This window comes from Streptomyces sp. NPDC096311, from assembly GCF_044763085.1.
Classification (GTDB): domain Bacteria; phylum Actinomycetota; class Actinomycetes; order Streptomycetales; family Streptomycetaceae; genus Streptomyces.
Genome location: NZ_JBIWFN010000002.1, coordinates 345,599 through 443,443 on the forward strand (window position 1 = coordinate 345,599; position 97,845 = coordinate 443,443).

General features: G+C 70.6%; 92 protein-coding genes (1 of these 92 running past the window's edge). 52 read left to right on the forward strand and 40 right to left on the reverse strand.

Annotation, left to right across the window (positions count from 1 at the left end; all coding sequences use genetic code 11):
• A protein-coding gene (locus tag ACIRA5_RS06180; protein WP_403687817.1) for a TerD family protein crosses the window boundary here: on the forward strand, positions 1–547 show its 3' portion. 341 nt of this gene lie to the left of the window's left edge; only the last 547 of its 888 coding nucleotides appear in the window; its start codon lies beyond the left edge, outside the window; it ends in the stop codon at positions 545–547.
• A 40-nt stretch (positions 548–587) separates the two neighbouring features.
• Here ACIRA5_RS06180 and ACIRA5_RS06185 read toward each other — a convergent pair whose 3' ends face one another.
• The 6 genes from ACIRA5_RS06185 to ACIRA5_RS06210 all read right to left on the reverse strand — a co-directional run bounded on the left by ACIRA5_RS06185 (position 588) and on the right by ACIRA5_RS06210 (position 5,732).
• Positions 588–1,328, reverse strand: a complete 741-nt coding sequence (locus ACIRA5_RS06185) for a Tellurium resistance (RefSeq protein ID WP_060896039.1) — start codon at positions 1,326–1,328, stop codon at positions 588–590.
• Between the two features lie 122 nt (positions 1,329–1,450).
• Positions 1,451–2,599, reverse strand: coding sequence for a DUF475 domain-containing protein (locus ACIRA5_RS06190; RefSeq protein ID WP_403687820.1), 1,149 nt, complete (start codon positions 2,597–2,599; stop codon positions 1,451–1,453).
• A gap of 111 nt (positions 2,600–2,710) precedes the next feature.
• On the reverse strand, positions 2,711–3,286 hold the full coding sequence (locus tag ACIRA5_RS06195; RefSeq protein ID WP_054230997.1) for a TerD family protein: 576 nt from the start codon (positions 3,284–3,286) through the stop codon (positions 2,711–2,713).
• 204 nt (positions 3,287–3,490) lie between these two features.
• The gene (locus tag ACIRA5_RS06200) at positions 3,491–4,066 is read right to left on the reverse strand and encodes a TerD family protein (protein ID WP_054230998.1); all 576 of its coding nucleotides are present in this window, start codon (positions 4,064–4,066) and stop codon (positions 3,491–3,493) included.
• A 129-nt stretch (positions 4,067–4,195) separates the two neighbouring features.
• Positions 4,196–4,654: a peroxiredoxin gene (locus tag ACIRA5_RS06205; RefSeq protein WP_067369436.1), complete on the reverse strand. Its 459-nt coding sequence runs from the start codon at positions 4,652–4,654 to the stop codon at positions 4,196–4,198.
• 649 nt (positions 4,655–5,303) lie between these two features.
• Complete coding sequence (locus tag ACIRA5_RS06210) at positions 5,304–5,732, reverse strand: DUF3052 domain-containing protein (protein WP_054231000.1); 429 nt, start codon at positions 5,730–5,732, stop codon at positions 5,304–5,306.
• Between the two features lie 469 nt (positions 5,733–6,201).
• On the opposite strand from ACIRA5_RS06210, the gene aceE reads away from it, so the two are divergent.
• Positions 6,202–8,949 (forward strand): pyruvate dehydrogenase (acetyl-transferring), homodimeric type, encoded by a 2,748-nt coding sequence (gene aceE, locus ACIRA5_RS06215; protein WP_403687823.1) that lies wholly within the window; start codon positions 6,202–6,204, stop codon positions 8,947–8,949.
• Positions 8,950–9,060: 111 nt separating this feature from the next.
• Positions 9,061–9,828: a potassium channel family protein gene (locus ACIRA5_RS06220; protein WP_403687824.1), complete on the forward strand. Its 768-nt coding sequence runs from the start codon at positions 9,061–9,063 to the stop codon at positions 9,826–9,828.
• Between the two features lie 282 nt (positions 9,829–10,110).
• Here ACIRA5_RS06220 and ACIRA5_RS06225 read toward each other — a convergent pair whose 3' ends face one another.
• Positions 10,111–11,733, reverse strand: coding sequence for an MFS transporter (locus tag ACIRA5_RS06225; RefSeq protein ID WP_403687827.1), 1,623 nt, complete (start codon positions 11,731–11,733; stop codon positions 10,111–10,113).
• A gap of 113 nt (positions 11,734–11,846) precedes the next feature.
• On the opposite strand from ACIRA5_RS06225, the gene ACIRA5_RS06230 reads away from it, so the two are divergent.
• From ACIRA5_RS06230 to ACIRA5_RS06240, 3 genes are all read left to right on the forward strand, one after another.
• Positions 11,847–12,503 (forward strand): TetR family transcriptional regulator, encoded by a 657-nt coding sequence (locus ACIRA5_RS06230; RefSeq protein WP_403687829.1) that lies wholly within the window; start codon positions 11,847–11,849, stop codon positions 12,501–12,503.
• A 191-nt stretch (positions 12,504–12,694) separates the two neighbouring features.
• Positions 12,695–13,912, forward strand: a complete 1,218-nt coding sequence (locus ACIRA5_RS06235; protein ID WP_403687831.1) for an alpha/beta hydrolase — start codon at positions 12,695–12,697, stop codon at positions 13,910–13,912.
• A 66-nt stretch (positions 13,913–13,978) separates the two neighbouring features.
• The gene (locus ACIRA5_RS06240) at positions 13,979–14,827 is read left to right on the forward strand and encodes a DUF4429 domain-containing protein (protein ID WP_403687834.1); all 849 of its coding nucleotides are present in this window, start codon (positions 13,979–13,981) and stop codon (positions 14,825–14,827) included.
• A 21-nt stretch (positions 14,828–14,848) separates the two neighbouring features.
• Here ACIRA5_RS06240 and ACIRA5_RS06245 read toward each other — a convergent pair whose 3' ends face one another.
• Together ACIRA5_RS06245 and ACIRA5_RS06250 are read right to left on the reverse strand one after the other, a co-directional pair.
• Entirely contained in the window at positions 14,849–15,865 is a 1,017-nt protein-coding gene (locus tag ACIRA5_RS06245; protein ID WP_403687836.1) for an aldo/keto reductase, read from the reverse strand.
• Complete coding sequence (locus tag ACIRA5_RS06250) at positions 15,862–16,350, reverse strand: MerR family transcriptional regulator (RefSeq protein ID WP_403687839.1); 489 nt, start codon at positions 16,348–16,350, stop codon at positions 15,862–15,864. The genes ACIRA5_RS06245 and ACIRA5_RS06250 overlap by 4 nt, the downstream gene beginning before the upstream one ends.
• A gap of 132 nt (positions 16,351–16,482) precedes the next feature.
• On the opposite strand from ACIRA5_RS06250, the gene ACIRA5_RS06255 reads away from it, so the two are divergent.
• The gene (locus ACIRA5_RS06255) at positions 16,483–16,968 is read left to right on the forward strand and encodes a GNAT family N-acetyltransferase (RefSeq protein WP_403687840.1); all 486 of its coding nucleotides are present in this window, start codon (positions 16,483–16,485) and stop codon (positions 16,966–16,968) included.
• Between the two features lie 19 nt (positions 16,969–16,987).
• Complete coding sequence (locus ACIRA5_RS06260) at positions 16,988–17,812, forward strand: serine hydrolase domain-containing protein (protein WP_403687843.1); 825 nt, start codon at positions 16,988–16,990, stop codon at positions 17,810–17,812.
• A gap of 65 nt (positions 17,813–17,877) precedes the next feature.
• Here the strand turns inward: ACIRA5_RS06260 and ACIRA5_RS06265 are convergent, their stop codons facing one another.
• Positions 17,878–18,537 carry a pirin family protein gene (locus ACIRA5_RS06265; RefSeq protein WP_403687845.1) on the reverse strand — a complete coding sequence of 220 codons (660 nt, stop codon included), beginning with the start codon at positions 18,535–18,537 and terminating at the stop codon, positions 17,878–17,880.
• Between the two features lie 132 nt (positions 18,538–18,669).
• Here ACIRA5_RS06265 and fasR point away from each other — a divergent pair, with 132 nt between their 5' ends.
• The 5 genes from fasR to ACIRA5_RS06290 all read left to right on the forward strand — a co-directional run bounded on the left by fasR (position 18,670) and on the right by ACIRA5_RS06290 (position 23,641).
• Positions 18,670–19,875: a fatty acid biosynthesis transcriptional regulator FasR gene (gene fasR / locus ACIRA5_RS06270; RefSeq protein ID WP_099941150.1), complete on the forward strand. Its 1,206-nt coding sequence runs from the start codon at positions 18,670–18,672 to the stop codon at positions 19,873–19,875.
• An 89-nt stretch (positions 19,876–19,964) separates the two neighbouring features.
• Positions 19,965–20,891, forward strand: coding sequence for an ACP S-malonyltransferase (locus tag ACIRA5_RS06275; RefSeq protein ID WP_403688604.1), 927 nt, complete (start codon positions 19,965–19,967; stop codon positions 20,889–20,891).
• A gap of 14 nt (positions 20,892–20,905) precedes the next feature.
• Positions 20,906–21,937, forward strand: coding sequence for a ketoacyl-ACP synthase III (locus tag ACIRA5_RS06280; RefSeq protein ID WP_403687849.1), 1,032 nt, complete (start codon positions 20,906–20,908; stop codon positions 21,935–21,937).
• A gap of 77 nt (positions 21,938–22,014) precedes the next feature.
• Positions 22,015–22,263, forward strand: coding sequence for an acyl carrier protein (locus ACIRA5_RS06285; protein ID WP_028800941.1), 249 nt, complete (start codon positions 22,015–22,017; stop codon positions 22,261–22,263).
• Positions 22,264–22,369: 106 nt separating this feature from the next.
• The gene (locus tag ACIRA5_RS06290; protein WP_403687850.1) at positions 22,370–23,641 is read left to right on the forward strand and encodes a beta-ketoacyl-[acyl-carrier-protein] synthase family protein; all 1,272 of its coding nucleotides are present in this window, start codon (positions 22,370–22,372) and stop codon (positions 23,639–23,641) included.
• A 155-nt stretch (positions 23,642–23,796) separates the two neighbouring features.
• On the opposite strand, the gene ACIRA5_RS06295 is transcribed toward ACIRA5_RS06290, so the two are convergent.
• Entirely contained in the window at positions 23,797–24,291 is a 495-nt protein-coding gene (locus ACIRA5_RS06295; protein ID WP_403687853.1) for a DUF3145 domain-containing protein, read from the reverse strand.
• 243 nt (positions 24,292–24,534) lie between these two features.
• On the opposite strand from ACIRA5_RS06295, the gene ACIRA5_RS06300 reads away from it, so the two are divergent.
• Together ACIRA5_RS06300 and ACIRA5_RS06305 are read left to right on the forward strand one after the other, a co-directional pair.
• Entirely contained in the window at positions 24,535–25,437 is a 903-nt protein-coding gene (locus tag ACIRA5_RS06300; RefSeq protein ID WP_403687855.1) for an SGNH/GDSL hydrolase family protein, read from the forward strand.
• A gap of 37 nt (positions 25,438–25,474) precedes the next feature.
• Positions 25,475–26,455: an aldose epimerase family protein gene (locus ACIRA5_RS06305; RefSeq protein WP_403687857.1), complete on the forward strand. Its 981-nt coding sequence runs from the start codon at positions 25,475–25,477 to the stop codon at positions 26,453–26,455.
• Positions 26,456–26,483: 28 nt separating this feature from the next.
• Here ACIRA5_RS06305 and ACIRA5_RS06310 read toward each other — a convergent pair whose 3' ends face one another.
• Both ACIRA5_RS06310 and ACIRA5_RS06315 read right to left on the reverse strand, forming a co-directional pair.
• Positions 26,484–27,320, reverse strand: a complete 837-nt coding sequence (locus tag ACIRA5_RS06310) for a hypothetical protein (RefSeq protein WP_403687860.1) — start codon at positions 27,318–27,320, stop codon at positions 26,484–26,486.
• 126 nt (positions 27,321–27,446) lie between these two features.
• Positions 27,447–29,942: a glycoside hydrolase family 3 protein gene (locus ACIRA5_RS06315; protein ID WP_403687861.1), complete on the reverse strand. Its 2,496-nt coding sequence runs from the start codon at positions 29,940–29,942 to the stop codon at positions 27,447–27,449.
• A gap of 126 nt (positions 29,943–30,068) precedes the next feature.
• On the opposite strand from ACIRA5_RS06315, the gene ACIRA5_RS06320 reads away from it, so the two are divergent.
• Complete coding sequence (locus tag ACIRA5_RS06320) at positions 30,069–30,644, forward strand: TetR/AcrR family transcriptional regulator (RefSeq protein WP_403688606.1); 576 nt, start codon at positions 30,069–30,071, stop codon at positions 30,642–30,644.
• 44 nt (positions 30,645–30,688) lie between these two features.
• Here the strand turns inward: ACIRA5_RS06320 and ACIRA5_RS06325 are convergent, their stop codons facing one another.
• Genes ACIRA5_RS06325 through ACIRA5_RS06335 form a run of 3 tightly spaced genes read right to left on the reverse strand, consistent with a single transcriptional unit; the run spans position 30,689 to position 32,275 of the window.
• The gene (locus ACIRA5_RS06325; RefSeq protein ID WP_075026875.1) at positions 30,689–31,018 is read right to left on the reverse strand and encodes a YrdB family protein; all 330 of its coding nucleotides are present in this window, start codon (positions 31,016–31,018) and stop codon (positions 30,689–30,691) included.
• A 25-nt stretch (positions 31,019–31,043) separates the two neighbouring features.
• Positions 31,044–31,451 (reverse strand): RidA family protein, encoded by a 408-nt coding sequence (locus tag ACIRA5_RS06330; protein WP_403687865.1) that lies wholly within the window; start codon positions 31,449–31,451, stop codon positions 31,044–31,046.
• 11 nt (positions 31,452–31,462) lie between these two features.
• Positions 31,463–32,275 carry an NAD(P)-dependent oxidoreductase gene (locus tag ACIRA5_RS06335; RefSeq protein WP_403687867.1) on the reverse strand — a complete coding sequence of 271 codons (813 nt, stop codon included), beginning with the start codon at positions 32,273–32,275 and terminating at the stop codon, positions 31,463–31,465.
• A gap of 49 nt (positions 32,276–32,324) precedes the next feature.
• Here ACIRA5_RS06335 and ACIRA5_RS06340 point away from each other — a divergent pair, with 49 nt between their 5' ends.
• The gene (locus ACIRA5_RS06340) at positions 32,325–33,257 is read left to right on the forward strand and encodes a LysR family transcriptional regulator (protein ID WP_403687869.1); all 933 of its coding nucleotides are present in this window, start codon (positions 32,325–32,327) and stop codon (positions 33,255–33,257) included.
• A gap of 87 nt (positions 33,258–33,344) precedes the next feature.
• Positions 33,345–34,628, forward strand: coding sequence for a pyroglutamyl peptidase (locus tag ACIRA5_RS06345; RefSeq protein WP_403687871.1), 1,284 nt, complete (start codon positions 33,345–33,347; stop codon positions 34,626–34,628).
• Between the two features lie 6 nt (positions 34,629–34,634).
• On the opposite strand, the gene ACIRA5_RS06350 is transcribed toward ACIRA5_RS06345, so the two are convergent.
• Together ACIRA5_RS06350 and ACIRA5_RS06355 are read right to left on the reverse strand one after the other, a co-directional pair.
• A complete protein-coding gene (locus ACIRA5_RS06350) occupies positions 34,635–35,450 on the reverse strand; it encodes an EI24 domain-containing protein (RefSeq protein WP_403687873.1) in 816 nt (271 codons plus the stop codon).
• Positions 35,451–35,978: 528 nt separating this feature from the next.
• Positions 35,979–36,851: a hypothetical protein gene (locus tag ACIRA5_RS06355; RefSeq protein ID WP_403687875.1), complete on the reverse strand. Its 873-nt coding sequence runs from the start codon at positions 36,849–36,851 to the stop codon at positions 35,979–35,981.
• 253 nt (positions 36,852–37,104) lie between these two features.
• On the opposite strand from ACIRA5_RS06355, the gene ACIRA5_RS06360 reads away from it, so the two are divergent.
• Positions 37,105–39,678: a M14 family zinc carboxypeptidase gene (locus ACIRA5_RS06360; RefSeq protein WP_403687878.1), complete on the forward strand. Its 2,574-nt coding sequence runs from the start codon at positions 37,105–37,107 to the stop codon at positions 39,676–39,678.
• An 85-nt stretch (positions 39,679–39,763) separates the two neighbouring features.
• Here the strand turns inward: ACIRA5_RS06360 and ACIRA5_RS06365 are convergent, their stop codons facing one another.
• Positions 39,764–40,183: an organic hydroperoxide resistance protein gene (locus tag ACIRA5_RS06365; RefSeq protein WP_060899264.1), complete on the reverse strand. Its 420-nt coding sequence runs from the start codon at positions 40,181–40,183 to the stop codon at positions 39,764–39,766.
• A 139-nt stretch (positions 40,184–40,322) separates the two neighbouring features.
• Entirely contained in the window at positions 40,323–41,342 is a 1,020-nt protein-coding gene (locus ACIRA5_RS06370; protein ID WP_352045743.1) for an NADP-dependent oxidoreductase, read from the reverse strand.
• Between the two features lie 124 nt (positions 41,343–41,466).
• Between ACIRA5_RS06370 and ACIRA5_RS06375 the strand changes: the two genes are divergently transcribed.
• The gene (locus ACIRA5_RS06375; protein ID WP_403687881.1) at positions 41,467–41,901 is read left to right on the forward strand and encodes a MarR family winged helix-turn-helix transcriptional regulator; all 435 of its coding nucleotides are present in this window, start codon (positions 41,467–41,469) and stop codon (positions 41,899–41,901) included.
• Positions 41,902–41,957: 56 nt separating this feature from the next.
• Here ACIRA5_RS06375 and ACIRA5_RS06380 read toward each other — a convergent pair whose 3' ends face one another.
• Positions 41,958–42,770 carry a hypothetical protein gene (locus ACIRA5_RS06380; RefSeq protein WP_403687884.1) on the reverse strand — a complete coding sequence of 271 codons (813 nt, stop codon included), beginning with the start codon at positions 42,768–42,770 and terminating at the stop codon, positions 41,958–41,960.
• Between the two features lie 265 nt (positions 42,771–43,035).
• On the opposite strand from ACIRA5_RS06380, the gene ACIRA5_RS06385 reads away from it, so the two are divergent.
• From ACIRA5_RS06385 to ACIRA5_RS06420, 8 genes are all read left to right on the forward strand, one after another.
• Entirely contained in the window at positions 43,036–44,193 is a 1,158-nt protein-coding gene (locus ACIRA5_RS06385; protein ID WP_054233607.1) for a mandelate racemase/muconate lactonizing enzyme family protein, read from the forward strand.
• Positions 44,190–45,194, forward strand: a complete 1,005-nt coding sequence (locus tag ACIRA5_RS06390; RefSeq protein ID WP_403687888.1) for a zinc-binding dehydrogenase — start codon at positions 44,190–44,192, stop codon at positions 45,192–45,194. Before ACIRA5_RS06385 ends, ACIRA5_RS06390 begins: the two co-directional genes overlap by 4 nt.
• Before the next feature lie 144 nt (positions 45,195–45,338).
• On the forward strand, positions 45,339–46,307 hold the full coding sequence (locus ACIRA5_RS06395) for a hypothetical protein (protein ID WP_190168699.1): 969 nt from the start codon (positions 45,339–45,341) through the stop codon (positions 46,305–46,307).
• Positions 46,308–46,442: 135 nt separating this feature from the next.
• Positions 46,443–47,561 (forward strand): multiple monosaccharide ABC transporter substrate-binding protein, encoded by a 1,119-nt coding sequence (gene chvE, locus ACIRA5_RS06400; protein WP_403688608.1) that lies wholly within the window; start codon positions 46,443–46,445, stop codon positions 47,559–47,561.
• Positions 47,562–47,593: 32 nt separating this feature from the next.
• Positions 47,594–49,144, forward strand: a complete 1,551-nt coding sequence (gene mmsA / locus ACIRA5_RS06405) for a multiple monosaccharide ABC transporter ATP-binding protein (RefSeq protein WP_403687891.1) — start codon at positions 47,594–47,596, stop codon at positions 49,142–49,144.
• Positions 49,141–50,385, forward strand: a complete 1,245-nt coding sequence (gene mmsB / locus ACIRA5_RS06410; protein ID WP_403687894.1) for a multiple monosaccharide ABC transporter permease — start codon at positions 49,141–49,143, stop codon at positions 50,383–50,385. The genes mmsA and mmsB overlap by 4 nt, the downstream gene beginning before the upstream one ends.
• A gap of 57 nt (positions 50,386–50,442) precedes the next feature.
• Positions 50,443–51,591, forward strand: coding sequence for an aldose epimerase family protein (locus ACIRA5_RS06415; protein WP_352045751.1), 1,149 nt, complete (start codon positions 50,443–50,445; stop codon positions 51,589–51,591).
• 181 nt (positions 51,592–51,772) lie between these two features.
• Positions 51,773–53,632: an aminotransferase class I/II-fold pyridoxal phosphate-dependent enzyme gene (locus tag ACIRA5_RS06420; protein ID WP_403687896.1), complete on the forward strand. Its 1,860-nt coding sequence runs from the start codon at positions 51,773–51,775 to the stop codon at positions 53,630–53,632.
• Positions 53,633–53,660: 28 nt separating this feature from the next.
• On the opposite strand, the gene ACIRA5_RS06425 is transcribed toward ACIRA5_RS06420, so the two are convergent.
• Positions 53,661–54,566 (reverse strand): NmrA family NAD(P)-binding protein, encoded by a 906-nt coding sequence (locus ACIRA5_RS06425; protein ID WP_403687898.1) that lies wholly within the window; start codon positions 54,564–54,566, stop codon positions 53,661–53,663.
• Positions 54,567–54,731: 165 nt separating this feature from the next.
• Here ACIRA5_RS06425 and ACIRA5_RS06430 point away from each other — a divergent pair, with 165 nt between their 5' ends.
• On the forward strand, positions 54,732–56,000 hold the full coding sequence (locus ACIRA5_RS06430) for an ABC transporter substrate-binding protein (RefSeq protein ID WP_403687901.1): 1,269 nt from the start codon (positions 54,732–54,734) through the stop codon (positions 55,998–56,000).
• Here the strand turns inward: ACIRA5_RS06430 and ACIRA5_RS06435 are convergent.
• Positions 55,909–56,457 carry an ATP-binding protein gene (locus ACIRA5_RS06435; protein ID WP_403687904.1) on the reverse strand — a complete coding sequence of 183 codons (549 nt, stop codon included), beginning with the start codon at positions 56,455–56,457 and terminating at the stop codon, positions 55,909–55,911. The two genes, ACIRA5_RS06430 and ACIRA5_RS06435, sit on opposite strands and share 92 nt — an antisense overlap.
• 128 nt (positions 56,458–56,585) lie before the next feature.
• Between ACIRA5_RS06435 and ACIRA5_RS06440 the strand changes: the two genes are divergently transcribed.
• The 7 genes from ACIRA5_RS06440 to ACIRA5_RS06470 all read left to right on the forward strand — a co-directional run bounded on the left by ACIRA5_RS06440 (position 56,586) and on the right by ACIRA5_RS06470 (position 61,180).
• A complete protein-coding gene (locus tag ACIRA5_RS06440; protein WP_403687907.1) occupies positions 56,586–57,425 on the forward strand; it encodes a Scr1 family TA system antitoxin-like transcriptional regulator in 840 nt (279 codons plus the stop codon).
• Positions 57,422–57,673: a DUF397 domain-containing protein gene (locus ACIRA5_RS06445; RefSeq protein WP_403687909.1), complete on the forward strand. Its 252-nt coding sequence runs from the start codon at positions 57,422–57,424 to the stop codon at positions 57,671–57,673. The genes ACIRA5_RS06440 and ACIRA5_RS06445 overlap by 4 nt, the downstream gene beginning before the upstream one ends.
• A 70-nt stretch (positions 57,674–57,743) precedes the next feature.
• The gene (locus ACIRA5_RS06450) at positions 57,744–58,661 is read left to right on the forward strand and encodes a helix-turn-helix domain-containing protein (protein WP_403687911.1); all 918 of its coding nucleotides are present in this window, start codon (positions 57,744–57,746) and stop codon (positions 58,659–58,661) included.
• Positions 58,662–58,781: 120 nt separating this feature from the next.
• On the forward strand, positions 58,782–59,210 hold the full coding sequence (locus tag ACIRA5_RS06455) for an organic hydroperoxide resistance protein (RefSeq protein WP_217565773.1): 429 nt from the start codon (positions 58,782–58,784) through the stop codon (positions 59,208–59,210).
• 98 nt (positions 59,211–59,308) lie between these two features.
• Positions 59,309–60,082, forward strand: a complete 774-nt coding sequence (locus tag ACIRA5_RS06460; protein WP_403687915.1) for an intradiol ring-cleavage dioxygenase — start codon at positions 59,309–59,311, stop codon at positions 60,080–60,082.
• Between the two features lie 117 nt (positions 60,083–60,199).
• Positions 60,200–60,412, forward strand: a complete 213-nt coding sequence (locus tag ACIRA5_RS06465; RefSeq protein WP_159064366.1) for a hypothetical protein — start codon at positions 60,200–60,202, stop codon at positions 60,410–60,412.
• A gap of 27 nt (positions 60,413–60,439) precedes the next feature.
• Positions 60,440–61,180 (forward strand): DUF2637 domain-containing protein, encoded by a 741-nt coding sequence (locus tag ACIRA5_RS06470; RefSeq protein ID WP_403687916.1) that lies wholly within the window; start codon positions 60,440–60,442, stop codon positions 61,178–61,180.
• A gap of 182 nt (positions 61,181–61,362) precedes the next feature.
• Here ACIRA5_RS06470 and ACIRA5_RS06475 read toward each other — a convergent pair whose 3' ends face one another.
• Together ACIRA5_RS06475 and ACIRA5_RS06480 are read right to left on the reverse strand one after the other, a co-directional pair.
• Positions 61,363–61,755, reverse strand: a complete 393-nt coding sequence (locus tag ACIRA5_RS06475) for a VOC family protein (protein WP_403687918.1) — start codon at positions 61,753–61,755, stop codon at positions 61,363–61,365.
• Between the two features lie 4 nt (positions 61,756–61,759).
• Positions 61,760–62,272: a DinB family protein gene (locus ACIRA5_RS06480; RefSeq protein WP_403687920.1), complete on the reverse strand. Its 513-nt coding sequence runs from the start codon at positions 62,270–62,272 to the stop codon at positions 61,760–61,762.
• Positions 62,273–62,381: 109 nt separating this feature from the next.
• On the opposite strand from ACIRA5_RS06480, the gene ACIRA5_RS06485 reads away from it, so the two are divergent.
• Entirely contained in the window at positions 62,382–63,446 is a 1,065-nt protein-coding gene (locus ACIRA5_RS06485) for an alpha-hydroxy acid oxidase (RefSeq protein ID WP_403687922.1), read from the forward strand.
• Between the two features lie 171 nt (positions 63,447–63,617).
• On the forward strand, positions 63,618–64,304 hold the full coding sequence (locus ACIRA5_RS06490; RefSeq protein ID WP_403687924.1) for a DUF4232 domain-containing protein: 687 nt from the start codon (positions 63,618–63,620) through the stop codon (positions 64,302–64,304).
• Between the two features lie 21 nt (positions 64,305–64,325).
• Here ACIRA5_RS06490 and ACIRA5_RS06495 read toward each other — a convergent pair whose 3' ends face one another.
• Complete coding sequence (locus ACIRA5_RS06495) at positions 64,326–65,234, reverse strand: sulfite exporter TauE/SafE family protein (RefSeq protein WP_403687926.1); 909 nt, start codon at positions 65,232–65,234, stop codon at positions 64,326–64,328.
• A 327-nt stretch (positions 65,235–65,561) separates the two neighbouring features.
• Between ACIRA5_RS06495 and ACIRA5_RS06500 the strand changes: the two genes are divergently transcribed.
• Positions 65,562–68,546, forward strand: a complete 2,985-nt coding sequence (locus tag ACIRA5_RS06500) for a beta-galactosidase (protein WP_403687929.1) — start codon at positions 65,562–65,564, stop codon at positions 68,544–68,546.
• Here ACIRA5_RS06500 and ACIRA5_RS06505 read toward each other — a convergent pair.
• The 9 genes from ACIRA5_RS06505 to ACIRA5_RS06545 form a co-directional block, all read right to left on the reverse strand.
• Positions 68,543–70,048: an alpha-N-arabinofuranosidase gene (locus ACIRA5_RS06505; protein WP_403687931.1), complete on the reverse strand. Its 1,506-nt coding sequence runs from the start codon at positions 70,046–70,048 to the stop codon at positions 68,543–68,545. The two genes, ACIRA5_RS06500 and ACIRA5_RS06505, sit on opposite strands and share 4 nt — an antisense overlap.
• Before the next feature lie 94 nt (positions 70,049–70,142).
• Positions 70,143–71,111: an arabinan endo-1,5-alpha-L-arabinosidase gene (locus ACIRA5_RS06510; protein ID WP_403687933.1), complete on the reverse strand. Its 969-nt coding sequence runs from the start codon at positions 71,109–71,111 to the stop codon at positions 70,143–70,145.
• Positions 71,112–71,132: 21 nt separating this feature from the next.
• Complete coding sequence (locus ACIRA5_RS06515) at positions 71,133–71,990, reverse strand: carbohydrate ABC transporter permease (protein ID WP_403687936.1); 858 nt, start codon at positions 71,988–71,990, stop codon at positions 71,133–71,135.
• Positions 71,987–72,937 carry a carbohydrate ABC transporter permease gene (locus ACIRA5_RS06520; RefSeq protein ID WP_403687938.1) on the reverse strand — a complete coding sequence of 317 codons (951 nt, stop codon included), beginning with the start codon at positions 72,935–72,937 and terminating at the stop codon, positions 71,987–71,989. Before ACIRA5_RS06520 ends, ACIRA5_RS06515 begins: the two co-directional genes overlap by 4 nt.
• Positions 72,934–74,292, reverse strand: coding sequence for an extracellular solute-binding protein (locus ACIRA5_RS06525; RefSeq protein ID WP_403687941.1), 1,359 nt, complete (start codon positions 74,290–74,292; stop codon positions 72,934–72,936). The genes ACIRA5_RS06520 and ACIRA5_RS06525 overlap by 4 nt, the downstream gene beginning before the upstream one ends.
• Positions 74,293–74,465: 173 nt before the next feature.
• On the reverse strand, positions 74,466–75,377 hold the full coding sequence (locus tag ACIRA5_RS06530; RefSeq protein WP_403687944.1) for an SMP-30/gluconolactonase/LRE family protein: 912 nt from the start codon (positions 75,375–75,377) through the stop codon (positions 74,466–74,468).
• Positions 75,374–76,150, reverse strand: coding sequence for an IclR family transcriptional regulator (locus tag ACIRA5_RS06535; RefSeq protein WP_403687946.1), 777 nt, complete (start codon positions 76,148–76,150; stop codon positions 75,374–75,376). The genes ACIRA5_RS06530 and ACIRA5_RS06535 overlap by 4 nt, the downstream gene beginning before the upstream one ends.
• 161 nt (positions 76,151–76,311) lie before the next feature.
• Positions 76,312–77,556: a helix-turn-helix domain-containing protein gene (locus tag ACIRA5_RS06540; protein ID WP_352045806.1), complete on the reverse strand. Its 1,245-nt coding sequence runs from the start codon at positions 77,554–77,556 to the stop codon at positions 76,312–76,314.
• A 35-nt stretch (positions 77,557–77,591) separates the two neighbouring features.
• Positions 77,592–77,744 (reverse strand): hypothetical protein, encoded by a 153-nt coding sequence (locus ACIRA5_RS06545; RefSeq protein WP_167552120.1) that lies wholly within the window; start codon positions 77,742–77,744, stop codon positions 77,592–77,594.
• Positions 77,745–78,040: 296 nt separating this feature from the next.
• Between ACIRA5_RS06545 and ACIRA5_RS06550 the strand changes: the two genes are divergently transcribed.
• The 10 genes from ACIRA5_RS06550 to ACIRA5_RS06595 all read left to right on the forward strand — a co-directional run bounded on the left by ACIRA5_RS06550 (position 78,041) and on the right by ACIRA5_RS06595 (position 90,474).
• Positions 78,041–79,018, forward strand: a complete 978-nt coding sequence (locus ACIRA5_RS06550; RefSeq protein WP_403687948.1) for a DUF3068 domain-containing protein — start codon at positions 78,041–78,043, stop codon at positions 79,016–79,018.
• Between the two features lie 229 nt (positions 79,019–79,247).
• A complete protein-coding gene (locus ACIRA5_RS06555) occupies positions 79,248–80,399 on the forward strand; it encodes a glycosyltransferase family 4 protein (protein WP_403687951.1) in 1,152 nt (383 codons plus the stop codon).
• A 5-nt stretch (positions 80,400–80,404) separates the two neighbouring features.
• Positions 80,405–81,184 (forward strand): class I SAM-dependent methyltransferase, encoded by a 780-nt coding sequence (locus ACIRA5_RS06560; protein ID WP_403687953.1) that lies wholly within the window; start codon positions 80,405–80,407, stop codon positions 81,182–81,184.
• On the forward strand, positions 81,181–85,692 hold the full coding sequence (locus tag ACIRA5_RS06565) for an alpha-(1->3)-arabinofuranosyltransferase family protein (protein ID WP_403688610.1): 4,512 nt from the start codon (positions 81,181–81,183) through the stop codon (positions 85,690–85,692). Before ACIRA5_RS06560 ends, ACIRA5_RS06565 begins: the two co-directional genes overlap by 4 nt.
• The gene (locus tag ACIRA5_RS06570; protein WP_403687956.1) at positions 85,689–87,095 is read left to right on the forward strand and encodes a condensation protein; all 1,407 of its coding nucleotides are present in this window, start codon (positions 85,689–85,691) and stop codon (positions 87,093–87,095) included. Before ACIRA5_RS06565 ends, ACIRA5_RS06570 begins: the two co-directional genes overlap by 4 nt.
• The gene (locus ACIRA5_RS06575; RefSeq protein WP_403687959.1) at positions 87,092–87,862 is read left to right on the forward strand and encodes a methyltransferase domain-containing protein; all 771 of its coding nucleotides are present in this window, start codon (positions 87,092–87,094) and stop codon (positions 87,860–87,862) included. The genes ACIRA5_RS06570 and ACIRA5_RS06575 overlap by 4 nt, the downstream gene beginning before the upstream one ends.
• A 15-nt stretch (positions 87,863–87,877) precedes the next feature.
• The gene (locus tag ACIRA5_RS06580) at positions 87,878–88,783 is read left to right on the forward strand and encodes a hypothetical protein (RefSeq protein WP_054233622.1); all 906 of its coding nucleotides are present in this window, start codon (positions 87,878–87,880) and stop codon (positions 88,781–88,783) included.
• Positions 88,780–89,031 (forward strand): Trm112 family protein, encoded by a 252-nt coding sequence (locus ACIRA5_RS06585; RefSeq protein ID WP_403687961.1) that lies wholly within the window; start codon positions 88,780–88,782, stop codon positions 89,029–89,031. Before ACIRA5_RS06580 ends, ACIRA5_RS06585 begins: the two co-directional genes overlap by 4 nt.
• 62 nt (positions 89,032–89,093) lie before the next feature.
• Positions 89,094–89,900, forward strand: a complete 807-nt coding sequence (locus ACIRA5_RS06590) for an FkbM family methyltransferase (RefSeq protein ID WP_403687963.1) — start codon at positions 89,094–89,096, stop codon at positions 89,898–89,900.
• Positions 89,869–90,474 carry a hypothetical protein gene (locus ACIRA5_RS06595; RefSeq protein ID WP_403687966.1) on the forward strand — a complete coding sequence of 202 codons (606 nt, stop codon included), beginning with the start codon at positions 89,869–89,871 and terminating at the stop codon, positions 90,472–90,474. Before ACIRA5_RS06590 ends, ACIRA5_RS06595 begins: the two co-directional genes overlap by 32 nt.
• Here ACIRA5_RS06595 and ACIRA5_RS06600 read toward each other — a convergent pair.
• The 5 genes from ACIRA5_RS06600 to ACIRA5_RS06620 all read right to left on the reverse strand — a co-directional run bounded on the left by ACIRA5_RS06600 (position 90,455) and on the right by ACIRA5_RS06620 (position 94,516).
• Positions 90,455–91,369 (reverse strand): RimK family alpha-L-glutamate ligase, encoded by a 915-nt coding sequence (locus tag ACIRA5_RS06600; RefSeq protein ID WP_403688613.1) that lies wholly within the window; start codon positions 91,367–91,369, stop codon positions 90,455–90,457. The genes ACIRA5_RS06595 and ACIRA5_RS06600 overlap by 20 nt on opposite strands.
• Positions 91,370–91,442: 73 nt before the next feature.
• On the reverse strand, positions 91,443–92,684 hold the full coding sequence (locus ACIRA5_RS06605) for an MAB_1171c family putative transporter (protein WP_403687969.1): 1,242 nt from the start codon (positions 92,682–92,684) through the stop codon (positions 91,443–91,445).
• Positions 92,685–92,690: 6 nt separating this feature from the next.
• Positions 92,691–93,296, reverse strand: coding sequence for a toxin-antitoxin system, toxin component family protein (locus tag ACIRA5_RS06610; RefSeq protein WP_403688616.1), 606 nt, complete (start codon positions 93,294–93,296; stop codon positions 92,691–92,693).
• Between the two features lie 14 nt (positions 93,297–93,310).
• On the reverse strand, positions 93,311–93,925 hold the full coding sequence (locus tag ACIRA5_RS06615; RefSeq protein WP_403687971.1) for a transcriptional regulator: 615 nt from the start codon (positions 93,923–93,925) through the stop codon (positions 93,311–93,313).
• A 150-nt stretch (positions 93,926–94,075) separates the two neighbouring features.
• The gene (locus tag ACIRA5_RS06620) at positions 94,076–94,516 is read right to left on the reverse strand and encodes a DUF6086 family protein (RefSeq protein ID WP_403687974.1); all 441 of its coding nucleotides are present in this window, start codon (positions 94,514–94,516) and stop codon (positions 94,076–94,078) included.
• Positions 94,517–94,594: 78 nt separating this feature from the next.
• On the opposite strand from ACIRA5_RS06620, the gene ACIRA5_RS06625 reads away from it, so the two are divergent.
• From ACIRA5_RS06625 to ACIRA5_RS06635, 3 genes are all read left to right on the forward strand, one after another.
• Entirely contained in the window at positions 94,595–95,236 is a 642-nt protein-coding gene (locus tag ACIRA5_RS06625) for an O-methyltransferase (protein ID WP_403687976.1), read from the forward strand.
• A gap of 98 nt (positions 95,237–95,334) precedes the next feature.
• Complete coding sequence (locus tag ACIRA5_RS06630; RefSeq protein WP_403687978.1) at positions 95,335–96,870, forward strand: acyl-CoA synthetase; 1,536 nt, start codon at positions 95,335–95,337, stop codon at positions 96,868–96,870.
• Positions 96,863–97,845, forward strand: a 983-nt coding sequence (locus ACIRA5_RS06635; protein ID WP_403687981.1) for a carboxyl transferase domain-containing protein, incomplete at its 3' end; no start/stop codon positions are given. The genes ACIRA5_RS06630 and ACIRA5_RS06635, both read left to right, overlap by 8 nt.

Consider the following 97,845-nt stretch of genomic DNA (forward strand, 5'->3'; position numbering starts at 1 on the left):
TCTGCTGTACGACGCGTCCGCCGCCTCCGGCACGACGGGCTCGGACGGTGAGCCGCTGGCCTACTTCGACATCAAGCCGGAGACCGGTACGGAGACGGCGCTGATCTGCGGCGAACTGTACCGGCGCGGTCAGGGCTGGAAGTTCCGGGCGCTCGGCGAGGGCTATCCGAACGGTCTGGAGGGGCTCGCCTCCGACTTCGGGATCACGGTGGACGAGTCCGAGCCGGAGGCCGTCGCGCCCGTACCCGACGCCACCGCCTGGGCGGACCCCGCGGCCTCTCCGGAGACCTCGGTGCCACTCCCGCCCGAGCAGGCCGCCCCGCTGCCCCAGCAGCCCGCGTACGGCTATCCGGGGCCCGCGCAGACGGCCCCCGCTCAGCCCGCCTACGGCTACCCCCAGCCGACCAGCCAGCCCGCCTACGGCTATCCGGGGCCTCAGACGGCCCCGGCCGCCCAGCCGGCCTATGGGTTCCCGCAGGCGGTCGGCTCCCTGCCCGACCCGGATTTCAGGCTGCCGCCACAGGGGCCACAGTTCATCGGACGCTAGGAAAGCGCCCCGAGCCCTCGGGCGAACCGTCGAGGCAGCGTCAGCGGTCGGCCTTGGACTTGTACCCCCGCCCCCACTGCAACCCCCACCCGTACAACCGGTCCAGCTCCGCCTGGAACCCGTACACGAACTTCACCTCGCGCCGCACGGTGATCTCGCCCTTGTTGTTCTCGATCATCACCACCGCGCAGGAACGGGCCTGCGGATGCCGCTCGTCGAGGCCGATCTCGATCCGGGGCCCGTTGCTCGGGTAGAGCGTGATGATGGCGTGCGTACGGTCGAAGGCGGGCGTCTGGTCGTAGATGTACACGAAGACCAGGAGCCGTTTGATGTCGTCGCGGTGGTCGAGGTTGACGTAGGCCGTCTCGCCGGACGCCGAACCGAACCGGTCGTCACCGCTGAGCTTCACGTACGGCGGGTCGTTGATGTCGCCGAGGAAGTTGCCCAGGGGCTGCACCACGCCCTTGGAGCCGTCCGCGAGCTCGTACATCACGCCCAGGTCGAGGTCGACGTTCACCATGCTCTGGGTGTGCGCCTGGACCACGTCCGGCTTGAAGGTCTTGAAGGGGTGCCGCAGCAGGCTGCCCCGCTGCTGGCCGCCGCCGATGTCCGACGTGCGCATGCGCCAGGACAGGTTGATGCGCAGGTTGCCGGTGGCCGCGCCCTGTTTGGTGAGCGAGACCGTGTGGTTCCGCTTGGTCAGCTCTATGGAATTGGTGGCGGCACTGCCGGAGTCGAAGTCCGTCGAGCGTCCGCGCCACAGGTCGTCCCAGAAGCCCATTGCCTTGTCCCGCCCCCACGTTGCCTGGATATGCGACGGGGCGGCCGTCGAGGACTCGTCCTCGACGGCCGCCCCGCTCAGAGCGTTCCCGGAATCACCCTCCCGGACTCACGCTCCCGGGCTCACACCCCGGACGAGACCTCAGCCTTGTCGTCCGAGGCCGTCGCTTTTCCCTCGGCGGCCGCGAGCGCGCTGTTGCGACGCACCGAGGACCAGAAGGACCAGCCGATCAGGACGACACCGACGAGACCGGTGATGACCTCGTGGATCTGGTACTGGATGGTGACCAGGAGGATCACGGCGAGGGCGCCGATGGCGTAGTGCGCGCCGTGCTCCAGGTAGACGTAGTCGTCGAGGGTGCCCTGGCGGACCAGGTAGACCGTGAGCGAGCGGACGTACATGGCGCCGATGCCGAGGCCGAGCGCCATCAGCACGATGTCGTTGGTGATGGCGAAGGCGCCGATGACACCGTCGAAGGAGAAGGACGCGTCGAGGACCTCGAGGTAGAGGAACATGAAGAACGCTGCCTGACCTGCGAGGACGACGGCCGGCTTCTTCTTGCCGGTCCGCGCGGCCTCCTCCTCTTCCTCGTGCTCCCGCTCCTCCTCTTCCTCGAGCTTGTCCTCGAAGTAGCCGGAGAGTCCGCCGACGATCATGTACGTGATCAGGCCCGCGATGCCTGCGATCAGCACCGTCTGCGCCTTGTCGATGTGCGCGCCGCCGTGCTGGTGGGCGTGGACCGCGAAGGTCATGGAGGAGACCAGCAGCACGACCAGGGCGATGCAGACCGACAGCATGTCGACCTTGCCGAGCTTGGCGAGCGGGCGCTCGATCCAGCGCAGCCACTGGATGTCACGGTCCTCGAAGATGAAGTCGAGGAAGATCATCAGAAGGAACATGCCACCGAAGGCGGCGATCGCCGGGTGAGCGTCCGTGACCAGCTGCTGGTACTGGTCCTTGTCGGTCAGCGCGAGGTTGACCGCCTCGATCGGACCCTTCTTGGCCGTGACCGCCACGATCACGACGGGGAAGACCAGTCGCATACCGAAGACGGCGATCAGCACACCCACCGTGAGGAAGATCTTCTGCCAGAAGGCATTCATCTTCTTCAGGATCCCGGCGTTGACCACCGCGTTGTCGAAGGACAGCGAGATCTCCAGGATGGCCAGGATCGCCACGATGCCAAAGGCGGTCCACCCCCCGTAGATCACCGCTGCGACCAAGCCGAGCGCGGTGACCGCAAACGACCAGCCGAAGGTTTTCAGAAGCACTGGCTACCCAATCATCGTGTATGTACGGGTCTCCCCCGCGCCGTACTCGGCTTTACCTACTGTTGACCACGAAGTCTAGAGGGCCGCCCCTTCGGCTGACTCGGGCGGGCCCTAGGAAACATTGACTCCGAAGTCGAGCGCGATGCCGCGCAGGCCGGACGCGTACCCCTGTCCGACCGCCCGGAACTTCCACTCCTGGTTGTAGCGGTAGACCTCGCCGAAGATCATCGCTGTTTCCGTCGAAGCGTCCTCGGAGAGGTCGTAGCGCGCGAGCTCCTGGCCGTCGGCCTGGTTGACCACGCGGATGAACGCGTTGCTGACCTGGCCGAAGGTCTGACCGCGGTTGTCCGCGTCGTGGATGGAGACCGGGAACACGATCTTGTCGACGTTGGCCGGCACCTTGGAGAGGTCGATCAGGATCGACTCGTCGTCGCCCTCGCCCTCACCCGTGAGGTTGTCACCGGTGTGCTCCACGGAGCCGTCCGGGCTCTTGAGCTGGTTGTAGAAGATGAACCACTCGTCGCCGAGCACCCGGCCGGAATTGCACAGCAGAGCGCTGGCGTCGAGGTCGAAATCGGCTCCGGTGGTGGAGCGCGCGTCCCAGCCGAGCCCGATCATCACGTGCGTGAGGTTGGGTGCGGCCTTGGAGAGGGAGACATTGCCTCCCTTGGCGAGCGTGACGCCCATGATGCTGGTCCTCCCCGAGGTCAAACTTTCAGTTGTACCGCGCGGCCTGCGCGCGGTGGTCCAGCGGGTCCGGCGCCGCACAGGAAGCGTGCGGCGCCGGACCTGGAGCCTAAGGCCGTACGGCTCAGACGTTCACGTCGGACGGTCGCGTCAAACGTTCAGATCAAACGTTCGCGTCCGACGCGGGCCCGTCCGACGGTCGTGTCAGACGTTGACGCCGAAGTCCTGCGCGATGCCGCGCAGGCCCGAGGCGTAGCCCTGGCCGATGGCGCGGAACTTCCACTCCGGGCCGTTGCGATACAGCTCGCCGAAGACCATGGCGGTCTCCGTCGAGGCGTCCTCGGAGAGGTCGTAGCGCGCGATCTCCGCCTCGCCGGCCTGGTTCACCACGCGGATGAACGCGTTGCGGACCTGGCCGAAGGACTGCTGGCGGTTCTCGGCGTCGTAGATGGAGACCGGGAACACGATCTTCTGGACGTCGGCGGGCACGGCGGCGAGGTTGACCTTGATCTGCTCGTCGTCGCCCTCACCCTCACCGGTGATGTTGTCCCCGGTGTGCTCGACCGAACCGTCCGGGCTCTTCAGGTTGTTGAAGAACACGAAGTTCTGGTCGGTGCTCACCTTGCCGTCCGCGTTCGTGAGGATGGCGCTGGCGTCGAGGTCGAAGTCGACGCCGGTGGTGGTTCGGGCGTCCCATCCCAGACCGACGATGACCGCGGTCAGTCCCGGGGCCTCCTTGGTCAGCGATACGTTGCCGCCCTTGCTGAGGCTGACTCCCACGAGTCCTCCCAATGGTGTCCAGGGGCGGGGAGCCCCGTCGTGCGTTGGTATCGGATCAACGTGTCGATCCTAGTGACGGGTTCCCGGACCCTGCAGGCCCTGCGACCGAACAATCACAGGGTGTCGGGCTCACAGAGTGTCGAGCGCCTTCACGTACTCGTTCAGGTCACGCGCGTCCGGCAGACCGTTGACGACGGTCCAGCGGACGACGCCCGCCTTGTCGATGATGAAGGTGCCGCGCACGGCACAACCCTTGTCCTCGTCGAAGACGCCGTACGCGCGCGAAGTGTTGCCATGCGGCCAGAAATCGGAGAGCAGCGGGTACTCCAGGCCCTCCTGCTCGCCGAAGACGCGCAGGGTGTGGATGGAGTCGTTGGAGACGGCCAGCAGCTGGACGTCGTCGTTGACGAACTTCGGCAGTTCGTCGCGCAGGGCACACAGCTCGCCGGTGCACACGCCGGTGAAGGCGAACGGGTAGAAGAGCAGCACCACGTTCTTCTCACCGCGGAAGTCGGACAGCTTCACGGTGGCGCCGTGGTTGTCCTTGAGCTCGAAGTCCGGTGCCTCGGTGCCGACCTCGATCGCCATAGTCACACGCTCCCCTTCCAAGGGCCTGTTCGGGTGAACCCCACCCTACGCAGCACCCCCCACTCCACCGGCCACACCCCGCCCACGCGCCCCACACGCCCCTCGGTACGCGCCTCGCGGCGAGACGCGTACCGGGGGGCGCGTGGGGCGCCCCAACGACTGGTGGGGGCTACCGCCACCTGGATGGGGCGGCGCCGCCCCACAGCCTGCCGCCCCGGCACACGCCCCCGGGTGGGACCCGCCACGCGGACAACCCCACCCGGTCAACCGCGCCGCGCGGGCACGGCCCGACCCGGGCCGCTCCGCCATGCGTGGCGCCGCCCCACGGGGCGTCGCCACGCAGGCACTGCTCGACCCGGGCCACCCCCGTTGGCCCGGCACGGAACCCACCGCGCGTCCTCGCCATCCCGACGCGGCGCGCGACCGGGGCGCAACGGCTCGTGGGGGCTGCCGCCATTCGGGTGGGTGCCGGGCCGCCTCGGGGGCTGGGGCCGGGGGTGCGGTGGTGCGGCGTGGGTGGTGGTCGCCTGACCGGTCGTGGAGCCCCCGGGGGGCCGCGTAGGGCGGCCGGGGCATGGCGGAGGCCCCCGACGGCGGTACGCCGTCGGGGGCCTCCTGGGTGGTTTGGTGCGGCAGACGGAGCGAGAGCTCAGCGCTTCGACTTGGGCGTGGCCAGACGCGTGCCCGACCACTCCTTCCCGACCGAGATGCTCTTTGTCTGGGAGAGGCCGGCAGTCTGGGCGGCGTCACTGATGTCGCTGGGCTCGACGTAGCCGTCCCGGCCGGTCTTCGGGGTCAGCAGCCAGATCATGCCGCCGTCCTCAAGGAGACCGATGGCGTCCACCAGAGCGTCCGTAAGGTCGCCGTCCTCGTCGCGGAACCACAGCAACACGACGTCAGCGACGTCGTCGTAGTCCTCGTCGACCAGGTCCTGGCCGATCAACGATTCGATACCTTCACGGAGCTCGTGGTCAACGTCGTCGTCGAAGCCGATCTCCTGGACCACCTGTCCGGGCTCGAACCCCAGCCTGCCGGCCGGGTTGGTCCGCTCCTCCGCGTGGTCCGCGGTCGCGCTCACGGCTTGCCTCCTGATCATGTTTCGGTAGATGTCTCAGCCACGCGCGTACGCGAAGCATTGGCCGTAGTCCACACGGGCGGGGCGGATCGCGCAAGTACCCGGCCGTCAAGACCGCCGAAACGGTGACGATCCCGGCGGTGTCGGCGCAACCCCAGGCGTGGATTCAAGGCCACAAGTGACGCACACCACACCGTTCTGCCCCATTTATGAATTTCGGAACCCTTGGAGCGTACGAGGCCCGAACGACTTTGCGGAACGCGTCACGGAGTGAGCGTATCGTTGCGTTTTGGTCGGGCACGTCCCAACGAAGTGCAGGAATGTGCTGGTTACCTCTCGGTAGAGATGACGATTCCGTTCCCGAGGTACACGATGGGGAACGGTGCAGACAGACCGAAAAACCGCCCCAGACAGCCCCCCAGACAACCCCTCGGGCAGCCCTCACACGCCCCTCTGACAGTGAAGGAACAGCGTGGCTTCCGGATCCGATCGCAATCCGATCATCATTGGCGGCCTTCCCAGTCAGGTCCCGGACTTCGACCCCGAAGAGACCCAGGAGTGGCTCGACTCCCTCGACGCCGCTGTCGACGAGCGCGGCCGTGAGCGCGCCCGCTATCTGATGCTGCGGCTGATCGAAAGGGCCCGCGAGAAGCGCGTGGCCGTGCCCGAGATGCGCAGCACGGACTACGTCAACACGATCGCCACCAAGAACGAGCCCTTCTTCCCCGGCAACGAGGAGATCGAGCGCAAGGTCCTCAACGCCACCCGCTGGAACGCCGCCGTGATGGTCTCGCGCGCCCAGCGTCCCGGCATCGGCGTCGGCGGTCACATCGCCACCTTCGCCTCCTCCGCCTCGCTCTACGACGTCGGCTTCAACCACTTCTTCCGTGGCAAGGACGAGGGCGACGGCGGCGACCAGGTCTTCTTCCAGGGCCATGCCTCCCCCGGTATCTACGCCCGCGCGTTCCTCCTCGACCGGCTCTCCGAGCAGCAGCTCGACGCGTTCCGGCAGGAGAAGTCGAAGGCTCCGTACGGTCTGTCCTCGTACCCGCACCCCCGCCTCATGCCGGGCTTCTGGGAGTTCCCGACCGTCTCCATGGGTCTCGGTCCGCTCGGCGCGATCTTCCAGGCGCGGATGAACCGCTACATGGAGGCGCGCGGCATCGCGGACACCTCCAAGTCACACGTCTGGGCGTTCCTCGGGGACGGCGAGATGGACGAGCCGGAATCGCTCGGACAGCTGTCCATCGCCGCTCGAGAGGGCCTGGACAACCTGACCTTCGTCGTCAACTGCAACCTCCAGCGCCTCGACGGCCCGGTACGCGGCAACGGAAAGATCATCCAGGAGCTGGAGTCCCAGTTCCGGGGCGCCGGCTGGAACGTCATCAAGCTGGTCTGGGACCGCACCTGGGACCCGCTGCTCGCGCAGGACCGCGACGGCGTGCTGGTCAACAAGCTGAACACCACCCCGGACGGCCAGTTCCAGACGTACGCCACCGAGACGGGCGACTACATCCGCCGGCACTTCTTCGGTGACGACCACCGGCTGCGGGCGATGGTCGAGAACATGACCGACGACCAGATCCTGCACCTGGGGCGCGGCGGTCACGACCACAAGAAGATCTTCGCGGCGTTCTCGGCGGCCAAGGCCCACGAGGGCCAGCCGACGGTGATCCTGGCGCAGACGGTCAAGGGCTGGACGCTCGGCCCGAACTTCGAGGGCCGCAACGCCACGCACCAGATGAAGAAGCTGACGGTCGCCGACCTCAAGGGCTTCCGGGACCGTCTGCACCTGCCGATCTCCGACAAGGAGCTGGAGTCCGGCGCGCCGCCGTACTACCACCCGGGCCGGAACTCGGAAGAGATCCAGTACATGCACGACCGCCGCAAGGGACTCGGCGGATACGTCCCCACGCGCGTCGTACGGTCGAAGCCGCTGGCCCTGCCGGACGACAAGGCGTACGCGAGTGTGAAGAAGGGCTCCGGTCAGCAGTCGATCGCCACGACCATGGCGTTCGTGCGACTGCTGAAGGACCTCATGCGGGACAAGGAGATCGGCAAGCGGTTCGTGCTGATCGCGCCGGACGAGTACCGCACGTTCGGAATGGACTCGTTCTTCCCGAGCGCGAAGATCTACAACCCGCTCGGTCAGCAGTACGAATCCGTGGACCGTGATCTGCTCCTGGCCTACAAGGAGTCGCCGACCGGTCAGATGCTGCACGACGGCATCTCCGAGGCGGGCTGCACGGCCTCGCTGATCGCCGCGGGTTCGGCGTACGCCACGCACGGCGAGCCGCTGATCCCGGTCTACGTCTTCTACTCGATGTTCGGTTTCCAGCGCACCGGTGACCAGTTCTGGCAGATGGCCGACCAGTTGGCGCGCGGTTTCGTCCTGGGTGCGACCGCCGGGCGTACGACTCTGACCGGTGAGGGCCTTCAGCACGCGGACGGCCACTCGCAGCTGCTCGCCTCGACCAACCCGGGCTGTGTCGCGTACGACCCGGCGTTCGGGTTCGAGATCGCGTACATCGTCAAGGACGGTCTGCGCCGGATGTACGGCTCGTCCGACGAACACCCGCACGGCGAGGACGTCTTCTACTACCTCACCGTCTACAACGAGCCGATCCAGCACCCGGCCGAGCCCGCGGACGTCGACGTGGACGGCATCCTCAAGGGCATTCACCGCTACTCGGAAGGCACTTCGGGTTCCGTCCCGGCGCAGATCCTGGCGTCCGGTGTCGCCGTGCCGTGGGCGGTCGAGGCGCAGCGGATCCTCGCCGAGGAGTGGAACGTGCGCGCCGGCGTCTGGTCGGCGACCTCCTGGAACGAGCTGCGTCGCGAGGCCGTCGACGTGGAGCGGCACAATCTGCTGCACCCCGAGGAGGAGCAGCGCGTCCCGTACGTGACGCAGAAGCTGAGCGGTGCCGAGGGTCCGTTCGTGGCCGTCTCCGACTGGATGCGATCGGTTCCGGACCAGATCTCGCGGTGGGTGCCGGGCACGTACCAGTCGCTGGGCGCGGACGGCTTCGGCTTCGCGGACACGCGCGGCGCGGCCCGGCGCTTCTTCCACATCGACGCGCAGTCGATCGTGGTCGCGGTGCTGACCGAACTGGCCCGTGAGGGCAAGGTCGACCGGTCGGTGCTGAAGCAGGCGATCGACCGCTATCAGCTGCTCGACGTGGCATCGGCCGACCCGGGAGCCGCGGGCGGCGACGCGTAGGCGCTGCGCGCGAGCGCCGGAGAAACGAACGACGGGCCATAGAGGCGCGGGAAGCTGGTCAGCCGGTTTCCCGTGCCTCTTGCGTGTGCCGTGTGCACCTACGATGCGGACATGAACGAGCGATCGGTGCAGGTCCGTTGGGAGCAGCGCACGCAGCGCCCCCTGCTGGGACTCGCGGTGGCCTTCGCCGTCGCCTACGCCGTGCCGATCGTGGACAGCGACGCGAGCCGTGGCCTGACGGGCGTGTGCACGGCCGTGGAGTGGACGGTGTGGGGCGCGTTCGCCGCCGACTATCTCGTGCGCCTCATACTCGTCCGGGACCGCAGGGACTTCGTCCGTACGCACTGGATGGACCTGTGCGCGGTGATCCTGCCGATTCTCCAGCCGCTGCGGCTGCTGCGGCTCGTCGCGACGCTCACGCTGGTCGGGCGGCGGGCCCGGATGGACCAGCAGATCCGGCTGACGACCTACGTCGGGGGCGCGGTCGTCGGACTGCTGATGTTCGGCTCGCTCGCGGTGCTGTCGGTGGAGCGGGAGTCGCCGAACGGGAACATCAAGACGCTGGGTGACGCCGTGTGGTGGTCGTTCACCACGATGACGACGGTGGGGTACGGGGATCACGCGCCGACCACCGGTCTCGGGCGGATGATCGCGGTCGGGCTGATGCTCTCCGGGATCGCGCTGCTCGGTGTCGTGACCGCGAACATCGCCGCGTGGTTCATCTCGCGGTTCGAGAAGGACGACGTGGAGGAGCGGCGGCAGACGGCGGCGATCGAGTCGCTCACGGAGGAAGTGCGGGCGCTTCGTGCGGAGGTGGCTGCGCTGGCTGGTGGGGTTCGGCACCCGGTGCCGGAGGGTGCGGAGGAGCGTTCGCGCTAGCGGGGGATGTTCTTCGGGTGCGGGTGCGGGTGCGGGGGGGCTGGGCGCGCGGTTCCCCGCGCCCCTTTGGGGGCGTCCCATGAAGGGGCGCTCCCGCCCCCTTCGGACTGCGGGCGCGCTGCCCCCCTCCGGCAGCGCGCCGCAGTTCCGGTGGTCCTCCCATGTCGTGCGGAGGACTTGACCCACTGTGACGTGCGACGGCTGCCGGGTGGGAGGGATCTTCAGCGCTGTCACCCGGATAGGTGAAACCTGCGCAAAACAGGGCTGGTCAGACGCGCGGACTCAGATATGGCCGGCGCCCGCCCCCGCCGCCTCGGCGTTGTCGCCCCGCTTGGTGAGGAGCGCGACGAAGACCGCCACGACGGCGACCCCGGCGGCGACCAGGCAGGCCAGGCTCATGCCGGAGATGAACGTGTCGTGGGCGACGGTCGTGATCTTCCCGGCGAGTGCGGCCGGAGTGCCCGGGGCGATCGGTGCCGCGCCGACCTGGACGGCCTCGGAGGCCTGGTCGAGCTGGGCCGGGGTGAGCGGCGGCAGCTTGGCGTCGGCCCAGTTGCCCGCGAGGTCGCCGTCGACCTTGGAGGCCATCACGGCGCCCAGCACGGCCGTACCGAGGCTGCCACCGATCTGCATCGCGGCCTGCTGGAGGCCGCCGGCCACACCGGAGAGCTCCATCGGCGCGTTGCCCACGATGACCTCGGTGGCGCCGACCATGACCGGCGCGAGGCCGAGACCGAGACCGGCGAACCAGAGCGACATGACGGCGCCGCTGGTGCCCGTGTCCAGCGTGGACATGCCGTACATGGAGATCGCGGTGAGGGCCATGCCGCCCGCCAGCGGGATGCGCGGGCCCGTCTTGGTGATCAGAGCACCGGCCAGCGGTGAGCCCACGATCATCATTCCGGTGAGCGGGAGGAGGTGCAGACCGGCGTCGACCGGACTCATGCCGTGCACGTTCTGCAAGTAGAACGTGACGAAGAAAAGGCCGCCCAGGAAGGCGATGGCCATCAGCACCATGAGGACCACACCGGCCGACAGCGGTACGGAGCGGAACAGCCCCAGCGGGATCAGCGGCTCCTCGACCCGCTTCTCCCACAGGGCGAAGAACACGAAGCCGAGCACCGAGGCACCCAGGAACGTCCAGGTCAGACCGTCGCCCCAGCCCCAGGCCGGGGCCTTGATGAGCGCCCAGACCAGGCAGAACATGGCGCCGGAGAGCAGCGCGATGCCCAGGACGTCAAAGGAGCGGGGGGCGTTCTCGGCGCGGTGGTCGAGGAGGATCACCAGGCCGAGGACCAGCGCGATGACGCCCACCGGCACGTTGATGAAGAACACCGACTGCCAGCTGACGTGCTGGACCAGCAGACCGCCGAGGATCGGGCCACCCGCGGTGGAGGCGCCGATGACCATGCCCCAGATGCCGATCGCCATGTTCAGCTTCTCGGCCGGGAAGGTGGCCCGCAGCAGGCCGAGCGCGGCCGGCATCAGCAGCGCGCCGAACAGGCCCTGGAAGACGCGGAAGGTGACGACCAGGGCGATGCTGCTGGAGAAGCCGATCGCGCCGGAGGCCGCGGCGAAACCGACCACGCCGATGAGGAAGGTCTGGCGGTGGCCGAAGCGGTCACCGAGCTTGCCTGCGGTGATCAGGGTGACCGCGAGCGCGAGGAAGTAGCCGTTGGTGATCCACTGGACGTCGGCGAAGCTCGCGTCCAGGTCCTTCTGGATGGCCGGGTTGGCGATGGCCACGATGGTGCCGTCCAGGGCGACCATCATGACGCCGACGGCAACGGTGAACAGGGTGAACCACGGATGGCCGCGCAGTCCGTCGGACGGCGCCTTGTCCGACGGAGTGACCGGAGCCTTGTCCCCCGAACCCGTCGTGTCGATGGTGGTCTGACTAGTCATACCTTCGAGGCTAGTGACAGCTACTGACAGTTGACAAACCAATTCACAAGTCGGTAACTGTCACGTCACCCACCCGTAGGCTGAGCTGGGCTGAAAGAACAGAAGAGGACCTCATGGAGACGACAGCCGCTCAGACGTCACCCCGGGCGGGTCTGCGCGAGCGCAAGAAGCAGCGCACCCGTGAGGCGCTCCTGCGGGCCGCCCTCGAGCTGTTCACCACCCAGGGTTACGAGCGGACGACCGTCGACGAGATCGCCGAGGCCGTCGACGTCTCGCAGCGCACCTTCTTCCGGTACTTCGCGGGCAAGGAGGAGGTCGCCCTGTTCACCCAGGGGGTCGCGGAGGCGCGCTTCCTCGCCGCCGTGCGCGAACGCCCGCCCCAGGAAGCCCCGTTGGAGGCACTGCGCCGCGCCGTCCTGGAGGGCTGGGACACCATCGGCGAGTCGATCGAGTCCGTCGTGCCGCTCGAACTGCACATGCGTGCCTACCAGTTGATCGAGTCGACACCCGCCCTCCTCGCCGCGTACCTGCGCCGCTCGGCGGAACTGGAGGAGGAGATCGCGCGGGTCATCGCCGAGCGCGAGGGACTCGACGTGGACGCGGACCCGAGACCGCGCGTCGCGGTGGCCGTGTTCGGCGGAGTGATGCGGATCACGGGCCGTCTGTGGAGCGAGGGGGCCGACCACAGCGTCCCGGCGATCCGTGAGCTGACCACCGCTTACCTCGACCAGGTGGGGCCCGCGTTGGCGGAGAAGTGGCGCACGGAGTGACGTAGGGAGTGACGTACGCAACGGCGTGCGGAATGACGTCTGGAGTGACGCACGGAACGATCAACTCCGGGCACCCAGCGTCACTATTTATCTGAAACTGAACCCGGTTTGCCCCAATTACCCTGCGAGAAACGTGATACCAGTCACTCGTTTAACGGGAGGCGCCAACCTTCTCCTAGGGTGTCCTCTCAGTGACTTCCTTCGACTCATCCCCCCAACTGAACGTCTGGCGCGCACTGCTCGCGCTGGCCGTGGTGTTCGTGATGCTGGCCACCAGTGGCTGGACCGCGCTCCAGGGCCATCGAGGGGCAACCCCTCTCCAGGCGTCCCGCTCCGCGTGGGAGCACGGCAGCGTCGCCGGACAGCGACTGCCTGACCCGGACACCACGCCGAGCCGCCTCGCCCGCTTCTTCGCGTCCCTCGACGTCCACGAGCGCACCCGTCTCGCCCACCGCTATCCGCTCGCGGTCGGCAACATGAACGGCGCGCCCGTGACCCTGCGCTACGAGGCCAACCGCGTCGCCATCGACCAGCAGCGCACGGTCGAGAAGAAGCGCATGCACGACAACCGGCTCTCGTCCCTGGGACAGCAGCAGGCCGGGCGCCGTATGCACCGCTACGAGGCGATGCTGCAGAAGGGGCGCGACTTCCTCGCCTTCGACCCGATGGGTTCGGGCCGGGTCGCCGAGGTCTTCGGAAGCCTCGACCGGGCCGAGCGGATCTCCATCGTGGTGCCGGGCGTCGACACCGATCTGCTCACGTTCCAGCGCACCAAAAAGAAGTACTCGGCGCCGGTCGGCATGGCGCAGGCCCTCTACGGGGCCGAGCACGCCGCCGCCCCCCAGGCCCGTACGGCCGTGATCGCCTGGGCCGACTACACCACGCCCAGCGGACTCGGCATGGACGCCGCCACCGGCAGCCGCGCCGAGGAGGGCGCGATCCGGCTGAACGCGCTGCTGCGCGCTCTGCCCGGCCGTGCGCCCGTCGCGCTCTACTGCCACAGCTACGGCTCCGTGCTGTGCGGCCTCGCCGCCCGCACCATGCCCTCCCGGGTCTCCGACCTAGCGGTCGCCGGCAGCCCCGGCATGCGGGCCCAGAAGGCCTCCTCGCTGCACACCACCGCCCGGGTCTGGGCGATGCGGGACTCCGGGGACTGGATCCAGGACGTGCCCTACCTCGAATTCGGCGGGCTCGGACACGGCGCCGACCCGGTGTCGAAGGCGTTCGGGGCCCGGGTGCTGTCCGCGCGAGGCGCGAACGGCCACGCAGGCTATTTCACGCCGGGCACCGAGAGCCTGCGCAACTTCGCCGAGATCGGCATTGGCGCGTACCAGGCGGTGCAGTGCGCACACGAGGATGACGCGTGCCGAGAGGGTTTGTCCGACGCCCCGGCGGCGGGACGCGCGTAGAGGACGAAGAACTGCGGTTCGCCCAGGGAGGCGACGCAGACGTGCGAGCCGCTTACGATGGCCCGCATGGGTGACGTACTGGCCGGATTTCATGCCGCCTGGGAGTTCGAGTCCGACTCCGTGCTCATCCGCTTCGAACGGGGGATCCGTACGCCGAAGCTGTTCCAGGCGCTCGGCGAACGGCGTATCCCCCTGGAGGCGATAGCGGGGGTCACACTGACGCCGGGCAAGCGCGGAACGGTCGTCCTGCACGCCGTGCCGCGAGCGGGCGCGGATCCGCTGATGGAGGCGGCCGCGGGACAGCTGAAGGAAGGGGGCGACCCCTATCGGCTGGTGCTGCCGGCCGACCGGGCGACCCTCGCCGAGTACTACGCGGACGAACTGCGCGCCGCGCTCACCGAGGACGCCGAACCGCCCGAGCGCTACCTCGTCGCGCCACCCGAGGCGCCGCTCCACTTCAAGGCGTACGACGGGAAGGCCTCTTTCGACGGCAAGGCGGTGTCCTTCCGCTGGTTCTGGACGGGCGCGTCCTCCGCCAAGTGGAAGGCCGGCGACCAGAGCTTCCCGGTCACCGGCCTCAGCGGGGTCGAGTGGCGCTCCCCCGAGGTCTTCGAGGGCCATCTGCGGCTCCTGCGGCGCGAGCCCGCCATCGCGCAGCCCGCCCAGGCGGACCAGGACCCGGCGGCGGTCGTCTTCGGCCTCGGGTACGGCCCCGTCCACGAGTCCCTCCCGTTCGCCGCCTCGGTCCTCGCGGCCGTACGGGCCTCGGGCCCCACCCCGGTGACCGCGGCTCCCCGCCGCGACCCGGCCGACATCGCCGACCGCATCCGCCATCTCGGCGAACTCCACCAGGCGGGCCTGGTCACGGACGAGGAGTTCACGACGAAGAAGGCGGAACTGCTGGCCGAGCTCTGATGTCGTCGGCGGGGTGCGGCTCTACTCCCGTCCCGCCGACGAGAAGGACATGTCCGCGTACCGCTCCCCGGCCACCTTCGAGGCGATCGGCTCCAGCACCGCCCACTCGTCCTCCGTCAGGACGATCCGCGTCGCCGCCGTGTTCTCCTCCACACGCGAGCGCTTGCGCGTGCCCGGAATCGGCACCACCGGCAACCCGAGCAACGACGCCTGCTGCTGCACCCAGGCCAGCGCGATCTGCCCCGGCGACGCCCCGTGCGCCTCGGCCACCGCACGCACCGGCTCCAGCAGCGCGGCGTTGGCGGCCGCGTTCTCGCCGGTGAAACGCGGCATCGTACGGCGGAAGTCGTCCGAGGTCAGATCCTGGTCGGCGTCGACGAACGAACCGGTGAGGAAACCGCGCCCGAGCGGCGAGTACGGCACCAGTCCGACGCCCAGCTCACGGACCGCCGGCACCACGCCCGCCTCGATGTCCCGGCTGAACAGCGACCACTCCGACTGCACGGCCGCGATCGGGTGCACGGCGTGCGCGGCGCGCAGCTCCCCGCCGGTGACCTCGCTCAGCCCGAGGTGCTTGACCTTGCCCTCGCGCACCAGCTCGGCCATCGTGCCGACGGTCTCCTCGATAGGGATGTTCACGTCACGGCGGTGCATGTAGTAGAGGTCGATCACGTCGACGTCCAGCCGCTTCAGGCTCCCCTCGACGGCCTGACGTATGTACGGCGCGTCATTGCGGATGACGCGCTTCGTCGGCTCGGCGGGATCGTAGGAGATGCCGAACTTCGTGGCGAGGACCACCTCGTCGCGGTGCGCCTTGATGAAGGGCGAAATGAACTTCTCGTTCTCCCCCATGCCGTACATGTCGGCCGTGTCGAAGAGCGTGACGCCGAGTTCCAGTGCCCGCTCCAGGGCCGCCCGGGCCTCGTCGGCGTCCGTGGGCCCGTACGCGAAGCTCATGCCCATGCAGCCCAGGCCCTGTACGCCGACCTCGGGGCCGCCGGTGCCCAGTTCCACCTTTGCGATCTTGCCGTCCGTCATCGGGACCTCTCCGACGCCAGGGCACGCCCGGCGTCCGCGTAGAAACTGATCTTGTGGTCGAGAACCGCCAGGGTGTCCTGGAGCTCGGCGATCCGCGCCAGGACGTCCCGACGGGTCGATTCGAGGAGCTCAAAGCGGTCGGTGTAGGTGTCGTCGCCCTCGCGCACCAGTTCCGCGTACCGCACCATGTCGGCGACCGGCATTCCGGTGAGGCGGAGCTTGCCGACGAAGGCGAGCCAGTCGAGGTCGCGGTTGCTGTAGCGGCGCTGGCCGGTGTGCGAGCGGTCGATGTGCGGCATCAGCCCGATCCGCTCGTACCAGCGCAGGGTGTGCGCGGTGAGGCCGGTGAAGGCGACGACCTCGCTGATCGTGTAGTTGTCCTGGCCGTCCGGGCGCCGGTGCCGGTGGGGCGGGGCGGCGCAGTCCCGGGTACGCGTACCGGTACCGGTCTCGGTGGCCTCGGCCGTGGTCTCCATCACCGTCATGACCTCCACGCTAAAACCTTCGAGTGCACTCGAAGCAAGCGGATTCGGGTGAGAACCCGTCCGGCGACGTCTGACGGACGCCCGCCGAAAATACTGAGACGTGCGCGGGGCACTCTGACTACCGTACGGATCATGAGTCTCGTACGCCGTGCCGTGCCCGAGGACGCCGAGGAAGTGCTGCGACTGCGCCAGGTGATGATCGACTCCGTCTTCGCCTCCGCCGGCCCCCCGTCCACCGAGTGGCACGCCCAGTCCCTCCCGACCGTACGCGGCAGGCTCGCCGACCCCGACGGGGACTTCGTGGCCTTCGTCGTGGGCCACCCGGACCGCCCCGACCGGCCCGGCGCTCTCGCGGCGCTCGTCGCGGGGACGATCGAGTACCGGATCGGGCGCGCGGGCAATCCGCACGGCGCGGTCGGGCACGTCTTCAGCGTCGCGACCGATCCGGACGCGCGTCGGCGGGGGTACGCGCGGGCGTGCATGGAGACGCTCCTCGACTGGTTCCGCGAACGCGGCGTCCTCCAGGTCGACCTCAACGCGTCCGCCGCGGCCGAGCCGCTGTACGCCTCGCTCGGATTCGTGCGCAAGCCCGACCCGTCGATGCGACTGCAGCTGTGAGCCGCTTAGGCTCGTAGGCATGTCTTTGCAGAACAGCCTGGCGTCGATCGATAACTGGCCCGTTCCCACGGCGGCCGCGGCCGTCGTCCGCGCGGACGGGGCGGTGCTCGGCTCGCACGGCCTTGTCGATCACCGTTTCGCCCTCGCCTCGGTCACCAAGCCGCTCGCCGCGTACGCCGCGCTCGTCGCGTACGAGGAGGGGGCGATCGAGCTCGACGAACCTGCCGGGCCGGCCGGGTCGACGGTTCGTCATCTCCTCGCGCACACCTCCGGGCTCGCGTTCGACGAGCACCGGGTGACCTCCGCGCCCGGGGAGCGGCGGTTGTACTCCAACGCCGGGTTCGAGGTGCTCGGGGACCATGTCGCCAAGGCGACCGACATCCCCTTCGGGGAGTATCTGCGGCAGGCGGTGCTGGAGCCGCTGGGGATGACGAGGACGTCGCTGGACGGCTCGCCCGCGAAGGACGGGGTGTCGACGGTGGCGGACCTGGTGCGCTTCGCGGCCGAGGTGCAGGCGCCGCGGCTGCTCGACCCGCGTACGGTCGCCGAGGCCATGACCGTGCAGTACCCCGGTACGAAGGGGGTGCTGCCCGGGTACGGTCACCAGAACCCCAACGACTGGGGGCTCGGCTTCGAGATCCGCGACTCCAAGTCCCCCCACTGGACGGGGGTTTCCTCCTCCCCGCGGACCTTCGGTCACTTCGGGCAGTCCGGTACGTTCCTGTGGATCGACCCGGTGGCGGGCGCGGCGTGCGTCGCCCTCACGGACCGCGCGTTCGGCCCCTGGGCGGCGGAAGCGTGGACGCCGTTCACGGATGGCGTCCTGACAGCCCTACGAGGCTGATCCCACCGTTCTTCTTCGGCCGCGGGCGGGTGGGGGCCGGCCGGTCGCGCAGGCCCCCGCGCCCCTCACGGGGCGGGGGTCATCTCCCACAGGAGCAGCTCCGCCGGGGCGCCCGCGACCGCTTCCAGGTCCTTGGAGTCGGTGATGCGGGCCGCGTCGCCGGGGCCCAACTCCTCGCCGTCCAGGAGCACTTCGCCGCGGACGACATGGACGTACACGAACCCTGCGTCCGGCACCGCCGTCCGCTCCCCCGCCGCCAGCCGCCGCACATGAAGCATCGCCCCGGCCTCGGGGACGGCGTACGGCGTGGAGTCGGCGATGCCGTGGACGACTTCGTAGGACGGTTCGCCGCCGGGTGACAGCGGGGCCAGCCACATCTGGACGAAGACGACGGGGACCGAGCCGTCGTTGCGTTCCACGTGGCGGACGCCGCCCGCGGAGCTGAGGCGCTGGACGTCTCCGGGGCGGACCACCGACTCGTAGCCCGCCGAGTCGCGATGGGTCAGCTCCCCCTCCACCACCCACGTGACGATCTCGGTGTGACTGTGCGGGTGCTCGTCGAAGCCGGAGCCGGGCGCGAGCCACTCCTCGTTGCAGGCGATCACCGCACCGAAGCGGAGGTTGTCGGGGTCGTAGTGCGGTCCGAAGGAGAAGGCGTGGAAGGAGGTGATCCCGGCGTCCGGGTCACCTCCGTGGTAGCGCTCGTCCGCGCGCCGTACGTCCATCAGATCCGCTCGTTCCGCCGTCGTCGCCGTACGTCCCTCACAACGGACACCGTAGCCCCGCCCCGGGCCCTCCCCCCGCCTACTTGCGACCCGCCGCCGCACGCCTCCGTCCTGATAAGGCAGTCTTGTCCCGTGCCCGAACCCGAATCCAGCAACACCGAGCGCCCAGCGCACGACATCCACGCGCACTCCGCGACCCTGAAGCGGCTGGAGAAGTCCTCCGGCAGTCTCGCCGCCCAGGCCATCGCGCGGATGGACGAGACGCTGCCGTGGTACCGGGCCATGCCACCGGAGAACCGCTCCTGGATCGGGCTCGTCGCTCAGGCCGGTATCGCGGCCTTCACCGAGTGGTTCCGGCACCCGAACGCCCCGCAGGCCATCTCCACCGATGTGTTCGGGACCGCGCCACGCGAGCTGACCAGGGCGATCACCCTGCGGCAGACCGTGGAGATGGTGCGGACGACCATCGAGGTCATGGAGAGCGCGATCGACGAGGTCGCCGCCCCGGGCGACGAGTCCGTACTGCGCGAGGCGCTGCTCGTGTACGCCCGGGAGATCGCCTTCGCCACCGCCCAGGTGTACGCGCAGGCCGCCGAGGCCCGGGGCGCCTGGGACGCCCGCCTCGAATCGCTCGTCGTGAACGCCGTGCTCTCCGGCGAGGCCGACGAGGGTGCCGTCAGCCGGGCCGCCGCCCTCGGCTGGAACTCGCCCGAACATGTCTGCGTGGTGCTGGGTACGGCGCCCGACGGTGACAGCGAACTGACGGTCGAGGCGATCCGGCGGGCCGCCCGGCACGCCAAGCTGCAGGTGCTCACCGGTGTGCTCGGGGACCGGCTCGTGGTCATCGCGGGGGGCAACAACAATCCGCTCGGGGTCGCGAAGTCGTTGATCGGGCCGTATGCCGCCGGGCCCGTCGTCGCGGGTCCGATCGTGCCCGATCTGCTCGCCGCGACCCGCTCCGCGCAGGCCGCCGCCGCCGGGCTGAAGGCGTGTTTCGCCTGGCAGGACGCCCCGCGCCCGGTTCTGGCGGACGATCTGCTGCCGGAGCGCGCGATCGCCTCGGACCCCTCGGCCCGCGAGCAACTGGTGGAGGAGATCTACAGACCGCTTGAAGAAGCCGGCTCCGCGCTGCTGGAAACGCTCAGTGTCTATCTGGAACAGGCGAGCAGTCTCGAAGGCGCGGCCCGGATGCTCTTCGTTCACCCCAACACCGTGCGCTACCGGCTCCGACGTGTGACTGACGTCACCGGTTGGTCGCCTTCGGATGTACGATCCGCGTTCACACTGCGGATCGCGCTGATCCTGGGGCGTCTGGCCGATGGGGATCCTCAAGCCTAGGCTTTTGTCGGGGCTCTACAATTCCCCTTCGTGTTCTTCGTCCCTGTCCCCACGGGCGGCCGTGGCCGTCCACAAGAGAGAGTGTGAGAGTGCTCGTACTCGTCGCTCCCGGCCAGGGCGCTCAGACGCCTGGCTTCCTGACCCCTTGGCTCGATCTCCCCGGTGCCGCTGACCGCCTCGCCGCGTGGTCGGACGCCATCGGGCTCGACCTTGCCCGCTACGGCACGCAGGCAGACGCGGACGAGATCCGGGACACGGCTGTCGCGCAGCCGCTCCTGGTCGCCGCCGGTCTCCTCTCCGCCGCCGCGCTCGGTGACGTCGCCGAGCTCGGCCCCGGTGCCGTCGCCGGTCACAGCGTCGGTGAGATCACCGCCGCCGCGTTCGCGGGCGTGCTCGACGCCACGGCCGCGCTGAAGCTCGTGCGCACCCGGGGCCTGGCGATGGCCGAGGCCGCCGCGATCACCGAGACCGGTATGTCGGCGCTGCTCGGCGGGGACCCCGAGACCACGGTCCCGCACCTGGAGAAGCTCGGCCTGACCCCGGCGAACGTGAACGGCGGGGGCCAGATCGTGGCCGCCGGCACGCTGGAGCAGCTCGCCGCCCTGGAGGCGGACAAGCCCGAGGGCGTCCGCCGCGTGGTGGCCCTGAAGGTCGCCGGCGCGTTCCACACGCACCACATGGCACCCGCGGTCGAGACGCTGGCACGAGCCGCCGAGGCCCTGAGCCCCGTGGACCCGAAGACCGCGTACGTCTCGAACAAGGACGGCAAGGCCGTCACGACCGGCGCCGAGGTCGTGCAGCGACTGGTCGGCCAGGTCGCGAACCCGGTCCGCTGGGACCTGTGCATGGAGACCTTCCAGGAGCTCGGCGCGACCGCGCTGATCGAGGTCTGCCCGGGTGGCACCCTGACCGGGCTCGCCAAGCGCGCACTGCCGGGTGTGAAGACCCTGGCGCTGAAGACCCCCGACGACCTCGACGCGGCTCGCGAGCTCATCGCCGAGCACGCCTCCGCCTAAGGAGCCGACAGAGCATGTCGAAGATCAGGCCCAGCAAGGGCGCCCCGTACGCGCGGATCCTGGGTGTGGGCGGCTACCGTCCCGTCCGGGTCGTGCCGAACGAGGTGATCCTCGAGACGATCGACTCCTCCGACGAGTGGATCCGCTCGCGCTCCGGCATCGAGACCCGGCACTGGGCCTCCGACGAGGAGACCGTCGCCACGATGTCGATCGAGGCGTCCGGCAAGGCCATCGCCGACGCCGGGATCAACGCCGACCAGATCGGCGCCGTGGTCGTCTCGACCGTCTCGCACTTCAGCCAGACTCCGGCCGTCGCGACGGAGATCGCCGACAAGCTCGGCACACAGAAGGCCGCCGCCTTCGACATCTCCGCCGGCTGCGCGGGCTTCGGCTACGGCCTCACGCTCGCCAAGGGCATGATCGTCGAGGGTTCCGCGGAATACGTCCTCGTCATCGGCGTGGAGCGGCTGTCCGACCTGACCGACCTGGAGGACCGTGCGACGGCCTTCCTGTTCGGTGACGGCGCGGGCGCGGTCGTCGTGGGCCCCTCCGAGGAGCCGCACATCGGCCCGACCGTGTGGGGCAGCGAGGGCGACAAGGCCGGCACGATCAAGCAGACCGTGCCGTGGGACCGTTTCCGCGCCGGCGATGCGTCAGAGCTTCCGCTCGACTCCAAGGGCGAGATCAAGTTCCCTGCGATCACGCAGGAGGGCCAGGCGGTGTTCCGCTGGGCCGTGTTCGAGATGGCGAAGGTCGCCCAGCAGGCGCTGGACGCGGCCGGAATCACCGCGGACGACCTGGACGTCTTCATTCCCCACCAGGCCAACGAGCGGATCATCGACTCGATGGTGAAGACGTTGAAACTGCCGCAGCACGTCACGGTCGCGCGTGACGTACGCACCACCGGCAACACCTCGGCCGCCTCGATCCCGCTCGCGATGGAGCGGCTTCTGGCGACCGGCGAGGCGAAGAGCGGCGACACCGCGCTCGTCATCGGCTTCGGGGCGGGTCTCGTGTACGCCGCGACGGTCGTTACCCTCCCCTAGGCACTCCGTGCAGGATCATCCGGTCCGTACGGAATACCGCCAACCCTCTCTGGATACACACCGAAGGAGCGCCTGACATGGCCGCCACTCAGGAAGAGATCGTCGAAGGTCTCGCCGAGATCGTGAACGAGATCGCCGGGATCCCCACCGAGGACGTCCAGCTGGACAAGTCCTTCACCGACGACCTGGACGTCGACTCGCTGTCCATGGTCGAGGTCGTCGTCGCCGCCGAAGAGCGCTTCGACGTCAAGATCCCGGACGACGACGTCAAGAACCTCAAGACCGTCGGCGACGCGACCGACTACATCCTCAAGCACCAGGCCTGATCCAGCGATCGGGCCCGGTTCGCCCGGCCCGGTCCACCGATCAGTCCGTTGCCCCGCCACCCGGCGGTGGCGCCGCTGAATCCTCGTATTTGGAGAAAGAATTCCCGTGAGCTCGACCAATCGCACCGTGGTCGTCACCGGTATCGGCGCAACCACACCGCTGGGTGGCGACGCAGCCTCTACCTGGGAGGGCCTGGTCGCCGGCAAGTCCGGTGTCCGCGCCCTGGAGCAGGACTGGGCCGCCGACCAGGCGGTCCGTATCGCGGCGCAGATCGCCGTGGAGCCGGGCGAGGTCATCCCCCGCCCGCAGGCCCGCCGTCTCGACCGCTCGGCGCAGTTCGCCCTGATCGCCGCCAAGGAAGCCTGGGCCGACGCCGGTTTCACCGACAAGGCCGGCGACGACACCTCCGTCGACCCGGACCGGCTCGGCACCGTCATCGCCTCCGGCATCGGTGGCGTGACGACGCTGCTCGACCAGTACGACGTGCTGAAGGAGAAGGGCGTCCGCCGCGTCTCCCCGCACACCGTTCCCATGCTCATGCCGAACGGCCCGTCCGCCAACGTGGGCCTGCTCGTCGGCGCCCGCGCCGGCGTGCACACCCCCGTCTCCGCCTGCGCCTCGGGCGCCGAGGCCATCGGCTACGCCATCGAGATGATCCGCACCGGGCGCGCCGACGTCGTCGTCGCCGGTGGTACGGAGGCGGCGATCCACCCGCTGCCCATCGCCGCGTTCGGCAACATGATGGCGATGTCCAAGAACAACGACGACCCGCAGGGCGCCTCGCGCCCCTACGACGTCGCCCGTGACGGCTTCGTCCTCGGTGAGGGCGCCGGCGTCCTCGTCCTGGAGTCCGCCGAGCACGCCGCGGGGCGCGGGGCCCGGGTGTACGCGGAGGCGGTCGGCCAGGGCATCTCCGCCGACGGCCACGACATCGTGCAGCCGGAGCCGGAGGGGCGTGGCATCTCCCACGCCCTGCAGAACCTGCTCGACAACACCGATCTGGACCCGGCCGAGATCGTGCACGTGAACGCGCACGCGACGTCGACGCCCGCCGGTGACGTGGCGGAACTGAAGGCGCTGCGCAAGGTGTTCGGTGACGACGCCGACCACATGGCGGTCTCCGCGACCAAGTCGATGACCGGTCATCTCCTCGGTGGCGCGGGGGGTGTGGAGTCGGTGGCGTCGGTGCTGGCGCTGTACAACCGGATCGCTCCGCCGACCATCAACGTCGAGAACCTCGACCCCGAGGCCGAGGCGAACGCCGACATCGTGCGCGGGGAGGCTCGCAAGCTGCCTGTCGAGGGCCGCATCGCCGCCCTGAACGACTCGTTCGGGTTCGGTGGGCACAACGTGGTGCTGGCGTTCCGTACGATCTGAATTCGGCCTCAGATGTACTGAACGGGGTGTGGCCCCGGGCTCCTCGTGGAGTCCGGGGCCACATCTGTTGTTCGTCGGGTGCGGGGCGGTGGGGGCTGGTCGCGCCCGCGCGGCAAAGCCGCACATGTCACAGCCCCGTGCCCCTTTGGGGCGCGTCAGACCACCTGGTGGAGCCAGCGGACCGGGGCGCCCTCTCCCGCGTAGCGGAAGGATTCCAGCTCGTCGTCCCAGGGCTTGCCCAGGAGTTTGGCGAGGTCGGACTCCAGGTCGCTCTCGCCGCGCTGGGAGCGCAGGAGGGCGGCGCGCAGGCGGTCCTCGGGGATCAGGATGTCGCCGTGGATTCCGGTGACGGCGTGGAAGATGCCCAGTTCGGGGGTGCAGCTGTAGCGCTCGCCCTCGGCCGTGGGGCAGGGCTCGGCGGTGACCTCGAAGCGCAGCATCTGCCAGCCGCGCAGCGCGGAGGCCAGCTTGGAGGCGGTGCCCACCTCGCCCTTCCAGGAGAACTCGGATCTCCAGGTGCCCGGCGCGGCGGGCTGCCGGATCCAGTCGAGGTTGACGCGGGTACCGAGCACGCCCGCGACCGCCCACTCGACGTGCGGGCACAGCGCGCGGGGCGCGGAGTGCACGTAGAGAACTCCACGTGTCGTCACTGGGGCCTCCGGACAGAGCGAGACATCTTGTAACTTAGCGGAAAGGCAGTGGCAGGGCGGCCACGTGGCGAGGCTACCGTGCGGCGGCGCAAGGAGTGTGACGTACCGTCGGTCCCAGCACCCAGAAACATTGAGGTTTCACCCAAGGGGACGCGGTGCGACCGGTTGTGTACTGCGGGGTGTCGGCCAACCGTGTCGGGTGGGTGCTGAGCAATCGTGCTTGACGAACGAGGGGACCAGGGGATGCGTCGCAGGAGTCACCGTTCTCGGGCCGCCTTCGCCCTCGCGTCGGCGGCTCTCCTGGGCGTCGCCGTCGCCGGCTGCGACGCCGTCGGTGACAACTCCCCGGCGCCCCGGGGCACGACGGCCAAGGCGTTCCCGAAGCCGACCCCCGCCTGGGACCGCAGCCCGACGTCGATGGCCGCCGTCGGGGACTCCATCACCCGCGGCTTCGACGCGTGCACCGTGCTGTCCGACTGTCCGGAGGTGTCCTGGGCGACCGGCAGCGACACGAAGGTCAAGAGCCTCGCCGTACGGCTGCTCGGGCAGGCCGGGGCCGCCGAGCGCAGCTGGAACTACGCGGTGACCGGTGCCCGGATGGAGGATCTTTCCGACCAGATGGCACAGGCCGTCACGAACAAGCCGGAGCTGGTGACCGTGATGGCGGGCGCGAACGACGCCTGCCGCTCGTCGGTGTCGGCGATGACCCCCGTCGCCGAGTTCCGCTCCGAGTTCGAGGACGCCATGGACACCCTGCGCGAGACGCTGCCCAAGACCCAGGTGTATGTGTCGAGCGTGCCGGATCTGAAGCGGCTGTGGTCCGAGGGGCGGAGCAACCCGCTGGGCAAGCAGATCTGGAAGCTGGGTATCTGCCCCTCGATGCTGAGCGACGCGGACTCCCTGACCACGGCGTCGATGCGGCGGCGCACGACGGTGCAGGACCGGGTGGAGGCGTACAACCAGGTCCTGAAGGAGGTGTGCGCCAAGGACCAGCACTGCCGCTTCGACGGGGGCGCGGTCTTCGACTACCGCTTCGGCACGGACCAGCTGAGCCACTGGGACTGGTTCCACCCGAGCAGGGATGGACAGGCGCGGCTCGCGGAGATGGCTTATCGGGTGGTGACGGCGGCGAAGCCGGTGAGCTAGGGCCTGTCGTTCAGATCCTTGGCCTAGGCTTTCGATCATGCACAGCGAATTCTTCGGCACTCTTCCCGACGGCACCCCGGTCCACCGCTGGACGCTGGAGCGCGCCGGGGTGCGGGTGCGGATCCTGACGTACGGCGGGATCGTCCAGTCGGTCGAGGTCCCGGACCGGGACGGGGCGCGCGCGGACGTGGTGCTGGGGTTCTCCGACCTCGACGGCTATCTGACGCACACGGGGCCGTACTTCGGGGCGCTGGTCGGGCGGTACGCGAACCGGATCGCCGGGGGCCGCTTCCTCCTCGACGGCCTCACCTATCACCTGGCGCCGAACAACCCGCCCAACTCCCTGCACGGCGGGGAGCGCGGCTTCGACAAGCGGGTGTGGGACGCGGAGCCCGTCGATCACGGACTGCGCCTGACCCGGGTCTCCCCGCACGGCGAGGAGGGCTTCCCGGGCCGTCTGGAGGTCTCGGCGACGTACACGCTGGACGAGGCGGGCGCGCTGGGGATCGCGTACGAGGCGGTCACGGACGCGCCGACCGTGGTGAACCTGACGAACCACACGTACTGGAACCTGGCCGGTACGGGCAACGCCGGCGGCCACGAACTCCGGCTGGACGCCTCGCGGTTGACCCCGGTGGACGCCGATCTGATCCCCACCGGGGCGCTGGACGCCGTCGACGGGACGCGGTTCGACTTCCGTACGGCGCGGAAGGTCGGCGCCGGCTACGACCACAACCTCGTCCTCGACAAGGGGCTCACAGAGACCGCCGTCGAGGTCGCCGAGCTGCACGACCCGTCCTCCGGGCGGACGCTGGCGGTCGCGACCACCGAGCCCGGGCTCCAGCTGTACACCGCGGAGCACCTGAGCGACCCCTTCGCCCCCGGGGACGGCGTCGCGCTGGAGACCCAGCACTTCCCCGACTCCCCCAACCGGCCCGAGTTCCCGAGCACGGAGCTGCGGCCGGGCGGGGTGTACCGGTCGGAGACCGTGTACGCGTTCGGCGTCCGCGGCCAGTAGTCGACGACCGGCGACCGGCGACCGACCGTCAGACGCTCTCGCCGCGCATCCGCTTGATGGCCCTGCCCAGCAGGGTCATCGCGCCGAGGCAGACCGTGACCACCACCGCGCCGACCAGCGCGGGGAGCGGGGACTTGCCCTTGATCCCCTCCACGAGCACGGTGGTGGCCAGCACCATGATGATCGAGTACAGGCTCCGGCCGACCTTGGCACCGGCCGGGATCACCCGCAGCAGCTGCGGGATCGTCGTGGCGGCGGCGATGCCCATGCCGAACGGGATGAACGCGCCGAGCACCAGGGCGCCGAAGCCGAACGAGTTGCCGTACGCGCCCCATCCGGCGCCCTTGTAGAGGAGATAGCCCGCGGCGCCGAGGGACAGCAGGGCGAGTACGCCGTTGAGGTACGCGGCGAGGGTGGCGGCCTTGCGGGCGCCCGGCAGATGCGCGGCCGGGGAGCGCCAGGCGTCCGGGGTGATCAGGCGCAACTGCTGCTTGAGGGCCCGCATCCGTGTCATGGCGAGGAGGCCGACGGCCACGGCGACCAGTCCGACGGCCGTGGCCGCGAAGCCGATCGGTGTCCGCGTGATGCCGTAGTGGGCGCCGCCGAAGGTCAGCGGGATGCCGAGGACGAAGCCGTACGCGTACGTCTTCGCCTGCTGCTGGATGCGCACCACCAGCTGTCGCTGGTCGGGGGTGAGGTTGGGGTCCAGCCGCATCTCGCCCTCGCCCAGGTGCTGTGGGGGGACCTGGGGCTGCTGCTGGTACTGAGGCGGGTACGGGACCTGCTGCGGAGGCGGGTAGTAGGGCTGCTGCCCCTGATACGGCCCCTGCGGTGGGTACGGGCCTGGCTGCTGACCTGGGTACATGCGTTGTTCTCCCCCGAACCGGCGTGTTCCGGCCCGCGAGTCTGGCACAGAGGGCCGAGAACCGACGAGCCCCGATCCGGATGTCAGGTTCCGGACCGGGGCTGCTCGGGGTGGACGCGTCCCGCGTCAGACGTTAATCGTCGCCGCGACCCGACGGTCGACGATCGAGCGACCCGCAGCAACCTCGTACGAACCCTTCACAAAGACCCAGGCTCCGGTGCTCTCGTCCCAGACCTCGAAGGCCCGGCGCGGGAGTACGAGGACGACGTCCACGCTCTCGCCGGGGCCCGCCTCGACGCCCGCGAAGGCGGCGAGCCATCGGGCCGGACGCCCGGCGTCGGCCTCGACGGGCGCCAGATAGACCTGGACGACCTCGCGCCCGGCCCGCGCACCTGAGTTGCGGACGCGGACCGTGACCGTCGCACCCGAACCGGCACCGGCACCCGGACCGGCACCGCCGTCGCCGAGCTCGATCGACTCGTACGTCCAGTCGGTGTAGCCGAGGCCGTGTCCGAAGGCGTACGAGGGGGTCCTGCCCTCCTTCTCCCAGGCGCGGTAGCCGATGAACACGCCCTCGGTGTACGCGAGTTCACCGTCGGCCGGGACCACCTGGGTGACCGGGGCGGCCGTGAGGGAGCCCCAGGTGGTGGGCAGCCGGCCGCCGGGCTCGTGGGCGCCCGTGAGGACGTCGGCGAGGGCGGCGCCGCCCTCCTGGCCGGGGAACCAGCTGAGCAGTACGGCCGCGACCTCCTCGCGCCACGGCAGCTCGACCGGGGAGCCGGCGTTGACGACCACGACGGTGTTCGGGTTGGCGGCGGCGACGGCGTGCACCAACTCGTCCTGACGGCCGGGCAGCCGGAGATCCTTACGGTCGAAGCCCTCCGACTCGACGCGCTCGGTGGTGGCGACCACGACGACGGCGGTGACGGCGGCGCGGGCGGCTTCGACGGCCTCGGCGATGAGTTCGTCGGGGTCGCGGCGCGGGTCCAGGTGGGCGAGCGCGAAGCCGACCATCCTCAGCGGCGCGCCCTCGGGGACGACGATGGCGTGCCGCAGCGCCACCTCGTACCTCTCACCGGCGACGAGATCCACCTGGGCGCGCTCGACGGGGGCGCCGAAGAACGCCGTGAAGGGGTCGTCCTTCGTGCTGCGCTGGATGTCGTCGAAGTGGATCGTGCCGTCGACCGTGAGCGTGAACGCGCCGAGGCCCTTGATGCCGAAGGTGTGGGTGCCACTCTCGCGCGGGGTGAAGGTGCCGGTCAGTTCGACGCTGCGGAGGGTGGCGTGGGTGACGCCCTCGGGGAGGTCGTCACCCATCCACTGGATCTGGCCGCCCGGGGCCGAGCCGGTGCCGATGACCGCGCCGTCCCGGTCGCGGCAGACGGCCCGCAGGGTGAACCCCCTGTCGGCGACGGCGAGTTCCTCGTTCGGGTCGGCGCCGACGGCGTACGTGAGGCTGCCCTCGGGGAGGGCGGCGGTGAGGCCGTCGAGGGGCGAGACGACCCGGGAGGGGAAGACGGTGGCGGAACCGCCGCCGAGGACGCGGGCGTCGCGGGCGGCGGCGCCGATCAGGGCGACCTTGTGCCCTTCGCCGCGCCCTTCGCCGCGCGCTTCCCCGAGCGGAAGAGCCCCTTGGTTGCGCACGAGGACGAAGGAGCGGCGGGCGATCTCGCGGGCCAGGGCCTCGCCGTCCACCGTCGCGGGCGGTTCGGTGACGACCGGCTCGGCGCCCTCCAGGATGCCGACACGGGCGGCGAGCCGCAGGACGTTGCGGACGGCCGCGTCGACCTTGGCCTCCTCGACCTCGCCCGCGCGGACGGCGGCGGAGAGCGCCTCCCCGTACACGGTCAGGGGGCCGGGCATGGCGACGTCGAGACCGCCCTCGATGGCGCCGACCGTGGCGCGCGCGGCGGTCCAGTCGGAGACGTTGAAGCCGTCGAAGCCCCACTCGCCGCGCAGGATCTCGTTCACGAGGTGGTGGTGCTCGGTCATCGTGGTGCCGTTGACCGTGTTGTAGGCGGTCATGATGCCCCAGGGGTGGGCGCCTGCGACGATGGCCTCGAAGGGGGCCAGGTACAGCTCGCGCAGGGCGCGTTCGGAGAGCAGGTTGTTCACCGTGAAGCGGTCGGTCTCGGCGTCGTTGGCGACGAAGTGCTTGACGGTGGTGCCGACACCGCCCGACTGGACGCCCTGGACATAGCCGGAGCCGATCTCACCGGTCAGGTACGGGTCCTCGCTGTACGCCTCGAAGTGGCGGCCGCCGAGCGGGGAGCGGTGCAGGTTGACGGTGGGCGCGAGGAGGACGTGGACCTGCTTGCGGCGGGCCTCCTGGGCGAGCAGGGTGCCCGCCCGGCGGGCGAGGGCCGGGTCCCACGTGGCGGCGAGCGCGGTCGGCGAGGGGAGCGCGATCGACGGGTCGTCGGCGGTCCAGTGGACACCGCGTACGCCGATCGGGCCGTCGGACATGACGAGGGACTTGAGGCCGATCTCGGGCAGTGCGGGCAGCGACCACATGTCCTGCCCGGCGAGCAGCCTCGTCTTCGCGTCCAGGTCCAGCTTGCCGAGGGCCGCCTCGACGACCGTCTCGCGGGCCTCGTCGGCCGGTGTGCGCGTTCCCGCCATCGCGGTGCCTCCTCATTGAGTCCGTGCATCCGTGAGCCCGTGCATCCGCTCCGTGTGTCCATCCTGCATCCGCTACCTGTAGAGCAGTAGGTTTCGTTATCTCTTCGTTATATTCCATGCTTGCGCATGCCGTACGGTGACGCCATGAGCACCAGGGCCAGAAGCGCGGAGCGGCGCGCCGAGATCGTCCGGGCAGCCCTGGAGGTGATCGCCGAGCGCGGCTACCGGGGCGCGAGCATGGCGTCGGTCGCGGAACGCGTGGGGCTGACCCAGCAGGGGCTGCTGCACTACTTCCCGACGAAGGACGCGCTGCTCGTCGCGGTGCTCAAGGAGCGGGACCAGTGGGATGCCGTGCCCGACACCCCGTGGCGGGTCGACCTGCTCGCCTCACTGGTCGAGTACAACGCCATGCGGCCCGGGATCATCCAGACGTTCTCGGCGCTGCTCGGCGAGAGCGTCACCGAAGGGCACCCGGCGCGCGAGTACTTCACCGAGCGGTACGCGCGGGTGCGCGCGAGCATGGCGGCGGTGCTGCGCGCCGAGTACGGGGAGCGGCTGCCGAACGGGCTCACGCCCGAGCGCACCGCTCCGCTGCTGGTGGCGGTGATGGACGGCCTCCAGTTCCAGTGGCTCCTGGACCCGGAGTCGGTGGACATGCCGGGCGCGTTCCGGGACTTCCTCGCGCTGCTCGGCGAGGACTGAACCCGACCACCACCGCCCTGCCACCGCCTGCGCCCCTGTCCGTGCTACTGGTGCCAGATCACGGCCAGCGTCTTGCTCACCGCGCACACGGCGGCGAAGGCGATCGCCCACCCGTAGGCCCCGGCGAAGGCCAGCGCGGCCACGCCGGCCCCGAACCAGAGCAGTTCGAAACCGACGCGGACCGCGCCGCGCGTCTTGTACGACGCCTTCTGCGAGCCGAACAGCGCCCACAGCGTGATGAGTACGGCCGGGGCGCCCAGACCGAGGAGCCAGGTCAGTGGCGTCGCCGCGGCGCGGGTGAACCCCCAGTACCCGACGGCCGCGAGGGCGCCGAGTTCGATGAGGAAGAGGACGCCCAGGTTCGCTGCCTTCATGGGCGGCAGTATCACCCGGAAGGGATCACTCCGGCCCGTGTGTGTCACGCGGGACCGGTACGGCGGCCACGACCTCGATCTCTATCAGGGCCTCCGGCTTGAAGAGGCGGGAGACCTCGAAGGTCATGCTGGTGGGCGGGGCACCGGTGAGGTACTGGGCGCGTACGGCACCGTAGGCCGGGAGTTGGGTGATGTCCGTCAGATAGGTCCGGATGTTGATGATGTCCGACAGGCCCGCCCCGTGCGCCCCCAGCAGCGCGTCGATGGCCTCGAAGACCCCGCGGCTCTGTTCGGTGAGGTCGGCGCCGTCCGCGACCTGTCCGGAGAGGTACAACAGGGCTCCCGCGCCCGGCAGTTCGACCCGGGCGACCTGGGAGTAGTAGCCGTTGGCGGGACCCGGCGCCGAGGGCGGGTTGTCCAGCGAGATCTGCATGGGAGGCCCTCTCAGGCGGAGCGGCGGATGTGTTCGACGGCCTTCGCGATGTCCGCGCCGGCGACGGCGGGATCGGCGGCGGCGCGCTTGTAGTGCTCCAACACCGCGTCGAGTACGGGGAGTTCGGCGACCTTCGTGGCGAGGGCGACGTCCTTGGCGGCGAGCGCGGTGGCGAAGTGCACGTCCTCGGCGAAGGCGCGGCCGACGGCGCCGCCGAGCGGGCCGCCCGCGAGCGCGGTGCGCGCCACGTTCTCGTCGATACCGAGCCGGTCCGCGAGAGCCATGGCCTCGGCGACGAGGGCGACCCCGCCGAGCACGGCCGTGTTGACGACGAGTTTGAGCGCGGCGCCGGAGCCCAGCGGGCCGGTCCGGGTGACGGTGCCGAGATGGACGAGCACGTGCCCGACGCCCGTCAGCTCGCCGCCCGCGAGGATGCCGAGCTGCCCGGCGGCCGCCTTGTCGGTGCTGCCCGCCACGGGCGCGTCGACGAACGTCACGCCCTCGCCGAGCCGGGCGGCGAGTTCCTTGACCACGTCGGGCCCGACGGTCGACATCTCCACCCAGGTGGTACCCCGGCGCAGCTCCGGCACGATGGCGTCCGCGACCGCGTCGAGCGCGGCCGGGTTGGCGAGCATGGTGATCACCACGTCCGCGTCCCGCACGGCCTCGGCCGGGGACGCGGCGAGGGTGGCGCCCTCGGTGACCAGCGGCTCGGCCTTCCCGGCGGTGCGGTTCCAGACGGTCGTCGGGAATCCCGCGGCGACAAGTCGGTGTGCCATCGCGGCGCCCATGTGCCCGAGCCCGAGGAATGCGATCTTTTCCATGCCTTCGACGCTAGGCGGGCCCACGTGATGCGACAAGCGAATGTCTAGCATGGCTCTCATGCTCAACCCGCATGCCGTACCCGACCTCTCCAGCACCTGGCTGCGGGTCTTCCTGGAGGTCGCCCGGCACGGTTCGTTCACGGTGGCCGCGCGGACCCTCGGCTGGACACAGTCCGCGGTGTCCCGGCAGATCGCCTCGCTGGAGTCGGCGCTCGGCGGAGCCCCGCTCTTCGACCGGCTGCCCCGGGGCGTACGGCTGACCGAGGCCGGGCGGGTCCTCGTGCCGCACGCCGAGGCGGTGGTCGAGCGGCTGCACGGCGCGAACCGCGAACTGGCCGCGCTGCGGCGGGCCGCGGGCGGGCGGCTGCGCTTCGGCGCGTTCGCCACGGCCGACGCCGCGCTCGTACCGCGCGCCATCGCCGCGTGGCGAGTGCGCCATCCGGGGGTGCGGCTCACTCGCGAGGAGGGTCTGACGCCCGTGCTCCTGGAGCGGCTCTCCGCGGGCGGCCTCGACCTGGCGATCGTCTCCACGACGGGCCGCGCCCCGCTGGACCCGTACACCCTGCACCACCTCCTCGACGAGTCCCTGTACGTCGCCGTCCCCGCCGATCATCCGCTCGCCGCCGAGTCCTCCGTCCGCCTCCCCCAACTCGCCGACGCCGACTGGATATCCGGCTCCGCCCGCCCCGAGGGCACCCTGCTGGACGCGGCCCTGCGGCACGGCTTCCGCCCGCGCGTCGCGCATGTCGTGGCCGAGTGGACGGCCAAGCAGGGGTACGTCGCCGCCGGGCTCGGGGTGACCCTGGTCCCGGCGCTCGCCGCCGAGTCCGTACGCCCGGACATCGCGCTGCTCGCGGTGCGCGACGAGGAGGCGCCCGCACGGGCGGTGTACGCGGCGACGGTGCGGGGCCGGTCACTGGGACCGGCGGCGCGGGCGTTCCTGGGGGCACTGCGGGAGGCCGCGACCCACCTGCCCGCCTGAGCCACACCTCATGGCGCAGGTCCCCTCCGTCGCGCGATACTGCGGCCGTCCGGCAGCTCCCCACGGCAACGGAAGGCATGAACTCCCTTGACCTACATACGCGTTCGGCTCGGCGCAGGTGTACTCGGACTGGCCCTGGTGGGCGGCCTGGCCGCGGCGCCCACCGCGTCGGCGGCAGCCGCGGCCTCCGTCACCGTCGAGGAACAGCGCCTCGACCAGGCCGCCCCTCGGGAGATCCTGCGGCGCTCCGGATTCGACACGGTGGCCCCCGGGTTCGCGCGGGCGCTGGAGCGGGCGGGCTCGTTCGGGCAGGCCGAGCGTGTCGTCGTACGGCAGGGGGCGCGGCTGTGGCAGCGGGCCGTCGACCGGGCGCAGGGGCGGGGCCCGGCGGGCGGCGACCTGAGCCGGGACGACGACCGACCGCTGTACTGGGCGCGGCTGGGCATGACGCGCGAAGTGCGGCAGTGGGAGCCGCAGTTCGGTCTCACGGACACGCAACGCGCCAGTCTGCTGGCCGAGTTGGAGGAGAACTCACGCGGCGAGAACACCATCCGCTATCCGCGCGCCAAGGGCGTGAAGCGGATCCTGCTCACCGGGTTCGACCCGTTCACGCTGGACCGTGACATCCGGATCTCCAACCCGTCCGGGGCCACCACCCTCGCCCTGGACGGCACGACGATCCAGACCACGGACGGCCCGGCGCGCATCGAGACCGCCGTGTTCCCGGTCCGCTGGCAGGACTTCGCCGGGAGCACGGTGGAGCGGACGCTGCGCCGCCAGCTCCCGCACGTGGATCTGTTCACCACGGTGAGCCAGGGCCGCGTCGGCCGATTCGACGTGGAGCGGACCAACGGGGCCTGGCGGGGCGGCTTCCCGGACAACGAGAACGTCTCCCGCACCGAGACGATCCCCGTCACCGACCCGGCCTCGCAGCCGCAATGGACGTCGACGACGCTCCCGTACGCGCGGATCGTGGCCGCGGCCACGGGCCGCTTCCCCGTGTACGACCACACCTCGGTGACCGAGATCCCGGCGGGAGGCACCGATCCGGTCGTACGCCCCGACGGGCCGACCCCGGGTTCGACAGCGCGCGCCGGGGGCGGCGGGGACTACCTCTCCAACGAGATCGCCTACCGCGCGACGCTGCTGCGCGACCGACTCGGTCTGCACGACAGCCTGCCCGGCGGGCATGTCCACACGCCCGTACTGCAGTTCGGCACGGGCAACACGGACCCGGCGACGGGGGCGGTCACGGACCCCGAGTTCGTTCAGAACCGGCTGGACATCATCGCCCAGGTGCGGGCGATCGTGACGGTGGCCGCGGACGCGAGCGCATCGGTCGTCAGTGGGACGGGGCGAACGCGGGGGTGACGCCGGTCACGCGGCGGCGCGTTGTTCGTGGTCGCCGTGGCTGTCGTGATCGTCGTGGTCGTCGTCCGGCTCGCCCGTTTCCTCGTCCAGCAGGTCGCGGGCCATCAGTGTGGCGCCCGCGACCGCGCCCGGCATCAGGAAGACGGCGACGAACGGGACCAGGAAGGCGAGGCCCAGCGGGGTGCCGAAGCCCCAGACCAGCGTCTTGCGGGAGCGGAGCAGGGTGAGGCGGTCGCGGAGGTCGACGCCCCGGCGCTGGAGGGCGACCGCGGTCAGTTCCTCCGTGAGGAAGAAGCCGGTGACGAAGAAGCCGATCACGGGGACGACGGTCTGGCCGATGAACGGGAGGAAGCCGAGGGCGAAGAGGAGGACGCCCCAGACGGCGGCCCGCACGAGGACACGGAGGCTGTCTCGCGCGGAGATCCACAGCTCGCGCCAGAGCGGGAGGCCGGACTCCGGGGCCGTGCCGTCCGGGGAGACGTCCCTGTCGACCTTCTCCGAGAGGGACTCGTAGAAGGGCTGGCCGACGAGGAGGGTGACGGCGGTGAAGGTGAGGACGGCGAGGAGGAGGGCGAGGGCGAAGAGTACGGCGGTGAGGAAGCCGCGGAAGAGGCCCAGCCAGGGGCTGGACCAGTCGTCGGCGAAGGGGGTGGACCAGGTGACGAAGTCCTCGCCGTACAGGGCGAGGGTGACGAGCGCTGCCGCGTACAGCACGAGGGTGATCAGGCCCGGTAGCAGTCCGAACCCGTACTGCTTTCCGTGCCGTGCCACCCATCGCTGGCCCTGTATGAGGTAACCGAACCCCGCCCCGAGATCACGCATGACCAGAACTTTACCGGGACTCGCCCCCGCCGCCCCTACCCAACCCATCCCCAGGGACTCGGCCCCTTCCACCCCGCCGGGGCTACGCCCCGGACCCCCATCGGCCTGAACGGCCTCGTCCTCGAACGCCGGACGCACCGAGGCTTTCAGGGGCGCGGGGAACTGCGCGACCCGCCCCCACCGGGCCGCGGCCGAACGAGTCTGGGCGGGAGATGTGGGGGCGCAGCCCCCGCCGCCTTCGGCCCGCGGGTGAAGGCGGGAGGCCGGGGCGTGGCTAGGGCCTGTCCGGCGGATCAGGTCGCAGGAAACGGGCAGGGTCTCATCGACGCTGGTGAGCGGGGCTTGGTGCGTGCAGCTGCAAGGCGGAGGAGGGAGTCGACGCGATGGGGGTCCCCCTGCTCGAGCGAAGCCGAGAGCTCGGGGGAGTCGGCGACCGACGACAACGCCGCTGGGGGCACCCCCTGCTCAAAGAGCTTGGGGGAGGGCGTGCCAAGCCCCGCGTCTGCGGCATGATCCGCCGGACAGGCCCTAGGGCGGAGTCACCGCCACCACAAGCCCCCGCTCCGCCGCAGGCGACACCGCCGCGGACACCCGTACCGCCACCGCCCGAGCCACCCGCCCCGTCCGTGACGCCGACGCCAGGAGCAGGGGCTGCAGGTGTTCGAGGCCGGAGACAAGGAACTCCTCGCCGGCGATCAGCACCGGCCGGACCGCGTCCGTCGTGGCCGCCGCCGCCTCCGTGAGGTCGGCGAGCGGCGGCAGCACGGCCCGCACCACCCCCACCCCCGCCGCAGCCGCCCGCTCGGCCAGCGCCACCTGAAGCGGCAGCAAGGGAGCCAGCGCCGACGTCAACGCGTCGGCGATACGCCGGAGTTCGGGCGACGAGTCACGCAACACGTCCGCCGCCGCCCGTATCACCGGCGTCAAAGCGAGCAACGCCCCCGCCGCCACCCCGGCCACCGCCGGCAGCAACGGCGACCCCGCCTCCAGCAAGTCCCCCAACGCGTCCGCCGCCTCCTGCACCGCAGGCTCCACCGCGTCGAGGATCGGCAGCAGACTGTCCCCCAGCGCGGCCAGCAACGCCTGCGCGGGCCGGCTCACGGGATGCACCGCGAGCGGCGCCCCGGTCGTCCCGAGCCGCGTCAGCGTATCCACGATCCGGTAGAACGCCTCCTGCGCCTGCGGAGACGCACTCGCCTCCGCCAGCTCCGCCGTCGTCTCCCGGAGCACACGCAGCGCCTGCGCACCCGACCCGTCCCGGGGGTCGAAGGTGTTGAGGGCGATCCTGGTGATGTTCCCGGCCGTGTCGAGGAGTTGGCCGGTGATGTCGGTCGTGCTGCGCGCCATACGCAGCACGTCATCCCTGCTGGGGATGCTGGGGAGCGACGGAATCGGGGACATGAGCCCTCCTCGCCACGCACGGCACCTCGCCACATGGACCCGTCCGCTGGCCCCCTACGGCGTCTTATGGCCTCAGCATGCCCCCTTCGGCCCGTCGGCGATGCCCCATCCGTGGCATCCACGGCGTTCAGGGGGGCCACCGTGGCACCCGGGCCCTCTTGTTGAGGAAGAGTCGAACAGGTACACCTCGCCCTACCGACCCGTGCCCTACCGACCCGTACCGATCTCAGGCCCCCCACTGGAGGTACGACGCGTGCGCCTACCGAGACCCGTCCTGATCGCCACTGTCCTCACCGCCGCGACCGGATCGCTTCTCCTCGCCCCGCACAGCGCCACCGCGGACCGCGAACCCCCTGTCCGTGAAGGGGCGGGCCGTGAAGGGACGGACCAGCCCACGGGTGCCGCCCGGGCCCCGGCGAACGCCGCCCGCAACGCCCTCACCAGCCCCGTCACCGACCTGTCCGACGCCGGCCTCGCCGCCCCCCGCCGTGGCTATCCGCGTGAGCAGGTCCTCTCCCCCGACCCGGAGAACCCGGCGGACAAGTCCATCAAGCTGGGCCTCACCCCGTACCACGCCATCGCCCCGAAGCTGAACGCCCTCCAACGGCTCGGCGACCGTGTCAGCGTGGAGGTCGCGGGCCGCTCGGCCGGAGGTCACCGGCTCTATCTGGTCACCGTCACCGCCCCGGAGTCCGCCTCCGAGTCCCTCGACCAGAAGCGGATGCGCGAGCTGATCGAGAACGCACCACAGGCGGCGGCGAAGGACCCGGCCCTCAAGACGTCGTACAAGACGCCGGTCTTCTTCGACAACAACATCCACGGCGACGAGTGGGAGGGCACCGACGCCTCCCTCGCGCTCATCGAGCGGCTCGCGAGCGCGAAGGACGCGCAGACGGCCGACCTCCTCGCCCACAGCCGCCTCTACTTCAACATCACGGCGAACCCGGACGGCCGGATCGCGGGCACCCGCGCCAACGCCAACGGCTTCGATCTGAACCGGGACTTCATCACCGCCTCGCAGCCCGAGGCGCGCGCGATCCGCCAGATCGCCATCGACAAGCAGCCGGCCGTGATGCTCGACCTGCACGGGTACGTCAACGGCACCCTGATCGAGCCGACGACCCCGCCGCACGGCGAGAACTACGAGTACGACCTCTTCCTCAAGAACACCTACGCCAACGCCCTCGGCATGGAGGCCGCCGTCAACGGCCTCGGCTACACCCCCGCGAAGGACGGTGTCGAGCCCGCCCAGATCCCCTTCCGCGACCAGCAGGAGGGCTGGGACGACTGGCCGCCGATCTTCACGCCCCAGTACCAGGCGTTCCACGGTGCGGTCGCCGCGCACACTGTGGAGATCCCGCTGACGGTGAACAACTCGGAGTACGACACCCTGCCCGTGGCCGAACTGCGGCGCAGGTCCGCCATCAACGTGGACGTGGCCGGCGCGGCCATGCGCGCGACCCTCGCCTACGCCCGGACCCACCGCGCCTCGATCATCGCCGACCAGATCGAGGTCTTCCGGCGCGGCGCGACGGGCGCGGCCCAGGTGCCGGTCTCGGCGGAAACCGTGCCGGGGGTGCCGGGCATCGGTCCCGAGGACGTCTACACGACCGACTTCCCGCGTGCCTACGTGATCCCGGCGGGCGGCGCCCAGCGTTCGGCGACGGCCGCCGCCCGCCTCGTCGACCATCTCCTCGCCCATGACGTCCGCGTCACGCGCGCGACCCGCGACTTCCGGCTGGCCGGACGGTCGTACGCGAAGGGCTCGTACGTCGTCGATCTGCACCAGCCCAAACGCGGTCTGGCCAATGTGATGCTGGCCGACGGGCGGGACATCAGTGCCAAGGTGTCGGTGATGTACGACATCTCGGGCTGGAGTCTGGGGCGGTTGTGGGGTGCGACGGTCGTGCCCGTACGGAGCGGGGGGCTGTCGGCCGTGGCCACCCGCCGGGTCGAAGCCGCCGCGCGGGTCGGGTACGTCGCCCCGCGTGGCGATCTGCAGCTGCGTCTCGACACCCCGCAGGAGATCGCCGCCCTCAACTCCCTTCTCGAACAGGGGGTTTCGGTACGGCAGCGCGCGGACGGCAGTGCCGTCGTGCCGGGATCGGCGCGGGCGCGGGCCGCCGCTCTCGCCCGTACGTACGACGTGGCCTTCGACGCGACCGGACAGACCAGGACGACCGAAGGCAGCCCGGGAACACCCCTGCACCGCGTCCGCGTCGCCGCGGCCGTCACGCCGGGTGAGCTCTTCGCGCTGCGGGAGATGGGCTTCGACGTGGTGCCGGTGTCGACGGCCGTCCTGAACGCGGGCTTCGACTGGTCCGCGGTGGACGTGCTGTTCGTGTCGTCGGGGCTCGACCACGCCCAGTTGAACGCGAGCGCGCAGACGGCGCTGGACGCCTTCCTCCACACCCACGGTCTCGTCGGCCGCGGAGCCGTCGGAGCCGCGCTCAACTCGGCGGCCGGGCTGCTGGCGCTGCGGCCGGTGGAGGGCAACGGTGACGCCAACGGTGTCGTGCGGGTGGTGAATGCGGGTGGACCGCTCACCGCGAACGCGCCCGACCACGGCTTCGTCTACGCGCCCGTCTGGTTCACCGATCTCGGCCCCGGGGTGCGTGTCGAGCAGGCGTACGCGCCGGGCGATCCGCTCGTCTCCGGGCACTGGCGCCCGCTGGCCGACGGGACGGGAGGGCCTACGGCCGCCGGCGGCCGGGCCGCTGTCGTCAGCGGTCCGCATGCCGTGCTCTTCGGCACCCAGCCGCTCTTCCGTGATCACCCGAAGGGGGAGTTCCCGCAGGTGGGAAGGGCGCTGCTGACCGTCTCGTAGGACACTGCCGTCCGTCCGACACGACAGGACGGAGGCCGCACCCCACGTCCTGGGGTGCGGCCTCCGCCGTGTACAACGAGCGCCGTCAGACGAGCGTCACGGTGATGTTGCCGCGGGTCGCCTTCGAGTAGGGGCAGACCTGGTGCGCCTTTTCGAGGAGGTCCCGTGCGGTGGCCCCGTCGACGTTCGGGATCGTCGCGGAGATCTCCACGATGATCCCGAACCCGTCCTCGTTCTTGCCGATGCCGACCTTCGCGGTGACCGTCGAGCCGGAGACGTCGGCGTTCTCCTGGCGGGCGACGACGCCGAGGGCGCCCTGGAAGCAGGCGCTGTACCCGGCGGCGAAGAGCTGCTCCGGATTGGTCCCGGCGCCGCTGCCGCCCATCTCCTTGGGCGGGTTCACGACGACGTCGAGCCTGCCGTCGTCGGTGGCGACCCGGCCGTCGCGACCGTTCTCGGCGGTGGCGACGGCGGTGTAGAGGACATCGGTCTGCTGGATGGACATACGGTGCGTTCCTCCTTGGTCCGCCGCGACTCGCGCCCACGATCGCGACGGTTTCGGAAAGAAGTTACCGTATGCCGAAAGTCCAGCGACAGCCTCTCCGGAGAGCCGGAGAACCTGGGGACCGGAGGACCGGAGAGGGTCAGAGCTTGACGATCATCTTGCCGACGTTGTCGCCGCGCAGGACGCCGAAGAACGCCTCCACGTTGTTCTCGATGCCCTCGACGACCGTCTCGCTGTACTTGAGCTCGCCCGAGCGGACCCAGGCGCCGACCTCCTGCACGAACTGCGCCTGCAGGTCGTAGTGGTCGCCGACCAGGAAGCCCTCGATGCGGCCGCGGGTCTGGATGAGGCGGGCGAGGTTCTTCGGGCCGGGGACGGGCTCGGTGCTGTTGTAGACGGAGATCATGCCGCAGACGGCGATGCGGCCGTCCCGGTTGAGGGAGCCGATGGCCGCCTCCAGGTGGTCGCCGCCCACGTTGTCGAAGTAGACGTCGACGCCGTCGGGGGCGGCGGCGCGCAGCTGCTCGCTGACCGGGCCGTTCTTGTAGTTGAAGGCGGCGTCGAAGCCGTACTCCTCGACGAGCAGCTTGACCTTCTCGTCGGAGCCGGCGGAGCCGATGACGCGCGAGGCACCCTTGAGCTTGGCGATCTGCCCGACCTGGCTGCCGACCGCACCGGCGGCGCCGGAGACGAAGACGGAGTCGCCCTCCTTGAAGGAGGCGGTGCGCAGGAGGCCCGCGTAGGCGGTGAGACCGGTCATGCCGAGGGCGCCGAGGTACGTCGACAGCGGCGCGGCCTGCGGGTCCACCTTGACGGCCTGCTTGGCGTCCACGACGGCGAATTCGCGCCAGCCGAAGAAGTGCAGGACATGGTCGCCGACCGCGATGCCCTCGGCGTTGGAGGCGATGACCTCACCGACCGCGCCGCCCTGCATGACCTTGCCCAGCTCGAAGGGGGCGACGTAGGACTTGGCGGCGCTCATGCGGCCACGCATGTACGGGTCGACGGACACGTACGCGTTCCGCACGAGGACCTGACCCTCCCCCGGCTGCGGGACCTCGGCCTCGACCAGGGCGAAGTCCTCGGGCTTCGGCCAGCCGACCGGGCGGCTGACCAGGTGCCATTCGCGATTGACGGCGGGGAGCTGGGTCTCGGTCATGAGGGGGTGCCTTTCCTACGTGCATGCACGCGTACGTGCGACTACGGCTCTAATACTTCAGTACCTGAAACAACCATGCTCCTCAATATTTCATGATGTCAAGTAACGCGGTAACCTGGAGCCCATGGCCACGCAAAGAACAACCCGTATCGACCCGCTGACCCTCGAGGTCGTGGAACTCATCGGCACGGTCGTGGCCCGCTATCACGAGGAGTACGAGGACGCTGCCGCCGAGCATGCGCTGACCGGGGCGCAGGCGCGACTCCTGAGCCTGCTCTCACTCGAACCCCTGCCCATGCGGCGACTCGCGCAGAAGCTGAAGTGTGAGCCGTCGAACGTGACCGGGATCGTGGACCGGCTGGAGGCGCGGGGCCTGGTCGAGCGGCGCCCGGACCCGTCCGACCGCCGCGTGAAGCTGGCCGCGGCGACGGAGGAGGGCCGGCGTGTCGCGCGCTCCCTGCGCGACGCCCTCAACTTCGCCCGCGAGCCCCTGGCGGGCCTCTCCACCGAGGAGCGCCTGGCCCTCCGGGACCTCCTGCAGAGAATGCTCACGCCGTAGTTTTCGGCTGCGGGCCGGTGGGGGCCTGCCCGCAGTCGGCGAAACCACGCAACCCCCTACGTGCACCACCACAGGAAACGGTTGCACTGCGAAGGTGAAGGCGAAGGCGACGGCGCGGCCGAGGTCGGCGCGGCCGTCGGCGTGGGGGGCGACTTCGGCGGCGTCGAGGACCCGTGGCCGGACGTCGCGGAGGGCACCACCCCCGTACCGGTCGTCGCCGACTGTTCCTGCGTGTCCTTCTTCTTGTCGTCCTTGGACTTGTCATCCTTGGCGGACTTGGAGGCGGAAGGAGACGCCGACGCGTCCGGAGAGGCCGTCGCGGTGGACGTCCCCCCGGACGAACCCCCCGCGTCGGTGATCGGCTGCGCCGTCCCGGCGTCCGAGGAGGCCGACCCGTCCGGCGACTCACCCCCGGCCGCGGCCGGCTTCGGCAACAGCCCCGGCCCGTCTATGCCGAGCTCGGCGAGGCTCAGTCCACCCGCCGCCAGCACGAACCCCGCGGCGACGAGCAGCACCCGACGCCGCCGACGACGATGCGCCGCGGCCTTCCGGTCCCGCCGGCTCGCACCGCCCGGCCCCTCCGAGTCCGGGCCCCGGCCTCGTCCGCGCCCACGGTTGCGCCGCCGGGCGTCGGCCCGTCCGGACCGCTCCCCCTCGCCGTCCTCGTCCTCGTCGGCGTCGGGATCTTCATCGTCGTCGTTGTCGCCCTCGTACAACGAGTCGACACCGGCGTCGATCGCCGCCGCGCCCGTTCCGGCACGCATGCCGGTCTGGTCCGCGTGCGCGCGGAGCTGTTCGGCTGAGGTGCCGCACCCCGGGCAGGCAAGGGCGCCGTTGAGGTGCCGTCGGCACGGGTCGCAGTAGTCCATGACGCCGGAAGACTAAGTTCCTCACAGGTAACGTTCATAGTCACAGCTGTGAAAGTTATGTAGGGAACTACCTGTTCCGGCGCGCCCCGCACCGCGTTCGCACCATCGCGCGCGCGACGAGCCGAGGCATACCGGCAAAATCCGCCGCCGACCGTTCCGTTCGACCCATTGACACCTCCGGGGCCACGTCCTTACTGTCACGCCAGCATTTCGAACGTGTGACGAAATTTCGAACAGAGCCGCAAGAGCACAGGGGGCAACTGCCGTGCGCATCACGGGAATCAGCACACACGTGGTCGGGACGCCCTGGCGCAACCTGACCTACGTCCAGGTGCACACCGACGAGGGCCTGACCGGAGTCGGCGAGACCCGCATGCTGGGCCACACCGACGCACTGATCGGCTATCTGCGGGAGGCGGAGGCCAATCACATTCTCGGTTCCGACCCGTTCGCTGTCGAGGACCTCGTCCGACGGATGAAGTACGGCGACTACGGGCGCGCCGGCGAGATCGTGATGTCCGGCATCGCGGTCATCGAGATGGCCTGCTGGGACATCAAGGGCAAGGCACTCGGCGTCCCCGTGTGGCAGCTGCTCGGTGGCAAGGTCACCGACAGGGTCAAGGCCTACGCCAATGGGTGGTACACGACCGAGCGGACTCCGGAGGCCTATCACAAGGCCGCCCAGGAGGTCGTGGCGCGCGGGTACAAGGCGCTGAAGATCGACCCCTTCGGGACCGGGCACTTCGAGCTCGACCACGAGGCGACGCTCTACTCCGTCTCGCTGATCGAGGCCGTGCGCGACGCGATCGGCCCCGAGGCCGAGCTGATGCTGGAGATGCACGGCCGGTTCTCCCCTTCCACCGCCGTCCGGCTCGCCCGCGAGCTCGCGCCCTTCAAGCCCGCGTGGCTGGAGGAGCCGGTCCCGCCGGAGAACCTGAAGGCCCTGGAGAAGGTCGCCGCCAAGGTGGACATCCCGGTCGCGACCGGTGAGCGCATCCACGACCGCATCGAGTTCCGCGAGCTCTTCGAGAGCCAGGCCGTGGACATCATCCAGCCCGACGTCGGTCACATCGGCGGCATCTGGGAGACGCGGAAGCTGGCCGCCACCGCCGAGGCGCACTACGTCCTCGTCGCGCCCCACAACGTCGGTGGCCCCGTCCTCACCGCCGCCTCCCTCCAAGTCGGCTTCACCTCCCCCAACTTCAAGATCCTCGAACACTTCAATGACTTCGCGGACGCGGAGATCAAGAAGGTCGTAAAGGGCGCCCCGCAGGTCGTCGACGGCTACTTCGAGCTGTCCCACGAGCCCGGTCTCGGCGTCGAGCTGGACGTCGACGCGGCGGCGGAGTTCCCGCAGCAGCAGGCCCGTTTCGACCTGTGGGCCGACGGCTGGGAGCAGCGCAAGCCCAAGGGGTCGCAGTGAGCACCGCGGTCGTCATCGAGGCGCCGGGCGAGCACCGGCTGATCGAGCACGAGCCGGTGCCGCCGGGCGCCGGTGAGGCCCTGGTGCGGGTGCACGCCGTGGGTATTTGCGGCAGCGACCGCGAGGTATACCAGGGCAACCGTCCCGACGGGTACGTCCGTTATCCGCTCACGCCCGGCCACGAGTGGTCGGGGACCGTCGAGGCGGTCGGGGCCGGGGTCCCGGAGTCGATCGTCGGGCGCAAGGTCGTCGGCGAGGGCTTCCGCAACTGCCAGGTCTGCGACCGCTGCCACGCGGGCGAGACAACGTTGTGCACGGCGGGGTACGAGGAGACCGGGTTCACCCAGCCGGGCGCGATGGCGACCACGCTGACCCTCCCGGCGCGGCTGCTGCACGTGCTGCCGGACGACGCCGACCTGACGGCGGCGGCCCTCCTCGAGCCCGCCGCCTGCATCGCGGCGGCCGCGCTGAAGGCGAACGCCCTGCCCGGTGAACGGGTCGCGGTGGTCGGGACCGGCACCCTCGGGATGTTCGCGATCCAGTTCCTGAAGGCGAACTCTCCGGCGGAGCTGCTCGTGGTCGGGACCCGGCCGGACCGGGCGGCGCTGTCCAAGGACTTCGGCGCCACCGACTTCCGTACCAAGGACCAGGAACTCCCCGGCGACTTCGACGTCGTCATCGAGACCGCCGGGTCCGCGTCCGCCGCGCGCACCGCCGCCTCCCTGCTGAGGCGCGGCGGACGCCTGGTCCTCACGGGGATCCCGGCGCCGGGCGCCGAGGGGCTCGATCCCACCGATCTCGTCGTACGGCAGCTGGAGGTGCACACCGTGTTCGGTGCGCCGCCGGCGGCCTGGGCGCACACCGTGCGGGTCTTCGGGGCCGGGCTGCTCAGCCCGTTGCCGCTGGTCACGCACGAGTTGCCGCTCTCCGGTTTCCCGCAGGCCATCGAGTTGGCGGGGTCCGGCGATCCCAAGGTCGGAAAGGTCCTGCTGAAGCCGTAGTCCCCCGAGCCGTACGCCGGTACGGAGCTACCTGACGGCTCCGTACCGGCGTACCACCCAGGCCCCGCGCACCCAAGGCCGCGAACTCCGTTCGAAATATCGAACATATCTGTACATGCACCCCTCGAACACGAAGGACAGCCAGTGACCGACGCCGCCCCTACGGCAGCCCGTCGACCCGGTGAGCAGGCGCTCGCCGCGCTCGGCCTGGGCGCACCCGCCCTCTCTCCCGCCGACGCCTCGCCGCACACCTTCCCGGGGGGCGGCCGCTGGCGCACCGAGGTTCCCTCCGTGGAGGGGCCCGAGGCCCTGGCCGTGGTCCTCAAGGAGTCCTCGCGGCTCGACGTACCGATCCACCGGATCAGCCAGGGCAGCGGTGTCTGGATGCTGACCGACGCCGAGATCACCGAGATGGTCGAGGCCACCGGCGAACGGGACATCGAGCTCTGCCTGTTCACCGGGCCGCGCGGCACCTGGGACATCGGCGGTTCGGTGCGCTCGGACTCGCGCGGCGGCGGCCTGCGGGCCCGTGGCCACGACGCGGTGGCCGGCTGCGTCGAAGACGCCCTCCGCGCAACGGAGTTGGGCGTCAAGTGCCTTCTCGTCGCCGACGAGGGCGTCTTGTGGACCCTGCACCGGGCGCGCACGGCGGGGATCATCCCGGCCGACACCACCCTCAAGCTCTCGGCACTGGTGGGCCCGGTCAACCCGGCCTCGTACGCGGTGTACGAGAACCTCGGCGCGGACTCCATCAACGTGCCGAGTGATCTGACGCTCGATCACCTCACCGAGATACGGCGAGTTTCAGCCGCTCCGATGGACATGTACATCGAGGCTCCCGACGACCTCGGCGGCTATGTGCGGATGTACGAGGTCGCCGAGCTGATCCGGCGCGGCGCACCGCTGTACCTCAAGTTCGGCCTGTCCAAAGCCCCCGGAATCTACCCGTACGGGCACCACTTGAGGGACCTGACCCTCAACACCGCCAAGGAACGGGTGCGTCGCGGCCGACTCGCCCTGGACCTGCTCGCGCGGCACGGAGCGGACGGCGACATGGCGCCGCTCGGATCCCGGCTGCCCGGAACTCTCACGCGCTTCAACACCACCTCATAACGTTCGCACAAACCCCCTTCACACAAGCCGACACAGCCGCGCACAATCCCACACACCTCTACTCGGTCTTCCCTCGCAACGCTCTCGGAGCATCCCCGTAACGCGAGACCGAGCCGGTCCAAGACATCAAGGATGATGATCATGCGTAACCGCAGAGCCGCCCTCACCGCCATCGCCGGAGCGGCCTCCCTCGCCCTCACCCTGACCGCCTGCGGCCAGAACAGCGACGGCGGCAGCAAGACCGACAGCAAGGACACCAAGGGCGGCACGATCGGTATCTCGATGCCGACCAAGTCCTCCGAGCGCTGGATCGCCGACGGCAAGAACGTGGTCACGGACCTTGAGGCGAAGGGCTACAAGACCAAGCTGGCCTACGGCGAGGACGACCCGGACACGCAGGTCTCGCAGATCGAGAACATGATCACGCAGGGTGTGAAGGCCCTGATCATCGCGGCCATCGACAACAAGTCGATGAACAACGTGCTCCAGCAGGCCGCCGACGCCAACATCCCGGTCATCTCCTACGACCGACTCATCCTCGGCTCCAAGAACGTCGACTACTACGCGTCCTTCGACAACGAGAAGGTCGGCACGCTCCAGGGCAACTACATCCTGCAGAAGCTCGGTCTCGCGGACGGCTCCAAGAAGGGCCCGTTCAACATCGAGCTCTTCGCCGGCTCGAACGACGACAACAACACGAAGTACTTCTTCGGCGGCGCGATGAAGGCCCTCCAGCCGTACATCGACAAGAAGCAGCTCGTCGTCAAGTCCGGCCAGACCGCGCTGAACCAGGTCACCACCCTGCGCTGGGACGGCGGCACCGCCCAGAAGCGCATGGACGACATCCTGACCTCGTCGTACAAGAGCGCCAAGGTCGACGCGGTGCTCTCGCCCTACGACGGCATCTCCATCGGCATCCTCTCCTCGCTGAAGTCGGACGACTACGGCTCCAAGAACAAGCCGCTGCCGGTCGTCACCGGTCAGGACGCCGAGCTGGCCTCGGTGAAGTCGATCATCTCGGGTGAGCAGACGCAGACCGTCTACAAGGACATCCGCAAGCTGGCCAAGGTGGCCACGGACATGGTCGACGCGGCTCTCAACAAGAAGAAGCCCGAGATCAACGACGACAAGACGTACGACAACGGCACCAAGGTCGTCCCCGCCTACCTGCTGCAGCCGGTCAGCGTCGACAAGACCAACTACGAGAAGGAACTCGTCGCCACCGGCTACTACAAGGACAGCGACCTCAAGTAACCGCCACCCCCTAGTGATTGGAAGGCACGACCATGGCGGGACCCGTCCTGGAAATGCGCTCGATCGTCAAGACCTTTCCCGGCGTCAAGGCGCTGTCGGACGTCACACTGACCGTCCAGCAGGGCGAGGTCCATGCCATCTGCGGGGAGAACGGCGCCGGCAAGTCGACCTTGATGAAGGTCCTCTCCGGCGTTCACCCGCACGGGAGTTACGAGGGGGACATCCTCTTCGAGGGAGAGGTCTGCTCGTTCAAGGACATCAGGGCCAGTGAGCACCACGGCATCGTGATCATCCACCAGGAGCTGGCCCTGGTGCCCTATCTCTCCATCGCGGAGAACATCTTCCTCGGCAACGAGCACGCCACCCGCGGGCTCATCAGCTGGACCGAGACACTGCGCCACGCCGCCGAACTGCTGCGGCGGGTCGGGCTCGACGAGAACCCGCAGACCCGCGTCGCCGACATCGGCGTGGGCAAGCAGCAGCTCGTGGAGATCGCGAAGGCGCTGTCGAAGCAGGTGAAGCTGCTCATCCTGGATGAGCCGACGGCCGCCCTGAACGACGAGGACAGCGGCAAACTCCTCGATCTCATCCTGGAGTTGAAGAACCAGGGCATCACCTCGATCATCATCTCCCACAAGCTGAACGAGATCGAGCGGGTCGCGGACTCGGTGACCATCCTGCGCGACGGCCGGACCATCGAGACACTCGACGTGAAAGCCCCGGAGACCACCGAGGACCGGATCATCAGCGGCATGGTGGGCCGCGACCTCGAACACCGCTTCCCGGAGCGGACGCCGCACACGCCGGAGGAGGGCGCCGCGCCCGCCCTGGAGATCCGTGACTGGACCGTGTTCCACCCGATCGACCAGCAGCGCAAGGTGGTCGACGATGTGTCGATCTCCGTGCGGCGCGGCGAGATCGTCGGCATCGCGGGGCTCATGGGCGCCGGACGCACCGAACTGGCGATGAACGTCTTCGGACGCACCTACGGCCGGTACGCGGGCGGCACGGTACTCAAGGACGGCAAGGAGATCCGTACGAAGACCGTGTCCGAAGCGGTCGGACACGGGATCGCGTACGTCACCGAGGACCGCAAGCACTACGGTCTCAACCTCATCGACACCATCAACCGCAACATCACGCTCAGTGCCCTGGGCAAGGTGGCGAAGCGCGGGATCGTCGACGAGCACGAGGAGCGGCAGGTCTCCGAGGGCTACCGCAAGTCCATGAACATCAAGGCGCCGACCGTCTTCGAGCCGGTGGGCAAGCTGTCGGGCGGCAACCAGCAGAAGGTCGTCCTCAGCAAGTGGATCTTCGCGGGCCCCGAGGTGCTGATCCTCGACGAGCCGACCCGCGGGATCGACGTGGGCGCCAAGTTCGAGATCTACACGGTCATCGACAAGCTGGCGGCCGAGGGCAAGGCGGTCGTCTTCATCTCCTCCGAGCTCCCGGAGCTGCTCGGAATGTGCGACCGCATCTACACCATGGCCGCAGGACGGCTGACGGGTGAGTTCTCGCGGGCGGAGGCCTCGCAGGAAACGCTGATGCGCCAGATGACGAAGGACAAAGAGGTAACCCGATGAGCACGGATGTGACCGCCAAGACGCCGGCCCCGGCGCCGCCCGGCAAGAGCGGCTCGGCCACGGGCGAGAGCCTGCTTCAGCTGATGCTGGACGGCATGCGCCGCAACATGCGGCAGTACGGCATGCTGTTCGCCCTCGGTCTGATCGTGGTGCTGTTCGCCGTGTGGACCAACGGCGACCTGCTGCTGCCGCGCAACGTCTCCAACCTGGTGCTGCAGAACAGCTACATCCTGATCCTCGCGATCGGCATGATGCTCGTCATCATCGCGGGCCACATCGACCTGTCGGTCGGCTCACTGACGGCGTTCGTGGGCGCGATGGGCGCCGTGCTGATGGTCAACCACGACATCTCCTGGCCACTCGCCCTGGTGTTGTGCCTGGCGATAGGCGCGGCCGCGGGCGCCGCGCAGGGGTTCTTCATCGCGTATCTCGGCATGCCGTCGTTCATCGTGACCCTGGCGGGCATGCTGACCTTCCGCGGTCTGACCGAGATCTTCCTCAAGGGCCAGACGATCGGCCCGTTCCCGGACGGTCTGCAGAAGGTCGCCAACGGCTTCCTGCCCGAGGTCGGACCCGACACCAACTACCACAACCTCACCCTGCTGCTCGGCATCGGTCTGATCGTGTTCGTGGTGTTCCAGGAGATCCGCGACCGCAAGCGGCAGCAGGAGTTCTCGCTCGACGTGCTGCCGACGAACCTCTTCTACCTCAAGATCGTCGCGCTGGTCGCCGCCGTGCTCACCGTCACCATGCTGCTCGCCAGCTACAAGGGCGCTCCGGTGGTCCTGCTGATCCTCGGCGTCCTTGTCGTCGGCTTCGGCTATCTGATGCGTAACTCGGTCATCGGCCGGCACGTCTACGCGATCGGCGGCAACCTCCCGGCGGCCAAGCTGTCGGGCGTGAAGGACAAGAAGGTCGTCTTCCTGCTCTTCCTGAACATGGGCATGCTCGCGGCCCTGGCGGGTCTGGTCTTCGCCGCCCGCTTCAACGCGGCCTCGCCCAAGGCCGGTCTGAACTTCGAACTGGAGGCGATCGCGGCCTCGTTCATCGGCGGCGCGTCGATGAGCGGCGGCGTGGGCACGGTCCTCGGCGCGATCATCGGTGGTCTCGTCCTGGGCGTGCTGAACAACGGTATGAACCTCGTCGGCATCGGCTCCGACTGGCAGCAGGTCATCAAGGGACTGGTACTGCTGGCCGCGGTCGGCTTCGACGTGTGGAACAAGCGCAAGGTCGGTTCGTAAGTCTCGTCAAGGCCCCCACTCCGGTGGGGGCCTTTCTCTTCCACAGCAGGAGCCGCAATGGAAACGAGCAGACGTACGGTCATCGCCGCGGCCGCGGCCGCGGGACTCGCCGCCGGCACGGTCGGCACCGCCCACGCCAGCACAGGAGGCAGGAAGCCGGTGAAGGAGCTCTTCGGCAAGCTCGCCGACGGCACCAAGGTCTACCGCTGGTCGCTGGAGAACGGCGGCACGCGCCTGAAGGTCATCTCCTACGGCGGCATCGTCCAGTCCCTGGAGATCCCCGACCGGCACGGCCGCTACGCCAACGTCTCCCTCGGCTACGACAACCTCGCCTCGTACGTCGCGGGGACGACGTTCTTCGGGGCGACGATCGGCCGCTACGGCAACCGCATCGCCAAGGGACAGTTCACCCTGGACGGCAAGGCCTACCAGCTCTCCGTCAACGACGGCGTGAACAGCCTGCACGGCGGCGCCAAGGGCTTCAACACCAAGGTGTGGGACATCGAGGGCTTCACCTCGGGCTCCGACGTCGGCCTGCACCTGCACTACACCAGCGTCGACGGCGAGATGGGCTACCCGGGCACGCTGAAGGTGCAGGTGACGTACACCCTCACCAGGCACGGCGACTGGCGCATCGACTACCGGGCCACCACCGACAAGGCCACGGTCGTCAACCTCACCAACCACACGTACTACAACCTCGCCGGTGAGGGCAGCGGCGGCATCTACGACCACGAGCTGCACCTGGCCGCGGGCCGTTTCACGCCCACCGACTCGGGGCTGATCCCCACCGGTGAGCTGGCCAAGGTCGCGGGCACCCCCTTCGACTTCCGCAAGGCCAAGCCGATCGGCCGGGACATCCGCGTCGGGCACCCGCAGCTGGTCACCGCCAAGGGCTTCGACCACAACTGGGTCCTCGACAAGGGCGTCACCGCCAGGCCCGAGCACATCGCGACCCTGCGCGATCCGAAGTCCGGCCGCACCCTGAAGATCGCGACGGACCAGCCGGGCGTGCAGTTCTACTCGGGCAACTTCCTGGACGGCACCCTGGTCGGCCCCTCCGGTCACACCTACCGGCAGGGCGACGGCATGTGCCTGGAGACCCAGCACTTCCCGGACTCGCCGAACCACCCGTCGTTCCCCTCGACGGTGCTGCGACCTGGGCAGACATACCGCACGACGACGGTCCACTCGTTCAGCGCGTGACGTCCGTCTGACATCCGCGTGACATCGGGGCCTCGGTGGCTGACGCCACTGGGGCCCTTTCGGTTGCCTGCCGAAGTCAACCCTTACTCAATCCCCACGAGTTGAACGGCGCCCCCTCCGCATCCGTATGAAGGGGCGGCCCGTGCTCCCCCGCACGGGCCACCCAGAGACCGGAGGTTCCATGGCCGACAACGTCGCCTCGCTGTTCCGCGGTACTGCGGCGCACAGCCCCTCGATGGCTGCGCTGGCTCGCGAGAGCGATGGAGTCGGCCCGATCGACTTCTGCATCCCGTGCAACCCGTACTTCCCCACCCCCGGCATGTTCGACGAACTGGCCGGGCGGTTGCGCGAGATCATCACGTACTACCCGAGCAGCGCCGACACGATCACGGCCGAGCTGTGCGCGCTGCTCCAGCTCCCGCCGAGCTGCGTCGCGATGGGCAACGGTTCCACGGAACTGATCACCTGGATCGACCACCTGCTCGTGCGCGAGTCCCTCGCCATCCCCGTCCCCACCTTCGGCCGCTGGACCGACCAGCCCATGGAGACCGGCAAGCGGGTCGACATGTTCCCGCTCATGGAGTCCAACGGCTTCGCTCTGGACCCGGCCCAGTACATCGAGTTCATCCGCGCCCGCGGCACCCGTGTCGCCGTCATCTGCAACCCGAACAACCCCGACGGCGGCTTCCTCAGCCGCCGTGCGGTCGTCAACTTCATGGACCAGCTCCAGGACCTGGACCTCATCGTCATCGACGAGTCGTTCCTGGAGTTCGCCGACGCCGAGAACGACCCGAGCGTCGTGGAAGAGGCCGTCCTGCGGCCCAACGTCATCGTCCTGCGCAGCCTCGGCAAGAACTTCGGCCTGCACGGCATCCGCTTCGGCTACCTCGTGGCCAACCCCGCGCTCGCGGGCAAGATCCGCTCCATGTTGCCCAAGTGGAACCTCAACTCCTTCGCGGAGACGGTGGTGTTCATGCTCAAGGAGCACGGACAGGAGTACATGGAGAGCCTGCACCTGGTGCGCCGTGACCGCCTCGACATGGCCCGCCAGCTCTCGGCGCTCCCCGGTCTGACGGTCTACCCCTCACAGGGCAACTTCCTCTTCGTACGGCTTCCCGTGGGCGCCGAGGGCACCGTCGTGCGCGACCGGCTGCTGAGCGAGCACCGGATCCTGGTCCGTGAGTGCGGCAACAAGATCGGCTCGTCCAGTCGCTTCCTGAGACTCGTAGTGCGCCCCGAGACGGACGTGCGTCGCCTGGTGTCCGGCATGGAACAGGTGCTCTACGGGGCCAGGAGGGGAGCCGCCGTACCCGAGCTGGGCACAGGGACCAGCTACAGCTCGGGTACGGCGGCGGTGGACCGTCTGATCAGCGAGACGAACGGGGTCGGCATGCCGCTGGCCGCGCAGGCCGCCGCGATGCCGAGCCTGCCGCCCGCCCAGACCTGGCCGGGCCCGGCCCCGGCGCAGGCCCCCACCGGGATGCCGGGCCTGGTCCCCGCCCCGGCCCCGGCCGCCCAGATGATGCCGCAGCAGCCCTCGGCACGCATGCCCGCGCCTGCCCCGCAGCAGCAGCCCATGCCCGCGGTCGCCCAGATGCCAGGCGTCGCACAGATGCCCGGGGTCGCGCAGATGCCCGGGGTGGCCCAGATGCAGCCCGCCCCTCAGATGCAACCGGCCGCCCAGATGATGCCGCAGGCGCCGCCGATGTCCGCGGTCGCTCAGATGGCGCAGATGGCCCAGACGGCACAGGCCCAGGCTCAGGCACAACGACAGCAGGCGCCGATCCCCGCCGTCGCCCAGGCCCCGTCACCGGCGGCCCAGGCGCAGGCACGGTCGATGCAGCCGCCGCAGCAGGCACCGGCGATGCCCGCCATGGCCCCCGCCCCGGCCGCCGGGCTGGGCCAGACCGGCATGCCGGGCCTGCGCAACCGGGGCCTGACCGCCGCCCAGGTACGCGGCCGCACCGAGCCGGAACCGGCACCCGCGCCCCAGCCCACGGGCTGGCCGGCGGCGGGCGCGATGTACAACCAGGTCGGCTAGGGCCTGTCCGACGCGGCGTGCGCGGGGTTCAGCCCGGGTAGAAGTCCCTGCGCTCGGCCACGAACGCCTCGATCGTCCGGGCAGGCACGCCCGTGACGCGTTCGACGTCGTCGGATGTGCGGTCGTAGCGGTTCTCCCGGTGCAGTCGGGCCATGGTGGCGATGTGCTGTTCGGTGTGCGGTGGCAGGCCCACCTTGGCGAGCGTCTCGCTCCGCCACCGGTCCAGCGGCACGTCGACATAGGACACCGGACGTCCCAGCGCCCGTGAGTACTCCTCGGCCATCTCGGTCATGTCGACCGTGCGCGGCCCGGTCAGCTCGTAGACGTGCCCGATGTGCGGGGCCGGGTCGCGGAGCACGGTGGCGATGACCCTGGCGACGTCGTCCACGGCGATCGGCGAGGTGCGTCCGGTGCCGAACGGAAGCGCGATCGTGCCGTTGTCCCGGATCGATCGCGCCGCCAGTGTGGTGAACAGCGGATTGTCCAGGAACACCGTCGGCCGGACGTGCACCACCGGCAGGCCCGACCAGTCGAACACCTGCTCAGACAGCCAGTGCAGCCGTTGCTGGTTCGACTCCCCGGTGCTGGTGGCGGTCATCTGCGACACCGTCATCTGCGACAGATCGACCAGACCGTCCAGCTCCCCGTGCTCGCGCGCCACGCTGGCCACCACGGTCGCCGCCAGCAGCTGGTCCGGCGACACGGGCATCGCGAAGTACATCCGCCCGACACCCTCCAGCGCGGCGGCGACGGTCTCGGGCCGGGTCAGGTCTCCGATGACGACCTCCGCGCCGAGCACACGCAACTCGGCCGCACGCGCGTCGTCGCGGCGGACCATCACCCGCGCGGGCACGTCCCGCGCGCGCAGCTGGTCGAGGACCGTGCGGCCCACGTCACCCGCGTTGGAGACGAGAACAAGATTGCTGGCAACCAACGGTCGATCTCCTTGTGAGTCGTTGACGGCGTGAGTCGTTGACGGCGCCCATGAGATCACCTGTTCCGTCACACCACCGGAACCAAAACGCAACGGCGGCAGCCCTGTGGCCACCGCCCCTCCCGGCCTACGATCAACGCTCTTCGTCCAGGAGGGGTGGGAGCCGTGCGTCGCAGAACCCGGATCATGATGACGATGACGGCCGCGCTGGGCCTCACGGTGGGCGCGAGCGGCTGCGGCACGGACTCCGGGTCGGAGGCGAAGACCACGACCCTCACCGTCGTCGCCACGAACTACGGCGACAGCGTCCACAAGAACTCCATCGGCTTCTGGGACCGCGTCGGCCTCGCCTTCCAGGCCGCCCATCCCGACATCCGGGTGGAGACGAAGGTCTACCCGGCCGACGAGGTCGACGCGAAGGTCGCCGCGCTCGTCAAGCAGGGCAGGGCGCCGGACGTCGTGCAGAGCGACAGCTACGCCGAGTACGCGGCCAAGGGCATGCTCTACCGCGCGGACGAGCTGCTGTCGATCTCCACCCAGGGCAGCTTCGTACCGAGCCTCGCGGAGGCCGGGCAGGTGCGTCGCGTCCAGTACGGCCTGCCGTTCACGGCGAGCACCCGCCTCCTGTACTACAACAAGGACCTCTTCTCCCGGGCGGGCCTCAAGCCCCCCACCACCTGGCAGCAACTGCTCGTGGACGCCCGCGTGTTGAAGGCCATGGGCGTGACGTACCCGATCGCGCTGCCCCTCGGCCCGGAGGAGGCTGAGGCCGAGACCCTGACCTGGCTGCTGGCCGGGGGCGGCGGCTACACCGACAGCAGCGGCAGCTACGCCCTCACCTCCAAGGAGAACGTCTCCACGCTGGAGTGGCTGCGCTCCTCCCTCGTCGCGGAAGGCCTCACGGGCCCGGCCCTCCCCGGCAAGCTCAACCGCGGCGCCGCCCTCCAGGCCTTCATGGACGGCAAGGCGGCCATGGTCAACGCCCCGCTCTCGCTGATGCGCCAGATCGAGGACTCGACCCTGAACGTCCCCTACGGCACCGTCGCACTCCCGAGCCGTACCGGCCGGACCGTGCCGACCATGGGCACGGCCGACTGGACGATCGCCTTCCGCTCGGCCGGCCACCGCGAGGAGACGGGCGAGTTCCTCGACTTCCTCTACGGCGACAAGTACGTCACTCAGCAGGCCGCCGAGTACCAGCTCCTGCCGGTCACCACCGCGGCGAGCGCCGCCATGCGCGACGACAAGCAGTACGGCAAGCTCTGGAACGGCTTGGACGCCCTGGACAACATGGAGCTCTACCCCCTCTCCGAGACCAACTGGTCCCAGGTGGCGGCGTCGATCAGGGCACAGATCGGCACGTCGGTGGCTCCGGGCGGGGATCCGGAGGCGGTGCTGTCGTTGATCGGGAAGGCGACACGCCAGACCTCCTGACCAGGGTCAGCCACCCCGGCAGGTCGACCTCGGCACGGACGGTCTTGCCGGGCGAATCCCGGTCCAGCACCTCCCACCGGTCGGCGAGCGCCTCGACGAGTACGAGGCCCCGACCGCCTTCGTCGAGGGGATGCACGGGCGGTACGTCACCGGGTCCCGGCGGACGCGGCCCACTGCGCGTGTCGGTGACCTCGACGCGGACGCTGCCCGTGACGAGCGACAGCCGCAGCTCGAAGTCCCGGCCGGGTACGCGCCCGTGCGTGACCGCGTTGGCGGCCAGCTCGGCGACGATCACGGCGACGGCGTCGGAGGCGTCCGTGCCGTGCGGGATGCCCCAGGCGTGCAGCTGGTGCAGGGCGAGGTGACGTGCGAGACGGGCGCCGCGCGGGGTGGCACTGAGCCGCTGCGTGAACACACGTACGGTAACCGGGTGTCGGGGGGTGGGTGGTGCGGTCATGGGCCCAATCTGGCGGTGATCACGGCCACTTCACCAGGTCGGCGCCGCGTACGCTGCGGGAGCGTACGCGGTGACGGACTGGACAGTACCGGTCACTGGGCGTGACCATGGGGTGCGGGAGGTGACCCATGGTGGTCGATGGTGCGGTGGGGACGGGTGGCGAGCCCGAGTCGTCGGACAGTCTGCGGACGTTCGGGGCGGTCGTACAGGCCCTGCGGGAGCACGCGGGGCTGAGCCGCGAGGAGTTCGGGGAACGGGTGCGGTTCTCCAAACACACGGTGGCGTCGGTGGAGCTGGGGCGCAGGATGCCGGATCCGACGTTCGTCGAGCGGGCGGAGGAGGTGCTGGGCAACACCGGAGCGTTACGGAAGGCGGCGGGGCATCTGGCGCGGCAGCCGGGGTTGGCGGCGTGGTTCAGGCAGTGGGCGAGGTTGGAGACGACGGCGATCACGGCTTATACGTACGAGTGCCGCATGCTCCCGGGATTGCTTCAAACGGAGGCGTACGCACGGGCGATGTCCGCAGACCAGTTGCCGCCGCTGGACAACGCGCAGATCGAAGAGCGGTGGAGTGCGCGAACGGAGCGACAGCGCCTGATGTGGGAGCGCCCGAACAGCACCTTCGGCTTCATCCTGGAAGAGCACCTGTTTCTCCGGCGCACAGGCGGGGCGGAGATCACGCGAGGGATCATCGATCACGTACTGGAAATCTCCGAGTTGCGGAACGTCGAGATCCAGGTGATGCCGCTGGTGCGGGAGTCGCACTCTGGACTGCACGGTCCCATCCACCTCTCGGAGACCCCTGACAACAGGTGGTACGCCTACAACGAGGGCCAGGAGAGCGGCCAGTTGATCTCCGACTCGAAAGTAGTCAGCGTCCTCCAAAGGCGGTATGCCAGGATGCGTTCACAGGCTCTCACCATCCCGGACTCCGTGAGCCTGTTGCAGCGGATGCGAGGAGCGTTATGAGCACCAGCGAACTGGCGTGGTTCAAGTCGAGCTACAGCAGCAGCGCTTCCGGCGACTGCGTCGAAGTCGCCCTCTCCTGGCACAAGTCCAGCTACAGCGGCGGCTCCGGTGACGACTGCGTGGAGGTCGCCACCTGCCCTTCCACCATCCACGTCCGCGACTCCAAGGACACGGACGGCCCCCATCTCACCCTCTCCCCCACCACCTGGGCCGACTTCCTCAACTACGCCTCCGCCGACCACCGCTGAACCGACGGAGTCACAACGTGTCACTGGGAGGGGCAGGCTACCCACGCCGGACCCGCCCATACTCAAGTCCATGAACAGCAAGGACCAGCTCGGTCGATTCCTCCGTACGCGTCGCGCGCAGCTGCGGCCCTCCGACGTCGGACTCTCGACGTTCGGGGAGCGCCGGCGCGTGCCCGGGCTGCGGCGCGACGAGCTGGCCCAGCTGGCGGGGGTGAGCCAGTCCTACTACACGCGGCTGGAGCAGGGACTGTCCCTCAACGCCTCCGTGGAGGTACTGGACGCGATCGCCCGGGCGCTCCGCCTGGACGAGACCGAACACCGCCACCTGCACGACCTCGCCGGGGTGGCGCGCAAGAGCGACAGGAGTCGGCCCCGCCGCCCCGCACCCGAGCGTGTCTCCGAGGCGACGAGGCAGCTGATCGCCGCCTTCGGGGACACCCCGGTGATCGTGCTCGGCCGCCGGAGCGACGTCCTGGCATGGAACCGCACCGGGCACGCGCTGTTCGCCGGGCATCTCGATCCGGACAGTCCCGAGCAGCCGGCCCGGCGCCCCAACACCGCTCGGCTCGTCTTCCTGGATCCGCACACCCGTGATCTGTACGAGGACTGGCCGCGCAAGGCCAGGGACGCGGTGGGCAAGCTGCGGCTCGCGGTCGGCGAACACCCCGACGATCCGGAACTGGCCGAGCTGATCGGTCACCTGACGATGAAGAGCCGCGAATTCACGTCTTTGTGGTCCGAACACCGCGTTCGTGCCTGGGACATCGCGGAACACCGGATGCGGCATCCGCTGGTCGGCCCGATGGACGTCGCCCAGCAGGCGATGCCGGTCCCGAACGAACCCGGACAGCGCATCGTCGCGGTCACCGCGGCGGCGGGGTCCTCCTCGCAGGCCGCACTGACCCTGCTCGCCCAGGTCACCGCGCCGACCGATGCCGCCCCGCGGACGCGGGCGAGCGCCGACACGGCTTCCGCGTCCCTCCAGTAGCCAGGGGTCCTCACTCCCCCTGTTCGGCATGCCGACGCACGTCCACGGACGCTCACGCATGCCTACTCAAACCTGCCCAAGTCCGGCCACGACCCCGTGGCCCCGCCAGAAGGAGACACCATGCCCACCACCACGCTCTACACCACCGAGGCCCTCTCGACCGGCGACGGCCGCAACGGGGAGGTCCGCAGCCTCGACGGAGTCCTCGACGAGGTCCTCGCCGTGCCGAAGGAGATGGGCGGCCCCGGCGGCGACAGGACCAACCCCGAGCAGCTCTTCGCCGCGGGCTACGCGGCCTGCTTCCACAACGGACTGCGGCTGATCGCGGCCCAGCAGGATGTGAAGGTGCCCGGTTCCACCGTGACGTCGACCGTGAGCCTGCTCAGCAAGGAGGACGGGGGCTTCACCCTGGCCGTGAAGCTGTCGGTCCACCTGCCCGGCGTGGAGCAGGCGACCGCCGACCAGCTCGTACAGACCACGCACCAGGTCTGCCCCTACTCCAACGCCACCCGGGGGAACATCGACGTGACCCTCGAAGCGACCGTCTGAACCGACCCGGTCCACGTGTCTCACAAGGAACTTGACGGCTCATCACTTTGCCGTACTGACAGCTGACCAACAGCATCCGTTCCTAATCTGCCGTGTTCATGACAGACACTTCGGGAGCAGCCCACCCGATCGGGCGCCGCACGGTGCTGATCGCCACCGGCGCCACGGCCGCCACCCTGGCCGTGGGCGCCGCACCGGAAGCCCCCACAACCGACACGGCCAAGACGGTGGATTCGGCCCCCGTCGCCGCGGCGGCCGTCTGCACCCTCACCAAGGAGATGACCGAAGGCCCCTACTACCTGGACGGCGCCCTGGTCCGCGCCGACATCACCGAGAGCAAGCCGGGCGTCCCGCTCAAGCTCGCGCTCACCGTCGTCGACGACGACACCTGCGCCCCGCTCTCCGGCGCCCTCGTGGAGATCTGGCACTGCGACGCGCTGGGCGAGTACTCCGGCTTCGTCGGCAACAACGGCCACAGCGAACCGGACGACGGTTCGTTCCTGCGGGGCGGCGTCCTCACCAACTCCAGTGGCCTCGCGAACCTCACCACGATCTACCCCGGCTGGTACCGGGGCCGCTGCATCCACATCCACCTCAAGGTGCACACGGGAGTCACGCTCACCTCGGACGGCAGCTTCACCGGCGGCCGGGAACTCCACACCGGCCAACTCTTCTTCGATGAAACGATCACCACGGCGGTGGCCAGGATCTCCCCGTACTCCACGAACACGGTCACCCGCACCACCCTCGCCCAGGACTCGGTCTACGACGACGGGGGCGCCTCGTCCGGCCTCCTCACCCTGACGGCCCTGGGCAGCACGGCCGCGTCGGGCTACACGGGCACGCTGACGGTCGGCGTCGAAACGAGCTGACGTCCGCCCCCGCGGATCCCCGCAACGGGCCCCGCCGGAAACCGGCGGGGCCCTCCCCTCGATAACACCACGATCATCTCTATGGATCTATGGATCTATGGACGCACATTCCCCTGAATGCCCGAATGCCTTACGCCCTATGGCGCTCGTTATTCAGCCGTGACGACGAAAGATATGCACGGAAACGACTGGCTTGATATCGCCGACGGGAGGGCACGTCTGGAGCACTGCGCGGATCTGCTCGAGGAGTTCCTCAAGGCCATGACCCGCATGGAAAGCGAATACCTGCGGGCCACATGGGACGGACACACCGCAGATGGATCCCTCTGAGCCAGGGCACGAAGGAGCCGCAGACAGATGGACTGGACTCAGGATGATCCCACCCTCCGCGACATTCAGCTCGATCCGCGAGCCGCCGCCTACGATCCGTTGAACCCGCAGTTCACCGGCGCCGATCCGCTCGGGACGCAACACCTCTGGCACGTCCCCGAGCCCGCGATCGCACCGGACATGTGGGATCCGGACGAAGAGCTGGCGCAGATGCTGTACACGACGTCGAGCGTGACGCCCCCCGCTCCGGCCCCGCCGCACAGCCACGCCCAGCCGCGCCGCCCGGTCAGCCGGCGCAGGCCCCGGCCGGGCTTTCAGGCCATTGCCGCGAAACACAGGATCATCACGGTTGTATTCCTGGTCGTAATGATCATTGTCTCCGCAGTGATGATGTTGGGATGGTCCGTCTCTTATTCATACAACCAGCTGCGTGGCATTTCTTTACTGGTCGTGTCAGCAAAGTTGGCACGATGGTGGCCGCTGACGGTGTATGGCCCGTGGCTCGTGGCGGGTCTGTCCATTCTTCGGGCATCCGTTCAGCACCGGAGCGCCAGACGGTCCTGGACCGTGATGCTGATCGCCTCCGGCACGGCGGTCGCCCTCTGCGTCGGCCAGTCCCCGCGTTCCCTGCTGGCGATGGTCGTCGTCGGAATCCCCCCCATCACCGCCCTGATCTGCTTCCGGGAACTCGTCGGCCAGATCTCGCCCCAGCACGGACCCCGGCACGCCTGTCAGAGCGTGAAGCGGCCCAAGCAGCCAAGATCGTGATCGTCACAGCCACCCCCCGCCGGCACGACGCTCACCGCGGAGGTCCGGGGAAGACCACCCGCAGTCGTTGAACTTTTCCGTTCTGCCGGAACATGAGCCAGGCGAGAGTCGGCGGACAGGGCTTGGGGGGCGCCGACGGGTGCCGTTGAACGGGGTGACGCGCGCGTAGCGCCGGCGCGGGCTCAGCCCAGCTTCCCGCGCTCCACGCAGAATTCGTTGCCCTCGGGGTCGGTGAGGGTGACCCAGCCCCCGCCGTCCGGGCGGGTGTGGTCGGCGACCTGGCGGGCGCCGAGGGAGAGGGCGCGGGCGACCTCCTGGGCGCGGGTGCGGCCCTGCGGCTGAAGGTCGAAGTGGATGCGGTTCTTGGCCGACTTGCCCTCGGGGACCCGCACGAAGAGCAGCGTCGGGCCGCCGGACGGGTCGCGCAGCAGCGCTTCGGGGTCGCCCGGCTTGTCGTCCTCGTCCAGCGGACGGCCGAGCAACTCGCTCCAGAACAGGCCGAGATCGTACGGATCACCGGTGCAGTCGAAGGTGAGGGTGCGGATGGTCGGGTTCAGCCCCGTCGACTCGCCCATGGCTTCAGGCTCCCTTCTCGCCGTCGACCAGTTCCCTGACGATGTCCAGGTGGCCGTTGTGCCGAGCGGTCTCCTCGATCAGGTGGAGCACGATCCAGCGCAGGTCCGTGTACCGGCCGTCGCGGAACGGACGCTTGGCCCTGGTGTCCAGGTCGTGCTCGGCGACCAGAAGCCGGTACCGGGCGCTCTGCTCCTCGTACTCGTCGAGGAGTTGGGGCAACGGCACCTCGACGGCGATCCGCATCTCCGGATCGGGGTCCTCCTCCGTCGCGGCCGCGATCGGCCCGTCGTCCTCCTCACCGAGGAACATCACGTGGAACCAGTAGTGCTCGACCCAGCGCAGATGGCTGATCAGCCCGCACAGCGTCATCAGCGGGGATCCGGGGAGCGGGGCCTGCCGCGCGCCCTCCGGCGAGACCCCCTCGCACTTGGCGCGGGCGGTGGCACGGGCGTAGTCGAGGAAGGTGGCCAGCTGGGTGCGTTCGTCCCAGGCGGTGGGTGTGTCGGTTCGCGTCATAGGGGTGCAGCATCACGGTCCCGCCCCTCGGTGTCGAGCGAATTAGACCGCCGAGGCGGGTGCCTGGGGCACCCTTGCTTCGTCGTACCGTACGACGAAGGGATGTCAGGTGACAGACATCGGTCGCTGGATGGACGGTCTTCAGGAGCGGGCCGCCGAGGTGCTGCCGGAGGACGTCTACGCGTATTTCCGGCGCGGCACCGGTCGCGGCATGAGCGTCGCGGAGGCGACCTCGGCCTGGGACCAGTTCCGCTTCCGGGCACGGCTGTTGCGGGACGTCTCGACGTGCGACGCCTCTACGACCGTACTCGGCACGCCCGTTCGTACCCCCGTGCTCGTCGCGCCCAGCACCCTGCAGCGCAAGGCCCACCCGGACGGGGAGGCCGCCACCGCGCGGGGCGTCGCGGCGGCGGGATCACTGCTGGCGGTGACCTCGAACACCGCGGTGCCGTTCGCGGACCTGGTGCCGAGCCGCGCGCCGTGGTGGGTGCAGGTGTACGTGGCCCGGGACCCCGTACTGACCATCGAGACGCTGGAGCGGGCCCTCGCCGCCGGGGCGCGGGCGGTCGTACTGACCGCCGACACACCGGTCAACGGGTCGCGGGGCAAACGTGGCACGCAGGTCGACGACTTCATCGGACCGGAGGACCTGTACGGCAACGTCACCGGGGTTCCCTCGCCCGAGGCGGCCGAGCGCGCACCCGATCTGACCCTCGACGTCATCGGCTGGCTGCGCGAACGGGCCCGCGGCCTCCCCATCGTCGTCAAGGGCGTGCTGCGCGGCGACGACGCCCGGGAACTGGTGGCCGCGGGGGCGTCCGGCCTCATCGTGTCGAACCACGGCGGACGGCAACTGGACGGGCTGGTGCCCACCGCCTGGGCCCTGCCGGAGGTCGTCGACGCGGTGGCGGGCACCGGTGCCGAGGTCTACGCCGACGGCGGGCTGCGCCGCGGCACCCACATCCTCGCCGCCCTCGCCCTCGGTGCCCGTGCCGTGTTCATCGGGCGGCCCGTCCTGTGGGCGCTGACCGTCCGCGGCGCCGCCGGTGTGACCCGCCTGATCGACGACCTCACCGACGAACTCGTCGAGGCGATGAGCCTGACCGGCACACCGAGCGTGCTCGAACTGACCCGCGACCTCCTGTGGGCGGCTCCCCGGCCGCCGCTCGATTGACCGAACGTGCGGGCCGTCGGCGGTCGAGCTGTCCCGAAATGCACAGTGCGACCTGCTGTGTCACCGTCATGTCACAGACAGCCCGGCAGGTGAACCCCGGAAGCCGATGACGCGCTCTGAAGCGACGAGTGTCGGTGAGAGACCGGCGCCTGAACCACTTCGGGGGACTTCATGTACGGCATCGGTATCCGCAGAGTCGCGACGGCGATGGTGACCGCGTCGGCGGCCACCCTGCTCATGACCGCGTGTCAGCCGGGCGAGAGCCCGACGGGGGCGGGCTCTTCGCCGTCGGGCGCTCCGGTCAAGCCGGCGGCGTCCACTTCCCGCTCCACTTCCAGCACCACCTCCCCCTCCACACCCTCCACATCCGCCACGTCCGGCTCCCCGACGCACACCGCGGCGCCGTCCACCGGTGCGAAGGCCTGCGGCCTGTCGGATCTCAAGGCGTCCATGTACCAGGCCGCGGTGCGGCCGGACGGTACCGGGACCGGCGCGGCGATCGTCGAGTTCACCAACGTGTCCGGCACGGCGTGCACCGTCCAGGGGTATCCGACCGTGGCGGGGGCGGGCAACGGTTCCCCCGAGAAGAACCGTCCGCTCAAGGTGACCACGACCGGGGGCGCGTCCACGGTGAAGATCGCGGCGGGCGGGAAGGCGTGGACGAAGCTGACGTTCACGCAGGTCCAGGGTGAGGCCGACGGCTACTGCACGTCCGGAACCACGCCCGCGAGCTACCCGACGCTGGTGGTCGGTGTCCCGAGGGCCGGGGCGCACCAGGTCGCGCTGACGGACGGTGTCATCGCCGAGTGCGACGACAAGGTGACGGTCACCGCCCTCTCGGCGGCCAAGCCCTCCTGACCCACCCGCCCCGCCCGTTCCTCACACCGCGACCGGCTGCCGGTCCTCCGTCACGGTCTCCTCCGTCCGCTCCCTCCGGTACGCGCGGATCGAGTACGTCAGGGCCCCGGCCCACAGCGCGTACAGGAGGGCGTAGACGAGGGCGCCGACGGTCCCCGACGCGTGGACCCAGTCGCTCTTCAGGAGCGTACGGACGTTGGTGACGACGATGACGCCGCCGACCGCGGAGCCCAGCACGCGCGGCGGCACCAGGCGGACCAGCCAGGCGGCGACGGGCGCGGCGACCAGGCCGCCGAGGAGGAAGGCGAGGACCCAGGTCCAGTTCAGCCCCTGGGAGCCGAGGGAGAAGAGGAAGCCGAGGCTGGCGGCGACCGCCACCAGGAACTCGCTCGTGTCGATGGAGCCGATCACCTTGCGCGGCTCCATCCGGCCGCTGGCCAGCAGAGCGGGCGTGCCGACCGGGCCCCAGCCGCCCCCGCCGGTCGCGTCGAGGAATCCGGCGACCAGGCCCAGCGGGGCCAGGAACCGCTTGCGCAGGGGCTTGCCCAGTTGGCCCTTGGGCATGCCGCGGAAGGTGAAGCGGGACATCACATACAGGCCGAGGGCGAGCAGGATCAGGGACATGACCGGAGCCGCGACCTCCGTCGAGAGATTCGACAAGGCCGTCGCGCCGAGGAAGGACCCGACCGCGCCCGGCACGCCGATCTTCGCGACCACCTTCCAGTCCACGTTCCCGAAGCGCCAGTGGGAGGCGCCGGACATCAGTGTGGTGCCGATCTCGGAGAGGTGGACCGTGGCCGACGCCGCGGCCGGGTTGGTGCCCATGGCGAGCAGCAGCGTGGTCGAGGTGACGCCGTAGGCCATGCCCAGGCTGCCGTCGACCAGCTGGGCGCCCAGGCCCGCGAGGGCGAGCAGTATCAGCGTGCGCATGGGGTCCGTTCCGTCGTCCCTGCTCTCCCACCGGTCCGGCAGGAATGAACGGGACGTGACGGTAGGCGCCGAAGCTGAGGAGAGCCTGAGGGCGGCATGAGGAACGCGATGTCCGCCGGGTGGCCCCCTGTGCCGCCGGTACCGCGTCATCCGCGTGATCCGCCCGCGCCGAGATCCTCATACAGCCCTCGTGAGGCGCACCGCTGTGGACAATGGCCGCACCCTCCCCCGATTTCTCGGTTTCGCTCGAAGGCTTCGCTCGAAGGTTTCGCTCGAAGGTTTCGCTCGAACAGGGGGACCCCCACCGCTGTCCTCGAAAGGCCCCGCATGGTGTTGAGCAGACGTACCTTCAGCGCACTCGCCGGCACCACCGCGCTCGGCCTCACGCTCAGCGGGAGCGACGGCGCCTTCGCCCGCGCGAGCGCCCCCACCGGCCCGGCACCGGAGCCGCCCGGCGCCGACGGCACCCGCCACACCGTGGGCTTCGACACGTACTCGATGCTGGTCGACGGCAGGCGCGTCGTCCTGTGGTCCGGCGAGGTCCACCCCTTCCGGCTGCCGAGCCCCTCCCTCTGGCGGGATGTCCTGGAGAAGCTGCGCGCCCACGGCTACAACACCATCAGCGTCTACGTCTCCTGGAACTACCACTCCCCCGCGCCCGGACAGTACGACTTCACCGGCGTCCGCGACCTCGACCTGTTCCTGCGCACGGCCGCCGAGACCGGCCTGTACGTGATCCTGCGGCCCGGCCCGTACATCAACGCCGAGGTCGACGCGGGCGGCTTCCCCGGCTGGCTGACCGCCACCCGGGGCACCGCCCGCACCTCCGACCCGACCTATCTGTCGTACGCCGACGAGTGGCTGACCGCGGTGAACCGGATCGCGGTCCGGCACCTCTACACCCACGGCGGCGGCACGATCGTCCTCTACCAACTGGAGAACGAGTACGCGAACAACGTCACCAGCCCCCGCGGGCTCGACTACATGGCCCATCTCTACGCCAAGGTCCGCGCCGACGGCATCGACGTGCCGCTCTTCCACAACGACAAGGGGCGCAACGGGTACTGGGCGCCAGGAACGTTCGACACGGGCGGCGAGAGGGGCCGCTATCTGTACGGCTTCGACGGCTACCCCTCGCCCCTCGCGCCGCCACCCGACTGGGGCTACTACGGCATCGGCGGCACGAAGGGCGGCTCGACGGCGAGTCCCGAAACCCCTGGGCTGCTGGCCGAGTTCGGGGGCGGCTGGTTCGACCCGTGGGGCGGGGTGGAGTTCGACGGGAAGGGGTACGCGGAGTCGGCGCGGACGCGGGACGCGGCATACGAGCGGCGTTTCTACCTCACCAACCTCGCCAACGGCATCAAGGTCCACAACGTCTACATGACGTTCGGGGGGACCTCCTGGGGCTGGCTGCCCGCGCCGGTCGTCTACACCTCGTACGACTACGGCGCCGCCCTCGACGAGGCCCGCAGACCCACCCCCAAGCTGGTCCCCATGCACCAGCTCGGGCACCTCCTGCACTCGGTGCCCGACCTGGCCAAACTGGACCGGGCGGCCGACATCCACGTCGGCGCGCGTGGCGGCACGTCGGGGGCGGACGCCGGGATCACGGCGTACCACCTGGTCAACCCGGACACCAAGGCGCACTTCCACATCCTGCGCAACGACCGGGCCGACGACGTCCTCGCCGCCGTCCCCCTCGACGGAGTGAACGATCCGCTACCGGTGCCGGTCCCCGGCCTCGACGCCCGGCTGCTCGCCACCGGTCTCCTTCTCGGGCGGCGGACGTTGAGGTACTCCAGCGCCCAGCCGATGCTGTGGCTCACCGCCGGACGGCAGGACATCGCCGTGTTCACGGGGCGCAAGGGAGAGGCGACACAGACGGCCGTCGAGTGCGCGAGCGAGCCCACGGTCACCGTGCTGGAGGGGAAGGCCGGCCACGCGTACACGTCCGGCGCGCTGCGCGTCGACGCCCGACTCGGCGGCCTGACCAGGGTGCTGGTGGAGGGCGGCGGCACGGACGCCCCCCTCCTCCTGCTGCTCGCCGACGACGAGACGTCCGTACGACTGTGGCGCTACGACACCCCGTCGGGGCCCGTGCTCGCCTACGGCCCGGCGCTCCTGCGCACCGTCGCCCTGCGCGACACCGCCGTCCATCTCACCGGGGACACCGTCGAGGCGGCCGAGCTGGAGGTGTGGGGGCCGCGCGGGATGAGTGAAGTGGTGTGGAACCAGAGCACGTTGACGGTCCGGGCGACCACCTCCGGGAGTCTGCGGGCCGAGCAGCGGTTGCCGGGGGTCGCGGCCGTTCGCCTTCCCGCGCTGGGCGACTGGCGCTTCCACGCCGAGAACCCCGAGTCGGACGCCGAGTTCGACGACTCCGCCTGGAAGATCGCGGACAGGACCTCCTCGTACAGCACCACCCCCGTACCGGCCGGGCAGCCCGTCCTCTTCGCCGACGACTACGGCTTCCACTACGGAGACGTCTGGTACCGGGGGCGCTTCACGGACGCGGGCGCCGCCGGGTCGGTGTCCCTCTCGTACGTCACGGGCACACAGGGGCTGCTGATGGCGTGGCTGGACGGGAAGCCGCTCGGCACGCACCGGATGCCGGTGCCGGACAAGTCGACGGTCCGCCAGGGCACGTGGTCCGCCACGGCCACCTTCCCCGTGCGGTACGGGAGCGGACCGCACGTCCTCTCCGTCCTCGTCCGCCGGATGCAGCACGACATGGACGGCGCGGCGAAGGACACGCACAAGGCCGCACGAGGCCTCACGGCGGTGACGTTCGCCGGGGCGAGCCCGGCCGTCACCTGGCGGATCCAGGGTGAGGCGGCACCCGACCCGGTGCGCGGACCCCTCAACCACGGCGGGCTGCACGGGGAACGGCAGGGCTGGCATCTGCCGGAGTTCGCCGACGGCGGCTGGAAGGCCGCGGAATTCCCGCGGGCGGCGCGCGGGCAGGGAGTCGCCTGGTACCGCACCGGGTTCCGGCTCGCGATCGACCCGGGCGTGGACGCCTCGATCGGGCTCACCCTCACCGACGACCCGGCCCGCGCCTACCGCGTCCAGATCTTCCTGAACGGCTGGAACATGGGCCAGTACATCAACGACGTCGGCCCCCAGCACACCTTCGTCCTGCCAGGCGGCGTCCTGCGCACCCGGGGCGCCAACACCCTGGCTCTCGCCGTACTGTCCGACGGCACCACCCCGGCCGGTCCCGGCGAGGTGAAGCTGACCCTGATGGGCAGCGCGGCCGGAGGCGTACCGGTGACCCCGGTGGACTCCCCCGGCCGCGCGCATGCCCGTTAGCCGAGCCGGATCACGTTCCAGGACAGCGGTTCCAGGACGGCGGTCAGGGTGCCGTCGTCCTGGAGGGTGGTGCCCTCGACGGGGTGCGGGGTGACCCGTTCCTGGTCCTCAAGGGTGTTGCGGGCGTCGGGGTCCGCGTCGGCGACCGCGCTGTGCTCGACGACCGTCGTCACCCCCAGCCGGTTCAGGGCGACTTCGAGCGGCAGCGGCTCGGTCTGGCTGCGGTTGACCGCGAAGACGGTGACCGAGCCGTCCTCGGCGCGCACGGCGGTGGCGTGCAACAGGTCGACCTCCCCGTACTTCTTCGTCTCGTACGTCGGCGACACCGCGCGGACGTCGAGGACCTCCCCGCGCCCGTACTTCGCCGCCTGCGCGAACGGGAAGAACGTCGTCTGCCGCCAGGCCGCGCCGCCCGGCTCCGTCATGATCGGCGCGATGACGTTGACGAGCTGGGCGAGACAGGCGACGGTCACCCGGTCCGCGTGCCGCAGCAGCGCGATCAGCAGGGAGCCGAAGACGACCGCGTCCGTGACGCTGTAGACGTCCTCCAGGATGCGCGGGGCCTCCTGCCAGTCCTCGACCGGATGCGGGTTCGGCCGGCTCTGGTACCAGACGTTCCACTCGTCGAAGGAGAGGTTGATCTTCTTCTTCGACTTCAGCCGGGCGCCGACGTGGTCACAGGTCGCCACCACGTTCTCGATGAAGGACTCGGTGTCGACGGCGGAGGCGAGGAAGGAGTCGCGGTCGCCGTCGGTCTCCTCGTAGTAGGCGTGCAGGGAGATGTAGTCGACGAGGTCGTACGTCTCCGCCAGCACGGTCGCCTCCCACGCGGCGAACGTCTCCATGTTCTGCCCCGACGATCCGCACGCGACGAGTTCGAGGTCCGGCTCGATCTGGCGCATCGCGCGGGCGGTCTCGGCGGCGAGACGGCCGTACTCCTCCGCCGTCTTGTGGCCGGTCTGCCAGGGCCCGTCCATCTCGTTGCCCAGACACCACAGGCCGATGCCGAACGGCTCCTTGTCACCGTGCGCCACCCGCAGGTCCGAACGGGCCGTCCCGCCGGGGTGGTTGGCGTACTCCTGGAGCTCCAGGGCCTCGGCGACCCCGCGCGTGCCGAGGTTGATCGCCATCATCGGCTCGGCCTGGGGGCCGATCTTCCTCAGGAAGGCGATGTACTCGGACAGGCCGAAGCGGTTGGTCTCGGTGGAGCGCCAGGCGAGGTCGAGGCGGCGGGGCCGTTCCTCCGCGGGGCCCACGCCGTCCTCCCAGTTGTAGGCGGAGACGAAGTTGCCGCCGGGGTAGCGGATGGCGGTGACGCCCAGTTCGCGGACCAGGTCCAGTACGTCGGTGCGGAGGCCTTCGGCGTCGGCGGAGGGGTGGCCGGGTTCGTAGATGCCGGTGTAGACGCAGCGGCCGAGGTGTTCGACGAAGGATCCGAAGAGGCGGGGGTTGACCTCGCCGATGGTGAAGGCGGGGTCGAGGGCGAAGCGGGCGGTACGCATGTTTTCCTTTCGAGTGCGCCGTTGGTGGGGGGTGGCTCGTGTGGTGGGGGCGAGTGCGGGTCGTTCTGGGCTGGTCGCGCAGTTCCCCGCGCCCCTAACGCAAGCTCGGCCAGCCGTCTGCGTTCCAGTTCAGCCTGTTCAGGCCCAGCTTGGGTGTGCCGTTGTCGTCCGCGTCGTAGTAGTGGTACGCCAGCCAGTCCTGGCCTCGGTCGCGGAAGACCGACTCGCCTCCGGTGCCGACGTACCTGCCGTGTCCGGCCAGGAACAGGTCGCCGCCGCCCTCCAGCATCGGCTTGCCCGTGCTGTCCGTGTAGGGGCCGGTCACCGTCGTCGACCTGCCTACCCGGATCTTGTAGGTGGAGTTCACTCCCGCGCAGCACGCGTCGTAGGAGGCAAAGAGGTAGTAGTAGCGGCCGTGTTCGACGATGTACGGGCCCTCGACCGCGTACGGGGCGTCCGGGCGGGTGGCCAGGTGCTCCACGGGTGCGTCCGCGCTCGCCTTGCCGGTGCTCGGGTCCAGTTCGACCATGCGGATGCCCGTCCAGTACGAGCCGAACGCCATCCACAGCTTGCCGTCGGCCCGGATCACCGCCGGGTCGATGGCGTTCCAGGCGTCGGTGGTCTGCGAGGTGAAGGCCGGACCGTGGTCGGTCCAGGTGCCGGGCATGCCCGTCTTCGACGTGGCCACGCCGATCGCCGAGTGGTTGGTGCCCCAGGAGGAGACGGCGTAGTAGAGCCAGTAGCGGCCGTCCCGGTAGGAGAGGTCGGGGGCCCAGGGGTCGGCGGTGGAGTTGTAGTCGTACCACCAACTCGGGGGCGTGGTGAAGGCGTTGCCCGCGTCGTCCCAGTGGTGGAGGTCGGTGGAGAGGCGGGCTCCGATGACGCCGCCGGTGGAGTAGGCGACGTAGCGGCCGTTTTTGAGGTGGGTGACCGTGGGGTCGTGGATGATCTGCTGGCCGGTGAGCGGGAGGGGGTCGGGGTAGGTGACGTCGGCCGACGCGGTGGCCGGGAGCAGGGCGATGGTGGCCGCGGCGAGCAGCGCGGCGAGTCTGAAGCGCTTCAACTCACACTCTCCTCATGGCTGTTACTGGCCGGCCAGACCCGTGTGGGCCACACCCCGCACGATCTGGCTCTGGAAGAAGACGAACACGACGATCAGCGGGAGTCCCGCGATCAGGCCGCCCGCCATGAGCTGCGGCCAGACGATGCCGAAGGCGTTCTGCACGGTGGCGATGCCGTTCGGCATGGTCATCAGGTCGGGGTTGTTGGTCACCATGTAGGGCCACAGGAAGTTGTTCCACGAGGCGATGAAGGTGAAGATCCCGACGGCCGACAGCGAGGGCTTCGAGAGCGGCAGGACGAGGGTGAAGAAGATCCGCCAGCGGCCCGCGCCGTCGATGAACGCCGCCTCCTCCAGCTCGCGGGGCAGCGACTGGAAGAACTTGTAGAGGATGTAGACCATCGCGGCGGGGGCGCACTGCGGCAGGATCATGCCCCAGTAGGTGTCGACCATGCCGAGCGACTGCACGGTGGTGAAGAGCGGGACGCCGAGGATCGCCGGGGAGAACATCAGGCCCGCCATCGTCACGGCCATCAGGACGGACTTGCCGCGGAACTCGGTGCGGGCGAAGCCGTATCCGGCGAGGGAGGCGACCAGCAGCACGATGAAGGTGACGCAGACCGACACGACCAGCGAGTTCACGAACCAGTTGGGGATGTTGCCGGCCTCGAAGACCTTCCGCCAGGAGTCGAGGGTGAAGTCCTTGGGGATCCAGTGCGGCGAGGTCACCGATTCCGCCGGGGTCTTGAGCGACGTGGACAGGGCCCACGCCAGCGGCGCCATCCAGATCACGGACAGGGCGAGGGCGACGACCGTCAGGGCGATCTGCGCGGGCGTCCAGGTGCTGCGGGGTTTACGGAGGGTGGGAGACGGCGTGGTCATCGGGAGATGCCCTCCTCTCGGCTGCGGAGCAGCCACATCCGCCCGAGGGCGACGGCCGCGATGATGAGGAACAGGACGAAGGAGATCGCGGAGGCGTAGCCGACGCGGTAGCTGGTGAAGCCCTGTTCGAGGGTGTACTGGACGAAGGTGCGGGTCGATTCCTCCGGCCCCGGGCCGAACTGGTACATGACCACCGCCTGGTCGAAGACCTGGAGCGAGGCCAGGATCTGCAGCGCGATGACGAGGCCGGTGATGTTGCGCAGGTTCGGCACGGTGATGTGGAGCATGCGCTGGAAGGCGTTCGCGCCGTCCAGCTCCGCTGCCTCGTAGAGGTGTTGGGGGATGTTCTGGAGGGCGGCGAGGAAGAGCAGGAAGGAGAACCCGACCGTCCACCACAGGGTCGCGACGACGACGGCGAGCAGGGCCGTGGACTTCTGGGTGAGCCAGGGGGTGGTGAGTCCGAGGACGTGGTTGACCATGCCGTTGGTGGGCTGGAACAGCCACCACCACAGGTTGCCGATGACCGCCGAGGGCAGCAGGAACGGCGCGAAGAAGCACAGCCTCCACAGCCACTTGAAGTGCACGGTGTGGTGGGCGATCAGCGCCATCAGCAGGGCCACGACGACGATGCACGGAACGACGTACAGGGTGAACTGGACGCTGTGCCACAGCGAGTTCCACACCAGGTCGTCCTTGAGGGCCTCGCGGTAGTTGTCGAGGCCGACGAAGCCGGTGTGGTCGCCGGAGATGTTGGCGTCGGTGAAACTGAGGTAGAGGCCGCGGACGACCGGCAGCAGCACGAAGAGCCCGTACAGGACGAAGAACGGGGCGACGAACCAGCCGCCGTGCTGGAAGCGGCGGCCCCAGCGCACCCGGGCGGAGTCGGCGGCGGTGCTCGCGCGGGGGCGCAGGGTGGTGGCGGCGACCGTGCTCGTGGCGCTGCTCATGCGCCTGCTCCCTTCAGCTCCTGGGCGGCTGTCCTGCCGTCCATGGGGTTCTTCATGGCGAGCAGTTGCTCCAGGACGGACTTCATACGGCGGGCCGCCGCGGCCGGCTTCGCGGAGCCGAGGTTGGAGGAGGCGACGACCGGGCCGACGCGCTGCGCGAGGACGCCGGTGGAGCCGGCGAACCAGATGTGCGGTTCGGTGGCCGGGTGCTCCATGGCGGGCCTGGAGTACTCGCTCTGCGGGCTGAGCTTGAGATAGGCGGGGTCCTTGAAGGTGGGCAGATAGGCGGGGACATGGCCGCCGTTGGCCCAGGTGGTGGCGTGGGTGACCATGTAGGCGGCGAGCCGGTAGGCGCCCTCGTCGGCGGCGCCGCCACGGCCGGACTGGTGGGGCAGGATGAAGGAGTGCGACTCGGCGTGGGTGGCCGGCTTCCCGAACACCGGGGGCAGCGGCTGGGCGCCGAAGTCGAGCTTCTCACCGTTGAAGTACGGCACCGACCAGTTGCCCTCCCAGGTGAACGGCGACCCGGCGAGGAACGCCTCGCCGTCGGCCTCGCCGACGGTGACGTAGCCGTCGGTCACGTGCTTGCGGAAGAACTCCAGGACCTCGGTGGCCTTGTCGGTGTCGAAGGTGACGTCGGTCTGGTCGTCGTTGAAGTAGCCACCGCCGAGCTGCTGGTAGAAGGCGACGAAGAACCACCAGGAGAAGTTCTGGTCGTTGGCGTGCAGGCCGAGGGTCTGCTGCCCGTTCTTCAGCTGCTTCTTGGCCGCCTTGAGCATGCCGAACCACTCGTCGGTGGAGCCGGCGGCCGGCAGCCGGCCGTCGGCGTCGAGCAGCCCGGCCTTCTTGCAGACGTCCTTGCGGTAGAAGCAGAGCTGGACGTGGATGTCGAGGGGTAGGGCGTAGAGCTTGCCGCCGACGATGCCGCGCTTCCACAGCACGGGGTTGAAGTCCGCCTCCCGCACGCCGTACTTGGCCAGAAGGCCGATGTCCCAGGGGTCCAGGAGGCGGCCGGGCGCGAACCCGGGGACGCGGCCCTGGTGCATGACGGCGAGGTCCGGTGCGCGGTTGCCGGCCGCGGCCATGGCGAGCTTGGTGTAGTAGGGGCCGCCCCAGGTCAGGGTGGAGTCCTTGACCGCGATGTCCGGATGTTCCTTGCGGAAGGCGTCCACCATCGCGACCTGGTTGGTGCCGTCGCCGCCCTGGAAGAGGTTCCAGTAACGGACTCGGGTGCGCGCGCTGGAGGCGAGCGCGTCCGCGCCGGTGCCGAGCGCGGCGAAGCCGAGGCTGCCCGCGACGGTCAGACCGCCCAGCGCGGCCAAAACGTTCCTGCGGTTCAGGTCAGGTCGTCCCATGCCCTGCCTTCACTGTTCGAGATTTCGATGAGTGCTCGTAACTTCGAACGGGACCGTAGATAGGAAGCGCTTTCTCGTCAATGGTTTGCACAAAAATCGAAGATCCCCGTCCGGTGGTCGACGGACCGGACGGGGACCTGCGAGGGGAGAACGGGGACCTACGAGGGAAACCGTCAGCCGGCGAACGGCGGCTGCGGCAGGCCCTTCCCCGCGCCGGGGACGACGAGCACCGAGCCGGAGAGCGGATGCGGCGCCTCCAGGCCCGTACGCGCCGTGGTGATGTACAGGTCGGTCAGGTCCGCGCCACCGAAGGCGCAGGCGGTGGGGCGCGGAACGGGAAGTTCCACGACCCGGTCGAGCTCGCCGTCGGGTGTGTAGCGGCGGACCGCTCCACCGTCCCAGAGGGCCACCCACACACAGCCCTCGGCGTCGACGGTGAGCCCGTCGGGCCACCCCGCGCCCTCTTCGATCACGGCCAACGGCCGCCTGTTGAGGGGCGGTTGGCCGTCACCCACGTCACCTGCGTCGAAGACGTCGACGCGACGGGTCGGGGAGTCGATGTAGTACATCAGCCGGCCGTCCGGGCTCCAGCCCGTTCCGTTGCTGACGGCGACCTCGTCGAGGAGCGGGGTGACCGTGCCGTCGGCGGCGAGCCGGGACAGGGTGCCACCGCCCGGGGCCTCGTCGTAGCGCATGGTGCCGAAGAGCAGCGAGCCGTCAGGGGCGACCGCGGCGTCGTTCGCGCGGCGGCCGGGGACGGGGTCGCGGTGCAGCCACCGGAAGCCCTCGGCGCCGCCGTACGTCGCCACGCCGTCCCGGAGACTGACGACCAGGCCGCCGCCCGCGCGGGGCTTGGCGGCGCCCACGTGCTGCTCGGTGACCATGACCGTGCGCCGCCCGGAGACGGGGTCGTACGTGTGGACCCGGGAACCGAGTATGTCCACCCAGATGAGGCGCTGCGCGTCCGGATCCCAGGTCGGGCCCTCACCGAGGGCCGCCTCGGCGCGGATCGCGACGTCGAAGGCCGTGCTCCCCCTACGACCGGCCGTCCCGGCATGACCGGCCGTCCCGCTCGCCCCGGTCATCCCACCACGCTCCGGTAACCGAGCCGCTCGGACAGCTCGACGGCGCCCTTCGCGGCGAGCTGCTCCAGCTCCACGCGGCGCTCGTCGCTCCAGCGGATCATCGGTACGGAGATGGAGAGCGCGGCGACGACCTGGCCCGTACGGTCGCGCACCGGGGCGGCGACGCAGCTGACGTCCGGGTTCGACTCGCGGCTCTCCACGGCGACGCCGCGGCGGCGGATCTCGGCGAGGGCCTCGCGCAGGGCGCCCGGCTCGGTGATGCTGTTCGGCGTCATCCCGACCAGGTCCGCGTCGTCCGGGATACGGGAGGTCAGCTCGACGTCGGGGAGCGACGCGAGCAGCATCTTGCCGACGGAGGTGCAGTGGGCGGGCAGGCGACGGCCCGCCGCGGACACCATGCGCACGGCGTGCGTGGAGTCGACCTTCGCGATGTAGATGACGTCCGTGCCCTCCAGGATCGCCACGTGGACGGTCTCGTCGCAGGTCTCGGCGACGGAGCGGGCGATCTGCTGGCCCTCCGCGGCGAGGTCCAGCTGCTCGGCGTACCGGCTCCCGAGCTGGTACGGGCGCACACCGAGGCGGTAGCGTCCCGGCTGGCCGGGAACCTGCACGATGTACGAGCGGGCGGCGAGCGTGGTGACCAGCTCGTGCACCGTCGTCCGGGGAAGCTGGAGCTTGCGCACGATGTCGGGGGCGGAGAGCGTCCCGTCCCCGTCGAGGAAGAGCTCGAGTATGTCGAGAGCTCGGGTCACGGCAGGTACGAGGCGTCCCACAACCGGCCCCCTCCCTATGTTCGAAATTTCAACAGCCGATCGGCATGACGAACACAGGCTACTCATAGTGCTCTTGCACGGGCAATGGGTGGGTAACGGTGAGGTGCGAGGGGTGACCGTGCACGGACGCGTGGGCGGAGCCGGCCGCACGCGACGGGAGGTCAGCGGCGGGGGTGGGGATCACCCAGCTCACCGCGGAGACGCTGCGCGCGGAGGACCAGCTCCAGCTCGAACCGCCGGTCCGGATCGTCGATCTCGTCACCCCACAGCTCCCTGATCTGGCGGAGGCGGTAGCGGACGGTCTGGGGGTGGACACCGAGCCGCGCGGCCACCTCCGGCGCGCCTCCGCGCGTCTCCAGCCACGCCAGCAGCGTCTCCGCGAGACGCCGCCCGTGCGTCGGCCCGCAGTGCGCGAGCGGCGCCAGGCAGCGCAGGGCGAGATCGTCGATCAGCTCCTCGGGCTGGAGGAGCACCAGGGCCTCGGTGTGCTCGGTGCAGTGCAGCACCTCACCGCCGGGCAGCAGCCGCCGCTCCATCAGCCGTACCGCCGCATCCGCCCAGCGCAGCGACTTCGCCGCGTCGGCCAGCGGCACCGGCGGCCCGATCGCCCCGGACCATCCGGTCAGCGCCCGGTGCAGCAGCTCCGGCCGCCCGGCGGCGTCCGGCTCGGGCACGACCATCCGCGGCTGCTCGTACTCCATGTCGAGCAGCACCCCCTGCCCGACGGCGGGCGCCACGGCCTCCCGCGCCGGCCGCAGCAGCACCCCGACGGCGACCTTGTCCGGCAGGGGCCAGCCGATCCGCGCGGCCCGCTCGACGAGCGCCTCGGCCGGGTCGCCCCGATGGTGGTGCTCGGCGAGCAGCATGTCCATCAGACGGCGCTGGAGGCGGAGGCGCTCGCCCGCCTGCCGGGCCGCGGCCTCGGCGTAACCCCGTACGGACTGGTCCACCAGACCGTCCAGGTACTCGTATCCCGCGTCGACGAGCTCGTACATCGCCGGCGGCGGGATCTCGACCCGCTGCCCGATCTCGGCGAACCGGCGCCAGGCGAGGCGGACACCCAGCCGGTAGATCGCCTGCAGTGAGTCGAGGCTGCGGCCGTGCAGTCCCTCGCCGCGGCCGAACTCCTGGAAGACCTCGGGGTGGACGCGGGGTCTGCCCTCCGCCGTCTCCAGGTGCTGCACGAAGACCTCGATGGCCCGGCGGATGCCGACGAGGGCCATCGGCTCGCCGGAGTCGTCGAGGACGAGGGGCAGGTTCGGGTACTCGCGGCGGATCTCCCGGAGGATCTCCTCGGCGAGATCCGGCGCCTCGGCCAGGGCGATCGCCGCGAACTGCCGCACCTGGGCACGGGGAACGTCATGCCAGGCCGAGCGTATGGCGACGGTCCCGTGGCCGGCCTGCACCTTCCGGTCCGCCTCCGGAGCGCCCCGCGGCACGGTCAGTGCTCCTGGTCGGCATGTTCGTACGTGATCAGGGGGGTGTTCGGCTGATCGGGGGTCGCGTCGAGCAGCGCGACGATGCCGAGTGCGGCGCCCACGGCGAGCGCGGCGGCGGCAGCGACCGTGAGTACGGCGGCGAGCAGTCTGGACATCGCAGGGTGAGCCTCTCTGTCGGAGGTCGTCCCCATCCGTTCCCGTGATCCGCGCAGCCCGCCACGCCGGTCCCGTCCGGCAAGTCCTCAGTCTCGACAATGCATTGACACTCCGTCAAGGGTGCCCGTACGGTTCCCGGCCCATACCGCACGTGCACTTTCCCTCCTGGTGTCGACGCACCCGTATCACCGCGTTCCACCCGTATCACCCGCATCACCCGTGACCGGCCGTGATCAGCCGTCCTCAGCCGTGATCACTCGTGCGTCGAGCCTCCTCACGCCCCTGGAGTGCCCGGATGCGCCGGAAACCCTCACCCTTCGCACTGGTCCTGCTCGGCCTCGGCACGTTTCTGCTCGTACTGGCCCCGTTGCTCGCGTGGTACGTGGAACCGCGGGCCGCCGTGAACCCCGTCGACATCGACACGACCGCCGTCTACACCGGCACGGGCGCCTATTTCGACACCGCGCAGATCCAGACCCTGTTCGACAAGCGGATCACCATCACCCAGCAGGTCAGAGGCGATGTCGCCGACAGTGAGCACAGCGGGCGCGCCGTCTGGGACGTGACGACGACGGTCGACACGGACAAGTCCCTGCCCGCGGCCGACCCGTACGACGCACTGGAGTTCTTCCCCAACCGCTGGGTCACCGACCGGAAGACCAACCAGCCGGTGCACTGCTGCCAGGAGAACCCGCGCTTCGAGGGCGACGCCTACCTCAAGTTCCCCTTCGACGTGCAAAAACACGCGTACCGCTGGTGGGACAACTCCCTCGGCGCACCCATCACGCTGGCCTACCGGGGCACCAAGAAGATCCAGGGCTACACGGGTTACCGCTTCACCGGCACGGTCCCCCCGACGAAGATCGGCACCCGGCTGGTGCCCGGCAGCATCGTCGACCAGCCCGCCCGTCCCCAGGTGCTGGCCGAGGAGTGGTACTCCAACCACGGCATCGAGCTGGTCGTCGACCAGCGCACCGGCCGGGTGCTCTACGCCCAGGTCGGTCCGCGCAGGACGCTGCGCGCCCCGGGTTCCACCTACGACTCGACGCTGCTCCTGGACGCCGACAAGCTGGCCTTCACCACGGCCACCCAGAAGGACCAGGTGAAGCAGGCGCAGAAGGAGAGCGGTCAACTGCGCCTGCTGGGGCAGACGTTGCCGATAGGTGCCGGTGTGCTCGGGTTCGTCCTCGCCGCCGCGGGGGGCGTTTTGGTGGTACGCGGGCGACGGGATCCCGGTTCGTCCGGTAACTCCCCTTCACCACTCACGATGTGATGGGCTGTCAGCTCCACAAAGCCCGGAATTTGTCACCTCGGTGAGTAGCAGCTTCCCAGCGCCGGGCGAAAACTGTCCACCCCCACCCGAGCACAGCCCGCCCACACTCCCGTTACAGCCGGTATCCGCATCCCCCACAGATCGGCGGATTCACCCTCGAAGAGACCGACCCGCCCTACGCCCCACCCCCCACACTGAGTTCCGCACCCTGAGACGAGTTGGAGCACCCATGCCCCAGCACGTGCCCTCCCCGCTGCGCGCCGCGGTCCCGCGCGACGCGCAGTCCCTCCCGGCGCTTCCCCCACCGCCGCGCCGCATCGTCTTCCTCGCCCACCGGGACCTGGGAAACCGGTCCGCGGGCGGATCCGAGATCCTCGTCGACCGGCTCGCCGAGGGACTGACCTCGCTCGGCCACCAGGTCACCCTGGTGTGCGGCGGGCCCGCCGCCTACCACGCATACCGGGTCGTCTCGGCGGGCGGCGACCTGGGCCACTTCCTGCGCGCCCGCTCCGCCTTCCACCGTCAGGTCGGCGGCTGCGACCTGCTGGTCGAGGTCTGCAACGGCATGCCGTACCTGGCACCGCTCTGGCACCACGGCCCCACCCTGTGCCTGGTCAACCACGTCCACACGGACCTGTGGCGGATGCGGTTCGGCGGTCCGCTGGCGCCCGCCGCCCGGATCGGCCGAAGACTCGAACACTGGGCACTGGCGGGCGCGCAGCGCGGCAATCTGCTGGTCGCCGTCTCGCCGTCCACGGCCCACGCGCTGCGCGCGATCGGGGTGCAGCGGGAGCGCATCCGGGTCGTGCACAACGGGGTCGAGGAGCCGGGCCCCCGCGCCGAACGCTCGCCGGAGCCGCTGTTCGTGGCGATGGGACGGCTGGTCGAGTACAAGCGGATCGATCTGCTGCTGCGGCTGTGGGAACGGGTCCGCCCGGTCACCGGCGGCCGGCTGGTGATCGTCGGCGACGGTCCCGAGCGGGAGAGACTCCACCAACTGGCAGGCCCCGGGGTGGAGTTCACCGGCCGTGTCTCGGAGGCCGAGAAGCACCGGCTGCTGTGCGCCGCGTGGCTGCTGCTGCATCCCTCCGCCGTGGAGGGCTGGGGCCTGGTGGTCACGGAGGCGGCGGCGCGCGAGACCCCGGCGATCGCCTTCGACGTGCCCGGACTGCGCGACTCCGTGGCCGACGGCGAGACGGGTGTGCTGGCGCGCGGTGAGTCCTCCTTCGCGGCGGCCTGGTGCACCCTCGCCCTGTCCACCCACCGCCGCACCCTCATGGGCAAGTCCGCCCGCGACCGCGCGGCCCAGTACCGCTGGAACAACACGGTCCGCCAGTTCAGGGCGGTGGCCACGGAGGCGGCCGCCTCCTGGCGGAGGTGACGCCCATGGACGGCGACCCCGAAATACCCCGCCGAGCCCCCGCCGAAAGCGCACCCCTCGCCTGGAAGGACCCCTCCTTCCGGCGTTCGTTCGCGCTGTTCCGGGCCTTCATGCGGGAGCAGGACGATCCCGAGGGCTGCTACTCGTTGCTGGCCCGTGACGCCGCCGACCAGGTCGAGGCGTACGGCGGCGTCGAGGGACGTACCGTCGTGGACGTCGGGGGCGGCGGCGGGTACTTCACCGCGGAGTTCCGACGGCGCGGGGCACAGGCGTATCTCTTCGAGCCGGACGTACGGGAGCTGGGGGCGAAACCCGACGGCTCGGCGGTCGTCGCGGACGGGTATCTGCTGCCGCTCGCGGACGGGGTCGCCGACGTCACCTTCTCCTCCAACGTCCTCGAGCACGTGGCCGACCCGCAGACGTTCCTGAGCGAACTGGTGCGCGTCACCCGGCCCGACGGGCTGATCTACGTCTCGTTCACCAACTGGCTCTCCCCGTGGGGCGGTCACGAGTGGGCGCCCTGGCACTACCTCGGCGCGGAGCGGGCGCGGGCCCGCTACCACCGCCGTACCGGAAAGCCCGCCAAGCACACCCTCGGCGAGAACCTCTTCGCCGTGCACATCGGCCCCACCCTGCGGCAGGTGCGCGCCCGCGACGACGTCACGGTCGTCTCGGCGCGCTCCCGCTACTGGCCCATCCTCGCCTCCGCCGTCACCAGGGCGCCGGGGCTGCGGGAGTTCGCCACCTGGAACCTCCTCCTCATCCTCCGGCGGTGTCCACCATGACGACCACGGTCCAGGCTCCTCCCCCGGCAGCCGTCCGCCCCGTCTCGACCACGTCAGGCCCCCCGCACGGGCCACGGTCCAGGCGCTGGCTGCTGGGGTTCTGGGCCGTGGTGTTCGTGCTGTTCCTGGCCGTGCACCCCGGACGCATGACGTTCGACACCAAGCTCGGCGTCGCGCTCGACCCCTGGCAGTTCCTGTCCGACCTGGGCCAGCTGTGGCACGACCGGGGCGGCTTCGGCGGCATCCAGGACCAGTACGTGGGTTACGTCTGGCCGATGCTGCCGTTCTACGGCCTGTGCAAGCTGATCCACCTCCCGGTGTGGCTGGCGGAACGGCTGTGGCTGTCGATCGTCGTGTCCGTCGCCTTCTGGGGCGCCCTGCGGCTGGCCGAACGGCTGCGGATCGGCAACGGTTCCTCCCGGCTGCTCGCCGGCGTCGCGTACGCGCTCTGGCCGGTCTTCACGATCGTCGTCGGCTCGACCTCCGCCGCCGCGCTCCCCGGCGCCTTCCTCCCCTGGGTCCTGCTCCCCCTCGCCGACGAGCGCTACAGCGCCCGCGTCGCCGCCCTCCGCTCGGCACTCGTCGTCCCCTTCATGGGCGGCGTGAACGCCGCGGCGACCCTCGCCTCGCTGCTCCCCGTCGGGCTGTATCTGCTGTCCCGGCCACGTGGGCCCCGACAGCGCAGACTGATCACCTGGTGGGTACCGGGCGTGATCCTGGCGACGGCCTGGTGGGTGATCCCGCTGCTGATGCTCGGCGTCTACGGCGAGAACTTCCTCCCGTACGTGGAGACCTCGGGGACCACGACCGCCACCATGTCGGCCACGGAGTCCCTGCGCGGCGCGGGGAACTGGGTCGGGTACCTCCATTTCGGCGAGCCCTGGCTGCCGGCCGGCTGGACCGTCGCCGCCTCGGTGATCGTCATCGTCTGCTCGGCGCTCGCGGCGGGGCTGGGTCTCGCCGGGCTCGCCAGACGTGACATGCCCGAGCGCCGCTGGCTGGTCCTGACCGTGCTGTCGGTCGCGCTCCTCACCCTCGCGGGGTACGGCGGTGCGTTCGGCGCGCCCTTCCACGGCGTCGTCCAGGACTGGCTGAACGGCTGGCTGGTCCCCTTCCGCAACATCTACAAGTTCCAGACGGGCCTCGCCCTGGCGCTGGTGTTCGGCCTCGCGCATCTCGTCGGGGTCGCCGCCGAACCACGCGGAGCCCGTCCCGTACGCGGCCGCCGCTACGCACCCCTCGTCGCGGCCGTGCTGATCCTGCCCGGCCTCGCCTGGCCGTACCTCAACGGGTCGATCCTCAACCCGGGTTCCTTCCAGCAGCTGCCCACGTACTGGCAGACCACCGCCGACTGGCTGAAGAAGTACTCCCCCGACTCCCGTGCCCTCGTCGTCCCCGCCACCGCGCACGGCCTCTACACCTGGGGCTCCCCCATCGACGAGCCCCTCGACGTGCTCGCCGACTCCCGCTGGGCCGAGCGGGACTACGTGCCCTTCGGCACCCCCGGCAACCGGCGCGCCATGGACGCCGTCGAGCAGGCGCTGATGACCGGCAGTGACGTGCCCGGCCTCGGGGACTACCTGAGCCGCGCCGGGCTCTACTACGTCGTCGTCCGCAACGACCTCGACCCGGACCAGGTCGGATACGTCCCGACCCAGACCGTGAAGCGAACCCTGGAACAGTCGGGCTACGAGCGGGTCACCGGCTTCGGACCGGTCGTGACCGGCGGCCGGATCGCCCACCACGCCCCGCTCCAGGTCGAGGGCCTCTACCCGCGCGAGCGCGCCGTCGAGATCTACGAACCGGCGGGCAACGGCGCGCCGCGCCCCGGGCAGGCCGGACTGAGCGCCATCGCGGACACCGCCGTCGTCTCCGGCGGCCCCGAGGCGCTGCTGCCGCTGGCCGCCGACCCCTCGATGCGCGGCCGCCCCGCCGTCCTGACCGGCGACAACCATCCCGGCCTCGGCACCGCCGCGGTCCAGGTGGTCGGCGACGGGCTGCGGCGCGCCGACACCCGCTTCGGCCTGGTCGACTCCAACACCTCGTACACGTACACGCCCGACCAGCGCAACGACAGCGACAGCGCCCAGGACGCCGGCAAGAAGCCGCACCAGATCCTGCCGACCAAGGGCATCCAGCACCAGACGGTGGCCGAGCTGCGCGGCGCCCGCTCGGTGACCGCCTCCTCCACCGGCAACTGGCTGTTCCATCTCCCCCAGTACGACCCCGTGAACGCCTTCGACGGCAACCCCGACACCGCCTGGGCGGAGGGCGCGTCCGGTTCCGCGAACGGGCAGTGGCTGCGGATCCGCTTCGAGGGGTCCCTGGACCTGCCGAAGTCCTTCAAGGTCACCCCGCTGCCGCAGGACGGCATGCGGTCCGCGGCGACCCGGGTCCGGGTGGAGACGGAGAAGGGCTCCGCCACCAGCTATCTCGAACCCAACGGCATGACCCAGTCCGTCAAGGCCCCCGCCGGATCGACGAGTTGGATGAAGCTGACGATCGTCGGCTCCACCGCGCAGCGCACCGGCCTGACCGGCGCGGGCTTCTCCGAGATCGCCCTCCCGGACGTCCAGGTCACCCGCCTGCTGAAGCTCCCGACCGACGCCGCCGGCTCGGACGCCGCCGCCGAGATCGTGTCCCTGCACCGCACCACCGACCCCACCGGCCTCGCCCCCACGGGCACGGAGGCGGGCCTGCACCGCACCTTCTCCACCTCGACGGCGGGATCGTACGAGGTGCGGGCGAGCGCCGTCGCGATCACCGGCGACGCACTCGACAAGCTGCTGTACGACGTCTCGCCCACGCAGCGCAGCCGCATCGTCGCGACGGCCGACTCCACGACGGACCTCGGCCCCGGTCTCGACGCGCGCAATCTCACGGACGGCAACCTGACCACGGCCTGGATCGCCGGGGACAGGCCGACGATCCATCTGAGCTGGCCCGACAAGAAGTCCGTCTCGTCCATGGTCCTGGCCGCGGCCGGAGGCCTCTCCACCCGCCCGACGAAGATCGAGATCCGCTCCCCGGACGGGGACACCGTGGCCGGCGTCGACGAGAACGGCTGGGCCCGCTTCGACCCGATCACCACGAACCACCTCGACATCACCGTCACCGAGACCGCGCCCCTGACGCTCCACAACCCGGTCGCGGGCGCCGACCTGCAACTGCCGGTCGGGCTGACGGAGGTGTACCTCCCGGACCTCGCCGAGTACCGCACCACACAGGCCCTGGAGACGCGGGAGTTCTCGCTGCCCTGCGGCAAGGGCCCGACGCTCGCGGTCGACGGGAAGCTGTACGCGACGAGCGCGAAGGGGAGGGTGGGGGATCTCACCGAACGGCGGCCGGTCCAACTGACGCTCTGCCAAGAGGGGTCCCCGAACACCGCGTTGGACCTCGGATCCGGCTCGCACCGGGTCGAGGCGGGCGACGCCGGGCCCCTCGTGGTCACGGACGTCACCCTCACCCGTGGGGCTGTCGAGGCCGTCGCCGGTGCCGGACGCTCCCTGCGGATCGTGGACTGGCTGGGCGACCGCCGCGAGGTGAAGGTCGGCTCCGGCGCCGCCTCGTACCTCACGACGTACGAGAACTACAACGACGGTTGGCAGGCCACGCTGGGCGGCAGGAAACTGACGCCCGTACGGCTCGACGGCTGGCAGCAGGGCTGGCGGATCCCGGCCGGCGCGGGCGGCACGGTCACGTTGTCGTACGAGCCCTCGACGACGTACGAGGCCGGGCTGATCGGCGGCGGGGTCGGCGTGGCGGCTCTCGCGGGCCTCGTGCTGTGGCGCCGCCGCGAGGCGGGCCCCGACGAGCCGCAGCCGGCGGCGCCGGACGCCGGGCTCTGGCTCGGCACGGTGGCGCTCACCCTGGTGGGCGTGGTCATCGCGGGACCCTTCGCGCTGCTGGTCCCCGCGCTGGCGCTGCTCGCCTGGAAACGGCACGCGCTCCTCGTACCGATCGCGTTCCTCGCGCTCACCGGGGCGGGGATCGCGGCCGCCACGGGCGCCGGGTCGCCACCGGGCGCGAGCGAGGGCGCGTTCGGGCCCGCGGCGCAGTTGCTGGCCCTGATCGGGTTGTTCGCCGGGCTGGTGAGCGTCCAGGAGCCGCCCGGCGCGGCACCCCGGGGCGCCCGCCCGGTCCCTGCGCCCCCGGGCTCCCAGGCCCCGACGGCGCCACTCCCCCGACGCCGCCGCGGCGCGAACGGCGGCCCCGGAGCCGCACCGGGTACGGGGGCCGGACCGGTCGGGGAGGGACCGGACGGCTCGGGCGGCGAACCCACGTCGTCCGCGCCGACCAAAGCCGAGTCCCCCGTACCGGCCCCCGGGCCCGACCGGGCCTGCGGCCCGACCATCTCCGCGCGCGGCCCGGGTTCCGCCCCGCGCGAGGCGGGCGCGGGTGGCACGGGTGCGGGCGAGGGCGAGGCCGATCCGCCCACCGCGCGGATCGCCTTCCGCAAGGCGGGGAACCCGGCGGACGACGACACGGGAAGGGGCGAACCCCGATGACCGCGCTGGAGCACCCGGCACGGGACGGTACCGACGGACCGTCCCGGCCCCCCGCCCGCGTGCCGTTCCCCGTCGTGGACGAGGTCTCCCGGCACTGTCTCCAGGAGGAGGAACCCGAGACCGTCCACATCGAGGTCCACCTCCCCGGCCATCTGGACCCCGCCCGCCTCACCACCGCGTTCACCGAGGCCCTGCACCGTCACCCCCGCATCCTGATGCGCGAGGCCGCGGGCCCCTGGTACCGCCGCCGCTACGAGTGGGAACTCACCCCCGATCCGGACGTGGAGGTCGTCTCCTTCCCGCCCCCGGGCCCGGGCTCCCTCCAGCACGCACGGACCCGCGCCCTGCTGACCGCCCCGCCGCTGACCGCCTCACCGCCCATCCGCCTGGAGGTGGTCGACGGCGCGGGCCCGCCCGTCGGCAGCGAGGCGACGGACGCGGTGGGCACGGCGCCGCGTCGAAGCGCCGCGCCACGCGCCCGCACCGGCCCCCGCCCCAAGGGCACCGTCCTCTTCCTCACCGTCAACCACACCGCCCTCGATGGCCCCGCCTGCCTCCGCGTCCTCGCCACCGCCGCGGAGCTGTACGGCGGCAAGGACAACTCCCCGACCGCACCCCCCGTACGACCGCCCGAGGCGGCGGCGAAGGCCGTACCGGTCGACACCCCGTCCACCTGGACCCCGCCCGCCCGCGTGGCCCACGGCACCCCGGAGCCCTCGCCCGGAAACGGCCTCCTCGTCACCGAACTCGGCGTCCCGCACCGCCCCAAGGGCTCCCCGTACACCGTGAACGACCAGCTCATGGCGGCCACCGCCCTGATGATCACGCACTGGAACAGGGAACACGGCGCCCGCCCGCGCCCCCTGCGCATCACGATGCCGGTCGACGACCGCCCCCGCGGCACCGACATGCCCATCGGCAACGGGACACGGCTCGTCGAAGTCCCCTTCACCGTCGAGGAGTTGGACGCCGGGCGGATGGGCGAGCTGCTGCGCCGCACGGCGGAACGCACCCGCGCGCTCAAGTCGCTGCCCCGGCCCCAACTCGGCCACGGCGCGGCCCTCCTGACCGCCCCCGTGGTCCCGGTCGCCTGGCGTGCCGCCCTCACCCGGGGCCTGCGCCGCGCGGCCGGCCCCTGGACGTCGACCACGCTGCTGAGCAACATCGGCCGCATCCCGTACGCGCTGGACTTCGGCGCGGAGGCGGGCCGCGCGCACGCGGTGTGGTTCTCGGCGCCCGCCCGGACGCCCCGTGGCCTGACCGTCACCACGGCGTCCACCGCGGGCCGTCTGCACGTCGCCCTGCGCTGGTCGCGCACCCTGCTCAGCCACGGCGACGGCGCCCACCTCCGCGACCTCTTCGAGCACTATCTGCACGCGACGGAGGAGGACGGCACCCGATGACGCCCACGACCTCGACCCCGACCACTGGCTCGGTGACGGCGACAGGCCCCGCCCGTCGGGGACTTCGCGACTTCTACGAGGATCCGGGCGTCCCCGTCGCCTCCGGCACCCCCCGCAGCCTCCGCCAGGCCCGGATCCTGGCCGCCGCCCTGGGCCCCGCCACGGCCGGCGCGCGGACCGTGCTGGACATCGGCTGCGGCGACGGCTCCGCCGCCGCGACCGCCGCACCCCTGCTCACCGGACACCGTCTCGTCGGCGTCGACTGGTCGCAGGACGCCCTCAGACGCGCCCACGCCCGGCTGCCGTACGCGATCCGCGGCGAACTCACCGACGGCGGGCTGCCGTTCGCCGACGCCTCGGCCGACGCCGTCCTGTTCAGCGAGGTGATCGAGCACCTCGTGGACCCGGACAGCGCCCTGGACGAGATCCGCAGGGTCCTGCGCCCCGGCGGCCACCTGATGCTCTCCACCCCGAACCTGGCCGCCTGGTACAACCGCGCCCTGCTGCTCGCCGGTGTCCAGCCCGTCTTCTCGGAGGTGAGCCTGCGCGCGATCCACGGCCGCCCGGGGCGGGAGGTCGTGGGCCATCTGCGGCTCTACACGGCCCGCGCGCTACGGGAGTTCGTGACCGCGGCGGGCTTCGAGGTCGTACGGCTGAGCGGGGCGCCCTTCCACGGCGTACCGCGTCCGCTGCGCTCCCTGGACCGACTGGCCTGCGCGGCGCCGACCCTCTCCTCCATCCTGCTCCTGCACGCCCGAAGGACGTAGCCCATGTGGTGGGGAGTGGCCGCGGCCCTGCTGGCGAACGTCCTGTACAGCACCGGATTCGTCCTGGAGAAGCGCGCGCTCGCCGCACTGCCCGAGGTCGACATCCGCCGCCCCGCCCGGCTGCTGCGGCTGGTGCTCGGCAGCCCGCTGTGGATCGGCGGCTCGCTGGCGCTGGCCTCCGGTTTCGGCGCCCAGCTCGCCGTCTACCGCACGCTGCCGATCGCCGCCGCCCAGGGCATCTTCGTCTCCGGGCTCGTGCTGCTGGTGCTGCTCTCCGCCCGGCTGCTCGGCGAGGAGACGTCGGGCCGCGAGCGGTACGCGCTCGGTGCGATCCTGCTGGCCCTGCTGATGGTGGTCCTCTCCCTGCGCGAGGGCTCGGACCGGGTCAGCCGCAGTGCCCCCGCGCCACTGATCCTGACCGTCTGTCTGCCCTCGCTGGCGGCGGGCCTGTGGCTGTACGGGGCCGCCGAGCGCCGCGCGCGGCACCGGCACCGGATGCCGACGACGGGTGTCGAGTACGGCGTGGCGGTGGGCCTGCTGTACGGGGTGAGCTCGCTGGCCATCAAGGGCGTGTCGAGCTATCTGACGACCAGTGACCTGGCGGGGGCGGTGATCGACGTGCTCCGCTCCCCGTACCCCTATCTCCTGCTCTTCACCGGCGCGTTCGGCCTGGTCATGTCCCAGGCGGCGTTGCAGCGCTGCCGGGCCTCGCTGATCGTGCCGGTCTGTACGACGGTGACCAGCCTGTTCACGGCGGTGCTCGGCACGCTCGCGTTCGGCGAGGCGCTGCCGCACGACCCGGTGCGGCTGACACTGCGCCTGGCGGGCACGGCCCTCGCGGTGTCCGTGCTGCTGGTCATGCCCAAGCACGACGCCGCGCCCCAACCCCCCATCGTGGCCAAGGAGCTGACGCCACCATGAACCCCGACGACCCGCTGTTGAAGATCCTGGCCTGCCCGCTGGACAAGGGCCCACTGCACCTGCTGCCCCTGAGTGACGGCGAGGCGCCGGCCTCCGGGGCCGAGCCGAGCGCCGGGGAGGCGCTGTACAACCCGCGCCTGCACCGCCGCTACCCGATCGTCGACGGCATCCCGCAGCTGCTGCCGTCCTCCGGGGAGCAGGTCACGGAGGACGAGCACGAGGAACTCCTCAAGCGGATGGTCCCGTGACGAGGCCGACGAAGTCGACGAGGCCGACGAGGACGACGAGGACGACGAGGACGACGAGGACCTTGGCCGCCCGGCTCGCCCGCCACCTCCCCACCCGCCTCGTCGCGGCGACCGCCCGGCTGGTCTACCCGCGCTTCGAACCCGAACTGGGCCGCCTCGGGGACCTCTGTCCGCCCGGCTGCGGCACGGCGGTGGACGTGGGCGGCTGGTACGGCCCCTGGACTCACCGCCTTGCGGGCCTGGCCCACCGTGTGGTGACCGTCGAACCGGTCCCCCACCTGGCCGGACTCCTCTGCGCCACCGCCCCCTCCAACGTCCGCGTGATCCGCGCCGCCGCCTCCGACCGTCCGGGCACGGCACGGCTCTGGTTCCCGCCGGACGACGCGGGCGACCGGGGCGTGTCGTCGTTGATACGCCGGGACATCCACGCCCGCGCGGTCGAGGTCCCGTGCGTGACCCTCGACGGCCTGGGCCTCCACGACGTCGACTTCGTCAAGATCGACGTGGACGGCAACGAACTCGCGGTCCTGCGCGGTGCGGAGGCCCTCCTGAGCCGTGACCGCCCGGCCCTCTTCATCGAACTGGAGTCACGAATCCAGCCCGTCGCGCCGGTGGTCGGCCATCTCACCGAGCGCGGCTACACGGGCTGGGTCCTGCCCGCGACCACCTGGCTGCCCCTGGCGTCCTTCCCTCTGGAGGCCCACCAGGCACGCACCTCCCACGTGGCCGCCCAGGGCCTGCTGCGCCGCGTCCTGCCCCCGCGAGGCCCCCGTTACGTCAACTCGGTCCTGTTCCTCCCGGACGGGCGCCGACCGGGCTCCCTCCCGATGCGCGACCATGGACCCCATGCCCGCCAAGCGACCCGCTAGCCCCTTCACCCCGCTCGACTTCCAACTGGTCCTGCTGCGCCGCATGGCCGACCACAACCCCGACCTCGTCGAGGACGCCCGCCACGAGCTGGGCGTCTCCATCGCCGACATGCGCGAGGCGAACCGCCGCTGGCAGGCGATGCTGCACGCCCCCCGCTCGCGGGCGGCGACCTCCCGCTACCGCTCGATCCTCGGCGCCCCCGAGTCCGTCACCCCGCGGCAGATCGGCGACCTGGCCTGCGAGGCCCTGCTCTGGCCCGTCCCCCTCTGGCCCGACCTGCGCTTCGAGGTCCTCGTCGCCCCGAACGGCGTCGCCTGGAACGAGTGGCTGGTCCGCGCCCCGGGTGCCGCGGGTCCCAAGCCCCGCACCCTGGACGACCTGCGCCCCTGGTCCTGCACGGTCGACGAGGTCGCCCGCGCCTTCGCCCCCGCCCGCCCCCTGGAGGGCACGGCCCCGACCCGCTGGGGACTGGCGTTCACGTCCCCGGACGCGTCCGGAGTGCCGCGGGAGTGCGCGGCGGAGTTCACGTGGGGGTTGCTGCAGCGCGTGGCCGTCAGCGGAGAGCGGCCTTGACGACGGCCTCCGCGACCACGGGCACCGACTCCGGGTGCAGCCACAGAAACAGGTTCGGCTCGACGAGCTCCAGCTCCATGACGCACGGGTTCCCGTCGTCGCCGTCGACGAGGTCGACACGGGCGTAGAGCAGCTCCGCACCGTCCGTCCTGCCCGGCACGGCCGCCAACGCGCGCTCCGCGACGGCGAGTTCGGCCGGGGTCGGCTGCCAGGGCTCCAGGCGGGGGTGCGCGACCTTGTCCGCGTCGTAGGCCGTGCCGGGTCGAAGGACGGCGCCCTTGCGGCTGGCGTGCAGCAGGCGGCCGCCGTAGAACTGGAGCGCGCGTTCACCGGCGGTGTCGATGCTGGTCAGATACGGCTGGACCATGGCGGTCAGCCCCCGGTCGTGCATCCGCTCCAGCTGTCGCAGGGCCGTCTCCCGCTCCTCGGGCCGGTACCGGGCGGCGAGCCGCGCACCCGCGCCGGAGGTGGGCTTCACGACGAACTCGCGGTCGTCGGGGAACTCCGCGGGCGCGCCCGGCGCGAGGTACCGGGTCGGCACGGTGGGCACCCCGGCCTCCGCGAGATCGCCGATGTACCGCTTGTCGGTGTTCCACCGCACCACCCCCGGCGGGTTCGCGAGCCGCGTCAGCTTCCCGCACCGCTCGGCCCACGCCACGAACTCCGCCACCCGCCAGCTGTAGTCCCAGGTGGACCGGATCACCACGAGGTCGAAGGCGGCCCAGTCGATGTCCGGATCGTCCCAGTACCCGACGACGGCCTCCGCCCCGGCGTCCTCCAGAGCCGCCCTCAGCACGGGCAGATCCCGGTCCAGGCTCTCCGCGCCCTCCTCGGGCCGGTAGGTGGCGAGCGCAATACGTGCGCGGGCGGCGGTACGGGCCACGGCGGACTCCATCCTCATCACGGCTGATCCCCGGCGAGGCTAACAACCGTCGAGGGAACTCCGGCAACCCTGAGACCGAAGGGGATCAACGGCTGGGCTGACTCAGGGTGGGGCCGGGCACGCTGTCCGCCGCGCCGGCCGCGGCCTCGCGTACCGCCCTGATGTCGGCGGGGTGGCGCAGGGCCCGGGACACGGCGTCGATCTCCGCCAGCAGGTTCTCCGTGTCCGGAGTGTCGAGGGGTGCGGTGGCGTCGTCCTGGCGGGTGCGCTTCCTGGTCCCGATGGCCTCCTGGACGGTGACGGCGTGGGCGAGGGCCCCCGCCCGGCCGGCCTCGAAGCCGAGGCCGAGGGCGGCGTCGTACGCCTTCCGCCGGAGGTCCTCGTCGATGAACCTGGCCAGGTTCAGCAGCGCGTCCCGGATGAACGTCTCGCGGCGCGTCAGGCGCAGTTCGGGGGTGGCACGGAGTCTGAAGGGGACGCGTCCGCCGCCCGTGACGGTCCCCATCAGGCGGTACAGGGGGCGCAGGTGCCAGTGGCCGAGCCGGGTGCGGACACGGCGGTGCAGATACTGGCCGGTGTGCGGAAGGATGAAGCCGACCGCGATGAGGATGGCGGAGAGGCAGGCGACCGGCGGGGCGAGCCCGGTGCTCAGCCAGTCGAGGTCGTGTCCGGTCCAGCGGGCGACGACGGCGCAGAACTTGGAACTGTCGTAGAGCAGGTTCATCACATAGCCGACGCCGAGGAACTTCAGACCGCCGCGCAGCCAGACGTCGAGTCCGCCGGCGCGGATCCAGTTCCAGATCAGTTTGGACGTGATCAGGGCGGCCACGGTGTGCGCGAGCAGGTAGAGCACGATCTCTTCGCGCATGAAGGGGGTGTTGGCGTAGTACGTGTCGAGGTCCCGTAGCCGCTCGACGGGGACGTCGGCGAGCGCGAACAGCACCCACAGCGCGACGATCACGCTCGCGTAGACGGTGACCACCCAGCGGGTGGCGCGGCGGGTGACGCCGGAGCGGTCGGAGATGCCGTTGCGCCATGTGGTGATCAGGAGCAGGCAGGCGCCGCCGAACCCGGTGATGAGGCTGTAGACCAGGGGGGCCGCGATGTTCGGTACGCCGGTGACGCGGTTGGTCCAGGCGATGGTCGACGGTGCCGCGAAGACGAAGACGCCGCAGGCGAGCACGAGCAGGCCGCCGACGGCACGCAGCAGCGGGTCCTTCCACAGCTTGACGATGCTGGGCAGTTTGATCGCCAGCGCGGCGGTGAGGACCGCCGTCGGGATCCAGAAGGAGATGTAGAGCCCGGCGAAGAAGCGGGAAGGATTCATCGCCGGTCAGTCCTTAGGGCCGCGGTAGCCGAGGGAGGCCTGGATGGCCTGTCCGACCGGGTCGACGGGGCCCTTCGTACGCGGGCCGGTCACCCAGGAGCGGAAGACGCTGGCGAGGTGCAGGCCGAAGTCCTCCGCCTCGGCCTCGTCGGCCTCGTGCGAGCCGTTGCGGGCGGCGACGGTGAGCGCGATCTCCCGCCAGCCGGGGTCGTCCGACAGCGCGCTGGCGGCGGCCGCACCCGCGTAGTGGTGGGGGGAGTGGGAGTGCCCCGCCATCATGTGCCACAACTCGTGGCCGAGTATGACGAGTTGCTGCACGGTCTCGGCGCGTTCCTCGACGATGACGAGGTCGAAGTCGTGGAACTCCATCCACAGCCCGGTGACTTCGATCTCGTCCGGGAACCGCTCGAAGCGGAGCTGGATGGGGCGGTCGTCGCGGCGCCGGCTCATCTCCTGGCAGAGGGCCTCGGCCAACTCCCGTACGTCCACGGGCGCGTCGAGTCGTTTCTTCAGCGCGCGGGTGAGCTCGACGGCGAGGCCGCGCATCTCGGAGTCGGCGCGGTGGGAGAGGAGAACGGCGGCGCGCTTCCACGCGCGACGGACCGGCCGCATCTTGGGGAAGGGCTTCACCGTTCCGCCTCCTCGCTCTCGCTGCTCAGCAGACCCTCGAGCATGAGCGTGAGCGCCTCCTGCTCGCGGGGGGTCAGCCGTCGGCCCCGCAGGGCGAGCGTGACGACTCCGTGCTTGAGCGTGAACCTGAGCAGCGGTCCGTCCTCGGCTCCGCCGTCCAGCTCACCGACGACGCGCTGAAGTGCGCCGTTCAGGACGACGGGGGCCGGATCGGTGAAGAACTTCGTGCCCTCCTCGATGCGGAAGAACTCCGCGAGCCGGGTGAGGTCGGGCACGTTCGGCATCTTGTCGCCGTTGAGCAGACTGCGGGCCCACTTGTCACTGATCCCGAGCCGCCCGGCGACGTCCCGGCACACATCGGCGGGCCGCTTCCCGCTCTCGTCGAGATACGCCTCGTACAGCGCGCGGACGCGTCCGCGGATGCGGTCGTCGACCTTGTCGTCGAGGGCCCCCGACCCGTCGAGGAGCGCCCGGACCTCTCCCTCGGCCAGAGCCGTTCTTCTCGACAACTCCCCCACGTCGAGGACCTCCCCGCGATCGAGGCCCTTGTCGGCGAGGTGCGCGTCCAGACGCGCGAGTGTCTCGCGAAGAGGAGTCAGCGACGCACTCACCCATGCACTCCCGGCAGTTGACCCGTCAAGTTCTCACGCTGTGGGCCGAGACTACGGTCCCCGACGGGGCCCGCGCCATGCTTTCCGAACGATCGTTCCCCGTTCAAGAACGATCGCTCCCGCGGAGCAGGACAGCCGGAATCGCCCCGGCTAACGGGGCATGAAGCGGCCCAGTTCCCGCGATCTCTCCCGCAGCCGTGACTCCCAGGTGCCGCCTTCCGGCGGGGCGGACATCCCGGTGAGAGCCGAGATCTGCACATTCTCCGACGGGCCGTCCAAAGCGGCACCGAGCCGTGCCCAGTCCACCGCGACCCCGCCGCGCTCCGCGAGCACCAGCACCGTGGCGGCGAAGCCTTCGGAGAGGGCCAGCATGACGGCGTGACTCGTTCTTCGATGCCACGCGAGCAGCGCGTCGACGAAGACCGCGAAGGCGTCCGGGTCGATCCGGCTCTCGTCGTTCACCATCGGCCCGATACCCGACGGGAGTCCCAACTCAGCCTCGAAGAGAGCCACTTGACGAAGAAACAACCGGGACGCCCCATTCGAGGGATTCCACAGGGTCTCGTCACCCATGTCGTAGTCCTGGCTCATGCCGCCACCTCGTTCCCTCGCGGCGGGAAAGCGTAACCAGCCCCGGCCGACCCCGTCGCGGCGATAATGATCTCCTCCATGTCTATCTCAGGAACGGACGCCCACGCCGCCACGGACCCCGCCGCCCTTCCCCCGCTCGTCCGACGGGCCCTCGCCGCCGCGCGTCGTCACGGCTTCGCGTACGCGTGCCGTCCGGAGCAGGGTCGTCTGCTGCACGCGTTGACGGGCGGCGCCCGGGAGCGGATCGGTGAGACGGGTACGGGGTGCGGGGTGGGGCTCGCGTGGCTGGCGTCCGGGGCGCGGGAGGGCGTACGGCTGTTCAGCGTGGAGCGCGACACCGAGCGGGCCCGGGTCGCGGCCGAGGTCTTCGCCGACCGGCCCGAGGTCGAGGTGATCCACGGCGACTGGCGGCGGATCGAGGACTACGGCCCGTACGACCTGCTGGTCCTGGACGGCGGCGGCACCGGCAAGGCGCCGGGCGACGACCCGGCCGACCCCGCCCGGCTGCTGACTCCGGGCGGCACGGTGGTGGTCGACGACTTCACCCCGGCCACCGGATGGCCGCCGCTGCACGAAGGCGCCCCCGACCGGGCCCGGCTGCACTGGCTGCAGCATGTCGCCCTGCACACGGTCGAACTCCGCCTCGCCGAGGACCTCGCCACGCTGGTGGGCACGCGGCGGCGGATCGCCCCGGCGGGGTCGAGCCCGTCATCGGAGTGAGCGTGGCGGCGGGTTTCCCTCGTGCTGGTGTAGGAACGGTGGTGACCGTCATCGGCAGCACGTCCTCCAGCAGGTCCCTACGGCAAGGAGTACCCCGCGTGTCCTCCCTCTTTCCTGCCCTGGTCAGCGGTTCGACCGCACGGCGGCCCGCCCTGCGTTTCGGCGACCGGTCACTGACGTACGCGGAGCTCGCCGCCTCGGCGGGTGAGCTGGCCGCGCGGCTCGACGGCCGGGAGAGGGTCGCCGTGTGGGCGACGCCGTCCCTGGAGACCGCCGTCGGGGTCGTCGCCGCGCTGCTCGCCGGGGTGCCCGCCGTGCCGCTCAACCCCAAGTCGGGGGAGGGCGAACTGGGGCACATCCTGGGCGACAGCGCGCCGTCGCTGGTACTGGTCGAGCCGGGCGTCGAACTCCCCTCGCCTGTAGGCGACTTGGAGCGCGTCGACGTCCAGGTGGGAGTCGCCGGTCAGGACACCCGTCCGAGCCCCGGCTCCCCCGCACGCCCCGACACCGAACCGGACGACCCCGCCGCTCCCGCCCTCATCGTCTACACCTCCGGCACCACCGGTCCGCCCAAGGGTGCCGTCATCCCGCGGCGCGCCATCGCCTCGACCCTGGACGCGCTGGCCGACGCCTGGCAGTGGACCGGCGACGACGTGCTCGTGCACGGGCTGCCGCTCTTCCACGTGCACGGGCTGATCCTGGGCATCCTCGGCCCGCTGCGGCGCGGCGCGGCGGTGCGGCATCTGGGCAGGTTCAGCGCACCGGGCGTGGCGCGCGAACTGGGCGCGGGCGCGACGATGCTGTTCGGGGTGCCGACGATGTACCACCGGCTCGCCGAGGCGCTGGCCGAGGACACCGAACTGGCCAAAGCGCTCGGCGGGGCGCGGCTGCTCGTGTCCGGCTCCGCCGCGCTGCCGGTGCACGACCACGAGCGGATCACGGCCGCGACCGGACGCCGGGTCGTCGAGCGGTACGGCATGACCGAGACCCTCATGAACACCAGCGTGCGGGTGGACGGGGAGCCCCGGCCCGGCACCGTCGGAGTGCCGCTGCCCGGCGTCGACGTACGGCTCGTCGAGGAGGACGGGACGACGATCGCCTCGTACGACGCCGACGGCACGCCCACCGGTACGCCCGACGGCGAGACCGTCGGGGAGATCCAGGTCCGGGGGCCGAACCTCTTCACCGAGTACCTGAACCGGCCCGACGCGACCGCCGCCGCGTTCACCGAGGACGGCTGGTTCCGCACCGGCGACATGGCGGTCGTCGACCCCGACGGCTCGGTACGCATCGTCGGCCGCAAGGCCACCGACCTGATCAAGAGCGGCGGCTTCAAGATCGGCGCCGGAGAGATCGAGAACGCGCTGCTCGAGCATCCGTCGGTGCGCGAGGCCGCCGTCACCGGTGAGCCCGACGCGGACCTGGGTGAGCGGATCGTGGCCTGGATCGTCCCCGCCGACCCCGGGGACCCGCCCGTCGCGGAGGAGTTGGCCGACCACGTGGCCCGCCGCCTTGCCCCGCACAAACGCCCGCGGACCGTGCGCTTCCTCACGTCGCTCCCGCGCAACGACATGGGCAAGATTCTCAAGCGAGCCCTCCCCGATGCCGTCGCAAAGGCCCCTGAGCATGACTGAGCGTTTCTCCGCCCGCGAGGCCATCACCCTGGCCGGCGACGAGTTCCGTGAACTACCCGTCCCCATGCGGGAGTTCAAGCCGGACGGTCCCTTGTCCTGGCAGGGGTACGACGACTCGCGCCGCCGCGCCCTCGCCCGTACCGGCGAGGACGAGTCCGTCGTCTGCGGCACCGCGGTCATCGGCTCGACCCGAGCCGTACTGATCGCCTTCGAGTTCGGATTCCTCGGCGGCTCGCTCGGCGAACGCACCGGCGACCGCGTCGAGGCGGCCTACGCCCACGCCCGTGCGCACCGCCTGCCCGTCGTCTCGCTCGTCGCGACGGGCGGCAGCCGGATGCAGGAGGGCATGCTCGCACTCACCCAGCTCCAGCGCGTGGCACGGCAGTCGGCGCTCGCCCGGGAGGCGGGGCTGCCGCAGATCGCCGTGCTGCGGGATCCGACGACGGGCGGCGGCTGGGCGACGCTGGGTGCGGGCGCCGACGTGACCCTGGCGTTGCCCGGCGCCCAGGTCGGCTTCGCCGGCTCCCGGGTCCGCCCGCCCGACGCCGACCCGGCGGCGTACACGGCCGAGGCCCAGGTGGCGGCGGGCGCGGTGGACGCCGTCGTACGGGAGGAGGAACTACGGGAGACGCTGTCCCTGTGGCTGACCCTACTGACCGCTCCCGCGACCGAAGCCGGAGGCGAGGCCAAGCCCGAGGCCGGGAGCGAGGCCGAGGCCGGGAGCGAGGCCGGGGGCGGGAGCGAGGCCGGGGGCGGGAGCGAGGCCGGGGGCGGGAGCGAGGCTGAGGACGGGGGCAAGGCTCTGTCCGAGTCCAGAGGCGAGCCCGAGGCCGAGCCCGGAGGCGCAGCCGAGTCCAAGCCCCGAAGCGAGGCCAAGCCCGAGCCCGGAGGCGCAGCCGAGTCCAAGCCCCGAAGCGAGGCCAAGCCCGAGCCCGGAGGCGCAGCCGAGTCCAAGCCCCGAAGCGAGGCCAAGCC

What these genes read in the sequence shown, in the direction of transcription:
- ACIRA5_RS06185 (WP_060896039.1), bottom strand. Translation starts at nt 1,328, where the DNA reads ATGGGCTTCTGGGACGACCTGTGGCGCGGACGCTCGACGGACTTCGAC.
- ACIRA5_RS06195 (WP_054230997.1), bottom strand. Translation starts at nt 3,286, where the DNA reads ATGGGCGTCACGCTCGCCAAGGGAGGCAATGTCTCCCTCTCCAAGGCC.
- ACIRA5_RS06205 (WP_067369436.1), bottom strand. Translation starts at nt 4,654, where the DNA reads ATGGCGATCGAGGTCGGCACCGAGGCACCGGACTTCGAGCTCAAGGAC.
- ACIRA5_RS06220 (WP_403687824.1), top strand. Translation starts at nt 9,061, where the DNA reads ATGAACGAGCGATCGGTGCAGGTCCGTTGGGAGCAGCGCACGCAGCGC.
- ACIRA5_RS06225 (WP_403687827.1), bottom strand. Translation starts at nt 11,733, where the DNA reads ATGACTAGTCAGACCACCATCGACACGACGGGTTCGGGGGACAAGGCT.
- ACIRA5_RS06230 (WP_403687829.1), top strand. Translation starts at nt 11,847, where the DNA reads ATGGAGACGACAGCCGCTCAGACGTCACCCCGGGCGGGTCTGCGCGAG.
- ACIRA5_RS06240 (WP_403687834.1), top strand. Translation starts at nt 13,979, where the DNA reads ATGGGTGACGTACTGGCCGGATTTCATGCCGCCTGGGAGTTCGAGTCC.
- ACIRA5_RS06245 (WP_403687836.1), bottom strand. Translation starts at nt 15,865, where the DNA reads ATGACGGACGGCAAGATCGCAAAGGTGGAACTGGGCACCGGCGGCCCC.
- ACIRA5_RS06250 (WP_403687839.1), bottom strand. Translation starts at nt 16,350, where the DNA reads ATGACGGTGATGGAGACCACGGCCGAGGCCACCGAGACCGGTACCGGT.
- ACIRA5_RS06255 (WP_403687840.1), top strand. Translation starts at nt 16,483, where the DNA reads ATGAGTCTCGTACGCCGTGCCGTGCCCGAGGACGCCGAGGAAGTGCTG.
- ACIRA5_RS06260 (WP_403687843.1), top strand. Translation starts at nt 16,988, where the DNA reads ATGTCTTTGCAGAACAGCCTGGCGTCGATCGATAACTGGCCCGTTCCC.
- ACIRA5_RS06265 (WP_403687845.1), bottom strand. Translation starts at nt 18,537, where the DNA reads ATGGACGTACGGCGCGCGGACGAGCGCTACCACGGAGGTGACCCGGAC.
- ACIRA5_RS06280 (WP_403687849.1), top strand. Translation starts at nt 20,906, where the DNA reads ATGTCGAAGATCAGGCCCAGCAAGGGCGCCCCGTACGCGCGGATCCTG.
- ACIRA5_RS06285 (WP_028800941.1), top strand. Translation starts at nt 22,015, where the DNA reads ATGGCCGCCACTCAGGAAGAGATCGTCGAAGGTCTCGCCGAGATCGTG.
- ACIRA5_RS06300 (WP_403687855.1), top strand. Translation starts at nt 24,535, where the DNA reads ATGCGTCGCAGGAGTCACCGTTCTCGGGCCGCCTTCGCCCTCGCGTCG.
- ACIRA5_RS06305 (WP_403687857.1), top strand. Translation starts at nt 25,475, where the DNA reads ATGCACAGCGAATTCTTCGGCACTCTTCCCGACGGCACCCCGGTCCAC.
- ACIRA5_RS06310 (WP_403687860.1), bottom strand. Translation starts at nt 27,320, where the DNA reads ATGTACCCAGGTCAGCAGCCAGGCCCGTACCCACCGCAGGGGCCGTAT.
- ACIRA5_RS06315 (WP_403687861.1), bottom strand. Translation starts at nt 29,942, where the DNA reads ATGGCGGGAACGCGCACACCGGCCGACGAGGCCCGCGAGACGGTCGTC.
- ACIRA5_RS06320 (WP_403688606.1), top strand. Translation starts at nt 30,069, where the DNA reads ATGCCGTACGGTGACGCCATGAGCACCAGGGCCAGAAGCGCGGAGCGG.
- ACIRA5_RS06325 (WP_075026875.1), bottom strand. Translation starts at nt 31,018, where the DNA reads ATGAAGGCAGCGAACCTGGGCGTCCTCTTCCTCATCGAACTCGGCGCC.
- ACIRA5_RS06330 (WP_403687865.1), bottom strand. Translation starts at nt 31,451, where the DNA reads ATGCAGATCTCGCTGGACAACCCGCCCTCGGCGCCGGGTCCCGCCAAC.
- ACIRA5_RS06335 (WP_403687867.1), bottom strand. Translation starts at nt 32,275, where the DNA reads ATGGAAAAGATCGCATTCCTCGGGCTCGGGCACATGGGCGCCGCGATG.
- ACIRA5_RS06340 (WP_403687869.1), top strand. Translation starts at nt 32,325, where the DNA reads ATGGCTCTCATGCTCAACCCGCATGCCGTACCCGACCTCTCCAGCACC.
- ACIRA5_RS06350 (WP_403687873.1), bottom strand. Translation starts at nt 35,450, where the DNA reads ATGCGTGATCTCGGGGCGGGGTTCGGTTACCTCATACAGGGCCAGCGA.
- ACIRA5_RS06355 (WP_403687875.1), bottom strand. Translation starts at nt 36,851, where the DNA reads ATGTCCCCGATTCCGTCGCTCCCCAGCATCCCCAGCAGGGATGACGTG.
- ACIRA5_RS06365 (WP_060899264.1), bottom strand. Translation starts at nt 40,183, where the DNA reads ATGTCCATCCAGCAGACCGATGTCCTCTACACCGCCGTCGCCACCGCC.
- ACIRA5_RS06370 (WP_352045743.1), bottom strand. Translation starts at nt 41,342, where the DNA reads ATGACCGAGACCCAGCTCCCCGCCGTCAATCGCGAATGGCACCTGGTC.
- ACIRA5_RS06375 (WP_403687881.1), top strand. Translation starts at nt 41,467, where the DNA reads ATGGCCACGCAAAGAACAACCCGTATCGACCCGCTGACCCTCGAGGTC.
- ACIRA5_RS06380 (WP_403687884.1), bottom strand. Translation starts at nt 42,770, where the DNA reads ATGGACTACTGCGACCCGTGCCGACGGCACCTCAACGGCGCCCTTGCC.
- chvE (WP_403688608.1), top strand. Translation starts at nt 46,443, where the DNA reads ATGATCATGCGTAACCGCAGAGCCGCCCTCACCGCCATCGCCGGAGCG.
- mmsA (WP_403687891.1), top strand. Translation starts at nt 47,594, where the DNA reads ATGGCGGGACCCGTCCTGGAAATGCGCTCGATCGTCAAGACCTTTCCC.
- mmsB (WP_403687894.1), top strand. Translation starts at nt 49,141, where the DNA reads ATGAGCACGGATGTGACCGCCAAGACGCCGGCCCCGGCGCCGCCCGGC.
- ACIRA5_RS06415 (WP_352045751.1), top strand. Translation starts at nt 50,443, where the DNA reads ATGGAAACGAGCAGACGTACGGTCATCGCCGCGGCCGCGGCCGCGGGA.
- ACIRA5_RS06420 (WP_403687896.1), top strand. Translation starts at nt 51,773, where the DNA reads ATGGCCGACAACGTCGCCTCGCTGTTCCGCGGTACTGCGGCGCACAGC.
- ACIRA5_RS06435 (WP_403687904.1), bottom strand. Translation starts at nt 56,457, where the DNA reads ATGACCGCACCACCCACCCCCCGACACCCGGTTACCGTACGTGTGTTC.
- ACIRA5_RS06440 (WP_403687907.1), top strand. Translation starts at nt 56,586, where the DNA reads ATGGTGGTCGATGGTGCGGTGGGGACGGGTGGCGAGCCCGAGTCGTCG.
- ACIRA5_RS06445 (WP_403687909.1), top strand. Translation starts at nt 57,422, where the DNA reads ATGAGCACCAGCGAACTGGCGTGGTTCAAGTCGAGCTACAGCAGCAGC.
- ACIRA5_RS06450 (WP_403687911.1), top strand. Translation starts at nt 57,744, where the DNA reads ATGAACAGCAAGGACCAGCTCGGTCGATTCCTCCGTACGCGTCGCGCG.
- ACIRA5_RS06455 (WP_217565773.1), top strand. Translation starts at nt 58,782, where the DNA reads ATGCCCACCACCACGCTCTACACCACCGAGGCCCTCTCGACCGGCGAC.
- ACIRA5_RS06460 (WP_403687915.1), top strand. Translation starts at nt 59,309, where the DNA reads ATGACAGACACTTCGGGAGCAGCCCACCCGATCGGGCGCCGCACGGTG.
- ACIRA5_RS06465 (WP_159064366.1), top strand. Translation starts at nt 60,200, where the DNA reads ATGCCCGAATGCCTTACGCCCTATGGCGCTCGTTATTCAGCCGTGACG.
- ACIRA5_RS06470 (WP_403687916.1), top strand. Translation starts at nt 60,440, where the DNA reads ATGGACTGGACTCAGGATGATCCCACCCTCCGCGACATTCAGCTCGAT.
- ACIRA5_RS06475 (WP_403687918.1), bottom strand. Translation starts at nt 61,755, where the DNA reads ATGGGCGAGTCGACGGGGCTGAACCCGACCATCCGCACCCTCACCTTC.
- ACIRA5_RS06480 (WP_403687920.1), bottom strand. Translation starts at nt 62,272, where the DNA reads ATGACGCGAACCGACACACCCACCGCCTGGGACGAACGCACCCAGCTG.
- ACIRA5_RS06490 (WP_403687924.1), top strand. Translation starts at nt 63,618, where the DNA reads ATGTACGGCATCGGTATCCGCAGAGTCGCGACGGCGATGGTGACCGCG.
- ACIRA5_RS06495 (WP_403687926.1), bottom strand. Translation starts at nt 65,234, where the DNA reads ATGCGCACGCTGATACTGCTCGCCCTCGCGGGCCTGGGCGCCCAGCTG.
- ACIRA5_RS06500 (WP_403687929.1), top strand. Translation starts at nt 65,562, where the DNA reads ATGGTGTTGAGCAGACGTACCTTCAGCGCACTCGCCGGCACCACCGCG.
- ACIRA5_RS06505 (WP_403687931.1), bottom strand. Translation starts at nt 70,048, where the DNA reads ATGCGTACCGCCCGCTTCGCCCTCGACCCCGCCTTCACCATCGGCGAG.
- ACIRA5_RS06515 (WP_403687936.1), bottom strand. Translation starts at nt 71,990, where the DNA reads ATGACCACGCCGTCTCCCACCCTCCGTAAACCCCGCAGCACCTGGACG.
- ACIRA5_RS06520 (WP_403687938.1), bottom strand. Translation starts at nt 72,937, where the DNA reads ATGAGCAGCGCCACGAGCACGGTCGCCGCCACCACCCTGCGCCCCCGC.
- ACIRA5_RS06525 (WP_403687941.1), bottom strand. Translation starts at nt 74,292, where the DNA reads ATGGGACGACCTGACCTGAACCGCAGGAACGTTTTGGCCGCGCTGGGC.
- ACIRA5_RS06530 (WP_403687944.1), bottom strand. Translation starts at nt 75,377, where the DNA reads ATGACCGGGGCGAGCGGGACGGCCGGTCATGCCGGGACGGCCGGTCGT.
- ACIRA5_RS06545 (WP_167552120.1), bottom strand. Translation starts at nt 77,744, where the DNA reads ATGTCCAGACTGCTCGCCGCCGTACTCACGGTCGCTGCCGCCGCCGCG.
- ACIRA5_RS06550 (WP_403687948.1), top strand. Translation starts at nt 78,041, where the DNA reads ATGCGCCGGAAACCCTCACCCTTCGCACTGGTCCTGCTCGGCCTCGGC.
- ACIRA5_RS06555 (WP_403687951.1), top strand. Translation starts at nt 79,248, where the DNA reads ATGCCCCAGCACGTGCCCTCCCCGCTGCGCGCCGCGGTCCCGCGCGAC.
- ACIRA5_RS06560 (WP_403687953.1), top strand. Translation starts at nt 80,405, where the DNA reads ATGGACGGCGACCCCGAAATACCCCGCCGAGCCCCCGCCGAAAGCGCA.
- ACIRA5_RS06565 (WP_403688610.1), top strand. Translation starts at nt 81,181, where the DNA reads ATGACGACCACGGTCCAGGCTCCTCCCCCGGCAGCCGTCCGCCCCGTC.
- ACIRA5_RS06570 (WP_403687956.1), top strand. Translation starts at nt 85,689, where the DNA reads ATGACCGCGCTGGAGCACCCGGCACGGGACGGTACCGACGGACCGTCC.
- ACIRA5_RS06575 (WP_403687959.1), top strand. Translation starts at nt 87,092, where the DNA reads ATGACGCCCACGACCTCGACCCCGACCACTGGCTCGGTGACGGCGACA.
- ACIRA5_RS06585 (WP_403687961.1), top strand. Translation starts at nt 88,780, where the DNA reads ATGAACCCCGACGACCCGCTGTTGAAGATCCTGGCCTGCCCGCTGGAC.
- ACIRA5_RS06595 (WP_403687966.1), top strand. Translation starts at nt 89,869, where the DNA reads ATGGACCCCATGCCCGCCAAGCGACCCGCTAGCCCCTTCACCCCGCTC.
- ACIRA5_RS06600 (WP_403688613.1), bottom strand. Translation starts at nt 91,369, where the DNA reads ATGGAGTCCGCCGTGGCCCGTACCGCCGCCCGCGCACGTATTGCGCTC.
- ACIRA5_RS06605 (WP_403687969.1), bottom strand. Translation starts at nt 92,684, where the DNA reads ATGAATCCTTCCCGCTTCTTCGCCGGGCTCTACATCTCCTTCTGGATC.
- ACIRA5_RS06610 (WP_403688616.1), bottom strand. Translation starts at nt 93,296, where the DNA reads ATGCGGCCGGTCCGTCGCGCGTGGAAGCGCGCCGCCGTTCTCCTCTCC.
- ACIRA5_RS06620 (WP_403687974.1), bottom strand. Translation starts at nt 94,516, where the DNA reads ATGAGCCAGGACTACGACATGGGTGACGAGACCCTGTGGAATCCCTCG.
- ACIRA5_RS06625 (WP_403687976.1), top strand. Translation starts at nt 94,595, where the DNA reads ATGTCTATCTCAGGAACGGACGCCCACGCCGCCACGGACCCCGCCGCC.